100 protein-coding genes, 5 tRNA genes, 1 other RNA gene and 1 other annotated feature (2 of these 107 cut by a window edge) are annotated in these 115,343 nt (G+C 51.0%); of the genes, 41 read left to right on the top strand and 65 right to left on the bottom strand.

Annotated elements, in window-relative coordinates:
* The 5 genes from lepA to rpoE all read right to left on the bottom strand — a co-directional run.
* Positions 1–1,018: the 5' portion of a translation elongation factor 4 gene (lepA, locus tag BZG74_RS02855; RefSeq protein WP_077771254.1), read on the bottom strand. The gene continues 779 nt to the left of window position 1, outside the view; the window shows 1,018 of its 1,797 coding nt (coding positions 1–1,018); it begins with the start codon at positions 1,016–1,018; its stop codon lies beyond the left edge, outside the window.
* A gap of 78 nt (positions 1,019–1,096) precedes the next feature.
* A complete protein-coding gene (locus BZG74_RS02850; protein WP_077771253.1) occupies positions 1,097–1,594 on the bottom strand; it encodes a SoxR reducing system RseC family protein in 498 nt (165 codons plus the stop codon).
* Entirely contained in the window at positions 1,591–2,574 is a 984-nt protein-coding gene (gene rseB, locus BZG74_RS02845) for a sigma-E factor regulatory protein RseB (protein ID WP_077771252.1), read from the bottom strand. The genes BZG74_RS02850 and rseB overlap by 4 nt, the downstream gene beginning before the upstream one ends.
* The gene (locus BZG74_RS02840; protein WP_077771251.1) at positions 2,571–3,203 is read right to left on the bottom strand and encodes an RseA family anti-sigma factor; all 633 of its coding nucleotides are present in this window, start codon (positions 3,201–3,203) and stop codon (positions 2,571–2,573) included. Before BZG74_RS02840 ends, rseB begins: the two co-directional genes overlap by 4 nt.
* Positions 3,204–3,235: 32 nt before the next feature.
* Positions 3,236–3,817 (bottom strand): RNA polymerase sigma factor RpoE, encoded by a 582-nt coding sequence (rpoE, locus tag BZG74_RS02835; RefSeq protein ID WP_046074081.1) that lies wholly within the window; start codon positions 3,815–3,817, stop codon positions 3,236–3,238.
* A 333-nt stretch (positions 3,818–4,150) separates the two neighbouring features.
* On the opposite strand from rpoE, the gene nadB reads away from it, so the two are divergent.
* On the top strand, positions 4,151–5,767 hold the full coding sequence (nadB, locus tag BZG74_RS02830; protein ID WP_077771250.1) for an L-aspartate oxidase: 1,617 nt from the start codon (positions 4,151–4,153) through the stop codon (positions 5,765–5,767).
* An 80-nt stretch (positions 5,768–5,847) separates the two neighbouring features.
* Here nadB and BZG74_RS02825 read toward each other — a convergent pair whose 3' ends face one another.
* From BZG74_RS02825 to BZG74_RS02820, 3 genes are all read right to left on the bottom strand, one after another.
* Positions 5,848–7,680 carry a methyl-accepting chemotaxis protein gene (locus BZG74_RS02825; protein WP_077771249.1) on the bottom strand — a complete coding sequence of 611 codons (1,833 nt, stop codon included), beginning with the start codon at positions 7,678–7,680 and terminating at the stop codon, positions 5,848–5,850.
* 126 nt (positions 7,681–7,806) lie between these two features.
* Positions 7,807–8,100, bottom strand: a complete 294-nt coding sequence (locus BZG74_RS15565; protein ID WP_162273998.1) for a hypothetical protein — start codon at positions 8,098–8,100, stop codon at positions 7,807–7,809.
* A 67-nt stretch (positions 8,101–8,167) separates the two neighbouring features.
* Entirely contained in the window at positions 8,168–8,431 is a 264-nt protein-coding gene (locus BZG74_RS02820; protein WP_077771248.1) for an FAD assembly factor SdhE, read from the bottom strand.
* Positions 8,432–8,647: 216 nt separating this feature from the next.
* Here BZG74_RS02820 and ygfZ point away from each other — a divergent pair, with 216 nt between their 5' ends.
* From ygfZ to BZG74_RS02795, 5 genes are all read left to right on the top strand, one after another.
* Positions 8,648–9,625, top strand: coding sequence for a tRNA-modifying protein YgfZ (ygfZ, locus tag BZG74_RS02815; protein WP_077771247.1), 978 nt, complete (start codon positions 8,648–8,650; stop codon positions 9,623–9,625).
* A 3-nt stretch (positions 9,626–9,628) separates the two neighbouring features.
* Positions 9,629–10,120, top strand: coding sequence for an aminoacyl-tRNA deacylase (locus BZG74_RS02810; RefSeq protein ID WP_077771246.1), 492 nt, complete (start codon positions 9,629–9,631; stop codon positions 10,118–10,120).
* Between the two features lie 20 nt (positions 10,121–10,140).
* Positions 10,141–11,112 (top strand): LysR family transcriptional regulator, encoded by a 972-nt coding sequence (locus tag BZG74_RS02805; RefSeq protein ID WP_077771245.1) that lies wholly within the window; start codon positions 10,141–10,143, stop codon positions 11,110–11,112.
* Entirely contained in the window at positions 11,112–11,648 is a 537-nt protein-coding gene (locus BZG74_RS02800) for a GNAT family N-acetyltransferase (RefSeq protein WP_158020625.1), read from the top strand. Before BZG74_RS02805 ends, BZG74_RS02800 begins: the two co-directional genes overlap by 1 nt.
* 116 nt (positions 11,649–11,764) lie before the next feature.
* Entirely contained in the window at positions 11,765–12,010 is a 246-nt protein-coding gene (locus tag BZG74_RS02795) for a DUF1107 domain-containing protein (protein WP_077771243.1), read from the top strand.
* Between the two features lie 92 nt (positions 12,011–12,102).
* Here BZG74_RS02795 and gcvH read toward each other — a convergent pair whose 3' ends face one another.
* From gcvH to BZG74_RS02775, 4 genes are all read right to left on the bottom strand, one after another.
* Complete coding sequence (gene gcvH / locus BZG74_RS02790; protein WP_316243041.1) at positions 12,103–12,492, bottom strand: glycine cleavage system protein GcvH; 390 nt, start codon at positions 12,490–12,492, stop codon at positions 12,103–12,105.
* 161 nt (positions 12,493–12,653) lie between these two features.
* Positions 12,654–13,889 (bottom strand): FAD-dependent 2-octaprenylphenol hydroxylase, encoded by a 1,236-nt coding sequence (locus BZG74_RS02785; RefSeq protein ID WP_077771241.1) that lies wholly within the window; start codon positions 13,887–13,889, stop codon positions 12,654–12,656.
* Entirely contained in the window at positions 13,886–15,076 is a 1,191-nt protein-coding gene (gene ubiH, locus BZG74_RS02780) for a 2-octaprenyl-6-methoxyphenyl hydroxylase (protein WP_077771240.1), read from the bottom strand. Before ubiH ends, BZG74_RS02785 begins: the two co-directional genes overlap by 4 nt.
* 58 nt (positions 15,077–15,134) lie before the next feature.
* Positions 15,135–15,710 carry a UPF0149 family protein gene (locus BZG74_RS02775; RefSeq protein ID WP_235605698.1) on the bottom strand — a complete coding sequence of 192 codons (576 nt, stop codon included), beginning with the start codon at positions 15,708–15,710 and terminating at the stop codon, positions 15,135–15,137.
* A 429-nt stretch (positions 15,711–16,139) separates the two neighbouring features.
* Here BZG74_RS02775 and zapA point away from each other — a divergent pair, with 429 nt between their 5' ends.
* The 5 genes from zapA to serA all read left to right on the top strand — a co-directional run bounded on the left by zapA (position 16,140) and on the right by serA (position 19,567).
* Positions 16,140–16,445 carry a cell division protein ZapA gene (gene zapA, locus BZG74_RS02770; RefSeq protein ID WP_077771238.1) on the top strand — a complete coding sequence of 102 codons (306 nt, stop codon included), beginning with the start codon at positions 16,140–16,142 and terminating at the stop codon, positions 16,443–16,445.
* 3 nt (positions 16,446–16,448) lie between these two features.
* Positions 16,449–16,631: non-coding RNA, 6S RNA (gene ssrS / locus BZG74_RS02765), on the top strand.
* A gap of 33 nt (positions 16,632–16,664) precedes the next feature.
* Complete coding sequence (locus tag BZG74_RS02760; protein WP_077771237.1) at positions 16,665–17,264, top strand: 5-formyltetrahydrofolate cyclo-ligase; 600 nt, start codon at positions 16,665–16,667, stop codon at positions 17,262–17,264.
* Between the two features lie 56 nt (positions 17,265–17,320).
* The gene (gene rpiA / locus BZG74_RS02755; protein ID WP_077771236.1) at positions 17,321–17,980 is read left to right on the top strand and encodes a ribose-5-phosphate isomerase RpiA; all 660 of its coding nucleotides are present in this window, start codon (positions 17,321–17,323) and stop codon (positions 17,978–17,980) included.
* Positions 17,981–18,334: 354 nt separating this feature from the next.
* Entirely contained in the window at positions 18,335–19,567 is a 1,233-nt protein-coding gene (gene serA / locus BZG74_RS02745; protein WP_077771234.1) for a phosphoglycerate dehydrogenase, read from the top strand.
* A gap of 68 nt (positions 19,568–19,635) precedes the next feature.
* Here the strand turns inward: serA and yaaA are convergent, their stop codons facing one another.
* Positions 19,636–20,409 carry a peroxide stress protein YaaA gene (gene yaaA / locus BZG74_RS02740; protein WP_077771233.1) on the bottom strand — a complete coding sequence of 258 codons (774 nt, stop codon included), beginning with the start codon at positions 20,407–20,409 and terminating at the stop codon, positions 19,636–19,638.
* A 99-nt stretch (positions 20,410–20,508) separates the two neighbouring features.
* On the bottom strand, positions 20,509–21,933 hold the full coding sequence (locus BZG74_RS02735) for an alanine/glycine:cation symporter family protein (RefSeq protein ID WP_077771232.1): 1,425 nt from the start codon (positions 21,931–21,933) through the stop codon (positions 20,509–20,511).
* 242 nt (positions 21,934–22,175) lie between these two features.
* Between BZG74_RS02735 and BZG74_RS02730 the strand changes: the two genes are divergently transcribed.
* A complete protein-coding gene (locus tag BZG74_RS02730; RefSeq protein ID WP_046074061.1) occupies positions 22,176–22,355 on the top strand; it encodes a DUF3545 family protein in 180 nt (59 codons plus the stop codon).
* Positions 22,356–22,507: 152 nt separating this feature from the next.
* On the opposite strand, the gene ung is transcribed toward BZG74_RS02730, so the two are convergent.
* Positions 22,508–23,191: a uracil-DNA glycosylase gene (gene ung, locus BZG74_RS02725; RefSeq protein WP_077771231.1), complete on the bottom strand. Its 684-nt coding sequence runs from the start codon at positions 23,189–23,191 to the stop codon at positions 22,508–22,510.
* Positions 23,192–23,790: 599 nt separating this feature from the next.
* On the opposite strand from ung, the gene grcA reads away from it, so the two are divergent.
* On the top strand, positions 23,791–24,168 hold the full coding sequence (grcA, locus tag BZG74_RS02720; protein ID WP_077667334.1) for an autonomous glycyl radical cofactor GrcA: 378 nt from the start codon (positions 23,791–23,793) through the stop codon (positions 24,166–24,168).
* A 92-nt stretch (positions 24,169–24,260) separates the two neighbouring features.
* On the opposite strand, the gene thrC is transcribed toward grcA, so the two are convergent.
* From thrC to thrA, 3 genes are read right to left on the bottom strand one after another with little or no spacing between them, the layout of a single operon-like run.
* Positions 24,261–25,544, bottom strand: a complete 1,284-nt coding sequence (gene thrC / locus BZG74_RS02715) for a threonine synthase (RefSeq protein WP_077771230.1) — start codon at positions 25,542–25,544, stop codon at positions 24,261–24,263.
* Complete coding sequence (gene thrB, locus BZG74_RS02710; protein ID WP_077771229.1) at positions 25,541–26,500, bottom strand: homoserine kinase; 960 nt, start codon at positions 26,498–26,500, stop codon at positions 25,541–25,543. Before thrB ends, thrC begins: the two co-directional genes overlap by 4 nt.
* Before the next feature lie 2 nt (positions 26,501–26,502).
* Positions 26,503–28,962, bottom strand: coding sequence for a bifunctional aspartate kinase/homoserine dehydrogenase I (gene thrA / locus BZG74_RS02705; protein WP_077771228.1), 2,460 nt, complete (start codon positions 28,960–28,962; stop codon positions 26,503–26,505).
* Positions 28,963–28,987: 25 nt separating this feature from the next.
* Positions 28,988–29,104 (bottom strand) — a sequence feature (Thr leader region).
* 166 nt (positions 29,105–29,270) lie between these two features.
* Here thrA and aceK point away from each other — a divergent pair.
* On the top strand, positions 29,271–31,010 hold the full coding sequence (aceK, locus tag BZG74_RS02700; protein WP_077771227.1) for a bifunctional isocitrate dehydrogenase kinase/phosphatase: 1,740 nt from the start codon (positions 29,271–29,273) through the stop codon (positions 31,008–31,010).
* Between the two features lie 234 nt (positions 31,011–31,244).
* Positions 31,245–31,718: a hypothetical protein gene (locus tag BZG74_RS02695; protein ID WP_077771226.1), complete on the top strand. Its 474-nt coding sequence runs from the start codon at positions 31,245–31,247 to the stop codon at positions 31,716–31,718.
* Positions 31,719–31,731: 13 nt separating this feature from the next.
* Here the strand turns inward: BZG74_RS02695 and BZG74_RS02690 are convergent, their stop codons facing one another.
* Together BZG74_RS02690 and BZG74_RS02685 are read right to left on the bottom strand one after the other, a co-directional pair.
* On the bottom strand, positions 31,732–32,214 hold the full coding sequence (locus BZG74_RS02690; protein ID WP_077771225.1) for a putative 4-hydroxy-4-methyl-2-oxoglutarate aldolase: 483 nt from the start codon (positions 32,212–32,214) through the stop codon (positions 31,732–31,734).
* Between the two features lie 32 nt (positions 32,215–32,246).
* A complete protein-coding gene (locus BZG74_RS02685; RefSeq protein ID WP_077771224.1) occupies positions 32,247–32,669 on the bottom strand; it encodes a DUF3293 domain-containing protein in 423 nt (140 codons plus the stop codon).
* Between the two features lie 434 nt (positions 32,670–33,103).
* Between BZG74_RS02685 and arcA the strand changes: the two genes are divergently transcribed.
* Complete coding sequence (arcA, locus tag BZG74_RS02680) at positions 33,104–33,823, top strand: two-component system response regulator ArcA (RefSeq protein WP_077771223.1); 720 nt, start codon at positions 33,104–33,106, stop codon at positions 33,821–33,823.
* 116 nt (positions 33,824–33,939) lie between these two features.
* Here arcA and arcB read toward each other — a convergent pair whose 3' ends face one another.
* Both arcB and BZG74_RS02670 read right to left on the bottom strand, forming a co-directional pair.
* Entirely contained in the window at positions 33,940–36,294 is a 2,355-nt protein-coding gene (gene arcB, locus BZG74_RS02675) for an aerobic respiration two-component sensor histidine kinase ArcB (RefSeq protein ID WP_077771222.1), read from the bottom strand.
* 9 nt (positions 36,295–36,303) lie between these two features.
* Positions 36,304–38,097 (bottom strand): GGDEF domain-containing protein, encoded by a 1,794-nt coding sequence (locus BZG74_RS02670; protein WP_077771221.1) that lies wholly within the window; start codon positions 38,095–38,097, stop codon positions 36,304–36,306.
* 596 nt (positions 38,098–38,693) lie between these two features.
* Here BZG74_RS02670 and gltB point away from each other — a divergent pair.
* The 7 genes from gltB (at position 38,694) to BZG74_RS02635 (ending at position 48,537) form a co-directional block, all read left to right on the top strand.
* Positions 38,694–43,160, top strand: coding sequence for a glutamate synthase large subunit (gltB, locus tag BZG74_RS02665; RefSeq protein WP_077771220.1), 4,467 nt, complete (start codon positions 38,694–38,696; stop codon positions 43,158–43,160).
* A gap of 12 nt (positions 43,161–43,172) precedes the next feature.
* Positions 43,173–44,585, top strand: coding sequence for an FAD-dependent oxidoreductase (locus tag BZG74_RS02660; protein ID WP_077771219.1), 1,413 nt, complete (start codon positions 43,173–43,175; stop codon positions 44,583–44,585).
* A 122-nt stretch (positions 44,586–44,707) separates the two neighbouring features.
* Positions 44,708–45,403 (top strand): 5'-methylthioadenosine/S-adenosylhomocysteine nucleosidase, encoded by a 696-nt coding sequence (gene mtnN, locus BZG74_RS02655; RefSeq protein ID WP_077771369.1) that lies wholly within the window; start codon positions 44,708–44,710, stop codon positions 45,401–45,403.
* Positions 45,404–45,415: 12 nt separating this feature from the next.
* Positions 45,416–46,375 (top strand): cobalamin biosynthesis protein, encoded by a 960-nt coding sequence (locus BZG74_RS02650; RefSeq protein ID WP_077771218.1) that lies wholly within the window; start codon positions 45,416–45,418, stop codon positions 46,373–46,375.
* A 12-nt stretch (positions 46,376–46,387) separates the two neighbouring features.
* On the top strand, positions 46,388–47,236 hold the full coding sequence (gene btuF / locus BZG74_RS02645; protein WP_077771217.1) for a vitamin B12 ABC transporter substrate-binding protein BtuF: 849 nt from the start codon (positions 46,388–46,390) through the stop codon (positions 47,234–47,236).
* A 20-nt stretch (positions 47,237–47,256) separates the two neighbouring features.
* Entirely contained in the window at positions 47,257–47,868 is a 612-nt protein-coding gene (locus BZG74_RS02640) for a TRIC cation channel family protein (protein ID WP_077771368.1), read from the top strand.
* Between the two features lie 105 nt (positions 47,869–47,973).
* A complete protein-coding gene (locus BZG74_RS02635) occupies positions 47,974–48,537 on the top strand; it encodes a flavodoxin family protein (RefSeq protein WP_077771216.1) in 564 nt (187 codons plus the stop codon).
* A gap of 113 nt (positions 48,538–48,650) precedes the next feature.
* Here the strand turns inward: BZG74_RS02635 and tyrS are convergent, their stop codons facing one another.
* Positions 48,651–49,838 carry a tyrosine--tRNA ligase gene (gene tyrS / locus BZG74_RS02630; RefSeq protein WP_077771215.1) on the bottom strand — a complete coding sequence of 396 codons (1,188 nt, stop codon included), beginning with the start codon at positions 49,836–49,838 and terminating at the stop codon, positions 48,651–48,653.
* 241 nt (positions 49,839–50,079) lie between these two features.
* Between tyrS and BZG74_RS02625 the strand changes: the two genes are divergently transcribed.
* Positions 50,080–51,402, top strand: a complete 1,323-nt coding sequence (locus BZG74_RS02625) for a peptidoglycan DD-metalloendopeptidase family protein (RefSeq protein ID WP_077771367.1) — start codon at positions 50,080–50,082, stop codon at positions 51,400–51,402.
* Positions 51,403–51,475: 73 nt separating this feature from the next.
* Here BZG74_RS02625 and erpA read toward each other — a convergent pair whose 3' ends face one another.
* Complete coding sequence (gene erpA / locus BZG74_RS02620) at positions 51,476–51,817, bottom strand: iron-sulfur cluster insertion protein ErpA (RefSeq protein ID WP_021022145.1); 342 nt, start codon at positions 51,815–51,817, stop codon at positions 51,476–51,478.
* 213 nt (positions 51,818–52,030) lie between these two features.
* On the opposite strand from erpA, the gene hemL reads away from it, so the two are divergent.
* Complete coding sequence (gene hemL / locus BZG74_RS02615) at positions 52,031–53,323, top strand: glutamate-1-semialdehyde 2,1-aminomutase (RefSeq protein ID WP_077771214.1); 1,293 nt, start codon at positions 52,031–52,033, stop codon at positions 53,321–53,323.
* Positions 53,324–53,445: 122 nt separating this feature from the next.
* Here the strand turns inward: hemL and glsB are convergent, their stop codons facing one another.
* Together glsB and trmB are read right to left on the bottom strand one after the other, a co-directional pair.
* On the bottom strand, positions 53,446–54,366 hold the full coding sequence (glsB, locus tag BZG74_RS02610) for a glutaminase B (RefSeq protein ID WP_077771213.1): 921 nt from the start codon (positions 54,364–54,366) through the stop codon (positions 53,446–53,448).
* A gap of 88 nt (positions 54,367–54,454) precedes the next feature.
* Entirely contained in the window at positions 54,455–55,171 is a 717-nt protein-coding gene (gene trmB / locus BZG74_RS02605) for a tRNA (guanosine(46)-N7)-methyltransferase TrmB (RefSeq protein WP_077771212.1), read from the bottom strand.
* A gap of 201 nt (positions 55,172–55,372) precedes the next feature.
* On the opposite strand from trmB, the gene mutY reads away from it, so the two are divergent.
* The 7 genes from mutY (at position 55,373) to BZG74_RS02570 (ending at position 58,463) form a co-directional block, all read left to right on the top strand.
* Entirely contained in the window at positions 55,373–56,461 is a 1,089-nt protein-coding gene (mutY, locus tag BZG74_RS02600; protein WP_077771211.1) for an A/G-specific adenine glycosylase, read from the top strand.
* Positions 56,458–56,730, top strand: coding sequence for an oxidative damage protection protein (locus BZG74_RS02595; RefSeq protein ID WP_046074030.1), 273 nt, complete (start codon positions 56,458–56,460; stop codon positions 56,728–56,730). Before mutY ends, BZG74_RS02595 begins: the two co-directional genes overlap by 4 nt.
* Positions 56,731–56,830: 100 nt before the next feature.
* Positions 56,831–57,973 (top strand): membrane-bound lytic murein transglycosylase MltC, encoded by a 1,143-nt coding sequence (gene mltC, locus BZG74_RS02590; protein ID WP_077771210.1) that lies wholly within the window; start codon positions 56,831–56,833, stop codon positions 57,971–57,973.
* 135 nt (positions 57,974–58,108) lie between these two features.
* A tRNA-Phe gene (locus BZG74_RS02585) sits at positions 58,109–58,184 on the top strand.
* 45 nt (positions 58,185–58,229) lie between these two features.
* Positions 58,230–58,305 (top strand) — tRNA-Thr (locus BZG74_RS02580).
* Between the two features lie 2 nt (positions 58,306–58,307).
* Positions 58,308–58,383 (top strand) — tRNA-Phe (locus BZG74_RS02575).
* A 4-nt stretch (positions 58,384–58,387) separates the two neighbouring features.
* Positions 58,388–58,463 (top strand) — tRNA-Asn (locus BZG74_RS02570).
* Between the two features lie 173 nt (positions 58,464–58,636).
* Here BZG74_RS02570 and BZG74_RS02565 read toward each other — a convergent pair.
* Genes BZG74_RS02565 through BZG74_RS02510 form a run of 12 tightly spaced genes read right to left on the bottom strand, consistent with a single transcriptional unit; the run spans position 58,637 to position 70,496 of the window.
* Positions 58,637–60,325, bottom strand: coding sequence for a SpoIIE family protein phosphatase (locus tag BZG74_RS02565; protein ID WP_077771209.1), 1,689 nt, complete (start codon positions 60,323–60,325; stop codon positions 58,637–58,639).
* A 10-nt stretch (positions 60,326–60,335) separates the two neighbouring features.
* Positions 60,336–60,635: an STAS domain-containing protein gene (locus BZG74_RS02560; RefSeq protein ID WP_077771208.1), complete on the bottom strand. Its 300-nt coding sequence runs from the start codon at positions 60,633–60,635 to the stop codon at positions 60,336–60,338.
* Positions 60,636–60,644: 9 nt separating this feature from the next.
* Positions 60,645–61,811 (bottom strand): methyl-accepting chemotaxis protein, encoded by a 1,167-nt coding sequence (locus tag BZG74_RS02555; RefSeq protein ID WP_077771207.1) that lies wholly within the window; start codon positions 61,809–61,811, stop codon positions 60,645–60,647.
* Entirely contained in the window at positions 61,801–62,853 is a 1,053-nt protein-coding gene (locus BZG74_RS02550; protein ID WP_077771206.1) for a protein-glutamate methylesterase/protein-glutamine glutaminase, read from the bottom strand. The genes BZG74_RS02555 and BZG74_RS02550 overlap by 11 nt, the downstream gene beginning before the upstream one ends.
* Entirely contained in the window at positions 62,853–63,503 is a 651-nt protein-coding gene (locus BZG74_RS02545) for a chemotaxis protein CheD (protein ID WP_077606115.1), read from the bottom strand. Before BZG74_RS02545 ends, BZG74_RS02550 begins: the two co-directional genes overlap by 1 nt.
* 1 nt (position 63,504) lies before the next feature.
* Positions 63,505–64,350 carry a CheR family methyltransferase gene (locus BZG74_RS02540; RefSeq protein ID WP_077771205.1) on the bottom strand — a complete coding sequence of 282 codons (846 nt, stop codon included), beginning with the start codon at positions 64,348–64,350 and terminating at the stop codon, positions 63,505–63,507.
* A 2-nt stretch (positions 64,351–64,352) separates the two neighbouring features.
* Positions 64,353–66,746 carry a methyl-accepting chemotaxis protein gene (locus BZG74_RS02535; protein ID WP_077771204.1) on the bottom strand — a complete coding sequence of 798 codons (2,394 nt, stop codon included), beginning with the start codon at positions 66,744–66,746 and terminating at the stop codon, positions 64,353–64,355.
* Positions 66,747–66,749: 3 nt separating this feature from the next.
* Positions 66,750–67,220 (bottom strand): chemotaxis protein CheW, encoded by a 471-nt coding sequence (locus BZG74_RS02530; protein WP_077771366.1) that lies wholly within the window; start codon positions 67,218–67,220, stop codon positions 66,750–66,752.
* An 8-nt stretch (positions 67,221–67,228) separates the two neighbouring features.
* Positions 67,229–67,726, bottom strand: coding sequence for a chemotaxis protein CheW (locus tag BZG74_RS02525; protein ID WP_077606112.1), 498 nt, complete (start codon positions 67,724–67,726; stop codon positions 67,229–67,231).
* Positions 67,727–67,735: 9 nt separating this feature from the next.
* Positions 67,736–69,835, bottom strand: a complete 2,100-nt coding sequence (locus BZG74_RS02520) for a chemotaxis protein CheA (RefSeq protein WP_077771203.1) — start codon at positions 69,833–69,835, stop codon at positions 67,736–67,738.
* Positions 69,836–69,856: 21 nt separating this feature from the next.
* Positions 69,857–70,216, bottom strand: a complete 360-nt coding sequence (locus tag BZG74_RS02515; RefSeq protein WP_046074018.1) for a response regulator — start codon at positions 70,214–70,216, stop codon at positions 69,857–69,859.
* 22 nt (positions 70,217–70,238) lie between these two features.
* Positions 70,239–70,496 carry an STAS domain-containing protein gene (locus BZG74_RS02510; RefSeq protein ID WP_077771202.1) on the bottom strand — a complete coding sequence of 86 codons (258 nt, stop codon included), beginning with the start codon at positions 70,494–70,496 and terminating at the stop codon, positions 70,239–70,241.
* A gap of 362 nt (positions 70,497–70,858) precedes the next feature.
* Between BZG74_RS02510 and BZG74_RS02505 the strand changes: the two genes are divergently transcribed.
* Positions 70,859–70,934, top strand: a tRNA-Phe gene (locus BZG74_RS02505).
* A 310-nt stretch (positions 70,935–71,244) separates the two neighbouring features.
* Entirely contained in the window at positions 71,245–72,507 is a 1,263-nt protein-coding gene (locus tag BZG74_RS02500; RefSeq protein ID WP_077771201.1) for an HD-GYP domain-containing protein, read from the top strand.
* Positions 72,508–72,520: 13 nt separating this feature from the next.
* Here BZG74_RS02500 and panC read toward each other — a convergent pair whose 3' ends face one another.
* From panC to thpR, 8 genes are all read right to left on the bottom strand, one after another.
* Complete coding sequence (gene panC, locus BZG74_RS02495) at positions 72,521–73,417, bottom strand: pantoate--beta-alanine ligase (protein WP_077771200.1); 897 nt, start codon at positions 73,415–73,417, stop codon at positions 72,521–72,523.
* An 11-nt stretch (positions 73,418–73,428) separates the two neighbouring features.
* A complete protein-coding gene (gene panB / locus BZG74_RS02490; protein ID WP_077771199.1) occupies positions 73,429–74,223 on the bottom strand; it encodes a 3-methyl-2-oxobutanoate hydroxymethyltransferase in 795 nt (264 codons plus the stop codon).
* 35 nt (positions 74,224–74,258) lie between these two features.
* Entirely contained in the window at positions 74,259–74,750 is a 492-nt protein-coding gene (gene folK, locus BZG74_RS02485) for a 2-amino-4-hydroxy-6-hydroxymethyldihydropteridine diphosphokinase (protein ID WP_077771198.1), read from the bottom strand.
* Positions 74,747–76,111, bottom strand: coding sequence for a polynucleotide adenylyltransferase PcnB (gene pcnB, locus BZG74_RS02480; protein WP_235605700.1), 1,365 nt, complete (start codon positions 76,109–76,111; stop codon positions 74,747–74,749). Before pcnB ends, folK begins: the two co-directional genes overlap by 4 nt.
* A 102-nt stretch (positions 76,112–76,213) precedes the next feature.
* Complete coding sequence (gluQRS, locus tag BZG74_RS02475; protein ID WP_077771196.1) at positions 76,214–77,098, bottom strand: tRNA glutamyl-Q(34) synthetase GluQRS; 885 nt, start codon at positions 77,096–77,098, stop codon at positions 76,214–76,216.
* A gap of 187 nt (positions 77,099–77,285) precedes the next feature.
* Positions 77,286–77,735, bottom strand: coding sequence for an RNA polymerase-binding protein DksA (gene dksA, locus BZG74_RS02470; protein WP_046074011.1), 450 nt, complete (start codon positions 77,733–77,735; stop codon positions 77,286–77,288).
* A 123-nt stretch (positions 77,736–77,858) separates the two neighbouring features.
* Positions 77,859–78,581, bottom strand: a complete 723-nt coding sequence (gene sfsA, locus BZG74_RS02465) for a DNA/RNA nuclease SfsA (protein WP_077771195.1) — start codon at positions 78,579–78,581, stop codon at positions 77,859–77,861.
* A 19-nt stretch (positions 78,582–78,600) separates the two neighbouring features.
* Entirely contained in the window at positions 78,601–79,152 is a 552-nt protein-coding gene (gene thpR, locus BZG74_RS02460; protein ID WP_077771194.1) for an RNA 2',3'-cyclic phosphodiesterase, read from the bottom strand.
* Positions 79,153–79,217: 65 nt separating this feature from the next.
* On the opposite strand from thpR, the gene hrpB reads away from it, so the two are divergent.
* Both hrpB and mrcB read left to right on the top strand, forming a co-directional pair.
* Complete coding sequence (gene hrpB / locus BZG74_RS02455; protein ID WP_077771193.1) at positions 79,218–81,671, top strand: ATP-dependent helicase HrpB; 2,454 nt, start codon at positions 79,218–79,220, stop codon at positions 81,669–81,671.
* A gap of 8 nt (positions 81,672–81,679) precedes the next feature.
* Entirely contained in the window at positions 81,680–84,019 is a 2,340-nt protein-coding gene (gene mrcB / locus BZG74_RS02450) for a penicillin-binding protein 1B (RefSeq protein ID WP_077771192.1), read from the top strand.
* A 112-nt stretch (positions 84,020–84,131) separates the two neighbouring features.
* Here mrcB and BZG74_RS02445 read toward each other — a convergent pair whose 3' ends face one another.
* The 4 genes from BZG74_RS02445 to BZG74_RS02430 all read right to left on the bottom strand — a co-directional run bounded on the left by BZG74_RS02445 (position 84,132) and on the right by BZG74_RS02430 (position 89,477).
* A complete protein-coding gene (locus BZG74_RS02445) occupies positions 84,132–84,902 on the bottom strand; it encodes an ABC transporter permease (protein WP_077771191.1) in 771 nt (256 codons plus the stop codon).
* Entirely contained in the window at positions 84,899–85,822 is a 924-nt protein-coding gene (locus BZG74_RS02440) for an ABC transporter ATP-binding protein (protein ID WP_077771190.1), read from the bottom strand. Before BZG74_RS02440 ends, BZG74_RS02445 begins: the two co-directional genes overlap by 4 nt.
* A gap of 14 nt (positions 85,823–85,836) precedes the next feature.
* Positions 85,837–87,489: a SulP family inorganic anion transporter gene (locus tag BZG74_RS02435; RefSeq protein ID WP_077771189.1), complete on the bottom strand. Its 1,653-nt coding sequence runs from the start codon at positions 87,487–87,489 to the stop codon at positions 85,837–85,839.
* Positions 87,490–87,821: 332 nt separating this feature from the next.
* Entirely contained in the window at positions 87,822–89,477 is a 1,656-nt protein-coding gene (locus BZG74_RS02430) for a SulP family inorganic anion transporter (protein WP_077771188.1), read from the bottom strand.
* A gap of 208 nt (positions 89,478–89,685) precedes the next feature.
* Between BZG74_RS02430 and can the strand changes: the two genes are divergently transcribed.
* Positions 89,686–90,345 carry a carbonate dehydratase gene (can, locus tag BZG74_RS02425; RefSeq protein ID WP_077771187.1) on the top strand — a complete coding sequence of 220 codons (660 nt, stop codon included), beginning with the start codon at positions 89,686–89,688 and terminating at the stop codon, positions 90,343–90,345.
* Positions 90,346–90,450: 105 nt separating this feature from the next.
* On the opposite strand, the gene hpt is transcribed toward can, so the two are convergent.
* The gene (hpt, locus tag BZG74_RS02420) at positions 90,451–90,981 is read right to left on the bottom strand and encodes a hypoxanthine phosphoribosyltransferase (RefSeq protein ID WP_077771186.1); all 531 of its coding nucleotides are present in this window, start codon (positions 90,979–90,981) and stop codon (positions 90,451–90,453) included.
* Between the two features lie 347 nt (positions 90,982–91,328).
* Here hpt and BZG74_RS02415 point away from each other — a divergent pair, with 347 nt between their 5' ends.
* Positions 91,329–91,934, top strand: a complete 606-nt coding sequence (locus BZG74_RS02415) for a TetR/AcrR family transcriptional regulator (protein WP_077771185.1) — start codon at positions 91,329–91,331, stop codon at positions 91,932–91,934.
* Positions 91,935–91,993: 59 nt separating this feature from the next.
* Here the strand turns inward: BZG74_RS02415 and BZG74_RS02410 are convergent, their stop codons facing one another.
* From BZG74_RS02410 to BZG74_RS02385, 6 genes are all read right to left on the bottom strand, one after another.
* The gene (locus BZG74_RS02410; protein WP_077771184.1) at positions 91,994–93,040 is read right to left on the bottom strand and encodes an ABC transporter ATP-binding protein; all 1,047 of its coding nucleotides are present in this window, start codon (positions 93,038–93,040) and stop codon (positions 91,994–91,996) included.
* Entirely contained in the window at positions 93,037–94,668 is a 1,632-nt protein-coding gene (locus BZG74_RS02405) for an ABC transporter permease (RefSeq protein ID WP_077771183.1), read from the bottom strand. Before BZG74_RS02405 ends, BZG74_RS02410 begins: the two co-directional genes overlap by 4 nt.
* 63 nt (positions 94,669–94,731) lie before the next feature.
* Entirely contained in the window at positions 94,732–95,748 is a 1,017-nt protein-coding gene (locus BZG74_RS02400) for a Fe(3+) ABC transporter substrate-binding protein (protein WP_077771182.1), read from the bottom strand.
* A gap of 164 nt (positions 95,749–95,912) precedes the next feature.
* Positions 95,913–97,142: an ammonium transporter gene (locus BZG74_RS02395; protein ID WP_077771181.1), complete on the bottom strand. Its 1,230-nt coding sequence runs from the start codon at positions 97,140–97,142 to the stop codon at positions 95,913–95,915.
* Positions 97,143–97,160: 18 nt separating this feature from the next.
* Complete coding sequence (gene glnK, locus BZG74_RS02390; protein ID WP_077771180.1) at positions 97,161–97,499, bottom strand: P-II family nitrogen regulator; 339 nt, start codon at positions 97,497–97,499, stop codon at positions 97,161–97,163.
* A 303-nt stretch (positions 97,500–97,802) separates the two neighbouring features.
* Positions 97,803–98,186, bottom strand: a complete 384-nt coding sequence (locus tag BZG74_RS02385) for a YacL family protein (RefSeq protein WP_158020624.1) — start codon at positions 98,184–98,186, stop codon at positions 97,803–97,805.
* A gap of 126 nt (positions 98,187–98,312) precedes the next feature.
* Here BZG74_RS02385 and BZG74_RS02380 point away from each other — a divergent pair, with 126 nt between their 5' ends.
* Positions 98,313–99,464, top strand: coding sequence for a glycerate kinase family protein (locus tag BZG74_RS02380; protein WP_077771178.1), 1,152 nt, complete (start codon positions 98,313–98,315; stop codon positions 99,462–99,464).
* Between the two features lie 61 nt (positions 99,465–99,525).
* Here the strand turns inward: BZG74_RS02380 and acnB are convergent, their stop codons facing one another.
* Positions 99,526–102,123, bottom strand: a complete 2,598-nt coding sequence (gene acnB / locus BZG74_RS02375; RefSeq protein ID WP_077578729.1) for a bifunctional aconitate hydratase 2/2-methylisocitrate dehydratase — start codon at positions 102,121–102,123, stop codon at positions 99,526–99,528.
* 554 nt (positions 102,124–102,677) lie between these two features.
* Between acnB and BZG74_RS02370 the strand changes: the two genes are divergently transcribed.
* On the top strand, positions 102,678–104,591 hold the full coding sequence (locus tag BZG74_RS02370; protein ID WP_077771177.1) for a methyl-accepting chemotaxis protein: 1,914 nt from the start codon (positions 102,678–102,680) through the stop codon (positions 104,589–104,591).
* Between the two features lie 129 nt (positions 104,592–104,720).
* On the opposite strand, the gene lpdA is transcribed toward BZG74_RS02370, so the two are convergent.
* The 7 genes from lpdA to BZG74_RS02335 form a co-directional block, all read right to left on the bottom strand.
* A complete protein-coding gene (lpdA, locus tag BZG74_RS02365) occupies positions 104,721–106,145 on the bottom strand; it encodes a dihydrolipoyl dehydrogenase (RefSeq protein WP_046073988.1) in 1,425 nt (474 codons plus the stop codon).
* Positions 106,146–106,330: 185 nt separating this feature from the next.
* Complete coding sequence (aceF, locus tag BZG74_RS02360) at positions 106,331–108,208, bottom strand: pyruvate dehydrogenase complex dihydrolipoyllysine-residue acetyltransferase (protein WP_077771176.1); 1,878 nt, start codon at positions 108,206–108,208, stop codon at positions 106,331–106,333.
* Positions 108,209–108,220: 12 nt separating this feature from the next.
* The gene (gene aceE / locus BZG74_RS02355; RefSeq protein ID WP_077771175.1) at positions 108,221–110,887 is read right to left on the bottom strand and encodes a pyruvate dehydrogenase (acetyl-transferring), homodimeric type; all 2,667 of its coding nucleotides are present in this window, start codon (positions 110,885–110,887) and stop codon (positions 108,221–108,223) included.
* Between the two features lie 89 nt (positions 110,888–110,976).
* Positions 110,977–111,750 (bottom strand): pyruvate dehydrogenase complex transcriptional repressor PdhR, encoded by a 774-nt coding sequence (pdhR, locus tag BZG74_RS02350; RefSeq protein ID WP_077771174.1) that lies wholly within the window; start codon positions 111,748–111,750, stop codon positions 110,977–110,979.
* 236 nt (positions 111,751–111,986) lie between these two features.
* Positions 111,987–112,535 carry a 1,6-anhydro-N-acetylmuramyl-L-alanine amidase AmpD gene (ampD, locus tag BZG74_RS02345; protein WP_077771173.1) on the bottom strand — a complete coding sequence of 183 codons (549 nt, stop codon included), beginning with the start codon at positions 112,533–112,535 and terminating at the stop codon, positions 111,987–111,989.
* Between the two features lie 24 nt (positions 112,536–112,559).
* Positions 112,560–113,864 (bottom strand): sensor domain-containing diguanylate cyclase, encoded by a 1,305-nt coding sequence (locus BZG74_RS02340; RefSeq protein ID WP_077771172.1) that lies wholly within the window; start codon positions 113,862–113,864, stop codon positions 112,560–112,562.
* On the bottom strand, positions 113,861–114,856 hold the full coding sequence (locus BZG74_RS02335; RefSeq protein WP_077771171.1) for an ABC transporter substrate-binding protein: 996 nt from the start codon (positions 114,854–114,856) through the stop codon (positions 113,861–113,863). The genes BZG74_RS02340 and BZG74_RS02335 overlap by 4 nt, the downstream gene beginning before the upstream one ends.
* A 162-nt stretch (positions 114,857–115,018) precedes the next feature.
* Between BZG74_RS02335 and nadC the strand changes: the two genes are divergently transcribed.
* Positions 115,019–115,343, top strand: partial view of a carboxylating nicotinate-nucleotide diphosphorylase gene (gene nadC, locus BZG74_RS02330; RefSeq protein ID WP_077771365.1) — the start only. 578 nt of this gene lie beyond the right edge of the window; the window shows 325 of its 903 coding nt (coding positions 1–325); it begins with the start codon at positions 115,019–115,021; its stop codon lies beyond the right edge, outside the window.

Genomic DNA, 115,343 nt, shown 5'->3' with positions numbered 1-115,343 from the left:
AACGGAAACCAAAGCCCAGTGCCGCCGAACTTTCCGGCTCAAAGAACAAGGACGCATCGTTAAGGCTCAGCTTGTCCAGGGCATCACGGAAGCTTTCGTAATCATCCGATGAAATTGGGAAAAGCCCTGCATATACTTGCGGCTTCACTTGCTGGAAACCTTCAATGCGTTTTTCACAGCCATTTTTAGCATGGGTGATGGTATCGCCCACTGGTGCGCCGAGGATATCTTTGATCCCGCAGATCACCCAGCCAACTTCACCGGTTTGCAGGCCATTAAGCTCTTTACGCTTAGGCGTGAAAATGCCAATGCTGTCCACGTTCCATTCTTGGCCCGTGCTCATGATTTTCACTTTGTCGCCTTTTTTCAGCGACCCTTCACGGATGCGCACCAAAGACACCACGCCGAGGTATTTATCAAACCAAGAGTCGATAATCAGTGCTTGGGTTGGCGCCTCAGGATCACCTTCAGGTGGCGGGATCTGGCGTACAATATCTTCAAGGACATCATCAACGCCGATGCCGGTTTTCGCCGAGCAGCGCGTGGCGTCAATGGCCTCTATACCGACAATGTCCTCAATTTCTTGCGCCACGCGATCAGGATCAGCGGCCGGCAAGTCAATTTTGTTAAGGACAGGAACCACTTCCAGATCCATATCAATGGCGGTGTAGCAGTTGGCCAGCGTCTGTGCTTCAACCCCTTGTCCTGCATCGACCACCAGCAAAGCACCTTCACACGCCTTGAGCGAGCGTGACACCTCATACGAGAAGTCAACGTGTCCTGGCGTATCGATGAAGTTGAGCTGATACACTTCGCCGTCTTTGGCTTTGTAGTTCAGTGTCACACTTTGTGCTTTGATGGTGATACCGCGTTCACGTTCCAGATCCATTGAATCTAGAACCTGATCTGCCATTTCCCGGTCAGTTAGGCCGCCACATACTTGAATCAGTCGGTCAGAAAGTGTCGACTTACCGTGGTCAATATGGGCGATGATCGAAAAGTTACGAATATGCTTCATGTGTTGGTGTGACTTACTCGTTATCAATAAGAATGGGATCCTAAGATCAAGTGAGCGGGATTCTACCGAAAATAGTGGCTAGTCGCTATCCTGCTGTGTGGTATTTATGACTGACAAATCTGAGACCGGCTCCCCCATCACGCGCAACAGTTGAGGCTGTTGCTGTTCTTGGGTTCCGATACGCGGTGCAAGATGACGCGCAAGGTACACGCCAACCGCCCCCAGCCCTAGGCTGAGCGCGATGATGCCACCCTCACCGCTGCCGGCAAGCGTGGCGAACAAAAATTGCCCGAGCAGTGCCCCGGTTAGCATCATCACCAGAGGCACCATGTAGACCAATAACGCGGAGCGTAATAAGGTCGCCTCGCCCAAACCGATTTCAACTAAGGTGCCGGCCGGTAAGGGTTTTGGCGCGCGCACTTTAAGGTGTTTGACCTTACCAGGAAGCGCTTTGGACACAATACCGGTGCCACATGTGCTTTGTGATTGGCAGCTGCCGCAACTGGTTTGCTGCTGGCAGGCCAATGACAACCAACCATCTTGATAACCGGTGACTTCGGCCAATGCTTTGATCATGGTTCGACCTTCTGTTCTGACTTGCTCTGGGGCATAGCAGTAATACGGACAGACTCCGCCACCCGTTTAGCTGTTTCAGGCGGAATATCGCCGACCACCGTGATTTCTGCGTTACCACTGGTCACGCTATGCAGTGTGCGTCGACCTTGACGAACAATTTGCTGGCGAACCGAGACATCATCGGCTTTGGCAAGATACACCGAAAAACTGAACAAACCGTCACTAAACATCTGACTCTCGACCGCTCGCTTGGTCATCATTAAGCGGTGACGATTGCTATACACGGGCTCAAATCCATCAGGTAGCCCAGTCACCTTCCAATCAAGCTCAGATCGCTTCGTCGCCTGAGGTAAGGTCAGTACCGGTGGCAAGCTAAGCGCCGCCAGCTTTTGCATCGAGGCACTGATTTGCGGTGAAACCACCAGTGACAAGGCGCGATATTGCTCTAGTGGGTCGCCGTCGCGGTCAAGTAAATCCGCTCTGACAGGCAGCTTGCTGTTCTCATCTAGCCATAGTACGTACGAGTAGCGCTCACCGTCTTTTGGGGTAATGCGCACCACTTGGCAGTCCATCCCCGCTTCACGCGCATGCCCCATCGACACAAAGTCATAGTGGTTAGCCAGTACATCGATATCAGCCTGAATCAGGGTGGGCAAAGGCGCCACCATATGATCACTGGCAATGGTGAAGGGGTCGTAACCGGGCTCAAAGTAGCTGATCTCGCCACCACGACGAATCACTTCACGAGGCGGGCCACTAAGATACATGAGGTGGCCGTAGGCATGCTCGCCAAGTTGAGCATGACGAAAGCGAAGCGGCTCGAGGCTGTTTTTACCTACCAAGATGTAGGACACTTCGTAATCTAGGGTATCGCTTGCGGTATCCATTTGATGTAACAAAGCCTCGGCAGAGGGGTCGGCCGAGGCTTGCGCAGACATCAAACTGACCAGCGCAAGCGCACCGATCAGAATTTTTTTCATTGGTTATTACTGCTTGTCGACGGTGCCATAGTCTGATGATCAGACAGCCTATCCTTATTCAAGCGCAGCTGCAATTCATAGTCTTTGAGCATTGCATTGACGCGACGACGCTGCTCCATCAGTTCTGCCTCCGAGGGCGTGGCACGTAAATCATTACGGCTCAAACTCACGGGTTCAGCAGCACCGGCAAAAGGAATGGTTTCGAGTACCGGTGGTTGGGTTTGGGCACTGGCCACCGGCGCGCTCGATTCAGACTGGTTATACTGCTGCACGCCCACAATCACTGCCAACGAGACACAAGCAGCGACACTAACTTGCGTCAGCTGTTGTAGCCACCCTGGTAAGTGACGACGCGCTTTTTCCGGACGCGGTTGCGCCTCGTGCATGGGGAGCACGTTACTATCAAGGTGATCACCATGATACGCAGGTTCTGCTTCCAGCGCGGACGCTACAGAATCGGCAATGTTCCATTGCAACGAGCTAGGAGCATCACCACGCATCACATCACGAATGGTGCTAAAGTCACTCCAGTTTTGTTGCGCGCTATCGTCTCGCTCAATGTAGTGGATCACTGAGGTATCCACTAATTCGCCATCCAATAACGCTGAAATTTTTTCTCTATCCGTCATTCAAGTCACCGTCATGCAGCCAGTAAAACTCGTTACCGTTTCATCAGTGGTCGGATGCGTTTTTCAACCGCTTCACGCGCTCGGAAAATACGCGACCGCACCGTACCGACTGGACAATCCATTACCTGTGCAATTTCCTCATAGCTGAGCCCATCGAGCTCACGTAAGGTAATTGCGGTTCTTAAGTCGTCGGGCAGTGTTTCTATCGTCGAAAACACCACCTGTCTCAATTCATCTGACAACATCAAGTTTTCAGGGTTCGATATTTCTTTTAAAGAACCCCCACTTTCGTAATTTTCTGCTTCGTCGGCATCAATATCACTGCCCGGCGGTCGTCGTCCTTGCGCCACCAAATGGTTCTTCGCGGTATTCACTGCAATGCGATACAGCCAAGTATAAAACGCACTTTCGCCACGAAACCCCGGCAGTGCACGATAGGCTTTAATAAACGCCTCTTGCGCAATATCCGGAATATCACCGCTGTGTGTGCCTACATAGCGGGCGATAAGGTTGCATACCTTATTCTGATATTTGACGACTAACAGATTGAAAGCTTGCTTGTCACCATTCTGTACACGTTCTATTAGAACCTGGTCGGTTAGCTGCTCGCCCATTCGAGCGTTTACTCCTTGGTTGATCTTTCCGCCCGATTATCGAAATTCTAGGCCCGACGTTGTCAGAGCGCGGTTAAACCCGCTTGCGAGCTTTCGCACACGTTTCGATAGCCTGTTCGGCGAAAAGTTCCTCACCATGTTGGTTTTATTATGTGTTAAATCACATTACTGTGACGGACTGGCCAAAGGGAACGTCTTTGGCTGGGGGGCATTGTCGCCCGAACCGTACCATGGTTGCAAACTTTCACCCAAGCCGACTTGGATTTGATCTTACCGCGCGCGGCAGCGTCAAATTGGTGTAACATTGGGGGCGCAGAAAGAGGATTAGGGATCATGACGACCACAACCCAAGAACATCAATGTGACGTGCTAGTCATCGGCAGTGGTGCCGCTGGCTTATCACTGGCGCTTCGCTTAGCGCCGACCCACAAGGTGATTGTATTAAGTAAAGGCCCGCTCAGCGAAGGGGCAACACTTTACGCACAAGGCGGTATTGCCGCGGTGTTTGACGAGCAAGACTCGGTCGAGTCTCATGTCGAAGATACCCAAATTGCCGGCGCAGGTATCTGTGATACAAACGTGGTCGATTTTATTGCCCGCAACGCGAAAGATTGTGTGCAATGGTTAATCGATGGCGGTGTCCCTTTCGATCAAGAAGACAGCGATGATGACACCCCACGTTATCACCTCACCCGAGAGGGAGGTCATAGTCACCGACGCATTTTGCATACTGCAGACGCCACAGGCATGGCCGTGCAAAACTCTCTGCAAGACAATGTCCGTCAGCACCCAAATATCACCTTGCTCGAACGGCACAATGCGCTAGATATTATCACCCGTAAAAAAGTTGGCTTAGGTGGCGCTAACCACGTGCTTGGGGCTTACATCTGGAACCGAAACCAAGAAGTGGTTGAAACCGTGCGCACTAACTATGTGGTGCTTGCGACAGGCGGCGCATCCAAAGTGTACCAGTATACGTCCAATCCAGATGTATCATCCGGTGATGGCATCGCCATGGCATGGCGGGCAGGCTGTCGCGTCGCCAACCTGGAATTTAACCAGTTTCACCCAACTTGCCTCTATCACCCTGATGCGCGCAACTTTTTGCTCACTGAAGCGTTACGCGGTGAAGGCGCGCACCTAAAACGCCCAGATGGCTCGCGCTTTATGTCAGACTTCGACTCACGCGGCGAACTTGCCCCTCGTGATGTGGTAGCCCGCGCGATTGACTACGAGATGAAGCGCCTTGGCGCCGACTGTATGTATCTCGACATCAGCCACAAAGATCCAGAGTTTGTGATCAAACATTTTCCAACCATCTACGAAAAGCTCAAGCAATACGGCATCGATCTGACCAAAGAGCCGATCCCTATTGTCCCTGCCGCCCACTACACGTGCGGTGGCGTGATGGTGGATAAAAACGGCACCACAGACTTGCCCGGCTTATACGCGATTGGGGAGGTGAGCTACACCGGCTTGCATGGCGCCAACCGTATGGCATCTAACTCGCTACTAGAGTGCGTGGTGTATGCGTGGTCAGCCGCTGAGCACATTAAAGCACACTCAGACCATATCGAGCCGCATACGGCCCTACCGCCATGGGATGAGAGCCAGGTAATTTGTTCCGACGAAGAAGTGGTGATCCAGCATAACTGGCATGAATTGCGTCTTTTTATGTGGGATTACATGGGCATTGTCCGTTCGACCAAACGGTTAGAACGCGCGTTGCGCCGCATCGAGTTGCTTAAGCAAGAAACACACGAATACTACGCCAATTTCCGGGTCTCAAATAACCTGTTGGAATTACGTAACTTGCTACAAGTGGCGGAATTAATGGTTCGCTGCGCGATGCAACGAAAAGAAAGTCGTGGGCTGCACTACACCATTGATTACCCAGAGCCTAACGAGCAATCCGGCCCCACCATATTAACGCCGGATCAGCCCTGTTAGCGGGTTTTGATTACTCCCACGGCCCTGAATGAAAAAGGCCAGCCCCATAAGGCTGGCCTTTTTACTGGATATCGTCGCGCTTATTCGCTTTTAAACTCGCTCACCGCACGCTCAAGGTGCGCCGCTTCTTCAGCCACCTTGTGTGCCGCTTCGCGGTTTTGGTTCGCTCGTTCCGTGCTGTTTTGCGCGATATCTTGAATGTTGTGCACGTTTTGATTGACTTCCTTCGCCACCGAGCTCTGCTGCTCTATTGCGGTAGCAATGTGGGTGCTCATATCCATGATATTTTGCATATCTTCCATGATTTGCGACAGCTCTTGCGAAGCCGCTTCTACCTTACCCACGGATGTTTCACCATCTTCTCGGCTTTGTTCCATGCGTTCGGACACCGACTGGGTTTGCTCTTGCAACGAGGTAATAATGCCAGAAATTTCATCGGTCGATTCGCGAGTACGGGTCGCCAGCTGGCGCACCTCATCAGCGACCACCGCAAAACCACGCCCTTGCTCGCCGGCGCGCGCCGCTTCAATCGCCGCGTTAAGCGCCAGTAAGTTGGTTTGCTCGGAGATATCTTTAATCACGTCCAGCACCGAGCCAATGGTCTCAGACAGCTTACTCAGCTCAAGCACCTCATTACTGGTGTTACTGAGGGTTTCTGCCAATGTCATGATCATCGCTTTGGTGTCATCGACCACCTTTTGCCCGTTCTCCGCACGGCTTAAGCTGGTGCGCGCATTATCTGCTGCTTGATCCGTGTTGCCAGCGATATCACGAATGGTGCTTTCCATTTCATTCATCGCGGTCGCCGCATGAGTAGTTTCATCTAATTGGGTGGCCATGGCAGCGCCTGTTTCCTCAGTACGAGATTCCACCTGCTCTGCACTTTGATTCAACGCTTGCACCGCACGGCTGACGTCGACCACCATTTGTTGCACACTCGCGAGCATTTGGTTGACGTCTTTGGCCATCAATGAAATTTCATCGCGCCCATTTTCGTCAGCTCTCAAGGTCAGGTCGCGCTGCTGCGTGATGGCAGCCATTTGCTGGCTAAATCGATAAATACGTTGTTGAATACCACGGTTCATCCACAAGGAAACCGCTGTCATCACCAATGCCAGGATCACTACCACCGAGCCGGTAAACGTCACTGTCTGGCGTAAAGCTTGGTCAATGGCCTGCTTATATTCTTGGCTTAGCGCATCAAACATCTCTTCCACTTGATGGGTTTTGCCACGAATTTCCCCGAGCAGCCCTTTGTCCGCCGCTAAACCCAGTGTCTTTTTCTGGGCAACAATTTTGTCCACTTGCGCTTGATGCGCTTGAAACAAAGCCAGCAAGTCACCACGAAGGTAATCTTCAAGCTCTTGCATTTGGCTTTGATATTCGTCGATGTAGTCAAGGTTGCTACTTTGTACAAACAGTTTGGCGTCTGCGGCTAACAGTCGGGCGCTACTCTCAAGCACAATGTCATTTTGGGTCGCCGCCACCATTTTCTTGCTCGCGTTTTGCATCTGCCCGCGAATGCCTTGATCAGGAGTTAAACCCAGCGTTTGGTAACCCTTACCCAGATCGCGAAACCCATTGGCATACGCTGTCATTGCTCGCTGCACGTTATCAATAGTCGCGGTCTCTAACCCCAGAGAGGTACTGCGGGCGCGGAAGTCACTCAGCAGCTGATTGAACGCATCAACGTTGTTATCAAAACGGGAGAGGTATTTGGGGTCCATGCGCGCGAGAAAGTCTTTCTCATTGCGACGTAGGTTAAGCAGTATGACTTCAAGATCAGAGACCGTCGTTAACTGCGTGTGCATTTTTTGTAGCCGCGTTTCTGCTTTCCATGCAACAGCGGCAACCGCAAGCAGCGCCAGCACCGACATCAAGGTGAGCGACAAGAGTTTTTGTTTAATATTCATAGCGACCCTACAGCATTATCTGAGCGAAAGAGTTTTTACCCCGTGTCCTTTGAATATCGGTGATAACGTCAAAAAGTAAAGCGACGCCACTGGTTTGTCACAAATATGTCACACAATATCCTAACCTTACCGACAACAGTGACGATAAATAAGACGAAAATGGTAATCTGGTATGCCCCAACGCCAGATATAGAGGGACTGGGCATCGGGTTGGGTGGTGAGTACGAGTAACCAAGGTGTGGCATAAAGGCAGGCCAGCTGTCGACACTGGCCATCGGACAATACGGCCCAACCCTCGGAGGAAAAACGAAACACGCCTTTATAAGTGGCAAGGTGCCAATAAAAACAGCGTAATTCTCGCGTTACCCCAATGACGAGCACAGCGCGCGCACTCAGAGGAAGGTAAACATGTGCCATCATCAGCCATGCTACCGCCAGTCCGAGTAAAAACAGCCCGACAGCGACATAACGCGGACAATGTAGGTGGCTATGTACGTAACTTGCTTCGGTTATAAGCAACGACCTTATCGACGACCAACTTCATCTTGGGGTCATCAGGTTTACCATGCCCCATCAACCAGGCAAACAGATCCGGGTCAGCACTTTCTAAAAATGCGACAAAATCTTGTTTTTCTTGTTGATTGAGTGTGTCGTAACAGGCTTCAAAATAAGGCATTACCAACACATCTAGCTCCAACATGCCGCGGCGACATGCCCAACGAACCCGCGCTTTATCCTCGGTGTTAACCATTGCTTACCTCTATCAATGATGTCAGTGGTTGCATACTATCAATGCCGCCATCAGGCGACTACTTTTGCAGAAAAACAAACAGCGAATCTGAGAGCTCTCTAGCGTTAATCGGCAATAGACGGCAATAGCCCTACAATACAAGGGCTGACAAGCTTTATGCTGCGGATTAGTATACGGGGCAGAGTCTATGTTTTCTCAACCAAGAGCGTGAGTGATATGAGCGAATGGTATCAAAGCGTGGCCTTTCAGCCCGCGGACACACAGCCGAGTGACCAACAACCTGAACTTGCGATTGTCGCCCTGGATAACTGGGCGCTCACCAAAGTAAGTGGCGACGATACAAAAAGCTACTTGCAAGGTCAGCTTACTTGCGACATTGCAAGCCTTGGTGAGGACGAATCAACCCTTGCCGCTCATTGCGACCCCAAAGGCAAGGTCTGGTCGGTACTGCGCTTTTTCCACTTCCAAGACGGGCTGGCCATGGTGCAACCGGCTTCCATTGAAGCCACTCAGCTGCAAGAAGTAAAAAAATACGCCATCTTTTCAAAGATTGCATTTGAAAAAGCCGATGTCGTGTTGCTCGGTATTGTTGGCGCACAGGCAGACAAGTGGGTGGCTGAGCACTTTGGTTCTGAAGGTAACGTTCGCCAAGGACAATCAGGCACCGCGGTGTGCATTGCGCCAAATCGCTGGTTACTCGCCGTGGATACTGACACCGCCTCTGAGCTTGTCAATCAAGGCCAAGCAACATTGCTGACCCATGAATACTGGGACAAATGCGACATTGATGCCGCCTTACCGCGTATTGAGCAGGCCACCAGCGGCGAGTTCATCCCTCAATCGTTAAACTTGCAAGCGCTGAATGCCATTAGCTTTACCAAAGGCTGCTACACCGGCCAAGAAACCGTCGCGCGAGCCAAGTACCGAGGCATCAATAAGCGTGCTATGTACAAACTCAGCGGTCACGCCGACCATACACCGGCCGCAGGGGATAAAATTGAGCGTGCAGTAGGCGACAATTGGCGTTCTGGGGGGACAGTAATCGCCGGCTACCGAGAAGCAAATGGCCGTGCCACGGTATTGGCTGTACTGCCAAACAACTTGGACGACGACACCGCTTTCCGCCTCGCCGAGTCGCCATCATACGCTTGGCAACGCGACCCGTTACCTTATTCACTTGAGGATGATGATTAAGCCGTGAACGCGGGTTCCAATTGGCAAACACCGGTGACGGCCACGCTAGACAGTGCCCATATCGGCTACCAGGTCTTGTGGCAGTCACTGGCAACCCAGTCGATAGAAGACACCGCTGCACAGCGCGGCATTTGTGCGTCGCACATGCTCAAAACCATGGTGTTACGGGATATGGGCGGGCGTTATGCGGTGGCCTGCGTACCAGGCGACCAACAAGTGAGCCCACCCAAAGTCCGCCAATTGCTGGGATGTCGGCGAATGACGCTCGCCACAGAGCAACAAGTGCTAAGCATCACCGGCTTTGTGCGGGGCGCAGTGGCGCCAGTGGGGTTATCGCCTGAGCTTGCCATTGTGTTTGACGAGCGAATTTGGCGTTATGACACCGTCACCATTAGCAGTGGCAATCCTCACGCTGGTCTGTGGGTGAAGGTGAGTGAGCTCATCGCGCTTTGCCAGCCACGACGCGGCGATATATGCCGCGCTCAAGACGGCTAGATTCAGGAGTGACGCAACGGATGGCGCAAAAACACTGGCGTAAATATGACCTTAATTTGTTAGTGACGTTTGTCACCTTGATGGAAACCCGCAGTGTGACTCGCGCAGCAGAGCGCTTGTCCCTCGGTCAATCAGCGATGAGCCATAGCTTGTCACGATTACGTGCGATGCTTGACGACCCCTTGTTTGAACGACGTGGACACCAGATGGTACCCACTGAACGAGCACTGGATATCGCCCCGAAGATAGATGCCTTGCTTGATAGCCTCGCCACGGATGTACTCACTCCGCCTACCTTTGAGCCTAGCCATTTTGATGGCCAAATCCGTCTGGGACTCACCGACTATGCAGAACTTATCTTCGCGCCTGCGTTATTCGATACCCTCAACCAACAGCTTCCCTTAGCACAACTGAGCTTGCGCCCCGTTGACCGTCGTCAGTGCTTAGATGCGATTAAAAATGATGATGTCGATGCGGTGATCGGGGTGATCCCGGACAACAGCGATATTCTCGACAGCCAGGTATTGTATCGCGAGCAACACGTGTGTCTGTTTGACCCTCAAAGTACAGGACTGGATGCGCCCATCAGCTTAGCTGATTTTGTTGCCACGCCGCACGCTTTGGTAAGCACACACGGCCAGCTCTCTAGCCCAATAGATGCACGCTTAGAAGCGCTAGGCTACCATCGACAAGTGGTGATGGGATCGCAGCGCTTTTTAACCGTGAGGCAGTTACTAAAAGGGCGACAACTCTTATGTACCGTGCCAGAGCTTATGGCGCGGCTTGATACCTTCAACGATGCTGATCACCTGGTATTCAGCCCGCCTCCCATAGAGGTACCCGGCTTTGATATTGGCCTAGCATGGCGACACCAAGCGAGCGGTCACCCCAAAATGCAGTGGCTCATCGCCCAAATTACCACCATTGTCGACAAGCGCGTGGCTTCCCTAAAAACGTCATCACCCCTGTGTCACTGGCAAAAGGAAACCTAATGAACATCGTCTCTCTATCGACCCTTAATCCCGGTTACGTGGCGCAACAGGTCAGTGAAACGTTCACGCATAGTGAGGGGGCCGACACCGGTGAAGTCATCAGACAATTGGTGGATAAGCTGCTCGGTGAAACGCCCTGTGAAGACTGTCATGGTTGGGGGCTAATTGACGGTGAGCGGTTAGTGGGCGCTGTCTTTTTCTCACGGTTCACCTACCCGCATACGGACAAGGTTGCGCTGCTCTCTCCAATGGCTATCCATCCTGATTATCAGCGCCAAGGACATGGAAAAGCATTAATTCGCGCAGGACTTCAACAGCTGCGCGCATTGGGTTACCAGGCGGTGGTGACCTACGGGGATCCTGCTTTCTACACTCAGCTTGGGTTTCACACTGCCAATCCTAGCGAAATCGTGCCACCACATCGATTAAGCTACCCACACGGCTGGCTGGCGCAATCGCTGATTGATAGCGACTTGCCGGCGCTGGGAGCCAAGCCGTGCTGCGTAGCGGCCTTTAACCAAGCGGATTTGTGGTAGGCTGAAATGAATGTTTTTTAGGCAGTGTCATCACAACGACATAAACCCACTTCACAATCGGTGCCGTTTTCACACCCATATAGGGTGACAACTATTCACACCAGTAAGAAGAGGTTATGCGCGTTTTTAATCGCTACTCACCCAAGCTTGTCGCTAAACATGTCACACGATTATTCTCGGGTCGCGTCTATATTGCAGGAAGAGGCCGGTTTGATTTTGATAATGGTTGGTTAAAAGCGCCAGAGCACGCCACCATCAGCCACTACAAAACCGTGGAAGAGGTGAATCGCTTTATTCGAGATGTTTATCAAGAGGCCATTGGTGAGCCTGAAGATCGCCGGTCGTTGCCCGCCTCTCGCTAATCAAAGACGCCACAACGAACAAGGATCCGCCAGGCGGATCCTTTCTGATTATGCGCCTAGCACTGCACATTTTTCGGCTTAAAGCCGCAGCTTTAATCGGCGTCTTGGTCACCTAGCGTTTCTTCATAGCTTTGCGCGTCAAGCAAACTGTCAATCTCTGACTCATCCGTTGCTTGGATCTGGAACAGCCAACCGTCACCATAAGGGTCACTGTTAACCAGCTCAGGTGCGCTGTCCAACTCTTCATTGACCGCCACGACCTGACCAGATATTGGCGCATAGATATCCGAAGCCGCTTTAACTGACTCCGCGACAGCACAATCATCACCCGCATCAAAGGTGTCGTCCTCGTCGGGTAAATCAATAAACACCATGTCCCCCAAAAGCGCCTGGGCATGATCGGAAATACCAATGGTGTATAGGCCTTCCCCTTCAGGGCGCACCCATTCGTGTGTGGCGGTAAATTTTAATTCAGATGGGATATCACTCATAATTTTGTTCCTTGTTACACCCAATGACAACTCACACCGTCAATCGGTACATTCAACATCTCACTCACAACCCGAACGCATGCCTACTCGGCAATGGTCTTTGTGGTATTTAGCATATTCTCTGTTTTTCGCCAATTTCAGCCATCACGCAATCATGAAAAAGTTGCCGTGCGCGTGGCAGGCTTTGCCAGCTCAGGCAGGTCTCCCTCCACCCCTAACGCGCGCGCCATGAAAGGCTGTTTCGCACCAGGCAAATGGTTGACCGCACGCATGCCCAGGCCCCGAATTAGCTTTTTCACGGGGTTATCGCCTGCAAACAAACTGCGGAATCCTTGCATGGCAGCGATCATTTGTGCGGCCTCTGCTTTGCGCCAGCGCTCGTAATGACGCAGCCCCGCGTAGTGACCGATGTCTTTCCCTTTGGCGGAGAGCGCCGCCAATGTCTGCGCCAACGCAGCGGCATCCAACATCCCTAGGTTCACCCCTTGTCCTGCCAATGGGTGAATGGTATGCGCAGCATCACCGACCAGTGCAAGGCGCTCTGCCGCAAAGTTCTGCGCATAGCGCATGGTAAGCGGGTAGCTGGCGCGCGGTCCTAGCACCTCACACAACCCCAGCTTGGCATCAAACGCGGCGGTTAATGCACGATTAAATAGCTCGGCGTCGATCGCGACATAATCACGTGCTTGCTCAGGTGGAATAGACCAAACAATCGAACATAAATGCGAGTCTGAAAGCGGTAAGAAAGCAAGTGGGCCATCCGGCGTAAATACTTGCCGTGCCACCCCTTGGTGTGGTTCAGCCGTACGCACCGTCGCCACCACCGCATGGTGACCATAGTCGCGTTGCACAAGGGGAAGCTGAGCGTGTTCACGCACCCAAGAGCGGGCACCATCCGCCCCCACCACCAGCTTAGCGGTGACGCCACCGCCCGAGGCCAGCTGCAACCAGGTTTCACTCTCACCTTGTAACATGGATTGACATTGCTCCGGCATCAGCACGGTCACATTGTCCTGCTTTTGCACTTTCTCGAGCAAAGCCAACTGAATCACACGATTTTCAACGATATGACCAAGGTTCTGCTGCCCAAACGCTTGTGCATCAAAGTGAATATCAGCAAAACTGTCTTTCTCCCACACCCGCATTTGCTGGTAGCTGGCGGCGCGGCGAGACACAATGCTGGACCATACATCAAGGTTACGAAGTATGCTTTCACTGGCGCGACTCAGTGCTGATACCCGGTTTTCAGGAACATCACTGAAGGTCGTATCGGGCGCTTTGCCTTCTATCACCAACACCCTTAAATCGGTATCGGCTAGCGAGGCGGCTAGTGTCAGGCCTACCATACCGCCGCCGACAATCGCCACATCGACATTGATCATTTTCATCTCGGTTCTACCCATCCTATCGTGCGTTGCACTAGCGGTTGTTTCACACAGTCAAATGCTGACATCAGCCCCAAACCGGCATTACGCACGCCAGCGAGGGACGGACTGTCATTGGAAAAGAGGTGAACCAACCCTGATGTCAATGCCACAGTGGCATCTCGGTCTGGTGTTCGTTGTTTGGCATAAGTCATCAATGTTGGCATCGCACCGATATCATCACCACGCGCTGCCGCCTCCGTCAGCGTGTGCGCTAACGTCATGACATCTCGTAAACCAAGGTTAAAGCCTTGTCCGGCAATCGGGTGCAAGCTTTGCGCAGCATTCCCAACCACGGCCACTCGATGACTCACCGGGCGAACCACTTGGTTGAGCACCAAAGGGTATGCGTGGCGCTCTCCAACATGCAGCAATTTGCCCAAACGCCAGCCAAACACCTGCTGCAGCCGATGCACAAACGCATCATCACTCACTTGCATAAGCTCATCTGCTTGCTCGGCTGTCATACACCACACCAACGAGCAACGCCCTTGCGACATAGGAAGAAGGGCGACGGGGCCGGTTTGGGTGAAACGCTCGAACGCGTGACCTTGATGGGGAAGAGCTGTCGACACATTGGCAATCACTGCCACCTGGCCAAAATCGTGTTGCTGACGCGGAATATTGAGCTGCTGGCAACATGACGAGCGCCCACCATCAGCGGCAATCAGCACGGATGCCGTCAAAGATTGTCCCTGCTTTAATCGCACCGTTACCGCCTCGACGCAACGCTCAATGGCAATCACGGCATCAGGGCAATACACATCGATAGCCTGGCGGTTTTGCAGCTTTTGGTGTAACACTGCACCGGCATCGGCCAGTTCAATCACCTGGCCAAGATACGGAACGCCTTGCGACTGAGCATCGATACGGGTTTGACCTGCGTGGCCGCTATCTGACACATGAATATGCTGAATCGGCGTACCAAAGGGGGCCAGTGACTCCCAAAGCCCCAGTTTTGAAAACGCCGCGCAGCTGCCTTGTGCCAACGCAATACTGCGCGCATCATATCCTGGGTGCTCGCCATGGTCTGGCACCATGGCCTCAATCACGGCAATACGCAGTGTACCCCCGCTTAATGTGTCTATGGCTAAGGCGGCAGTCGCCCCTGCCATCGCGCCACCCGCGATCACTATGTCGTAGGATTTCATCCCCGTTATCCCTCACCCTGAGTCACGCTATGCCCTAGACGAAAAGCGTTGATTGAGATTAATGCAATGTTTTGGGTGTGTCGTCGCTGTCCGGACGCGCACCGAGCTCAGCATGCACAACCATGCTGCACACACGTACATGCTCGACAACTTGCTCCAGTAATTCAGCTTGCTCTTGCATGTCGCCATCTTCATCGACGCCCAGCTGAGCCACATCTTTGAGATCGCCCAACGCTTCTGTCACGTCCTTAGATAAGGTGCGGCCTTTGGTTCCGATCAGTCCCACCCCAACTAAAAACGCATTAATCCACTCCACCAACGCTTCGGCTCGAGCCACGACACCTGACTGTTCGTCATCAGGCACATAAATGTCCAAATCCAGATCGCTGCCAGTTAGCTGTGCTTTCAGTTGATGATAACTTTGCATCGCAAGCGTCTTCGACTCCATTGGCCACCCCATGCCTTGGTGGGTATAGTCATACAGAATGGTCAGCCAACTGCCATCTTCCAGCTCTAAACCGCCACTGAGCATGCCGGCAATCAAGCCATGCATCTCTGCTGGGGTCACGGCCAAACTGTCCGCGCTCAGTGTGTCTGCTGTTGTCGCATAAGCGGGTAAACGGGTATCAGTCACGATCTTGCCCTTGGTCATACGTTAAAAATGAAAGGGCATAGTTTAGCATTTCACACCAGCAGGCTGAATCACTGCGATAAAAAACCAACATTGATATCAAAAAGCAAAGAGCAGCAGCGACCTCAAGCATGCCAATTGGAGCATTTAGTGTATCGGCGCAAACCCGTCCATCACGATGATAAAGATCAACCACATCAGCAAGAAGCAAGATAAGGCGCGAGCTAATTCACATTTATGCTCAAAGGGTTTGTTCGTGCCATCCAGCCATACTAGCGGGGCTGAGGCCACCATATTTGATTAAAATCCCGGCACCAATACGGTGGATGATCTTCGATGTAGTGTATTGGCAGAAATAATTGCTAGAATAGCGCCATCACTGTGTACTGGGCCCTCGAACTGTCGGGCCGCATGAGGAGCCAGCTTGGGACTATGAGCACACAACCGGTTGAAATTAAAATTCTAGATCGTCTTGTTCGCGTCAATTGTCCGCCAGGGCAAGAGCAAGCGCTTAAAGATGCAGCAAGCGAGTTCGATCAACGGTTGCATCGGCTGGCTGAGCGCACTAAAGTAACCAATACAGAGCAGCTAATTGCCATTGCCGCTCTCAATGTTTGTCATGAATTAAATGATGCCAAACAGTCATTAGAGACACTGCAAGATCAGGTAACGCAACGGACCGCCCTGATGACATCACAACTCGATAAAGCAATGGCAGCGCAAGGATCGCAAGAATAACCCAATTCCCTGGGGTGTTTGTCAGCGGATCTACGTCCCTGAGCCGATAAGCAAAACTAAGGGTGCGTTGTTATAAGCTACTGAGCAAGCTCGGCATGCACCGAGAAGCCTACGGTTTATACTACCCACCCGCCTTGAACCAGCGGGTTCAAGGGCCATCGATCCCAACGGCACCCCGGGGTCCTCTTCACTATCCTTTGGCTAGCATCAAGGACAGTTATGCAGCCTAGACAACACATACGACACGCCATCCGTGACGCACGTCGTCAGCTCTCTCCTGAGCAACAAACGTTCGCCGCAGAGGCGGTCACCAAACGATTTATCGCACTGGCTGATGTTGAACAAGCTACAAACGTTGCTCTGTACCTCTCTTTCGATGGCGAGCTAGATACAACGCCTGTCATTGAGGCGTGCTGGAGGGCGAACAAAAATGTCTACTTGCCCGTCATTCATCCCTTTAGCCGTGGTCACTTACTGTTTCTCCACTACACCCCGACCACCCCAATGCGGATTAATGGTTATGGGATTGCTGAGCCCCAGCTCGATATTCGCACCTTGATACCGAGTAGAAAACTCGACGTGATTGCCACGCCTTTGGTGGCGTTTGACGCAAAAGGACAACGCCTTGGCATGGGAGGAGGCTACTACGATCGTACACTCGGGTTATGTGCATCGGATGCGGTCGCGGTTGGGCTCGCGCATGATTGCCAGCAATGGCCCGCGTTACCGACCGAGCAATGGGATGTGCCTTTACCCCATATATTGACCCCCAGCCAACATTGGCAATGGCCAATACGTATTTCGCGACCTAGCCCCTGACGCCACCTGCCGGCTTCGCTATAATCACGCCCAATCCCTTTGATTCAGGAGTTATCATGACCCAAGACGAAAAGAAGAAAGCCACCGGCGAAGCCGCGGTTGAATATGTCAAACCTGGCAGCATTATTGGTGTGGGAACGGGGTCAACCGTAAACTACTTCATTGATGCCCTTGCCCCGATTAAAGAGCAAATCAAAGGCGCGGTGTCTAGCTCAGAAGCCTCGACCGAGCGACTAAAAGCCTTGGGGATTGAGGTACTCGACGCCAATGAAGTGGCAAGTTTAGATATCTATGTTGATGGCGCAGATGAGATCAATGCGCGCAATCATATGATTAAAGGCGGCGGCGCTGCTCTAACGCGTGAAAAAATCGTCGCGGCCATCGCCAAAAAGTTCGTGTGTATTATCGACGATACCAAGCATGTGGATGTACTCGGTGAGTTTCCACTTCCCGTTGAAGTGATCCCCATGGCACGCTCCTATGTCGCACGTGAATTACTCAAACTAGGTGGCGACCCGTGTTACCGTCAAGGTGTGATCACGGACAATGGCAACGTGATCCTCGACGTACACAATATGAAAATCCAAGATCCAAAAGGGTTAGAAGACGCCATCAATGCCATTCCTGGCGTGGTGACGGTTGGCCTGTTTGCTAACCGTGGCGCAGATATCGTCCTTACAGGGACAGATTCCGGTGTGAAAAAAGTGGCAAACTGAGTGCATAACACAGCAAATCAAATGCTTACGCCTCACCGGTAATATCAAAAAAAGCCAAACGTTTGCGCTCAATGTAATCAATAAGTTAAAAGCACCTTTTTTAAGGTGCTTTTTTTATGGCCTAGAACGGATAATTCTTACCCCACATGTGAATTTTTGTTATCTTGGTCACTGTTCTGATACCGGCACATCGCATGCCCTGCGGTCTTTTGACGTAAAAGATCAACCTAATGACCAGGTCAATCAACCGCCACTCCCCTTCGCCATCCACGCGAGGGAATAAGGTACGATGCGCCCCGGCACTCAGGCGCAACATTGCTACCATTATTGTTTCTAAGGAAGAGAACAGCCCGCATGTCACACTATTCACTGGACAAGAATAAAATCAAAATATTATTACTCGAAGGCGTCCACCCGACTGCTGTTGAAGCGTTCAAGCAGGCCGGCTACACCAACATCGAGTATCACAAAGGCTCACTCACGGGTGAGGATCTTGAAGAGGCCATTCAAGACGCACACTTTGTTGGGCTGCGGTCTCGCACCCAGTTAACGGAATCTGTCTTTGCAAAAGCGAAGAAGCTGGTCGCGGTTGGCTGCTTTTGTATCGGCACCAACCAAGTCGATCTTGATGCAGCGGCTAAGCGCGGGATCCCCGTCTTTAACGCACCTTTCTCCAACACCCGCAGTGTCGCAGAGCTGGTTTTGGGCGAGATCCTGCTGCTCCTACGCGGGATCCCCGAAAAGAACGCCAAAGCACATCGCGGTGAATGGCAAAAATCTGCCGACCGCTCTTTTGAAGCGCGTGGTAAGGTACTCGGTATTATTGGCTATGGCCATATCGGCACCCAGCTGAGTATCTTGGCGGAAAACTTAGGGATGCGTGTGTATTATTATGATGTTGATAATAAACTCTCTTTGGGCAACGCCATTCAAGTTAACTCGCTCACAGAGCTGCTGAATCGCAGTGATATTGTCTCGCTCCATGTCCCAGAGACACCAAGCACGCAGAATATGATTGATGCCGAGGCCTTTGCCCGCATGAAGCCGGGGGCGATCTTTATTAATGCCTCACGCGGCACGGTGGTCGACATCGATGCCCTCTGTGGCGCGCTAGAAAGCAAGCATTTGGCTGGGGCGGCAATCGATGTTTTCCCGGTTGAACCAAAAACCAACAAAGACGCATTCAGCTCTCCGCTACAAGCGTTTGATAATGCATTACTCACACCGCATATTGGTGGGTCAACCCAAGAAGCGCAGGAAAACATTGGCCTAGAGGTTGCTGGGAAATTGATTAAATACTCCGACAACGGTTCGACCTTGTCATGCGTCAACTTCCCTGAAGTGTCATTGCCAGAGCATCAAGGCCGCTCGCGCTTGCTGCATATACACGCTAACCGTCCGGGAGTGCTGACCAAAATCAACACCACTTTTGCCGACGAAGACGTCAACATCGCCGCACAGTACTTACAAACATCATCGCAAATTGGTTATGTGGTGATTGATGTTGAAGACAGTGATCATGCCTACAAGGCACTGAAAAAGCTCAAAGCCATCGAAGGCACTATCCGCGCGCGGATCCTGCACTGATTTGTGCCAGAAATAAAAAAGCCCCTGCTGGGGCTTTTTTATTGTTCGCTTTTTGTCACTGACAACGCTTATTGCTCATCGCGCAGAAAGACGAGCTCATTGCCTTTCGAATCAGCTTCACTGAAGTAATAGCCTGCCACATCAAACGCTTTAATGTCCGCCACTGAGCTCGCGCGCTGATCAATCAGATAACGCGCCATCATCCCGCGTGCTTTTTTGGCATAAAAGCTAATCACCTTGTACTGACCATTCTTATAATCTTTAAACACCGGGGTGATGATGTCGCCGTTAAGCACCTTCTTGTTGACCGCTTTAAAGTACTCATTCGAGGCAAGGTTAACCAACAGCCGGCTACCTTGCGCTGCCAAATCTTCATTCAGTACCTCTGTGATGATATCTCCCCAGAACTGATAGAGGTTATCACCGCGTGGCGTCGACAACTTGGTGCCCATCTCTAAGCGGTAAGGCTGCATCAGGTCGAGCGGGCGTAACAGCCCATACAAGCCAGATAACATACGAAAATGGTCTTGTGCCCAATCGAAGTCTTGCTCAGACATCGAATTCGCATCTAACCCTGTGTACACATCACCTTTAAAGGCGAGCGCGGCGGGTCGTGCATTGTCCGGGGTAAAGGTTGGCGACCATTCAGAAAAACGGACAGCGTTTAAACTGGCAATTTTATCACTGACTTTCATGAGCGAGGCAATGTCTGCCGGCGTCAGCTGGCGGCAAACCTTAATCAACGCCTCTGAGTGTTCAGTAAGCTGAGGTTGGGTATAACGGTCTGTCGGCAATGGCGTTTCGTAATCCAAGGTTTTTGCAGGAGAAACCACTATCAGCATGTTGCTCGCCCTTTTGTTATTTATCTTTTGCTAAGCCTATCATTCCCGCATAAAAAAACCACCGCTGACCGCCCGCCAGGCTGGCTTATTTTCCCGCCTTTAACGTTTAGGGAGCGGCCACGCCTTATCGTCCAGTTGGCTGTGTAGCTCTGGGAAACGGCGGCTATCAAACACAGGTACTCGACCCAATGAACGCTGGGTGTGATAATCCTGAGCGAGACGCTTGACGATGCCCGATAACAAGAAGATCGCAATCATGTTTACCAGCGCCATCATCCCCATTGAGGCATCAGCGAGTGTCCACACCAGCGGCAGCTCTGCCAACGCACCAAACATAACCATCCCTAAAACCACCGCGCGAAAGTACGGCAACGCTGGACGACATCGGTGATCAATAAACAATAAATTGGTTTCTGCGTACGAATAATTGGCAATAATGGAGGTAAAGGCGAAAAAGAAAATCGCAACTGCGACAAACTGTTCGCCCCAATCACCCACTTGAGCACTTAAGGCCCTTTGGGTTAACTCTACCCCTGTGATTTCGCCACCGGGAATATACTCCCCAGACAAAAGAATGATCGCAACCGTTGCCGTACAAATCACCAGAGTATCGACAAACACCCCGAGCATTTGCACATAACCTTGGGAAACGGGGTGAGGTGGATAAGGCGTCGCCGAGGCGGCGGCATTGGGCGCTGATCCCATGCCTGCTTCGTTCGAGAATAATCCGCGTTTAATCCCCTGAATCATGCCTTGTGCCAGGGTGTAACCCAACGCTCCTGATGCCGCTTCGTGGAGACCGAATGCACTCTTTACCACCAGCATCAATACCGCAGGTACTTGCTCAAGATGCGTGACGACCACATACAAGGATAACGACAAATACAGTAGTGCCATCACGGGGACAATCACTTCGGCCGTGCGCGCAATTTGGCGTAGCCCACCGTAAATGATCAATCCACTGACCAGCACTAAGCCTGCGCCGACATAGGCAGGCGGCCAGGCAAAGGCCACTTGTGCCGCTTGTGAAATGGAATTTGCTTGCACCGAATTAAACACCAAGCCGAATGCTAAGATCAGCAATACCGAGAAAAGCACGCCCATCCAACGCATACCTAACCCATGCTCCATGTAATAGGCTGGGCCTCCGCGAAAATAGCCGTCGGGATCCCGCACTTTGTAAACTTGTGCCAGCGTGCTCTCAGCAAAGGCCGTCGCCATGCCGAGGAATGCCATTAGCCACATCCAAAAGATCGCCCCCGGCCCCCCTAGCGACAGAGCCACCGCCACACCAGCCATATTTCCCGTCCCCACGCGAGCGGCAAGCCCGGTGCACAAGGCTTGGAAAGACGAAATACTGCTCCCCTCACGACGGCGACTATGACGCATGACCGAAAACATATGAGAGAAGTGACGAAACTGGATCCCTCCTAGTTTCAAGGTAAAAAAGATCCCACCACCGATGAGCACATAAATGAGTACCGAGCCCCAAATCAGATCATTAATAAAAGTGAGTAGGCTCAATGGACTGTCCCTCGTCGTAGTTAAGTAAGGATAATGAGCAATGCGGCGCAATCTTCGCGTGAACCTCTTCCTAGGTCAATTCAAACTCATCACGGCTGGGGCAACCGTCACTCATTTTAAAAATCAGTGATTGTGGTCTCATAAAAACTTCATCGGACTGCCACAAATGAGAAATACTTCAATTTTACGTTAGGGGTAGCTGTGGTATTTAAAAACTGACCGCAAGGTGAAAAGAGGTGACTATGGAAAACATTGCCTTTAACGATCTGTTCGAGCAAGACAAGCCACAACGCAACGGACGCGCGAAACCAGTCAAACGTAAATGGAGAGAAATTGAAGCGCTAAAAGACAAACAGCGGCTAAAAAAAGAATTGGAAGAAATCGATATTTTTGGTGATTTCTCTCAACTGGACCTCGATTAACTCACCCTCAACATAGGATTGCTAAAAGGTGCTCACCGAGCACCTTTTTTTCATCACACTTTGGGATTGCCACGAGTCACAAGCAACCTCAGGAGAAAGCAACCAAGCGACATAATCGATTGCGCACGACAATCAGACCTCAACGACTTTGCCTACTCCGCCTCGAGATAAGGCTGCCAATCAATAGCCGTCCTCCCCTGCGCCTGAAGCAGCGCATTGGTTTGTGAAAAGTGCTGACAACCAAAAAAGCCACGATGCGCAGATAGCGGTGATGGGTGAGGCGCGGTGAGTACATGATGGCGCTGACGGTCAATCGCTTTGCCTTTTTTCTGGGCATGAGCGCCCCATAACAAGAACACCACGCCTTGGCACTGCTGATTCACCGCCTCAATGACACGATCCGTGAAGGTTTCCCAGCCCAATTTGGCGTGAGAGTGTGCCTTTCCTTGCTCCACGGTCAGCACAGTATTGAGCAACAACACCCCTTGCTCTGCCCAGCTTTTTAAATAACCGTGAGAAGGCGGCGTAAAGCCCTCAATATCCGTTGCAAGCTCTTTATAAATATTGACCAGTGACGGTGGTGTCTTCACACCTGGTCGCACGGAAAAGCACAGCCCGTGCGCTTGATTCGGCCCGTGATACGGGTCTTGGCCCAGAATCACCACCTTTACATCGCCCAGCTCAGTGTAGCGAAAGGCGTTAAACACATCTTCCTTCGGCGGAAAAACCGTCACGCCGTTAGCACGCGCTTGTTCAACATAGGCCAAGGTTTCTCGAAAGTAAGCTTGTTGTTTCTCATCAGCCAGCACTTGCTGCCACGTTTGCGCCTGAGTCATGGTTGCTCCTTTTCATCACACTGGCGCTATTCTAACGAGGCAGCGAGGCAAAATCAGTGTGTGGCGCGATCTTTTGTTCGCTCGGTGTGTGAATGATAGTGGCGCTGACAGCGACCTTGTACTGCGCGGTTGGGGGTCGGCAAGCTAGCACGCGTCATGGTTGGCTTGATCATGGGGCATTCCTCATCATTGCAGATTCACTTTTCTCTATGAAATATTGATGCCAACTTTAAATATCAATAAAAATCAAAACTTTATGAAAAACCCGTATCAGGTTGTGCCAAAAGGTGAACACACGTGGTGCAAACTTGCCTCATTAACGCGCACACATTATTTTCCACCGCCAAAACTTTCACTTGTAATTTTATTACTACACTATTCACTTCAGTGCTGGGCGAATACTCGCGTTGACGGAGGGCGCGTGCTACAGTAGGCGCATTAGATAGATAAAGATTGATATAAGATAAATATCATAACGTTAAGATCACAAAAAATTTGATTCAGGTCAATAAAACCCTACCTAATACAGGGTATATATAGGCACTCAAAATGATGAAATCTTACATCATAGAAGTCACTATCATAAAAGGGGATAGGCCATGATCACTGGTATTCAAGTAACCTCAGCGGCCAATGATGAACTTGTTAATTCTATTTGGCTGATCGATAAAGACACCGATCAAGCACGTTGTGTCTGTGCCAAGCAAGGCTTTGAAGCGGATCAGGAAGTTGCCCTATCTTCTTTGGGTGAATTCGATTACCGCGAAGTGAATATCGAAACACAAGCCATCAACGAAGGCGGCCAGCATCTTAATGTTAACGTACTAAAGCGTGAGACACTGGAAGACGCGGCTAAACACCCAGAGAAATACCCACAGCTGACCATTCGCGTCTCTGGCTATGCGGTACGCTTTAACTCACTGACCCCTGAGCAGCAACGCGACGTGATCACCCGTACCTTTACTAGCTCTCTATAGCGCTTCAACCAACGCTAACCAAGCTGTGTATCAAATCAAACAGCCCGCAATCGCGGGCTGTTTTTGTATTCATAGCGATGACTGGCTAAGCCTTAACCATTCACTTCAAGCAAATAGTCTCGTAGTGTTTGGAAATCAGCGTCTTGCTCGCGTGAAAGCAGCGTCATTTGCGCATGCTTCGCCAGCGGTCCGGGTAGAGGAATATCTTTACCAAGGATCGCGTCAACCGACTCTTTAAATTTCGCCGGATGCGCTGTGCACAAGAAGATCCCCTCTTCTCCTTCTTCAAGCTGTTCCGCCAGCAATCGGTATGCAATTGCACCATGGGGTTCACACAAGTAGCCCGCCTGAGAGAGCGACTTTAAGCTCTCAGCCGTTTCCTCATCGTCAGCACGCCCTGAAGCAAGTTCACTCAACGTCCACTGCTCACGGCGGAAAAGCTCTTCGATACGTGGCCAGTTATTGGGTTGACTCACGTCCATGGCATTGGACAACGTGGCGATGGTTTGCTGCGGTGCCCACTCGCCTGAATCGAGATACCGTGGCACCGTATCATTGGCATTGGTGCCAGCGATAAAGCGTTTTATCGGCAGCCCCATCGCTTTAGCAAGCAAACCGGCAGTGAGGTTACCAAAGTTACCACTGGGCACCGATATCACCACCTGATCTCGCTTGTGTGGGGGAATTTGTGCTACCGCTTCAAAGTAGTAACAAATCTGTGCCATTAAGCGGCTAATGTTGATGGAGTTGGCCGAGTTAAGGCCAATTGTCTGACGAAGCTCGCTATCATCAAAGGCCTGTTTCACCATGCTTTGGCAATCATCAAAGGTGCCATTAATCGCGACCGTATGAATATTGCCACCAAGGGTGCAAAAAAGCTTTTCCTGCAGCGGGCTGATTTTGCCTTTCGGGTACAAGATGACCACGTCGATATTATCAATGCCGTAAAACGCGTGAGCGACCGCGGCTCCCGTGTCACCTGACGTTGCGGTGAGGATGGTGATCTTTTTACCATCAGACACCGCCGCTAGTGACTGCGCCATAAAACGGCCACCAAAGTCTTTAAAGGCCAATGTCGGGCCATGGAAAAGCTCTAGCGCATGAATATGGTCATCCACTTGTTCAAGTGGCGTGGCAAAGCTAAACGCATTACTAACCAGTTCGCTGACTTGGCTTTTGGGTAGTTCATCGCCAATAAGTGCAGATAAAATCTCGCTACTACGCGCCACCAAAGGCATGGCCAGTAATGCCTCGATATCGTCGAAATACGGCAGCTTATCGGGAAAGAATAACCCTTGCCCGCGACCTAGCCCTTGCTGAACAGCTTGCGAGAATGACACGGTTTCACTGTGATCTTTGATGTTGTATAGCTTCATGCCTGACTTCCTATTTCTTTCGCGCCCTGTCCATCAATGCGACATACATGAACAAAGCCATCATTATTTTGTACATAGTGCTCGCGCAACCACTGTGCTAACCGCTCTGCCACCTGCAAATCATCACAAATGCTAAATAGCGTCGGCCCTGAGCCCGAGATCCCTGTCGCCAATGCACCACAGCTGGCTGCATAGTCGCGAGCGTCGACAAACCCCGGTAGCAGTTTTTGCCGATACGGTTCGGCAACCACATCGCAAATTAAACTCGCCGCCAGTTGAGGCTGCTGGGTGTGGCACGCGTGAATAAAGCCGCCGAGGTAGCGACCATGGGCGATCACATCTTGCCGGCGATACTGGGCGGGCAAGATGGTACGCGCTTCTGCGGTCGACACTTTGATGCCCGGATAAGCCATCACCCAATACCAGTTGTCAAAATGTGGCACCGCTTGGCTAATTACCCCTTGGCTTTCCAACATCAGCTGCAAACCACCCAGGTAACACGGTGCGACATTATCATAGTGTAAGCTGCCAGATATGGACGCTTCCATCTCCCCCATGAGCGTTAACATGGTGGTCTCATCGAGCGCATAGTCATGAAAACGATTAAGGGCATCGAGCGCGGCAACGATCGAGCATGCACTGGAGCCAAGCCCTGAACCTATGGGCATATTTTTTTCCAGTACCATCGCCACCGGCCTCACAGAGAGATGGTTAGCTTTTAGCGCCTCGGCATAGGCCAAGTAAGCCTTATAGACAATGTTGTCCCGCTCATCAGAAGGCAGCTTATCTGTAAAGCGGCCTTGGCAGCGCAAGGAAAACGCCTGATCTCCTCCATCAGCAACCTCGACCACATCACCCAGCAAGCTCCCATCAACCGGGCTTACCGCGGCGCCCAGCACATCAAATCCCACGCTCACATTGCCAATAGAGGCAGGCGCATAAACACGGACAGCCATGACTAAACTCCTAACTTCCAACCTAGGGTACGCATTAAGTCCGCAAACACCCCAGCAGCGGTGACGGCTGTTCCCGCGCCATATCCACGCAGTACCAATGGAATCGGCTGATAATAACGGCTATAGAAGGCCAATGCGTTCTCACCCTCTTTGATCTTATTCATCGGGTCATCGTCGGATACCGCTTGGATTTTGACAAAGCAGCGCCCATCTTCAATGCCACCGATATACCGCAAGACTTTGCCCTCTTTGGCAGCTTCCTCTGACCATTGTTTAAAGTACGCATCGGCTTGAGGCAAGCGGGCCATGAAACTTTCAACATCGCCAGACTGATCAAAGCCAGGCGGAAGCGCTGGCTCGACCTCGACATCGTCAAGCTCCAGCTCCATTCCGGCTTCTCGAGCCAAAATCAAGAGCTTACGTGCCACGTCCATGCCCGACAGATCGTCTCGCGGATCCGGCTCGGTAAAGCCATTGTCACGCGCCACCTTGGTCGCGTCACTAAAGCTGGCACCTTCATCCAGCTTCCCGAAAATATGCGAGAGCGAACCCGATAAAATGCCAGAAAAACGTGACAATTCATCCCCCGCTGCAATCAGGTTTTGTAGGTTCTCGATAACTGGCAAACCGGCTCCCACCGTGGTTTCATACATAAACTTGCGGTGAGTCGCACGCGCGGCCTGACGCAGTTGGTGATAGTAAGCCATGCTACTGGTATTGGCTTTCTTGTTGGGGGTGATCACGTGAAAGCCTGCACGCAAGAAATCAGCATATTGATCGGCAACCTGCTGATCGGCAGTGCAGTCGATCAACACAGGGTTAATAATATGATTACGCTGAACCAGTTGGATCATGCCCGCCAAGCTGAAGCTAGATAGATGATTCGGTAACTCATCACGCCAACTATTAAGATCAATGCCTTGGCTGTTTAACCACATCCCTTTGCTGTTGGCCAGACCACACACTCGCATCACAATCCCTTGTTGTTTGAGTTTGGCTTGCTGACGGCGAATTTGCTCAATCAGCTCGCCACCCACACCACCAACACCAACGATAAACACATCCAAGTGATGTTGACTATTAAACAAGTTTTCATGACAGGCTTTGACTGCTTCTGAGACCCGCTCTGAAGGGACAACGGCAGAGATAGCACGTTCCGAGGAGCCTTGAGCAATGGCGACGATATTAACATTCACTTCCGCCAACGAGGTGAAAAAGCGCGACGCGACCCCTTTCGAGGTGCGCATGCCATCGCCCACCAAAGAGACAATCGACAGATCATCAATAAACTCGACCGGCTCAAGTAGGCCGTCTTTCAGTTCAAGCTCAAAATGGTTACTCAGCACCTTGTCGGCTTTTTCTTTGTCCTGGCGTTGAATACAAAAGCTGATGCTGTATTCAGACGAAGACTGGGTGATCAATACAATCGATACTCCTGCCGACGACATCGCGCCAAACACGCGTGACGCCATCCCCACCATGCCTTTCATACCAGGGCCTGACAGGTTAACCATGCTCAGATCGCTTAACGTAGTGATCCCTTTAATTGCCAGTTTATCTTCACCACTGTCTTCGCCAATTAAGGTGCCTTCGGCTTGCGGGTTGGTGGTGTTTTTGATTAAACACGGGATATGGAAGCGTGCGATTGGCGCAATGGTTTTTGGGTGTAACACTTTGGCGCCAAAATACGATAGCTCCATCGCCTCTTGATAGCTCAATGACTTAAGCAAGCGCGCGTCCGGCACCAACCGAGGGTCACAGTTATAGACACCGTCAACATCCGTCCAAATTTCGCAGCACTCAGCGCGTACACAGGCCGCGAGAACCGCCGCCGAGTAGTCGGATCCATTACGGCCTAACGTCACTAATTCGCCGTTTTCATTGCCGGCCATAAAGCCTGGCATCAGGCCAATATGCTTGGCTGGGATGGGGGATTGTTTAAAGCGCTGTGAGGAGGCCTCGATATCCACTTCTGCACTTAAATGGCTTCCCGACGCGGCAAAGTATTCGACCGGATCGATATCAAAGACCGCATAACCGCGCGCTTCAAGCAACGCATGCATCGCGGCGACCGATAAGCGCTCACCTTTACTGACCACGCGTGCATAAGTGCTATCAGGACAAAGGCCCAATAAGCTCATGCCATGTACATATTGACGAAGTTGGCCAAGGCTGCGAGTTAACTTATCGAACAGTGGTTGGGTCTCAAGGTTGGGTTGCCGCTCAGCAAGGCCATGGAACAAGCCGACGAAAAGCTGCTCGAGTTCTTTGAGTGGCAACTCGGCTTCCCCGTGCTTCACCGTGCTCTCGACCACAGAAACTAGAATGTTTGTGACTTTCGCGGGGGCGGATAACACGGCAGACACATCGCTCTGCCCTTGGTTACTAACGATGATATCGGCTGCGCGACTGAAGCGCTCGGCATCGGCAAGCGACGTGCCACCAAATTTTAAAACTCGCATCCGTTTGGGACCTCTCTCTTTAAGATAAAAAAAAGCCCGTACCTTTGGAGGTACGGGCTTTTTTGGAAATTCTGTGCGTATCAGCCCGCACCAACACACGTTGTGCCAGTAATAATAATGGTGGTTGTGGTGGTCTGGGTGCTGATCGTTAGTTGCATGTGTGTTGCGTTTATCATTTGTTTTGTTTGATTCTCTCTAGGTGTATCGAATCATGTTGCCAAGGTCAACAAAAAAGTGATCCTGATTGCTTTTTCAACAAAACTCTGCGAGCTTGAACGAGGGAGCAACCAAGACCGCAAGGAGCGCGAATGACCCAAGAAGCCATGGCGCAGTTAGTCGCAAATACTATTCTACAAGGCTCGGATGCCATGTATGGCCGGTTTCTCGATGTCACATCGGGCGCGCAGGAACGCTTTGAACAGCAAGACTGGAAAAGTGTTCAGCAAGCACTGAAAACCCGGATTCAGTTTTATGACCACCATGTTGGCCTTGTTAGCCAGCAGCTAGGTGCCATGCTGGGCAAAGAGCATGCGACGCGCTCCTTTTTAATGGCGGTGAAAGCCGCCTACGTCACCCTACTTGATGACTACCCGCGCTATGATATTGCGGAGAGTTTTTTTAACTCTGTTTACTGTCGGATTTTTGAACACCGCAACATTCGTCGCGACAAACTGTTCGTGCAAAGCTCCCAAGGAGGACGGATCCCTAAATATCCCACTCCCTTGTTAAGGCGCTTTCAGTCGCAAGCCGGTATCTATGCCACCTTAGAGCGCATGTTAGATAGCACGCCATTTACGTTACCTTGGCGAGATAAGAGCGGCGATCTCAAGCGTATCACCCAAATACTCCAAGCGCGGTTTGGCCCGCAGCTCACCATGAGCTTTACCCTAGAAATGGTGCGCCAGCCGTTTTTCCGCAACAAAGGCGCTTACCTTATCGGCCGACTCGATATGGCTAACCAGCGCCGACCTTTGGTGCTGCCGTTGGCGATCTCCGAACAAGGAGAGCTGTACATCGATGCCTGTATTACCGACAGTGATGATGTCAGCATTGTATTTGGTTTCGCTCGCTCGTATTTCATGGTGTATGCCCCTGTCCCGGCGGCGTTGGTGGACTTTCTCAATCAACTAATGCCCAACAAAACCCCCGCTGAGCTTTACACGGCTATCGGCTGTCAAAAACATGGTAAAACCGAGCTATATCGCGAATTTCTCTACCATCTAGATAACTCGGATGATTTATTTGATATTGCCCCTGGGGTAAAAGGAATGGTGATGTCAGTGTTCACCCTGCCTTCCTATGGGTTCGTGTTTAAAATCATCAAAGACAAGTTTGCGCCGCAAAAACAAATGACCCACGCCCAAGTCAGGGAAAAATACCGTCTAGTAAAAGAGCACGACCGAGTTGGGCGCATGGCTGATACCCAAGAGTATCGCAACTTTATTTTTCCCCGTGACCGGTTTAGCGACGCCTTGATTGACGAACTCCTCGAGGTTGCGCCGTCTTGCATTAGCGTCACCGATAACGAAGTGCGCATTCGCCACCTATACATGGAACGGCGCATGGTCCCGTTAAATCTCTATCTTGAACAAGCAGAGCCTGAGGCCATTACCCAAGCGGTACAAGAATATGGCGATGCTCTCAAAGAATTGGCCGCCGCCAATATCTTTGCCGGTGATATGCTGTTTAAAAACTTTGGCGTCAGTCGCCACAATCGGGTCATTTTCTATGATTATGATGAGATTGCTTACCTCACCGAGGTGAATTTTCGCCGTATTCCCCCACCTCGCTACCCAGAAGACGAACTCGCCGCTGAGCCTTGGTATAGCGTGGGAGAAAATGACGTGTTTCCCGAAGAGTTTCGTACCTTCTTACTGGTTAACCGTACCGTTGCCGACGAATTTGACCGCCTCCACCCTGAGTTATTTGAAGCCAGTTACTGGCAGCAACTGCAAAGCCAGGTAAAGGCAGGACATTTTCATGATGTACGTCCCTATAGTGAAGAAAACCGTTTGAACCACACCAGTGTGCAGCCAAAAACGGCCTGATATTTGCTCATTTTGTCGTGTGCTAAATGCACACTGGCGATTTAACGCCTTCATTCGCCAATATTGTGGCGAATCGTCAATGTATTGACAGGCTTGGTCTTCAAGCGTCATCAACACGAGCGAGAAGTGAGACAAAATTCGGCAGCGGTATCTATTTTTTGTCTACACTGATCACAGCGCATCAGCGACTTCTAAGACTGAGCTAAGCCTAAAAAGAACAATGAGGCACAGGATTTGAGCATAAAACAACTAGGACTGTTGGCCCTCGTCTTACAAGCTGTGGCGGCACCTGCTTGGGCTAATCCGTTCGATTGGCAAACACCGCCACAAGAGACGCCTGATCACTTCTTTATCCAGTCAATTCCGTCGGCCACGCAAGGCTTTGACAGTTGGACTATTCAGTCGGGCTACCGTTATCCGCTTAACAATGTTTCTATTTATATGGGCACGCAAGTCAAAAGCGAGAACGACCGACACACCACTCAGCAGGGGTTATTAAGCGGGATTGAGTACCGTTTTACCGACAAGCTACGTCTCTCGAGCCAGATTAGCCGTGGCAATGACGATACGCTCGTCAATCAATGGGGCGTAAACAGTCGCTACCAGTTGAATGAATCGATTGATGTTAATGCCGGGCTTGATATCGAGTTTCGGCCAGAAGCGTCTCCCGAGTCAGTCTACCAACTCGGGGTTGGACTACACTTTTAATTTCTGGGCTCGCTCAGCTGGCCAATGGCTCTGCACACACCACCACGCCATTATGATCGGCGTATAAATAATGCCCCGCCATCACTGGTACGCCTTCAAGCGCCAACGCAACATCAACCTCACCTTGGTCCCGTTTTTGCGTTTTAATCGGGCAAACACCCAGCGCTTTAATGCCGATAGGCAAGGTCGACAACGTCGCCACATCACGAACAGGCCCAGCAATCACCACTCCAGCCCAACCATTCTCTACCGCACTTTGCGCGATAAGATCGCCCAGCAAGGCTCTATCCATCGCACCAGAGCCATCCACCACCAGCACTTGCCCTTCACCAGGAGTTGCCAATATCGCTTTCACTTTTGAGTTATCGTGATGGCAACGTACCGTGCGCACCCGCCCTTCAAAACAAGGTTTAGCACCATAATCATGCCATTGCACAGGTAGCCATTGTACCGCGTCAGGGTAGTTATCACATAAGTCAGGCAGTTTATCGTCCATGATTTTTCTCCTTGGTGTTAATGAGGACATGTCTAAGAGGGAGAGACTTTAAATAATGATGAAAATCGCACATTCAGGGATTGCGGCGAGAAGTCGCTCATCAACGCCGGTAACAACCACAGCGTGTCCGTCTCTACCCAATAGATGGCGTTTTGCTCCCATTGTTGCGCCAAAGCAATCGCCTCATCCTTTTCTACAGCAACCGCGAACCCCGGCTCATACCAACTCCCATCTGGCGCACCACCATTCATTGGCCAGTAACGTATGCCTTGCTGCGCCATCGCGTTTGCAAGCTGTGCATTACGCGATTGATTCTCTTTCTCAGATAAAGGTTGGCTACGCGGATTAAATGCGGTAAGAATAGCAAATGCGTCGGCATCTGGCGCTTGAGGAGCGTGAAACGCGATGGATTGGTAAGTTTTCCACAACTCTTGCTGGTTATTGGGATCACACATTGTTTACACCTGCTCATGACTCAGACTATGCTTATTGACTAATTATGCGCTATTATTCATAAAGTTAAGCCAATAATCGTCAATAACTGACATTTAACATGCTTTTGATTGGGGTCAATAAAGGATGAAAAAAATCATCAACCCTTATCCTAATATATTGTTAGCGTGCTGTTAAATGAATACAATTGGCGGTAATTGATGGATATTAGAGTGATTGGCCTGGTGGTCAACGAGCGCCGCCACGCCCCGTCTCAAGCTGGAACTCACGGTGCGTTGTCTAGCATCGACGAACACTTCTCTATGGATGGCGTGCCATATGTTAGTTGCGAGGTTCGCGGTAGACATTCCTCGCATTTTTGTAAATTTTTTTCACAGGCTAGTCCGTCTAGACTGTGAAGTGCAACCGGATTCTATTTAGATATTAGGTATCGCCAATGCAAACCCCGCAAATTCTGATTGTAGAAGATGAACAGGTCACACGTAACACGCTAAAAAGTATCTTTGAAGCGGAAGGTTACAATGTGTTTGAAGCCAGCGATGGTGACGAAATGCATCAAGTCCTGTCTAACCATCATGTTCACCTAGTGATCATGGACATTAACTTGCCAGGAAAGAACGGCTTACTCCTTGCGCGCGAGCTGCGTGAACAAGGCGACATGGCACTGATGTTCCTCACCGGTCGCGACAACGAAGTCGACAAGATCCTTGGTTTAGAAATTGGCGCCGATGACTACATCACCAAGCCATTTAACCCTCGCGAACTGACCATCCGTGCGCGCAACTTGCTCACCCGTGCGATGAGCAGTGTCAACGACAGTGAAGAGAAGCGTAATGTCGATGTGTATGTCTTTAACGGCTGGACACTCGATATCAACAGTCGCTCGCTGATTAACCCAGAAGGGGAAACCTTTAAGCTGCCACGCTCTGAGTTCCGCGCTCTGCTTCACTTCTGTGAAAACCCAGGCAAAATCCAAACACGCGCCGAGCTGCTGAAGAAAATGACAGGGCGAGAGCTCAAGCCTCACGATCGTACCGTTGATGTGACGATCCGCCGGATCCGTAAACACTTTGAATCCCATAGTGACACCCCGGAGATTATCGCCACTATCCACGGCGAAGGTTACCGTTTCTGCGGTGAAATCGAAGAGCAATAAGTTGGCCTGTTTGAAAGATGGGGTGAATGCCCCGCAGAATTCAAATAGAAACAGAAAAGGCGCCGGTTAGGCGCCTTTTCGCTTTATGCACAGGGATTTTCCCCACCCAATCATGGTTACTTTTGCTCATCTAACCAGGCTTTTAGCACATCCAAATCATGCTGATAACCATCTTTGATTTCATCTATCCAATCAGCAATGTTTTCCCACCAAGCGGGTAATTCGGGCGATTGTGCTTTTTGCGCCACTTTTTGAATATGCTTGAGCCCCACCGATCCTGCTGCACCTTTTATCTTATGTGCCTCCGAGACAATGCCATCTTGGTCTCTTGCTGTCATGTTGGAGTCTAAGATCGCAATGTACTCTGGCATGGTTGACTCAAACATCTCAATGCTTTGCTTCACAGGCTTAACCCCTACCAACTCAACGTAGCCGGTAAGCATGTCCATATCGAGCAGGCGCTCTGCTTGTTCGTTAGCGATAGGACGGCTGGGCGCAGGATCACTCGCTGTCTCGACGTCAGTCAGCGTGGTGGATGATAGCGCATATTGTTCAATCACCTGGTTAAGAGCACTCACACTGATGGGTTTACTGATGGCATCGTCCATTCCTTTAGCAAGATAGCTGTTTTTATCATTGATGACATTGGCCGTCAGCGCGACTAAAGGTGGCAATTGTGCATACTGCTCTCGCCAGCGAGCAGCGATATCAAATCCAGTCATATCGGGCAGTTGAATGTCGAGTAACGCAAGATCGAAAGCGCCCGGCGAGAACACATCTAAAGCCGATTGCCCATCACGCGCAACGGTCACCTGATGTCCCAGACTTTCTAGCAAACTGGTGGCCACTGTAATATTAAGTTCAATATCTTCTACCAATAAGATGCGTAGCGTATTCTCCACAGGCGCCAACGCCGGGGTCTCGGCTTCCCCAGGCTCGCTCAGCGGTACACGGAGCGTGACCGTAAAGGTACTTCCCTCGCCCTCTTCGCTGTCGAGGGTAATGTCGCCATCCATCAAACGCGCCAATTTGCGCGATACCGCCAAGCCAATCCCTGTACCAACAGCGTGCAGATTTTCTCCCGCCTGCTTAACTTGGTAATACATGGCAAAAATCTTGTCTTGTTCATCGGCGGGGATCCCAATACCACTGTCTTCGACTTCGAAACACAAGTCGGCATGGTCGTCTGTCACGTCAGCACTGACGGTAATAATCACACAACCTTGTTTGGTAAATTTGACCGCATTACCGACGAGGTTCCATAGGATCTGCCGCAATCGCGTCGCATCTACCGCCACGTAGTCAGGGAGTTCGGTTACTCGTTCAAGCTCAAAGCGCAAACCTTTTTGCTCAGTCATTAACGCAGAAATATTCTCGATTTCGCTGACAAATTCATTGAAGTCCACACTGGTGGGATGCAGAGAAAGACGCTTGCGATCAGATTTATCTAAATCAATGATGTCGTTGAAAATGTTGCCCAGTGTGATTGCACTGACATAAATGGTGCGCAGATAATTTCGCTGCTTATCATCTAGGCTTGACTCCAGCAACATCCGGCTTAAGCCAACAATCCCATTAAGCGGGGTGCGCAATTCATGACTAATGGTCGAGATAAACGCGGTTTTTTCTCGGCTCGCTTTTTCCAACGCGTCTTGGTAGCGCTTACGTTCGGTAATTTCACGGCCAAAGCCAAGCAACCCAAGGTGCCGACCATCTCGGGCAAAGAAAGGCACTTTGCGTAATTCAAAATACGCTTTACGCCCGTCTTGATATTCAAGCCATTGCTCATAGGTTATCGACACATTCGAATCAAACACTTGCTGATCGGTTTCTACCACTTTCTCGGCAATGTCTTCGCGATAAACGTCCCAAGGCGTCAGCCCTTTGAGCGTTTTCTCGTCATAACCGGTTAGCTCTTCCATCGCGCGGTTACAACCAGAAAACTGGCCATCGGCATTGCGGTAATAAATCAAATCCGGCGACGCATCGATAAAAGAGCGCAGTAACGCGGTTTGCTCTGCTAGCTCAAGCTGTGCTTTTTCACGCTGATAAACTTCGTTTTCTAGATCTTTGATCGCTTGTTGGCGGGCATTCTCAGCCTTCTCACGCTCTTCAATTTCAGAGTTCAGCTGCTCAATGTTTTCGGTCAGTTGGCGGTTAAGGCGCATATCCCGCGCACGCATCTCTTCGAGCTTCGAGACCAACTTAGAGAGCCGCTGACGTGATTCTTCCAGCTGATCGACCACTACCGACAAAAAGTAGACCGCCCACGGCGTGATAATTAGGCCAAAAAAAATCGAGCGAATGATATCGATGTTTTGAACAGTGCCCTCAAGGACCAAGGTGATCCCCACTTGGACCACTACAGCCAGTGCTACTAACGCCAAGGCAAGTAGCATGCTAAACCGTACAATCCCTAATTTGACTAGCAAATCGACATAGTATTGGGCAAGAACTTTCAGTTGTTTCATAAAGGCTTATTAACCGCCAGGTTGAAAGTGAATAGACTCAGCGACCGTGGCTCGCGGAGCCTTTGATGGGCGTGAGTGGGCGCTGCCATGTTCCACACTCAAGCGATTACGGCCATGACGTTTGGCTTGATAAAGGGCGCGATCAGCGTATTGGACTAAATCTCCATAGTCCTGCTCCGGCGCTGGCGTCACACAAGCCACCCCTAGGCTCATCGTAAGCCGCCCATTCGATGCACCATCTAAGTGTTCGATGTCAGCAGCCAGCACAGCCTGTCGTGCTCGCTCGGCGACATCCATGGCGCCATTAATGTCGGTTTGCGGTAACACGATCGCAAACTCTTCTCCGCCATAGCGCGCCACCATATCCATCGGGCGATGAACGGACGATTTTAGCGCCTTAGCCACTTGTTGTAAGGCCCAGTCACCCTGCTGGTGGCCATAGTGATCGTTGTAAAGCTTAAAATGATCTATATCGCAAAGAATAAACGCCAGGGGGGTTTGCTCTCTGGCGTGTGACCGCCACAGCGTGCCCAATTGCTCGTCAAGACTGCGTCGGTTAGCCACTTGAGTGAGGCTATCAACAAAGCTGAGCGCCTGCAGTGCCATGATGGCATCGGCTAACTGTTGTTGTGTCTCTTTCCGTTCGGTGATATCTCGTGCCATCAGTAGTACAGCTGGTGCCAACGTGACCGGGTCTTGAATGCGTGACTTGGTCACCTCATACCAAGTTTGCTCACCCGTATCCGTTAAAATGACATCTTCATAGGTAATGGTTCCACCTGTTTCTAGCACCTGTTTATCACGCGCTTTGTGTTGATCAAATATCTCCGGATCCACCACATGTTGCGCTGGTGCATTCTCGAGCGCTTCAATGGTGGTGCCAAGCGCGTCTGCATAGGCTTGGTTACACGCAAGATGGTAATAGTCTTGGTCAAATATCCCAATAGGGTCGACGCTGGCTTGGAAAATCGCACTGAGCAAGTTACTTCGCTGTTCCAGCACTTGCTCAACCGAATGACGCTGCTGTGCTTCTTTTTGCAATCGCTCCTGCATCTGGTGCCAATTGGTCACGTCATGGCTGATACTCAGTGTGCCTATCACTTCCTGCTTGTCATTTTTAAGCGTCGTGATATTGGTTTCTAACAAACAGCTCTCATCGTGGTGTTGTGTCGCCCAGGTACGCACGGTTCGCGGCTCAGAGAGCGGCTCACCGGCTTGCCAAAGCACCGCCTCCTGCTCACGCCCCTGCCAGAAGCGATCAAAGGCGGCGTTGGTGCCCACCACATTTCCCTCAACATCCTGAAAGCATACGAGCTCCGCCAAGGAATTAATCACGCTTAAAAGCACACCTTGTTCTTGTTGTTGTAGGTGCCATTGAGTATTGGATTCGGACGCAGAAAATGAAATGAGCCAAGCACGTTTGCCGCGACAGCGGATCGGCAAGCCCGACAAGGTCACCTTAACCCGCACTCGATTGGCCCCCGGCGCTCTCACTTTGGCTTCAACGTTAGAAAATGGCTGAGGCCAGCGCCGAGAAATCATAAATGCACGAACCGCTTGCTGCTGTTTCTCATTGGCGGTTTTAAAGCGGTTATGACTGCCCACCAGAGAGAACGATTCCACACACGCCACATTGGCGTATAATATATCGCCACTATCGGCAGTCACAATCGCATGCGGCGTGTCTAAACCGGCCATATACACCCGCCAATCGGATAACGCCAGTGTCGCTCGGCGCGCGCGCCAACCGTAGCCAAGCAAAGCGCCTAACACCAAAACCAAGCTAAAACTCAAAAACGCCATGCCACTCCTGTCTGCCCTATTGCTGTCCTTGATCGTATTCACGCACTACCTCACCGGCGACGTATTCTGCCACAGTTTTGATAGAACGCGTGATTGTCCTGTTCACAGCTTTGCGAATATCATTTGTTATTTTATTACATCAATTGACAGTGCTTTTTGCTATGAAAGAGAAAGCATATAACGCACCCTTCTTTATTTATCATCAAAGCTAGAATNTTATTTAATAATTATTTAACAAAAAAGCATAATTGCGAATAGATATTATTTATAAATATAACCCAAATAAATACATATTAATCATGCAGTTATGTAAAAAACCAACCTTGATAAGGATGCATAAAGAATGCATATAAAAATTTGACCTTTGCAAGGTTTGCCGTTAATTTGGAAGGTCGCTGAATAGCGCTTTGCCCGTGCATTCTCTGTCAATCCATCTATAAAACAGTGAGTTAGGGAGTAAATTACCTACTTTTCTCGTTAAAAAATCACAACATAACGAGCGCACAATCACAAAGTGAAGCTGTTCAGAGTGGTCAGGAGGATCACGACAATAAATGCAATCACTGCGCGTAACGCAGTAGCAAGGGAGAATTGCAATGTCGCTGTACAACCCAATGTTGGAAAAAGATAACTGTGGTTTTGGCCTTATCGCCCATCAAGAAGGGGAGCCAAGCCATAAACTGGTTCGTACCGCCATCGCTGCACTTGACCGCATGACCCACCGAGGTGGTATCAACTCTGACGGCAAGACAGGCGATGGTTGTGGACTGCTGCTGCAAAAGCCCGACCGCTTTTTCCGCCTTATTGCCGAACAAAATCAATGGAAGCTAAGCCGCCTGTACGCGGTGGGCATGATTTTTCTCAGTGCCGATCCGGTAAAAGCCCAACAAGCCAAACAACGCTTCGAGCAAGAAATCAACGCTGAAACACTCTCAGTGGTGGGGTGGCGGACGGTGCCGACCAACCCAGACGTACTCGGAGACATCGCCAAACAGTCTCAGCCCGTCATTGAACAAGTGTTTATCAATGGCCCAGCAGGCTGGCGCGCACGCGATTTAGAGCGACGCCTGTATATAGCACGCCGCCGTGCAGAAAAAGCCTTAGCAGACGATGCGGACTTTTATGTCACCAGCCTATCCACACAAACCATTGTTTACAAAGGTTTGTGTATGCCAGCGGATCTACCACGCTTTTACACCGATCTCGCGGATCTGCGCTTAGAGTCATCAATTTGTTTGTTCCACCAGCGTTTCAGTACCAATACGCAGCCACGCTGGCCACTCGCCCAACCCTTTAGGTATCTTGCCCACAACGGTGAGATCAACACCATTGAGGGTAACCGTCAGTGGGCGCGCACACGCGCATACAAGTTTAACTCCCCCTTATTGCCCGACTTGCATCAAGCCGCGCCATTTGTAAATGAATCAGGCTCTGACTCCTCAAGCCTCGACAACATGATGGAAGTCTTTCTCGCCGGCGGGATGGACTTATTCCGAGCCATGCGTCTGCTGGTGCCGCCCGCATGGCAAAACCATCCAGATATGGACGACGAACTGCGCGCATTTTATGACTTCAACTCCATGCATATGGAGCCCTGGGACGGCCCTGCAGGCATCGTTATGTCAGATGGTCGCTATGCCGCCTGTAACCTTGACCGCAACGGCCTGCGCCCAGCGCGCTATGTGGTCACCAAAGACAAGTTTATTACGCTCGCCTCCGAGATAGGCATCTGGGATTACGCCCCTGACGAAGTGTCAGAAAAAGGCCGGGTCGGCCCGGGTGAGCTGTTAGTGATCGACACCCGCGAGGGTAAAATTTGGCATTCGGGTGAAATCGATGATGAGCTAAAAAGCCGCCACCCGTATCGTGAGTGGTTGGATCAACACGTTCGTCGTCTCACCCCCTTTGAAGACTTAGATCCTGACACCAGTGAAGGCAGTCGCAACCTCAAAGACGCCCAGCTTAAGACCTATCAAAAGCTGTTTGGGATGTCGAATGAGGAAGTCGACCAGGTCATCAAAGTACTCGGGGATATTGGCCAAGAAGCCACCGGCTCTATGGGCGATGATACGCCGATGGCCGTTTTATCATCACGCCCGCGCTGTGTGAGCGATTATTTCCGGCAAAAATTTGCCCAGGTGACGAACCCACCGATTGATCCGCTGCGTGAAAACCACGTGATGTCACTGGCCACCTGTATTGGCCGTGAAATGAACGTGTTCTGCGAAACCGACGGTCACGCCGAGCGAGTGGCGTTTAAATCGCCTGTCCTCTTGTTCTCAGATTTGGTCCAGCTGCTCGAGTTAGACGATACGTATTATCGCAACAGCATTTTGGATATTAATTACGATCCGAATGAGAAAGATCTTCACCAAGCTATCTTAGATTTATGCGATGAAGCCGAGCGCTGTGTCCGTGATGGAACCGTCTTGGTGGTGCTGTCAGACCGCAGCATCAATAAAGACACGCTCCCTATTCCCGCCGCCATGGCAGTTGGTGCGGTACAAAAACGCTTAGTGAACCAAAACCTGCGCTGTGATGCCAACATCATTATCGAAACCGGCAGCGCTCGCGACCCGCATCAGTTTGCGGTATTACTCGGGTTTGGTGCCACGGCGGTTTACCCTTATTTAGCCTACGAAACCCTGGCAAACCTTGTTGATATCGGTGCCGTCGATAAGCCGTATCGCGACGTGATGGTCAATTTCCGAAACGGGATTAATAAAGGCCTTTACAAGATCATGTCGAAAATGGGGATTTCAACCATCGCCTCTTATCGTTGCTCACAGCTGTTCGAGGCGGTCGGCTTACACCAGGATGTGATCGAGCTTTGTTTCAAAGGCGTGGCCAGCCGCATTCAAGGTGCCAACTTTGATGATTTCCAACAAGATTTGGTCAACCTATCACGCCGAGCATGGATCAAGCGTAAACCGCTCGAACATGGAGGTCTGCTTAAGTATGTCCACGATGGCGAATACCACGCGTACAACCCAGATGTGGTGACCAACTTGCAAAGCGCGGTGCGCTCTGGTGAGGCCATGGATTACAAGACCTACGCCAAAACCGTCAACGAGCGTCCTGTGGCAACCTTGCGCGATTTAATGCAACTGAAAAAAGCGGCCTCTCCGGTTGCGCTCGAGCGCGTTGAGCCGGCAACGGAGCTGTTCAAACGCTTTGACTCGGCGGCGATGTCTATCGGTGCCTTGAGCCCAGAAGCGCACGAAGCGCTGGCCATCGCCATGAACCGTCTCGGCGGACACTCTAACTCGGGCGAAGGGGGCGAAGACCCACGTCGTTTCAATAGCGAGCGCAATTCACGCATCAAGCAGATTGCATCCGGTCGCTTTGGCGTTACCCCGCACTACCTGACCAATGCGGATGTGCTGCAAATCAAGGTTGCCCAAGGTGCCAAACCGGGTGAAGGCGGACAACTGCCTGGCCATAAGGTGACAGCAGAAATTGCTAAACTGCGTTTCTCCGTCCCAGGCGTGACCTTGATTTCGCCTCCACCGCACCATGATATTTACTCGATTGAAGACTTGGCACAGCTGATCTTCGATTTAAAACAAGTGAACCCGCAAGCAATGGTTTCGGTCAAGCTGGTTTCAGAGCCTGGTGTTGGCACCATTGCCACTGGGGTCGCCAAAGCGTATGCCGACCTGATTACTATTTCAGGGTATGACGGTGGAACAGGGGCGAGTCCGCTCACCTCGGTTAAATACGCTGGTAGTCCATGGGAATTGGGTCTTGCTGAAACCCAGCAAGCACTGGTTGAAAACGGCTTACGCCATAAGATCCGCTTACAAGTCGACGGGGGGCTAAAAACCGGTTTAGACATCGTCAAAGCAGCTATCTTAGGCGCAGAAAGCTTTGGCTTTGGTACTGCACCAATGGTCGCACTTGGCTGTAAATACCTTCGTATTTGCCACCTCAATAACTGTGCCACCGGCGTCGCTACTCAGGATGAAACCTTGCGTAGTGAATACTTTAAAGGTCTCCCCGAGCAAGTGATGAACTTCTTCAAAGGCCTGGGTGAAGAAGTGCGCGAGCTGCTGGCCGAACTAGGGGTGGAAAAGCTCACCGATCTGATTGGCCGAACGGACCTTCTTGAAGCAGTTGATGGCTTTACAGCCAAGCAACTGAAGCTCGATTTGAGCCACATTCTCGATGCGCCGACACCTTGGCCAGGTAAGACCTTATATTGCAGTGAGCCGAACACACCGTTTGATAAAGCCGAGCTAAACCAAGCGCTACTCGGTGAACTGGGTGAAGCCATTGCCGCCAACCACAGTGCCAGCATATACAAATCGGTCCGTAATACCGACCGTTCAGTCGGTGCCAGCTTGTCAGGGGCGATTGCTAAGCGTTATGGCAATGCGGGCATGGCTGCCAACCCACTGGATGTGCAACTGCAAGGCACCGCGGGCCAATCTCTCGGGGTATGGAATGCCGCAGGGGTCAACATCACCCTTATCGGTGATGCCAACGACTACGTGGGTAAAGGCATGAGCGGCGGACAGATTGTGATCCGCCCCCCCGTCGGCTCAGCATTTGCCAGTCACGAGTCTACCATCATGGGTAACACCTGCTTATACGGTGCGACGGGCGGTAAATTGTTTGCAGCGGGTAAAGCCGGTGAGCGTTTTGCCGTACGTAACTCTGGCGTCCATGCCATCGTGGAAGGCGCGGGCGACAATGCGTGTGAATACATGACCGGGGGCATTGTCGCCATTCTCGGTCGCACTGGGGTCAACTTTGGCGCCGGGATGACCGGTGGCTTCGCGTACGTGCTTGATGAAGAGGGCGACTTTAATGGTCGGATTAACCCTGAGTTGGTTGAAGCCCTGTCGCTGGAAGCTTTGGCTATCCATCAAGAGCACCTACGTGGCCTGATAGCCCAGCATTTCGAGCTGACCGGCTCGGATCGTGCGCAGCAGCTGCTCGATGACTTTGACGCTTGGGTACATCGCTTCTACCTCGTCAAGCCAAAAGCCGCGGATGTAAATACCTTATTAGGCCACCAAAGTCGCAGCGCTGCTGAGCTGCGCGTTCAGGCGCAGTAAAAGGAGGGACCCATGAGCCAGAACATCTATCAGTTTATTGATGTGCAGCGCATTGACCCGCGCAAAAAAGCGATCGAGACGCGTAAAATTGAGTTCGTGGAAATATACGAACCGTTCACCGAGAAAGAAGTGTCAGCACAAGCCGATCGCTGCCTTGATTGTGGCAACCCCTACTGTGAATGGAAGTGTCCCGTGCACAACTATATTCCACAGTGGCTCAAGCTTGCTAACGAGGGGCGGATTATAGAAGCGGTTGAGCTATCGCACCAAACCAATAGTTTGCCGGAAGTCTGCGGTCGTGTGTGCCCACAAGATCGCCTGTGTGAGGGAGATTGCACCCTCAACGATGATTTTGGCGCGGTAACCATCGGCAATGTCGAGAAGTACATCACCGATAAAGCGTTTGAAATGGGCTGGAAGCCTGACATGTCACACGTTGAGTGGACCGATAAAAAGGTCGCGGTAATTGGTGCCGGTCCAGCAGGGCTCGCCTGTGCCGACGTGCTGGTTCGTAACGGAGTGAAACCTGTGGTCTTTGACCGCTACCCAGAAATTGGCGGCCTGCTGACCTTTGGTATTCCATCGTTTAAGCTCGAAAAAGATGTGATGCGGCATCGCCAGCGTGTCTTTACCGAGATGGGCGTCGAATTTCGCCTCAACACCGAAGTGGGCAAAGATATTGACATGCAAACCTTGGTCGATGACTACGATGCGGTCTTCTTAGGGGTAGGCACCTACAAGTACATGCGTGCAGGGCTGGCTAATGAAGATGCGCCCGGCGTCTTTGATGCGCTGCCCTTCTTAGTCTCCAACACCTACAAGGTGATGGAACTGAATGACGCACCACCGTTCATCGATATGGCCGGCAAACGTGTGGTGGTACTCGGTGGTGGCGATACTGCGATGGACTGTGTTCGTACCTCGATTCGCCAACAAGCCGCCAGTGTCACCTGTGCCTACCGCCGAGATGAAGAAAACATGCCTGGCTCGCGCCGTGAGGTCAAAAATGCCCGCGAAGAAGGGGTGAACTTTATGTTCAACCTGCAACCGTTAGGGATTGAAGTTGATGGTAATGGTAACGTGAGCGGCGTCACTGTGGTGAAAACCCAGCTCGGAGAGCCTGATGCTGCGGGGCGGCGCCGCCCAGAGCCGATTGAAGGCAGTGAACATGTGCTGGAAGCGGATGCGGTTATCATGGCCTTTGGTTTCCAGCCACACGCGATGGAATGGCTAGAACCTTACGATGTCGCCCTGGATGAGCGTGGTCGCATCCAAGCGCCAGCAAAAGGTGATATCTTGTATCAAACCACTAACCCCAAAATTTTTGCCGGGGGCGATGCGGTAAGAGGTTCTGACTTGGTGGTCACCGCCATTGATGAAGGTCGCAAAGCCGCCGAAGGGATCATGGATTACCTGGAAGTGTAGCCCTGCGGCAATCAACCCATGTGACACCATATCGAGATAATCGATTGAGAAGTGCCTCAAAGGAGGCACTTTTTTATTGCCTCATGTACACTATCGGCATTTATGCGAACAGGATTATCACCATGAAAATCGGCATCATTGGCGCAATGGAGCAAGAAGTGACTCTGCTGCGCGACAAGCTTGAAAACAGCACAACCCACCAAGAAGGCGGTTGCACCTTTTATACGGGGACGCTGCAAGGCCATGATATCGTGTTACTTCAGTCTGGCATTGGTAAGGTCGCTGCGGCGGTCGGCACAAGCTTGCTGCTATCGCAATTCAAGCCCGATTGGGTGATCAACACAGGCTCAGCGGGCGCGTTCGAGCCTTCACTTAACCTAGGTGACGTGGTGGTGTCTTCCAAAGTCTGCTATCACGATGCTGATGCCACTGCTTTCGGCTATCAAATGGGACAGGTTCCGCAGCAACCGGCGGTGTTCGAGTCCGATGAAGCGTTAATGCAACTTGCGGAAAAAGCAGTGGATAGCCAAACACATGTGGTGCGTGGCTTGATCTGTACCGCCGATACCTTTGTCCACACCGATGCCCACCGCCAACATATCCATACCCACTTCCCAAATGCAGTGGCCGCAGAAATGGAAGCGGCGGCAATTGCGCAAGTGTGTGCTCAGTTTGCCACCCCTTTTGTGGTGGTGCGTGCCATCTCGGATGTGGTCGCCGAAAAAGAGTCACCCATGACCTTTGAAGAGTTTCTGCCGTTAGCGGCGAAAAGCTCATCGGCCATGGTGGAAAACATGGTCGCAATGATTGACGCCTGATCGCACGCCCCCATGGATGATTTGCTCAATCCGCAACAATGGATGATCTACGCCGCCGACCAAGGCCGCTTATGGGCGTTGTGGTTGGCGGTATTAGTGCACTGGCTACTCCCATTGCCCAGTCAGTATTCCCCGTTTCAATACTGGCGACAGTATGCAGCGTTGCTCGCGAGCCAAGTCAACAAAGACACAGATCCTAAGCGCCAACGTAAGCTTGCCGGTGCGCTCGCCTTAATGTTAATGAGCGGCACCCTCGCCATTTTTTTAATCGCCACCCGTGAGCTCGTGTGGTCGCGTCCCCTGTTCGATGCCATATTACTCTGGCTCGCACTTGATTGGCGCCCCATCGATCAGTTTGGCCACGCCATCGCCCACGCGATAGACCAACATGACAAAGGCGCAGCGCGCGCGTTGCTCGCCACACGCGTCAACCGTGAAACCGAGTCTCTGTCATTGATAGGAATAGGGAAAGCGGGCGCGGAAACACTGCTGCTCGGCACAGCGCGGCACTGTGTTTGCGTGATATTTTATTATCTGCTCGCAGGCGGTGTCGGTGCCTTGCTATACACCAGCTTGGTACACCTTCACCGCGTTTGGACCCCAAGCCGCTTAAGCTATTACCCGTTCGGGCTCGCCAGCGCCCGCTTATTGAACCTGCTGGATATAGTGCCAATGGGGCTGTTTGCTGTGATCGTGGCAATGAGCCGTCAACCTTGGTCACACCTAAAAACCGGCTGGCAGCAGGGCAAACGCTGGCGAACGCCTGGTTCAGGTTGGCTACTCGCGTGTGCGGGCAGCCGCTTCCAGCTCTCTCTGGGCGGCCCGGCTGTCTATCAAGGCACCAAGACCTTGAGAACCAAAATTGGCTATGGGGTCACCCCGGCGTGTTATCACCTTTTATTGCTGCGCTTGAAGTTAACCCACAGTGTTTTAATCTGGCTCGGGTTATGCTCGTTGGTTTTATTGGTTTAAGGACCCTAACTGATGCCGCGTTTTCGTTTTCCTCACGCCCTATTCCGTTTGTGTTCCTGCCTTATCGTCTTGGCATTAACATGGCCCCCTGTTACGCACGCAGCACCCTTACGCGTGATTAGCCTCGCCCCCCACGCCACCGAGCTGGCTTATGCGGCGGGACTTGGCCCGAATATGATTGCTGCTAGTGCCTACAGTGATTATCCGAAGCCGGCGCAATCGCTTGAGCGTGTGGCCAACTATCGGGGAGTCAAACTCGAACGCATTATCGCCCTCCAGCCAGATCTGATTTTAGCCTGGCGCGGCGGCAATCCCCCCAAGCCCTTAGAAACCTTGGCAGAGCTGGGCTTTCACATTCGTTACCTCAACCCTGAAAAGCTCAGTGATATAGGCCGCTTTATCCGCGAGTTAGGCCGTTATAGCGACAACAAAGCGATGGCGACGCGTAATGCCGACGCCTTTGATAACAAGCTGATGCAGTTGAAACAGCAATACCGTAGTGCCGCCCCGGTGCCCTACTTTTATCTTCTCAGTGATTCCCCCTTAATGACGGCAAGCGACCGCGCATGGCCGAGTCAGCTTTTTCATCTATGCGGCGGCGAGAATATTTTCGCCGACAGCCCCGCTGCTTACCCGCAGGTGAATATGGAGCAAGTCATCACACGTGCGCCCAAGGTGATGTTCCACACGGGCGATACACAACCGAGAAGTTGGCAATCCCTGGTCGAGCTACTACCAGACTATGCGCACACGTTCACTTGGTCTCTCAACCCAGATTGGCTAACACGCGCCACACCGCGTGCATTAAATGCCGCTGAGCAAATCTGTACCGCCCTCGATAAAGTTCGTCACGCGCAATAGGACTTAGCATGACTCAGACCATGATCTTATATTTGTTTGATTTATTTGGCACCGCTGTCTTCGCGATTTCTGGCGTACTGGTGGCAGGCCGTTTACGCATGGATCCCTTCGGAGTGGTCGTCCTAGCCTGTGCGACGGCCATTGGCGGCGGCACCGTCAGAGATATGGCAATGGGCGCCACGCCGGCATTTTGGATCACCGATTCCACCTATATCTGGGTGATTTTAGCCACTTGTGTAGCAACCATGCTGCTTATCCGTCATCCGCGACGCCTGCCTTGGTATGTACTGCCTTGCGCCGATGCCATTGGATTGGCGGTTTTCGTCGGTATTGGTGTTGATAAAGCCCTCAGCTACGGTGCCTCGCCATTAGTGGCAGTGATCATGGGCGTGATCACCGCCTGTGGTGGCGGCATCATTCGTGATGTACTCGCACGCGAGGTGCCTATGGTGCTGAGAACGGAAGTCTACGCCACCGCCTGTATTGCCGGCGGCATTGTTCACACCCTCGCCGTTCAAGTGAGCCCGGATACGATCACCGCCTCCCTCGCCGGTATGCTAACGACACTATTGATTCGACTGGCGGCGATTCGCTGGCATTTATCCTTACCGCCATTTGCACTAGACAGATAACGATAGCAATTATTGTTAAGGTGTAGCGAGATATGGCAGATAGTGGTTGAAATATAGGCAACACAACCTAAGGTCATGGGTAACAGCCTCAATAAAGGAGCCACTATGATCAGCATTGCCATCATTTATCACTCTGTCAGCGATCATACTCATGCGCTAGCTACTACCATTGCCGAAGGTATTCATGCCGGCGATGCCGAACCTGTGGTTTACCGCATTGAGCCTGAGATGATAGAAAACGGACGCTTTGTCGATGACAAGGTGTTTGAAAAGCTTAAAGAGGTGGACGCCATTATTTTTGGTGCCCCCACCTATATGGGTGGACCGAGCGCCCCATTTAAGGCGTTCGCCGACGCTTCCAGCCCAACGTGGGAAAACCAAGACTGGCGAGGAAAGTACGCGGCAGGCTTTACTGTAGGCACCTATCCAGGTGGCGATCAGCCCCAGACACTGCAGTATTTCCAAACTTTAGCCAGCCAGCATGACATGCTGTGGCTAAGCCTAGGTCGTGCCAATATCGGGGTAGAAAACATTAACCCAAGTGGCACAAGCCTTGGGGTGACGGCACACACTCCAGACGATGACCAACTTAGCGAGGCCTGCCTACAAACAGCGTTTTACCTTGGTCAACACATGGTTCGTGCACTAAAAGGCGTTTGGCATACCTAGTCAATAAGCACTTGCCCCACTATCGGTGGGAAGTGATTGACATATCAAGCCCTCGCGTACATGCGAGGGCTTGATATGTTGGTGGCCGCTTACGGCGCCAGATAGGGTAGAGCTTAGCTGAGTGTCACCCGGGCAAACTTGCGCTTACCCACTTGGTAAACCGCTTCCCCAGCTGCCGGCACTAGCTTGGTATCTTCGACCTTTTCACCATCAATTTTCACCGCGCCTTGGCGAACCATACGCAGTGCATCAGAAGTGGAGTTAACCAGCCCAGCTTCTTTTAACAGATTAGCAATCGCAATACCTTGCTCGAAGGTAAAGCTTGGCATCTCATCCGGCATTGCGCCTTTTTGGAAACGATTGACGAACGTTTGCTCAGCGGCCTCTGCTGCATCATCTGAGTGGAAACGAGCGATGATTTCTTTTGCTAGCAAGATCTTAATATCACGCGGATTTTTCCCAGCTTGTACGTCTTGCTTAAATTGCGCCACTTCTTCAAGCGGTCGGAAAGACAACAGCTCGTAGTAATCCCACATCAAATCGTCAGAGATAGACATGATTTTACCAAACATCTCATCAGGGCTCTCACTCACACCGATGTAGTTATGGGCTGACTTAGACATCTTTTTAACACCGTCTAGTCCAACCAGCAAAGGCATGGTCATCACTACTTGCGGGCTTTGTCCTGCTTGTTTTTGCAGCTCACGCCCCATCAGCAAGTTGAATTTCTGATCGGTACCACCCAACTCAACATCCGCTTCTAGCGCGACGGAGTCGTGCCCTTGTAGCAATGGGTAGATGAACTCGTGGATAGCAATGGCTTGGTTACTGGTATAGCGCTTTTTAAAGTCATCGCGCTCAAGCATACGGGCAACGGTGGAGCTTGCTGCCAAGCGAATCATGCCATCAGTGCCCAGCTCACCCAACCATTTCGAGTTAAACTCAATACGTGTTTTCGCCGGATCCAGAATTTTGAATACCTGCTCTTTATAGGTTTCTGCATTTTGCAGCACCTGTTCACGTGTCAATGGTGGACGGGTGGTGTTTTTACCGCTCGGGTCACCGACCATGCCGGTATAATCACCAATCAAAAAGATCACTTCATGGCCAAGCGCTTGAAAAGCTCGCAGCTTATTGAGGATCACTGTGTGGCCCAAGTGGATATCTGGTGCTGTAGGATCAGCGCCAAGCTTGATGCGAAGAGGACGATCCTCTTTTAGCTTTGCCACCAGCTCGTCTTCCGGGATTACTTCATCTACGCCACGTTTTAGTTCTGCTAGCGCGGCTTCCAGGCTCGCCATAGTCTTCTGCTCCTACCCAATAGGCAAAAATGTGATAAACCGACATATTACTCGAATAGCGACAGTTTTTGAAACCAGTTAAACTGATAGAATGTGTACCGGGTGTGCGCAGTGGCTGCTATCAAAAAATGTGGTCTTTGTGTCAGCCGTGTCAAATCTACTTCAGGGCATCATCCCCAATAAAACCGATTGGGCGTCTGACTGTCATAACTTTATTCGTAGTGATTCAACCATAGTCTTCATGCCGTTAAATAAACTCGCAGCCTTACCCAAGTTACATAAAGTCATTATCGGTGCCTTGAGCGCATTCATTGTCTTATTAGTCCTGGTTCCCGAGGGCGCTGACACACCACGTCCAAAACCGAATTTTCAACCTGGTAAGCATTACCCATTACCCGTTGAGGCAGTCTCGCTCCTGCCCCCCAAAGATGAGATGCCCGCGCAGTTTAAGCGCAATATCAACTGGCAAACCTATGAAGTGCAGCCTGGTGAGAGCATGGCGCTGCTTTTTAATCGTGCCGGCTTAAGCCCTACCACCCTCTACCGTTTAGTTAATGCCGACGAGAGAACGCAAAGTCTCGCTTACTTAAACCCTGGCGATGAAGTGCGCCTTGGTGTGGATGACGACGGTGAGCTGGTACAACTGATTCAACCACGAGGCAGCAACGAAACCCTGATTGTTAATAAGATTGATGAGAGCTATCAATCACGGATTGAAACCAAGCACGTGGATACGCAGCTAAACTTTGCGCGCGCCACCATTAAATCAAACTTCTGGCAAGCAGCCTCTGATGCCGGGTTAAACCCAAATCAGATCATGCAACTCGCGGGCATTTTTGGTTGGGATGTCGACTTTGCCCTCGATATTCGCAACGGTGATAGTTTTTCGGTGCTCTACGAAGAGGAGTTTGTCGAAGGCGAGCATATTGGTAGCGGAAATATTTTAGCGGCCACCTTCACCAACCGTGGTGATACTTTCACGGCGGTGCGGGCAAAAAATGGCAAATACTACACACCGAGCGGCAAAGCGATGAAAAAGGCATTTTTGCGCTCACCGGTTAACTTCCGTTACGTGAGCTCAAACTTCAACCCACGTCGCTTGCACCCGGTCACCGGTCGTGTGAAGCCTCACCGTGGCACCGATTATGTTGCGCCTGTGGGTACCCCAATTAAAGCCGCCGGAGACGGCGTGGTGATGAAAGCCTCATACAACCGCTTCAATGGTAATTATGTGTTTATTCGCCACAGCTCAACCTACATCACCAAGTATTTGCATTTGACCAAGCGTAAAGTGAAAACCGGTCAGCGAGTCAAACAAGGGGATATTATCGGTACATTGGGATCAACAGGGCGTGTCACTGGTGCACACTTGCACTACGAGTTCCTTGTTCACGGTGTCCATAAAAACCCTCGGACAGTAAAACTGCCTGAAGCTAAGTCTCTTCAAGGCGAACAAAAGAAAGCCTTTGTGCGTTTGGCTGAGTCACGCATGGCACAGTTAAGCAAGTTTAACCAGCTATTGGCTACGGTTGGCAGCCTTAACCATTATAACCGCGGCGGCTAATCAGCGCTGCGGATCACAAACGGCGCCTGAGGCGCCGTTTGTGATTGTCGTCAGCGGTATCGCCATTTCACGTTTAAACGCTAAATGACGCACCACAACCACAGGTCGTTGTGGCGTTAGGGTTATCAATGAAAAAGCGCGACCCTTCAAGGCCTTCGGTGTAATCCACTTTGCCACCCATCAAATACTGCAAGCTCATGGGATCGACCACCAGCATCACACCGCTTTTTTCGATCTCCATATCTCCTTCATTGACGTTTTCATCGAAGGTGAAACCATATTGGAAGCCGCTACAGCCACCACCGGTGATATAGACGCGCAATTTCAGGTTTGGATTTTCTTCTTCCTGAATCAGCGTCTTTACCTTGGTTGCCGCGGCCTCAGAAAACTCTAACGGCAAAGGTGCTTCGCTCATTGTTACCTCACATGCTCTTTGTGCTAATGCTGGGATTATCCAATACCTGAGTAAAGTGTTCAAGTATTGTGCGTTTGATCGCAACTGTGATCAGTACGTATTAATTGCCAATCTTGTCTCAACGAAATCATACTCTACCTCGCCAGCGTTCCGTATCTTTGGTTAAAATACGCCAACGCAATTTAGGCTAAGCCTTCCCAAACAGGATATGTCATGACCAAATCAGCACAACTTTTTCAACAAGCTCGACGCACCATTCCTGGTGGCGTCAATTCTCCCGTGCGTGCTTTTGCCGGTGTCGGCGGCGACCCTGTCTTCATGGAGCGTGCTGACGGCGCATACATTTTTGATGCCGACGGCAAAGCTTATATCGATTTTGTTGGCTCTTGGGGCCCGATGATCTTGGGCCATAACCACAGCGCAATCCGCGAAGCCGTGGTCGACGCTGCCCAACGAGGCCTCAGCTTTGGTGCCCCCACCGAGAGTGAAACCACCCTCTCAGAGCTGGTGGCTGAGTTGGTGCCTTCAATGGAAATGGTACGTATGGTTAACTCTGGCACTGAAGCGACCATGAGCGCCATACGTCTCGCGCGCGGGTTTACCAAGCGCGATAAGTTCATCAAATTTGAGGGTAACTATCACGGCCATGGCGACTGCTTACTGGTCAAAGCCGGCTCAGGCGCACTCACCCTTGGTGAGCCGAACTCTCCAGGGGTACCGGCGGATTTTGCCAAGCACACACTGACCTGCACCTATAACGACCTTGACTCGGTGCGCCAAACGTTTGAGACCTACCCTGACGAGGTAGCGTGCATCATTGTCGAGCCCGTGTCCGGGAATATGAACTGTGTGCCCCCGCAACCGGGTTTCTTGCAAGGCTTGCGTGAGCTGTGCGATGAGTTCGGTGCCTTGCTGATTTTTGATGAGGTCATGACTGGCTTTCGCGTGGCATTAGGTGGCGCGCAAGCTTACTACGACGTAAAACCTGACTTAACCACACTAGGCAAAATTGTCGGTGGTGGTATGCCAGTAGGTGCCTTTGGCGGACGTCGTGAAGTGATGGAATACTTGGCACCGACAGGTCCGGTATACCAAGCGGGGACACTGGCAGGGAACCCCGTCGCCATGGCGGCTGGCCACGCCTGTTTGTCTGAGCTACGTCAGCCTGGTAACCACGACTACTTAACCCATGTAACTGGCCAACTTGCGGAGGGCTTTCAATCGCTCGCTGACAAACATGGTATTGCGCTGACCACCAACCAAGCAGGCGCGATGTTTGGCTTTTTCTTTACCGAGCAAGAAACAGTGACCAGCTTTAAAGACGTGCAACAGTGTGACACTGAGCGCTTCAAGCGTTTCTTCCACCTGATGCTCGAGCAAGGCGTGTACTTGGCCCCTTCTGCGTTTGAGGCTTGCTTTACCTGCTTAGCTCATGGACAAAAAGAAATTGATGCCACACTCGCGGCCGCTGATCATGCGTTCGCCACGTTAGCTGCTGACGCCTAACCCCGTCATGGTATAGCGGCATCACCTTGATGCGAAAAAGCCCCACAGGTTACTGCGGGGCTTTTTGTGTATTCAAAGGTATCAATATTGCCCTCATCACGGGCACAGCATCGAGGTTTACCCTAAAATATCGAGCGGCCAATTCGAGCCGATAATAGCTCCAATGCAGCCGTTCCCGCCAGTGAATTACCCGAAGGGTCGAGTTCCGGCGACCAGACGGCAATCGACATTTCGCCTGGGACAATGGCAATAATGCCACCGCCGACCCCAGATTTACCTGGCATACCCACTCGGTATGCAAACTCGCCCGCGCCATCATATAAGCCACAGGTCGCCAACAGCGCATTAAGCTGTTTGCTTTGTGTCGGGCTCAAGATAGCGGTGTTATCACTTAACGGTGTCCCTTTATTGGCAAGATAGAAAAACGCCTTCGCCAAGTCCACACAACTCATTTCTAACGCACAATAATGAAAATAGTTGGTTAAGACCGGCACCACGTCATTATCAAAATTGCCAAACGCACGCATTAGATACGCAATCGCTGCGTTTCTGTCACTGTGCAGCATTTCTGAATCCGCCACCGCCTTGTCGTAACACAAATGTGGATTACCCGCGAGGTAACGCACAAATTCAAGCATCCGTTGACGAGGTGCTGACTGGCGCGTGTGCAGCATGTCACTAACGACCAACGCTCCGGCATTAATAAAAGGATTACGCGGGATCCCTTGCTCCATCTCAAGCTGGATTAACGAGTTAAACGCTTGTCCCGAGGGTTCTTTGCCCACACGCGTCCAGATCTCCTCGGCTTGATAGCTTTGCATCGCCAGTGTCAGACTCAACACTTTGGAGATCGACTGAATAGAGAATGCCTCATCGGCATCGCCGGCGCGGATCACCTCACCATCGTTATAGCAAACCGCGATGCCGAGCTTTTGGTTAGTTACATCGGCTAATGCAGGAATATAGTCAGCCACCTTGCCTTGTCCAATTAATGGCCGAACATCGTCAAGAATTTGCTCGAGTAATTGTGCATTGGGTTTCAAGGGCAGGTTCCTTTTACAACATAGGAAAAAAAGCCAACCTCAGGTTGGCTTTAAGCGTGTAACAGATACCGGTTGGCACACGCGTCTTTTAAGCAGTGCGCGTGTATTTGATATCCCAAACACCATGGCCAAGGCGCTGCCCACGCTGCTCAAATTTGGTGAGAGGGCGATCGTCAGGGCGTGGTACATAAAGGCCATCTTGCGCCATGTTCTGATAATGGGGCGCGGCCTCCATCACTTCAATCATATGTTCGGCATAGTTCTCCCAATCGGTGGCCATATGGAAAACACCACCCACTTTTAGCTTGTCACGCACCATTTCAGCAAACGGCAGTTGGACGATGCGGCGCTTATGGTGACGCTTTTTATGCCAAGGGTCAGGGAAGAACAGTTGTACGGTGTCGAGGCTCTCTTTGGGCAGCATTTGCTCAAAGACCTCGACCGCATCGTGACACATCACACGCAGATTGGTGACGCCCGCTTCTCGCGCGGCCATCAAACAAGCGCCTACGCCTGGGGTGTGGACTTCAATGCCCACAAAGTTTTTCTCGGGGGCATTTTTAGCCATCTCCACCAAGGAAGCGCCCATACCGAAACCGATTTCCAGCACCACCGGGTTGTCGTTGCCAAACACCTGCTGCCAGTCCAGCTCGGTCGCCTCGAAGTCAATGCCCATGGTCGGCCAAGACTCGCTGAGCGCTTGCTCTTGGCCTTTGGTTAAACGGCCTTCGCGACGCACAAAGCTGCGTACTTTACGAATAACTTTGCCATCCTCGGTCAGTTCGGTTTTAGTGACTTCAGTCATGATTGAGTGCCTGTGATGCAGTGTTAATGATGGTGGTGAAGAAGACCATCGATTGTTGGAAATCTAAACGGACTGCGCATTATGCAAAGTTTTCGCCATTGCGCAAGTTGGCAGCACTGATCCTGTTAGTGTGCCCGCTCGTTAGTGTACCCTGTGGCCTGCCTTTGTGCACGTGTGAGCAAAACAATAAGAGAGAGCACAGTGAGTCAATCTTTTTCCGACGCCATTTTAAGCTGGTATGACCAATATGGCCGCAAAACCCTGCCTTGGCAGCAAAACAAAACCCCGTATAAGGTCTGGCTCAGCGAGATCATGCTGCAGCAAACCCAAGTGAGTACTGTGATCCCGTATTTCGAACGATTCATGGCGCGTTTTCCAACGGTCACCGACCTCGCCCATGCCGAGCAGGATGAGGTCTTACACCTATGGACAGGCCTGGGCTATTACGCCCGCGCCCGCAATTTACATAAAGCGGCACAAGTGATCGCCAATGACCATGATGGCGTGTTTCCAACCACACTCGAACAGGTGATGGCGCTGCCAGGTGTCGGGCGTTCGACCGCCGGCGCGGTGCTCTCTTTGTCGCTCAACCAACCCCATCCAATTTTGGATGGTAACGTCAAACGCACCTTGGCACGTTGCTTTGCCGTTGAGGGCTGGCCCGGGAAAAAACCGGTAGAAAACAAGTTATGGGAGATTGCCGAAACACTCACGCCCACCACGGATACCGACAAATACAACCAGGCGATGATGGATATGGGCGCCATGGTGTGTACTCGCAGCAAGCCCAAATGCGAACTATGCCCAGTAGCCGATCGCTGTGAAGCGCGCGCCCAAGGCCGTCAGCTCGACTTTCCCGGTAAAAAACCGAAAAAAACCTTGCCCGTCAAACAAGCCCATTTCTTGTTGGTTCAGCATCAAGATGAAATCTGGCTTGAACAACGACCTCCAAGTGGGCTGTGGGGCGGGCTATGGTGCTTACCCGAAGCGGCTGAACACACCCTTGATGCACAGATAGCCGACAAGCTACAAGGGGTCACCCCCACCGACATCGAGATATTAACCGCATTTAGGCACACGTTTAGTCACTTTCACCTCGACATTGTCCCAGTGAGAGTCAGTGTTACTGAAAGGCCGCAAATCATCATGGAAGCGAACCAAGGGCTTTGGTATAACTTGTCGCAACCAGCAAAAATTGGGTTAGCCGCACCAGTAAAAAAGCTGTTAACCTTATTAGAACACGAGCGCCAACAACATCTCACAGGCGATGACAAGGAGCCTAGATTATGAGCCGTACCGTATTTTGCCAACGTCTACAAAAAGAAGCCGACGGGCTAGATTTTCAGCTTTATCCCGGCGAGCTGGGTAAGCGCATTTATGACAACATTTCTAAAGAAGCTTGGGCTGAGTGGCAGAAAAAACAAACCATGCTCATCAACGAGAAAAAACTCAACATGATGGATCCTGAGCACCGTAAGGTTATCGAAGAAGAAATGGTGAAGTTTCTATTCGAAGGCCAAGATGTGCATATCGACGGTTATGTGCCCCCCGAGGCCTAATTAACGCGGCCCCTTCCACACTCGGGCATCGCCAAGGCTACAAAACACCCGCATTGTGTTAATCTCAGTGCGGGTGTTTTTTATACTAATGCAATAAACGATGACGCGAATACTTTGCTTGTTGGTGTGCTGTTTTAGCACCTTGCTGTCCGGTTGTAGCCGCGAAAGCGTAGAAAAATACGTGGGCGTGGATTATCAAACCACCAATCGGTTTGCCAAAAATCTAGCCCCTATTCCTGGTCAGTTTGAAAAAGACATTGATGCTCTCAATCAATTGATTAACCAGTTTACTGGTAAAATTGAGGTGCGCTGGGGCGAAAACCAAGTGTTCGTCTCAGGCAAGCGAGATTACGTCAAATACACAGACAATTATAAAAGCCGGGCGCGCATTGATTTTGAACGCGGGCTGATCCGCGTAGAAACCGTCGCTACTGATGCCCCCAAATCTCACCTTAAGCAAGCGATCGTCACCACTTTGCTCACGCCAAGAGATCCGGCCTCTGTCGATCTGTACTCTGCAGCGAAAGTGCCACTTACCGGCCGCCCTTTCCTCGAAGGCCAAGTGGTGGATCATGAAGGAAAAACCATCACCTGGGAATGGCGCGCCAATCGTTTTGCTAATTATCTGATTGATAAGCGCTTAAAAAAGAAAAAAGTGCGTTTTCAAAACATGTATTACGTCACCATTCCCATGGTCAATGATCATGTCGCCAAGCGCAGTTATCAATACGCTGATATCGTCCGCCGTGCATCGAAGCGTTACGGCATCTCTGAAAAGCTGATTTATGCGATCATTAAAACCGAGAGTAGTTTCAACCCTTATGCGGTGAGCTGGGCCAATGCATATGGCCTAATGCAAGTGGTGCCAAAAACGGCCGGGCGTGATGTATTCAAATTAGTCAAAAAACGCAGTGGCCAACCCACCCCAAAGTATCTCTTTGATCCTGAGCGAAATATTGATACAGGCACTGCCTATTTTTACATTCTAAAAAACCGTTACCTAAAAGCGGTGCGCGATCCACTGTCTCTGCACTACAGCATGATCTCCGCTTATAACGGCGGAACAGGCAATGTCCTGCGTACCTTTGACTCTAATAGGCGTCGCGCCATGCAGGATTTAAACAAGCTGCGCCCGAATCAAGTCTATTGGGCGCTGACCCATCGCCACCCTTCTTCGGAGTCTCGGCGCTACTTGCAAAAGGTCACTCGCTATCAAAAAGAGTTTGCTCAACTCCCCCAATAAATGGCGGTGTGCGTCGATTTTTGCCTGTTTTTGTCGCACTTCGCTGGGTTTTTATCCAAACAATGCGATATCAGCACTTTTTTCAAAAAAACAGTTGACGGTGAGACGGAAAATCCGTTTAATAGCGCCCCGTTGGCCCGGATAGCTCAGTCGGTAGAGCAGGGGATTGAAAATCCCCGTGTCGGTGGTTCGATTCCGCCTCCGGGCACCATATAATGAAATAATGGTGTGACACACAGTATTTCGCGATTTGTGTGCCGGCTTAGCTCAGTTGGTAGAGCAACTGACTTGTAATCAGTAGGTCGCCAGTTCGACTCCGGCAGCCGGCACCATTGCCTCGATAGCTCAGTTGGTAGAGCAGGGGATTGAAAATCCCCGTGTCGGTGGTTCGATTCCGCCTCGAGGCACCATTATTCCCCCATAGTTCAGTTGGTAGAACGGCGGACTGTTAATCCGTATGTCACTGGTTCGAGTCCAGTTGGGGGAGCCACATTTAAAGAAAGCGCTAACCGAAAGGTTGGCGCTTTTTTGTTTGGCTATCGCCAAATATGTCACAGGGCTAGGCGCCCCCGTTGAGTCCAGTTGGGGGAGCCACCTTTAAAGAAGCGCTAGCCGAAAGGTTAGCGTTTTTTTGTTTGGCTTGTTTGGCTATCGCCAACTATGTCACTCATTCATCTGTAATTTGAATACCACATCGACTTGACGCCCCTCATCACTGTACGTGACCTTTTCACAAATAGAGCGCACTAAGGTGATACCTCTTCCGGAAAGGCTATCTGCATCATGATTTTTATCATGTAAGTGCCACTGATAGTCGAACCCGTCTCCCGTGTGCGACAAACGCATGCTGAATAAGCCTTCTTCGGGCTGATAAACCAAATCAAGTTTAACGACATAATCCCCGCTCAACGCGTTGAGCTTGGCTTGCCGCTCGCTAAAGTAATGCAGTAGACCATCCACATCGTCTTTACTCACCGACTGCATGCCTAAAATGCCATAATCCAGCGCATTGGTGATAAGCTCTGACGCCACGGTACAAATCAAATCTAAGTCAGTACTCTCCCCGACCATCCCTTTTACACGGCCGCGCAAGTCCCTAACAATATCCGCTTCTTTTAGCAAAGCGGTATCAAACACGATGTGAGTTGTTGAAGGTACGACCGAATAAGTCGCGCCCTTTTCGGAAAGCGGCTCACGAGGAGGGGCTATCAGCGGGAAGGTCAGCTCGAGCATGGACACATCATCCGTGACACCATTGTCACCGGCAAAGGCGGTTAACGTGCGTTTAGCTTGTGCTATCAAACTGCCTTGACAGCCACTTAAGGTACGAATAAGCCCAACTTCGCCCAACTGCTTACCTGCGCTATTACGCGCTTCTGTCACGCCATCGGTCGCAAAAAACAGGCGCTGACCTGGCTGAAGTGCTAATCGAGTGATAGTAGCATCAAACTGCCCTTTTGCTTGTGCGCCTAATGCCATATGCCGACCTTGGTATGAGGCGAGTATTTGTCCGTGTTTATCCAGACAATAGGCATCGGGTAGTCCGCCACTCCAAACGTTAACCGTCAGACCATCTGGCATCACCTCTACCAACGCGCCGGCAAGTAGGGTGCCAACTGGCATAAAAGTACAGATATGCTCATTTATTTCAATGGCCATATCACCGACAGGCAACCCTCGTTTTGCCGTGGCGATAAAGGTTTTAACCGCAGGGATAGTACTGATAGCGGCGGGTAGGCCATGCCCAGTGGCATCCGCAATCATAATATACAGGCCACCAAATGGTCGGTGCAATACCATGGTCACATCACCATTAAAAAGGCTAAATGCGCCTGAGAACGTCTCCACACCCGGCACGCCATCAACATTGAATGACATCAATCGTTCAAATATCTGGCTCGCCATGGCATGTTCGTAAACGGTGGTTTCTTGGAATTGCTTGAGTTGGTCGCGTTGATGGCTCACTTCTCGGAATAAGCGAACGTGGCGCAAATGCGTGCGTACTTTGGCGATTAGCACGGCGATGTCAACGGGTTTGCTGACAAAATCATCCCCAGCTTTCAAGCAGTTGGCAAAGATATCAGAATCACTCACCCCGGTAAGGAACACAATCGGCAACAATTTTTGCGGATAGCGATTCCTTACCTCTTGCGCCATGTCAAAGCCATTGAGCTGGGGCATATTCACATCTGAGATAATAAGATCAGGAAACATTCCAGGATCAATATTCTCGAGGAGCGATAACGCTTCTTGGCCATTCATCGCCATACTGATATTGCCTGTTTCGCTCTTTAATGCCGCGGCAATATAGTGTACTAATGCCGGCTCATCATCCACCACCAAGACGTTCATAGGCGCCTACTCACTCAATGTGGAATTTCTTTTCGAACTTGGCAATCAATAGCACCCGTTTTATCGCATCAGAGCAATTGACCAGTTTTATCGCACCATTTGGCTTATCAAGATAATCTTGCATATTGAGCAATATCCCCAGTCCCGCACTGTCCATATAAGTCGCTTCCCGTAAATCGACAATCACGTCCTTCCCTTTAAGATCCACATAGGCGTTACGCACTTCCTGAACTAAAGCGAAGTTAAACTCTCCCTTAACATGCAAAACAGCTTGTTTTCCATCACTCGATATGTCGCGCTTGATATTCATGAAGCATCCTTAAAATAATTCGATGTCACCCTCGTCCAACGAGGCTTGTTTCGCTGGCGCTCGCGCCGCAGACCCCGCCTTTTCCTCTATCTCATTAACCTGTTGGTTAAGCTGCTGCCAGTCGATGGTATCGTCCGCCATGGTGTTGATAATCAGCTCGTTGAGCTCTTCTAAGATGTGCAAGTTATCAAGTATGTGCCCACCTTGTTGCGACACAATGTCGGCGAACTGGAGATTTTTGATACAGGTGTTCACTTCACTTTGCACTTGCTCACCTAAAGAGGAAACACGTTCAATCTCTTTCCCAACTTCATCATTGACCTCTTTAACCCCTTCTAGGAGTGAGTCAATATAGTCTTTCGAACGGATAGACTCGGTCATATCAAGTGAGGCAATTTCGCCCACCGTCGCCTTGGTTTTATCGACGCTATCTTGAGCCAAGTCGATGTGTTTGTGGATTTCGGTATTCAGGTCGGTCGCTTTAATTGCTAAGGAGCGAACTTCTTGCGCTACCACCGCAAAGCTGCGCCCATTCTCCCCCGCACGCGCCGCTTCAATCGCTGCGTTAAGCGCCAATAAGTTGGTTTGTTCCGACATGGTTTGTACATCATCCAACAGCTGGAAGACTTCATTGAGCTTGCCGGACATCTCTTCGATGATGTAAATCGACGCCACGCTTTTATCACTGACCTTCACCATGATGTCGATATAGCCATCAATGGCTTTTTCAGTGGCAGGCAACACCTTGGTGAGACTGTATTCACTCTCATCGTTATAGAGCAGCTCATTGGCCATTTTGGTCGCTGTATTGACCTGATCACGACAGGCGCTTTGCATCGCGAAAAAGCTGTTGTTAAGGCTTTCTACCGAGTTATCAATCACCTCTCGTTGGCGTGAGAGTTGCTCGCGGATAGGGACGAGTTCAATGGAGAGTATATGGTGGATACGACGCAAAATTTGTTTGGGCTCGTCGCCCTCCTCAGAGCTATCAGCTGAGCCACGCTGAGTGACGGATTGAGCTACCTGGCGTAATTGCCATAGATGCCAGCCCATGCTGACGAGCACAAGCCCAGCAAGCGCCATGATCTGCCAAGACATTGACCAAAGCGCTAACGCAACCACACTGACCATCGTCAATGCAGGTGGCCAAATCAATGTGTAGCGATTAGCGTCCATATACGGCCTCCACTAAAAAATTTGCCACTTCCGTTAAACACAGCGTCTTTGCCGCGCCGCCAAGCTCGATCGCAACTCTTGGCATTCCCCATACCACAGAGCTGGCTTGGTCTTGCGCGGCGGTAAGTGCACCGGTTTGATACATTTGCAGCAAACCATTTGCGCCGTCTCTGCCCATCCCGGTTAATATCACACCAATAGATTTCCCTCCCACCGACTCTGCGATGGATGAGAACATTACATCGACTGAGGGACGATGCCGCTCAACCGGGTCACTATCAGAGAGGTGACAATACAAATGCCCTTGTCGATTAACGACGGTAAGATGTTGGTTTCCCGGCGCCACATAGACATGCCCTTGTACCAAAGGCATCCTTTCTGAGGTTACCTCCTCAACCTGCAAACGGCACGCACGGTCTAACCGCTTGGCGAAAGGGCCACAAAATGCCGCTTTAATATGTTGGGTGACAACGATAGGTGGCATATGGGGAGGTAAGCGCTCAAGTACTCCACGCAATGCCTCGGTGCCGCCCGTTGATGCCCCCAACCCAATCACTTGATAGCCCCGACGGTTGTAATGCTGACGATCGATGCTGACATTCGGCTGTTTATGCCAACTCTTCGTTTGTCCAACATTGGCCTGGGCGGCCATTTTCACTTTGCTGACCAGCTCATCACGCTCGCGAGTGATCGCGGTCGCGCTACTCGCTGAGGGCTTGGGCACATAATCCACCGCGCCGATTTCCAGCGCTGCCAAAGTGACATCTGCACCATGCTGGGTCAGGGTCGAGACCATGATCACTGGCATCGGCCGCAAGCGCATCAGGTTTTTAAGAAACTGAATGCCATCCATTTTGGGCATTTCAACATCGAGTGTAATCACGTCTGGATTAATCTTTTTAATCTTTTCGCGCGCCTCGTAGGGGTCAGCAGCTACCCCAACCACCTCTAACTCACTGTCACTTTCCAAACACTCTCGAATTAAGGTGCGATAAAGCGGCGAGTCGTCAACGACTAAGACTTTGTAGCGATATTGGCTCATCAGAATAGCTCCACATCTTGCTCGTCGGCGCCATCATCATAGGATTCCTGCAGCAAGCGCTGATTGTATTGCGTTTCTTCCGCCACCAGCTCTTGTTGACTCAATGACTGGATTTTCTTTACCCACGCTTTTCCTGTACGAGGCTCGAATAACACCCGGCGCGGGAAAGCTAGTCCTAGATCTTCAGACACTAAAGGGAGTTGTTCATTGATGACGTACTGGCGGACAAAGTCGATATTCTTACGGCCAATGGCAATGTTTTGCCCCATGATATTGCCGCCACCAAACAGCTTGACCCGCAGACGGTTTTTCACCGCACCTTGTTGCAGCAAAGAGTTGATCAGAATTTCCATCGCGTAGTTGCCATAGCGCGCGGCACGCGACAAATGCTGTTCGGGAGTCCAGGTGGATTCCGCCTCTTCACGCTTGAGTGGCAACATAAAATGGTTCATGCCTCCGATTTGGGACAAAGGATCCCAAATACACGCGGCAATACATGAGCCTAAGCCTGTGGCAATCAGCTCATCATCAGAGCTGACGTAAACATCGCCAGGCTGTAGCTTCACCATATGCTTATCGTGCTCGGGGCTGAAAAAACGTTTTAGCGTTTTCTCTTGCGCATGGTGATGTAATTCCAACGCTTGGTGCATATCACTCCCGTTTGCGATACATGGTGTGGCCTAAGTTATCGAACTTCTCTGCCATCTTTCCGATCCCTTCCGAGTGGCCGATAAAAAGCACGCCGCCAGGGACAAGCTGCTGCCAAAAGCGCTCAATAAGCCGCTGCTGTGTATCGCGCTCAAAATAGATCATCACATTACGACAAAAGATCGCATCCATCGTATGCTTATGTGGCCACTCTCCTTTTAAATTCAGCTGCTTAAAACTGATCACATCACGAAGCAGACGTTTGGCCTTAAACAAGTCTTGCTTGATGCCTTTTCCTTTTAAAAAACCGTGTTGTAAATAGTTTTTGGGAATCGTATGTGCCACTTCCAAACTGTAGGTACCATTACTGGCAGTATTGAGCACCTGAGTATCTAAGTCGGTGGCAAGAATTTGTACATCTAACTGCCCTTCTAACATCCCATGCCCCGCGAGTACCGAGGCGATGGTATAGGGCTCTTCGCCCGTCGAGCAGCCCGCAGACCAAATCCGGATACGCTTTTGCTTAGCCGCCTGCCACTGGGGGATCAGTTGATGCGCTAAAAACTCAAAATGATGACGCTCACGAAAGAACTGGGTTTTATTGGTGGTTAGCGCATTGATGAAGGCCACACGTTCGTCCTTGCTTTGCTCAACCAACGCAAAGTAATCATCAAAGGTCGCCATCCCTGTTCGTCGTAAACAACGCGCTAAACGACCATAAACCATGCTTTTCTTTTTATCAGCCAGAGAGATCCCCGTCTCATTCGCCATAAATGTCTGTACATATTTAAAATGGCGCTGGCTAAAGTCATAAGCGCCAGCCGACGAAGCATTCACTGGCGCAGACATGGTTAAAACTCCTCCCACTCATCACTGACTTCATTGCTCGGCGCTTTTTGGCTGTTCACCGCCTTAAGGCGCGCTTTCGCGGCCTCACCATTGCGGTAACTATCACTGCTCGCTCTAGGCGCTGTCTTAGTCGTGTGAGGCGGGGTCACCTTGGGTTTGGTGCTTGGCGTTTGAATATCCACGAGCTTGTCAGCATCGATATCTACTTGGAAGAAGCCAATTAAGTTAATTAACTCCGCGCCTTCTTCTCTCATCGACTGGCTCGATGCAGCAGCTTCTTCAACCAATGCAGCGTTTTGCTGTGTCATTTGGTCCATACGTGCCACTGAGCGCGTGATTTCATCAATGCCTGTGGCTTGTTCTTGGCTCGCCGCATTGATTTTACCAATCAGCTGAGACACCTCGGAGACAGAGGCAACGATTTCCTCCAGCATTTCGCCAGATTCATCCACCAGCTTCGAGCCTTGAGTCACTTTCTCGACACTGTCTTTGATCAAGTCTTTGATCTCTTTCGCGGCGCCGGCACTGCGTTGTGCCAAATTGCGTACCTCACCCGCGACAACGGCAAAGCCACGCCCTTGTTCACCCGCACGCGCAGCCTCTACCGCCGCATTCAAAGCGAGCAAGTTGGTTTGGAAAGCAATTTCATCGATCACCCCAATGATATCGGCTATTTTCTTACTGGCATCGTTAATTTCAGCCATTGCATCCACGGTCTCTTTGACCACTTCACCGCCTTTACGCGCTTTTTCGCTAGCTTTACTGGAGAGCGTATTGGCCGATGATGCACTTTCCGCATTCTGCTTCACCGTGGCCGTCATTTGCTCCATACTTGCTGCGGTTTCTTGCAAGTTAGCCGCCTGCTCTTCAGTACGCTCACTCAGATCGTTATTCCCCTCAGCAATTTCTGCGGAGGCTGACGCCACCCGTGCCGATGAATGGGTGATCTTTTCAACCATGTTGCGAACGTTATTAATCGAGGCATTGACCGCTTGGCTGAGATCTTCGAAATCGCCTTTGTAGTCTTCCGGCATGGTCGCTTTGAGATCCCCTTTCGATACCCCTCGCATTACGCGAATACACTCGTTAAGCGGATCAACGAAACTATCCAGTAGCTGGTTTATACCCTTACCGAGTTTTGCCATCGAACCACGGTACTTACTGGTATCCATTCGATCACTAAGGTTGCCATCGGCCGCTTTCTCGATAAGGTCTTCTACCTGACGCAGGCTATCCATTTGTTCGGTAATGTCTTCCCATTGCAGCGCAGGGCCAATGTATTCATCGTCATCGTCATAAAGGGCAATGCAATTGAGCGCAAATTCCAGCTCTCCAACCGTAATTTCCGCTTTAAATGGCATCCGGTCTGGGTTGGCAATCACAGACTGTTGGTGCGCCGGGTTTTTGTGGAATTGGTCAATGCTGGTACCGACCAGCTTATCGGCAGCAAAGCCTGGAAAGATCTCGCGCATTTCATCTTCACGGCTATTAAACAGATCGGTGACTGCAGGGTTAAGGTAGCGAATGATGCCGTCTTTGTCCGCGAGCATCACATTGGTGGTCATTCCCTCAACCACGGCCGCCAATAATGAATGTTCTGACTCTTTCTTACGTCTTTCAGTGACATCACGCCACTCAATCGTGGTACCAACATGCTTACCGTGACGGTCGTAGCTGGCGGTGGCATGAAACTCAAAGCGCGCATCTTTAAAGCGAATATCCCGATTGATAGGCATCTTATCAGGGGTGTGAAAGGTTTCGCGCTGCAGTTGAGGAAACAGATAATCAATGTGTTTGCCAAGGATATCGTCACGGCTGGCAACAAAGGCACTGTTTTTCACCCGGAAGGTTTTCTCATGTTGTTTACACAGTTTCACCGCTTGCTCATTCACATGGGTGATTTCGCCATGGAGCCCTAACAATACAAAAGCACTGTGGGTGTTATCTAAGGCTCCTTTTAAGCGTTGGTGCTCCTCCGTTTGGTGGGCGCGCGCCGTCACATCGCAAAGTTCCACACTGTAGCCTTGACCATCAGCGACTTTACTGGCCGACACACGCAACTTGCCCGCACCTAACTCGATAGTTTGGACGGATGGTTTGTCATCAATAAGCTGCTGCCATTGTTGGTAGTCCACTAAATCCGCCGCGAATATGCTGCTCATTGGCTTACCAAATAACATCTCACTTTGCGCGGTGAAATCGACATTGCCGTGCTCGCGAATCGCTGCCTGATAACATTGCAACAGTTGCAGCGCACGTCGATTAATCAAGGTGACGTGCTGCTGACTGTCGAGCATAACAAGTGCAGCAGGCGCGACATTTAGTGCGGCTAACAGCTGCACATTTTGCTTGGTCTGTTGGTTGTCTTGCTGTACTTCCCTTTTAAACCACGCCATATTCTAGTCCTCGTTTGCGCTTTCCGGTTGTGCGCTTTGTTGTAACTGATCAAAGTCGAACAACTGTTCCAAGTTAATCAACACCAGGTGCCTGTCATTCACTGACGCAATGCCTTCCATGTACCACTTATCGTGCTGATGCAGTCCCGGAGGGGCTTTAATTTGCTCTTTCTCCAAGTTGTGCACTTCAGCCACCGCATCCACCACGATACCGAGCGACACCCCCTGTTGGTTGCGAACAATAATGATGACGCTCATAGCGGTGAGCGTCGCTGGCGTCATACCAAAGCACTGGCGAATATCCATAATGGGGATGTATTCGCCCCGAAGCTCCAACACTCCCAGCATATGCGGCAGCGTGTTGGGGATTCGACGGACTTCCGACCATCCTCTGACTTCTTTCACATCGAGAATATGGACGCCGTATTCTTCATCCTCGAGTAAGAAACTTAAGTATTCTCGCGATTGCGCCATATCCTCACCTATATCCATCGCTCGATACGCAACAACTCATCCACATTCACCAACGACATCACCCGCTCGCCGACATTGAGCAGGCCACTGACATAAGCAATCACCTGAGAATCACCAAACGGAGGCATAATCTGTCCCTCCCCTTGGTCAACCACATCGGAAACGGCATCGACTACCACGCCCATCACCTTGTTATTGGCTACCTCACTGGCGCGCAAAATCAGCACCACGGTTTCTCGGTGATAATCGACCTGTTTGGCCTGAAAGCGAATACGTAAATCCATCACCGGCACTATCATTCCGCGTAGGTTGATCACGCCCAAGATAAAGGCGGGCGAGCGCGGGATCAGTGTCGGTGACTCCCACACCCGGATCTCCTCTACCGTTTGGATATCGACGCCATACAGTTCGCCATCTAGTTCGAAGCTCAGATAGTCACTGCCTTGCAGTTGCTCAACACGATCATCAATATCCAGCGCATTGTCTGATTCCATTACCGTCTGCATATTCCCTCCCTAGGCTGCTGCGATATGACCGCTGGCATCGCTGACACGCGCTAAAAACTGCGTGATTAAGCCTTGGATATCTAAAATGAGTGAGACAGAGCCATCCCCCAAGATGGTCGCGCCTGAGATACCAGGCACGCGGGCATAGTTGGACTCCAAGCTTTTGATCACCACTTGCTGCTGCCCAAGCAGCTCATCAAGTAGCAGGCCGACCTTTTTATCCCCGGCTTCGACCAAACAAAGCAGCTGTTTATCAAGATCGTCGCCACTGCTGCCGAGCTCAAACTCTTCTTTTAAACGTAGAATGGGAATGTTTTCTTCTCGCAACCGGTAAAGCTGAACACCAGAGGCGGTTTTAATTTGGCGGCTATCAATCTGAAGCGATTCAATGATAGAAATCAGTGGCACCACATACACTTGGCCTTCTACTTTCACCAGCTGACCATCTAAGATAGCCAGGGTTAACGGCAAGCTAATTTTGAAAGTGCTGCCTTGCTCTGGCGCCGAGTGCACATCAATGTTGCCGCCCAGCTGTTCAATGTTTCGGCGCACCACGTCCATGCCCACGCCACGCCCGGAGACATCAGAGACTTGTTTGGCTGTGGAGAAACCAGGGGCAAACAAGAGGTTAAAAACATGCGTGTCCGTCAGTTCACTGAGCGGGAGATCGTCTGAAATCAGCCCCTTATCCAGCGCTTTACGCCAGATCCTTTCTTTGTGTAATCCAGCGCCATCGTCACTGACTTCAATCACTATCGAGCCGCCCTGATGGTAAGCATTCAGGTGCACTTTCCCTGTTTCAGGCTTGCCTTTTTCCGCGCGGATTTCTGGGGTTTCTAAACCATGATCCACCGCGTTGCGCACCAAATGCACCAGCGGATCAGCAATTCGCTCGAGTACGGTTTTATCTAGCTCGGTGCTCTCGCCTTCTATGACTAACTCCACCCGCTTTCCCAACTGCGAGGACAAGTCTCGAATCAAACGAGGGAAACGGTTAAAGGCAAAACTGATCGGCAACATGCGGATATCGAGCACGCTTTCTTGCAACTCTTTGGTATTGAGCATCAGTTGCTCAAGGCCAGATTGCAGTTGCTCAAGCCGCTCAGGTGAAAAGTCGCTGCTTAACTCTGCCAGCATCGACTGAGTGATTACTAATTCACCTACAAGGTTAATCAAGTTATCGACTTTGTCGATTTCAACGCGAATGGAGGACACACTGGCTTCGCTTTTCGCCGGTGGCTTATTGGCTTTTTTCGCTGCCGGTTTAGCGTCGGGAGGGGAAGCGGGCGCGGAGACGTTGTCTTGCGGCTGTGATGATACGGGATGCTGCTCTACCTCAACAGGTTCAGTATCCGCATCGCTCTCATTCTCAGCGCCGATGGGGCTAATAGTGAGGTCGCATTCATCTTCCACCCACTCAAAAATCGCGGCAATTTCTTCTTCTGGGACATGACCATCAACACGAATGTGCCAACGCAAGTAAAGCTGCTCAGGGTCCAATTGTTCGAAGGTAGGCAAGTGCGTCTGATCGCACGTTACCTCTGCGCCCCCGGGTAGTGCATGAAGCTCACGCAATATACGTACAGGATCATTGCCAGAAAAAAGCATGTCTGGGTGCGGCACAAAGGTAATCGACCATTCTTCATGTCCCGTTGCCGCCGACGCTTGCTGTCCGAGATCTTCTGTGTCTGCTTCTGTTGGCTCAGAGGCTGTTGACGCAGCACTATCCATGATTGCGTTAAGCGCAGCAGTGACGGCATCTCGCTCGCTTTTGTCGTACTCAACCTCATTTTCGTAAGCTTCAAGCATCGCGAGGATACAATCACCACCACGCAGTAATACATCGATCGTGTGGCTGTCGAGCTGTCGCTTTCCTTCCCGAGCCTCGTCAAGCAAGGTTTCCATCACATGTGTGAAGTGACTAATGTCGTCAAGATTAAAGGTGGCAGCCCCCCCTTTAATCGAGTGCGCAGCACGGAAAATGGTATTTATGGATTCAAGATCTGTCGCCCCCGGGTCAAGCGCCAAGAGCTCTCTTTCCAGCACTTCGAGGTTTTCACGACATTCTTCATAAAAGATGCGTCGCAACTGATCCATATCCATGGCCATATTACCCTCCGTTGATGCGCCTTACAGCACGCGTTTGAGTGTTTTCAGTAAGGTGTCTGGGTTGAATGGTTTAACAATCCATCCTGTCGCTCCCGCCGCTTTACCCGCCGACTTTTTCTCAGCGGACGCTTCGGTAGTGAGCATCAATATCGGGGTAAATTTGTACTGCTGTACGCCTCGCACTTGTTTAACAAACTCAAAACCATCCATCACCGGCATGTTGACGTCGGAAATGATGAGGTCAAATTTTTTAGACTTTGCTTTTCGCAGTGCATCTGCACCATCGTTAGCCGTTTCAACTTGATATCCTGCCTCCTTTAATGTGTGGCTAACCATTTGCCGAATCGATACCGAATCATCCGCTGCTAGTATATTTGCCATCCTTTTACTCCCACTCCGTGTATCAAGTATTTAGCTTTAATAAAGTCGTCATGCCGGCATGTTGCGCCGAGATTAGTAGGCATTCGGGGACGTTCAGCCACTCAACGTCATCACAAGAACGCACCAACACCAACAATAATTGCAGGCCGGCACCATCAACTCTGCCCAGCTGGCTAGCGTCGATGACACAAGCTCCCCCCTCTGCCACCTTGGCTCCCCAATCTTCTTTAATATTTTGTACTTGGGTGATATCGAGAGAGTCTCCGAGTTCTATTTTCATGGATGCATCGTCCTAAATTGTTGTCAAAAAAGACATGCCTTTGGTTGTTGAATAAGTGTAGCAACATTCAATAGAACAACTGGTTTTAGTCCTTACTTTTAAAGATGGATTATCGACAGGTAGTTTTTTCGACCAAAAAGAAAAGCTAAAATTATGTATATGAAACAGAACTTTATATAAAATTCATTTGTAAAACATAATTAAATCAACACCTTTGCATTCCTTTCTATTCATTCAAAAGAATGAGTGAGATCACAAAAGACAACGGTTAAAAAACGTGGGAATAATACTTATTTCAATGGAATGAAGCAGTTAAATATGCTTTGACACGAGGCGGTTAATGCTATTTAATAGGCGCCCTGGCCCGGATAGCTCAGTCGGTAGAGCAGGGGATTGAAAATCCCCGTGTCGGTGGTTCGATTCCGCCTCCGGGCACCATGTTTACGAAAATCCCTGCTCACACGAGTGGGGATTTTTTTTATGCCGACACCGTGTCGGTGACCTTGCAGGCCGCGATCTATTCCGCCTCCGGGCACCATGTTTACGAAAATCCCTACTCACACGAGTGGGGATTTTTTTATGCCACGACAGCAAATGCATCCCCCCTCTGGCACTTTTTGCTACCCTTTAAGTCGGCTTCCGCTCAGTGCGATAGCGATTAGGCTTTTTACTCAACATCGCCTATTTATGGTAATATGTTGGGGTTTTATTCTTGTCTTTTACCTCATGGATCGAGTGTCATTAACGCATGTCAGCCAATAGCATCAAACTCTCAACAGAGCGACTTCAAGCCGGTCTTTACATCAAACTCCCGCTAAAATGGCGCGATCATCCGTTTATGCTTAATCGTTTTCAAATAGAAAGTGAGGCACAAGCGAAGGTGATACGCTCGCTCCCTATAAGCTTTGTCTACTACTACCCAGATAAAAGTACGGCGGCGCCCTTACCCGCGCTGGCAGAAAAAAAAGAAAACCCGGATGAAGTCGACCCATATGCGGTCAGCCGAGAAAAAGAGGCAATGGAGCAGGAGAAACAACTGCGTATAGAGGAACAACGCCGCTTTCGTGCGCGCATTCAAAAAGTGCAGAAGCATTATCAACGTTCGATGGCACAGCTACGGGCCATCAATATGAAGGCGGCCAACCGTCCACAAGCGGCTAACGAGGATGTCCGCATGCTCGTCGATAGCATGATGGTCTTTGGTAGTGAGTCGAATGTCACCCTGCACCTAATGGATGATCCCAGCCTGGCGGAAGATATGTATGCGCATTCATTGAACGTCGCAGTGCTCGCGCTGATGCTGGCTCGCAGCAATGGTTATGATAACGATCAGCTTCGTACCCTACTCACAGGCGCGGTGTTGCATGATATAGGTACAAAGAAGGTGCCGTCGGCCATCGTGCGAAAAAAGGAGCGACTGACGGAGCCAGAGATGAATTACTACCGTCAACATGTTAATTACGGTGCGGAGCTAGTATCAGAAATGAGCGAGTGTACCCCTGAAGTCGAGACCATCATTGCTCAGCATCATGAGTTTGCCAACGGCAGTGGTTTCCCCAAAGGCCTATTAGGTGATGACATCGACGAAGCGGCACAAATTGTCAGTATGGTTAACTTTTTTGACCGCTTATGTCGCCCTCAATTTGGCGCGCCAGCACGGATGCCGTTTTCAGCCTTATCACATTTATTCAAAGACAATAAAGCCAAGTTCAACCCACGTCTGTTGGCATTATTTGTCAAGATGATGGGCGTCTACCCACCCGGTACGGTAGTGAAGCTATCGAATGACGATATCGGTATTATCGTGTCGGTGAACAGTTCAGCACTGCTCAAGCCCAATGTCATGATCTATGACTCGGAGATTCCGTCAGACCAAGCGACGATCATTGACATGCGAGACAGTGAATTAGAGATAGATACCGCTGTACCTATCTCTAAATTGCCGGAAGAGGTAAAAGAATACCTGAAGCCACGCACCCGAATTTCGTACTTTATGGACGCTGACGGCTAAACGCCACCGCGCCCTATGAGTTAGCGCTGCTGTCTGCTTTATCGACTTTCTCTGCGGCGCGGTGCAGGTCAACGGTTAAGTTGTCAATTAACCGGGTATTGCCAAGATAAGCAGCCACCAAGATCACCGCCTGCCGGCTGTCTTCTGTTATTTGGGTAAGCGACGACGCATCACGAATATAAAATTCGTCAGGCTTCAACCCCGCTGCACGCAGTTGATCATGAGCATCTTCAATCAGATCGTCGAGATCACGACGCCCGTTGCGCATCTGTGCACTCATCCACCGCATGGTTTTTGCCAATACTGGCGCGCGTTGGCGCTCATCAACGGTTAAGTTGTTATTACGAGAGCTCATCGCCAAACCATCGCTTTCACGCACCGTAGGGACACCAATAACCTCAATCGGCATCGCCATATCTGCCACCAATTTGCGGATCACTGCCAATTGCTGAAAGTCTTTTTCGCCAAAACAGGCAACACCAGGCTGTACCAAATTAAAGAGTTTGCTCACCACGGTGGCGACACCACGAAAATGGCCAGGGCGCGATGCCCCCTCTAACATGGTTGAGAGCCTTGGCACCTCGACCGTGGTGTGGGCTTCAAGGCCGCGCGGATACAAGGTCTCTACTGTGGGCGTAAACACCAGATCCACGCCCTCTTCACGCAACTTAGCCAGATCATCATCCAAGGTACGCGGGTAATTGGCTAAATCGTCCGCGCGATCAAATTGCATCGGATTGACAAAAATGCTCACCACCACCACTTCGCCTTGCTCGCGGGCTTTACGCACCAAGGTTAAGTGCCCTTGGTGGAGATTTCCCATGGTCGGCACAAAGGCGATGCGCTTAGCCGCTTTTTGCCACTGGCCAACTTGGTCGCGCAGTGGCGCCACCTCAGAAATTACCTGCATACTCGGTCTCTCTATTTAAACGTGTGGGCGGAACCGGGAAATTCGCCACTCGCCACTTCTTGCACATACTTAGCCACCGCAGCGCGCGCATCACCGGTCTCTGCCAAGTAGTTTTTCGAGAACTTAGGCATGTAGTTTGCCGATACGCCGAGCATATCATGCATGACCAAAATTTGACCATCGGTGTCACCACCAGCGCCAATGCCAATCACCGGCACAGAAACGGTCTCGGTAATACGTTTAGCCAGTGAGGCGGGAACGCATTCAAGTAAGATAATCTGCGCACCGGCCTGCTCTAGCGCGACCGCATCGGCTACCATTTGCTCGGCTTTCTCTTCCTCTCGGCCTTGTACTTTAAAGCCACCAAAGATATTCACCGATTGCGGGGTGAGGCCCAAGTGCACACAAACCGGCACCGCACGCTCGGTCAGCATTTTAACCGCATCAACCAGCCATGATCCGCCCTCGATTTTGACCATATTGGCGCCCGCTTTGATCAATTCTGCGGCATTGGTACAGGCTTGCTCAGGGGTGGCACAGCTCATAAATGGCATATCGGCCATCAGTAAACTATTTGGACTCCCCGCTCGGACACAACGGGTGTGATACGCCAGCTCGTCAACCGATACTGACAAGGTATCGCTTTTGCCTTGCAACACCATGCCTAACGAATCGCCAACTAATAAAACAGGTACATCCTGCTGCTCAAATAATTGAGCAAAGCTCGCATCATAGGCAGTCAAGGACGCAAATTTCTGCCCTTGCTGCTTCCAAGTGATCAGATCGGTAATTGTGATTTTTTTCATTATGTCTCCCAAAGCCTGAAACTGGGGCCCACCGATTAAGCGTGATCGCTAATACGGGTTAAACCATTGCGATCAACGCGCGTCAGGCACGCGGCGAGAGTGCTGCCATCAGGCAGGCACAAGTCGGGGGCGATGTCGGCAAGTGGATAAAGCACGAACTCACGCACTTTCATGCCGTAATGTGGCACCGTCAGTCGCGGCTCGTCGATGACGCGATTGCCATAGAGTAGAATATCGAGGTCCAAGGTTCTCGGTCCCCAACGCTCTGCTTTGCGTTCCCTGCCATAATCAAGCTCAATGGCTTGTGTTGCATCCAATAGTGTCAGAGGGTCAAGCTGAGTGTCCAGCGCCGCGACGGCATTAACATAATCGGGCTGATCGGTCGGCCCCATGGGTTTGCTGGTATAAAGAGCTGATGCTGCCACAAAGCGACTCTGCGGCAGTGTCTTTAACGCAGCAATCGCCTGCTTAGCTTTTTCTATAGGCTCACCGAGGTTGCTGCCAATGGCGATATATACCCGATTCATGCGTCTGAATTTGACTGCGGTTTACGCCGACGTGGCGGTCCCTTGCGCCGACGAGACTTAGGTTTACGCGTATTATGAACTTTATTGATCGCACGCACCATTTTTTGGCGGCCACTTTGATCCGCACGCTGAAAGTCTCGCCACCACGCACAAAGCACCTCGGTCTCTTCACCTTCGACCGCACCGCGCATCTCAAGCAAATCAAACGCTGCACGGAATTTTTTCTCGTCCAACGTTTTAAAGGCACGCGCACCAGTACGGCGCGTCATACGCATTTGCAATTGCCACACTTCACGTATCATGGCGGTGAAGCGCCGCGGAATGGCGATGGTCTTCACTTGCTCATCCACAATGTCACTGGCGGCCACCATGAAGGCGTCGTAGTAGCTCAAACCACTCTCAAATGCCATTTCTTCCGCCCGTGTCACCAAGGGATACCACAGCATCGCAGCAAATAAGAAAGCCGGATTAATGCGTTGTTCGTTGACTACCCGCTTATCGGTTGAGCGTAAAACCTGCTCTAGCATTTGCTCCGTTTGGCTGGTTTGTGTCTCGGTAAAGTGCGCGGCAACGGCAGGGAAAAGCTGCTGAAATAAATTATACTCGCGCAACATTTGATACGTCGCGAATCCTTGGCCGGACTGCAACAACTTCAAGCTTTCTTCAAACATTCGCGCGGCTGGGATATCTTGCAATAACGGCGCAAGCTCGACAATCGGCGCTGCTGTCGCGCTATTAATCGTCATATCGAGCTTAACCGCAAAGCGCACTGCGCGTAGCATCCGTACTGGATCTTCACGGTAGCGCGTTTCAGGATCACCGATCAGGCGGATGACGCGGTTATTGAGATCATCAAGACCACCCGCGTAATCCCGAATAGAAAAGTCGGCGATATTGTAATACAGCCCATTCACCGTAAAGTCACGGCGCTGCGCGTCTTCATCGATGGTGCCATATACATTGTCACGCAATAGCATCCCATCTTCTGAGCGAGCCGTTTGCTTATCTTTTTCGCCTTTGCCGTGGTGACCTCGGAACGTGGCGACCTCAATCACATCGCGGCCAAATAAGATATGGGCGAGACGAAAGCGTCGGCCTATGAGTCGACAGTTACGAAACAGCTTTTTGACTTCAACCGGCGTTGCGTCTGTCGCAATATCAAAGTCTTTGGGTTCACGCCCCAACAAAAGGTCTCGCACACCGCCACCAACGAGGTACGCTTCAAAGCCCGCTTTGTGCAGGCGATAAAGCACTTTCAGCGCATTTTCGCTGATACCTTTTCGCGAAATGCCATGTGCTTTGCGGGGGATAACTTCCAACTTAAGATCCTCTATTGCTCGTGTTTTACTATCACGATTCAGAACCTTACGGCAAAAGCTGGTCACTCGATTAAAGATAGCTCACCTCGTATTGATTGTTCGGGCCATGAAACAGCGGCATATAATATATCAGGGTGGGCCATTTTAGAATGCTGTCATCACTTCCGTTTTTTTCGGTATGTGTGGCAACGACCAAGTCTTGACCGCCAGATGTAATAATTCGGTGGGGGTAGCCACCTCAGTGTCGGCCACTGCATGCAAACCAAGAAACGTCATCGCTGCGCGTAAAGCAGGAAGCGGCGCTTGATTATCAATGGCAGGAGCCCGGTTTTGTTTCGAAAGCTTGTGTCCCTTTGCATTGACCGCCAGAGGAAGGTGTAAATAACGCGGCACGGGTTGGCCGAGTTGTTGGTACAATGCAATATGGCGCCCTGTCGGCATAATCAAATCCGCCCCACGCACGATATCGGTCACGCCTTGGTCGATATCATCTAATACCACCGCCAAATTGTATGCATATAAGCCATCACGCCGCTTAATAATAAAGTCTTCGTTGGCCAGATTCGCATCCAGGTGGAGCGTGCCGTGCAATCGGTCATTGAAGGCTAACACCTCCACGGGGCTTTTTAGCCTCACCGCGGCCCCGTCAGGGCCTTTGTCTTTATCACGACACCAACCTAGGTAGACGCCGCCCGCCTCTTTGATTTGCCGACGCGTACAGGTGCAATAATACGCCTGTCCCGATGCAAGCCAAGCCTCTATTTGTGCTTGATAATCAGAAAGGTGCTGACTTTGATAACGCACTTCTCCGTCCCACTCAAAGCCAAACGCCTCCAGCGTGCGTAAAATATCACTGGCCGCGCCCGGCTGCTCCCGAGGCGGATCAATATCTTCAATCCGTACCAGCCACTGCCCGTGATGTGCGCGAGCATCTAAATACGAGCCGAGTGCCGCCACCAATGAGCCAAAGTGCAGCGGGCCCGACGGGGAAGGGGCAAAACGGCCAATATAAGTGGTCTGCGAAGTCATGATAAGCGCATAGACAGTAGGTGCAACGCCTGCAGCGAGTGTGAATAGCGCAAATTGTACGGGGATCTTGCGCTAACACAAGCACCCTAAAATACAAAAAGGGAGCCGAAGCTCCCTTTTATTTGTCTGATTTTCTCTCCGCTAACCATGGCTAGGCATCGATGTGTGCAAATACAACGCGCCAGCGTTAGCCAGCCATTTGCTTTTCTTTTAGCTCAGCCAGTGTTTTACAGTCAATACACAGCTCTGCTGTTGGGCGAGCTTCTAAGCGGCGCACCCCAATTTCGATACCACACGAGTCGCAAAAGCCGAAGTCATCATCTTCGATGCGCTGCAATGTCTTATCGATCTTCTTAATCAGCTTGCGCTCGCGATCGCGATTACGCAGCTCTAGGTTGAATTCCTCTTCCTGTGCTGCACGATCGACAGGATCGGGGAAATTAGCCGCCTCATCTTTCATATGATTCATGGTGCGGTCGACTTCTTCCCTGAGCTGATTACGCCACGCATTGAGGATTTTACGGAAATGCTCAAGCTGAGCCTCTCCCATATACTCCTCTCCAGGTTTCTCCTGGTATGGCTCTAATCCGGCAATGGCCAGGATGCCCAGCGATTTCTTTTCTTTGCTTTCTGGCATTCAGCTTCTCCTAAAAAACCTTGACATGACCCGTGTCTGTCAAATGAGGGCGCTATCTATAGCAGAAAGCCTTTAGGGTGGCAATCTTTGATTTACGCCCTACAACGCCCAATGTGAACATGCTTACACTTTTGCGGTATGACTAACAAAAGGTACGGAATTAACCAGATTTAGCTCACTCGGCGACATCTGAGCCTGATAGCAGATCACTTCTACCCCTGACGCCAGCGCATGATTTAATAACTGGTTATAATCCGGGTCGATATGGGGGGCGCCTGTGACTTTTTCAATCCCTGAGTGCAAAACAACGAATAATAAAACCGCACGATGTCCTTGCTCTGCCATTGCCATCAGCTCACGCAAGTGCTTTTGCCCGCGTGTCGAGACGGCGTCCGGAAACGCACCCCAGCCGTTTTCCTCCAATAATGTGACACTCTTTACTTCTATATAGCAGTCAGGTTTGTCATCGTCACGTAATAGCAAATCTATCCGGCTGTTTTCACTGCCATAGCGTACTTCCGTCTGTAATTGTCGATACCCAACTAGTTCAGGGATACGATTCGCCTGCACCGCCTCAACCGCTAAGGTGTTGGCGCGCGCCGTGTTAACACAAATCCAGTGTCCCTGCTGGGTATGATTGAGCTCCCAACTATGCGGGTATTTACGCTTGGTATTATCGGAGGTGGAATACCAAACGGTATCGCCTGGCGTCGCACAACCAGTCATCGCCCCCGTATTGGCACAATGCATGGTCAGCAACTCGCCATTAGCCAAGGTCACATCGGTTAAAAAACGTTTATAGCGGCGTACTAAGGTTGCCGACGCTAGCGGTGGAGAAAACTGCATCTGCCGTTCCTGCTGATGATTAACAAAGGCTGAATTGATGCAGGCATTGGTATAACGCCCGCCCCTCATTATCTCGAGGTATCGATTCATCCGACGTGGAGGAAGGCGAAGCATATAATCCAAATCGTTGACAGGCAAATGTCTGGGCAGGAAGCGTCGGTAAGTCCAGCGCATCGTCATCTTTGACACCACGACGCAAGGTAATATGCGGGGTAAACACATGGCTGTCCGCTTTCGCTGGCCAAACGGGTAAGGTTTGTAAGTGATTGGCCAGCTCAAACAATGCCGACGGTGGTTGGTTGAACGTTACACACGCAATCTTCGGCTGCTCCCATACTTCAACACTTGAGGTCGTGAGATTAAACGCAGGCAGAGCCAGGTTACTTGCCGCAGCTTGAAGCGCGGGGAGCTTGGTATCAGGAACCTCCCCCAAAAACGCCAAGGTGAGATGTAAATTTTGATCGGGTACCGCGCGCCCTTCACCATAAAGATGATGGTTATAGCGAACAAGTTGCTCCCGAGCGGCTTGATTGGCTTTCTCGTCCAAACCTAATGCGAAAAATAGTCGCATGGGCTCTCCTTTTACGCTCAGTCCGTTAAAATAGTCACTTTGATTCTGACACAAAGGGCGAATTCTTGTCTCAGCTTCCCATTGATGCCGTGATACCCGATCTAATAGACGGGCTCGCGTCTTATCCGCAAATCCTCTTATCCGCACCACCAGGCGCCGGGAAGTCGACGCGCTTACCCCTCGCGTTACTTGAGCAAGCGGTTGTACCGGGAAAAATATTAGTGCTGGAGCCCCGTCGACTCGCGGCTCGCAATATTGCCCACTTCCTTGCCCAACAGTTTAATGAGCCTATCGGCCAGACCATCGGCTTGAGAATGCGGGGAGAGACCAAAGTCAGTGCTCAAACACGGTTAGAGGTGGTCACTGAAGGGGTGTTGACACGTTTGTTGCAAACCGACCCGCTACTAGATGGCGTAAGCCTAATACTGTTCGACGAATTTCACGAGCGCAGTCTGCATGCCGATCTTGCCCTTGCGCTCAGCCTAGATTGCCAAACGGGATTACGGGACGACCTGCGCTTGGTGGTGATGTCAGCGACATTAGAGAACCACGCCCTGCGTCAGTATTTGCCCGATGCATTTCCCCTCACCACTGAAGGGCGCAGCTTCCCGATTCACTATCACTATCACCCGCTAGCACGTCACGCACAATGGAGCAGCGCAGTGGCTAGCGCCAGCCTTGATTTTATTAATCACCATTGTGGTTCAGCACTGCTTTTTCTCCCTGGCATGGGAGCCATTCGCCAGGTTCAGTCAGCGCTACAAGGGCGGCTACCTAGTGATATGGATTTACACCTTCTCCACGGCAGGCTTGATATGTCAGCACAACACGCCGCGATTGTCCCCGCGCCTAAGGGAAGGCGTAAGCTAGTACTCACCACTAATATTGCAGAGACCAGTTTAACCATTGAGGGGATCCGGTTAGTGATCGATGCGGGACTTGAGAGGATGGTTGTCCATCAAGCACAAACGGGTATCGATAAGCTAGTAACACGGCAGATCACACGCAGTGCCGCCATTCAACGAGCAGGCCGCGCCGGTCGCCTTGAGGAAGGACAGTGCCTGCGCCTATACAGCGAAGAGCAGTTTCAACGCTTACCTGCCGCTCCCGCAGCCCCGATTTTGCGAGAAGACTTGACCGACCTTGCGCTCAATGTGATCCAGTGGGGCTGTGACGTGAAGGATTTACATTGGCTTGACACGCCCCCTACCCAACACTGGCAAGCCGCGTGTCTGCGACTGACACAATTGGGTCTGATTGATACGCGCCACGCGTTAACGGCCCTAGGGCAACGGGCAAGTCAGTTAGCTGCCACTCCCCGCGCCGCCGCAATGCTAGCGCGTATTGAAACGTCACAGGTTTCGGTGTTATCCACGGCGTGCTGGCTTGCCGCTTGGGCTGATAAGCCGGTGACTTCAGGCCCGTCACTGGCACTCACCGATCATTTGCGTGCGGCGATGGCACATAAAGACTATCAAGCTCGCGCCCAATCACTGGCGCGCACGATGGGAGGCAGCTTGCAATACCAGATTGATGAGGCCATGCTGCCGCTGCTGGCAGCCAATATCTGGCCTGACAGAGTGGCTATCACTCGGGGGCAGCCAGGGCACTTTATGATGGCCAATGGTCACGGCGTGACACTCGATAGCCAAGACATCCTTAGCGATACTCGCGCTATCGTGGTGTGTGACCTTATCGCCACCGACCAAGGCGATAGCCGTGCTTACAGTGCTATTGCGCTGTCAATCACCGAGCTACAGACGGCGCGTCCTGACTTATTTGGCCAACATGAAGTCGTTGCCTGGGATGATAAACGCGGCATGCTAAAAGCAGAAAAGCAGCAACGTTTGGGTGAGTTAGTGCTGAACCGTGAGCCACTCGACACACTCAGCGCCGAGCAGCAGGCGCAAGGGCTATTAGACGCCGTGCGCCAAAAAGGCATTAATGCATTGAATTGGCAAAGCGGCAGCCAATCCTTGCTCACCCGCGCCCGCTGCGCGCAAGCCTGGGGCCTGGACATCACGCTGCCAGCACTTAGCGACGAGGACTTATTGGCATCACTCGATACTTGGCTCGCCCCGTTTATTCACGGCATGTCGCGCTGGCAAACGCTGCAGCAGCTGGATCTCAAGCCCGTGTTAGAGGCTTGGTTCGGCTTTGCTGTCACCCAACAATTGAACGCGGCGCTGCCCACACATATTACTGTCCCAACCGGCTCGCGTTATCCGCTGCGCTATAACCCGGAAAACGCGCCCGTTTTAGCGGTGAAAATGCAGGAGATGTACGGACAGGCTGATACACCCACCCTGGCTAACGGCAAAGTAGCCGTGCAAGTGGAGTTACTCTCCCCCGCCGGGCGTCCACTGCAAATCACCCAAGATCTGGCAGGGTTTTGGCAAGGGAGTTACAAAGAGGTGCAAAAAGAAATGAAAGGGCGCTACCCTAAGCACCTTTGGCCTGATGATCCGGCCAACCATTTGCCAACCCGAAAAACCAAGCGCCATTTTAATCAGAGTTAAGCTATTGTATGGCAGAGAAAAAAACACGCTCACGCCCGAGTAATAAAAAACGTTCATCACCCAAGCGCCAGCCTAAGAAGACGCCGACTAAGCCAAGTTGGGGAAAGCGCCTGTTAGGCTTGGGGCTAAAGTGCAGCCTCGTCGGGATTGCCGCCGTGGTTATATTAGGTATCTATCTGGATGGCAAAATCCAAGACAGATTCAGCGGCCAGATTTGGCAGCTTCCTGGAGTCGTTTATGGCCGAGTCATCAATCTGTCTCCTGGCAGTGACTTTTCCCTCTCACAGTTACGCCAGCAACTGGATGCGCTTAATTATCAGAAGGTACGCACCCCAAAACGCCCTGGCGAATACTCGGCGTCAAGCACACGGCTTGAGATCATTCGTCGCCCATTTGATTTTGAAGATGGCCCCGCGCCAGCGCGTCATGCCATGCTAAGCTTTGCTGATGGCCAAGTGGGTAAAATCACCGAGGTAAGCAGCCAGCAACCGCTGGGATTACTGCGTATCGAGCCCAAACTACTGGGTATGATGGAATCCGGTATTCGTGAGCAACGCTTATTCTTGCCACGAGAGCGTTTCCCTGAGTTTTTAGTTGAAGCCTTAATTACCACCGAAGACAGAGACTTCTATCATCACGAAGGCGTTTCTCCTACCGGTATTTTGCGCGCCTTGGTTGCCAATATTCGCGCAGGGCGCACTGTGCAAGGTGGCTCGACGCTTACCCAACAGTTGGCTAAGAACTTGTTTCTCACCCGTGATCGCACCTTGTGGCGTAAGGTACAAGAAGCCTACATGGCTTTGATCCTCGATTTTCGCTACAGCAAAGACAAAATTCTTGAAGCCTACCTTAACGAGGTTTACCTCGGCCAAAACCGTGGTGAGCCCGTGCATGGCTTTCCTTTAGGGGCACGCTTGTATTTTGGCCGTCCTATTAGTGAGCTACGTGTCGATCAGCTCGCGTTGCTGGTTGGCATGGTAAAAGGGCCATCTTATTACAATCCCTTCCGCCACCCTGAACGCGCGAAAACACGACGCGATCTGGTGTTGCGCTTGATGCTCGAGCAAAATCTGCTCACCAGTGCCAATTATGATGCGGCCGCCAGTCGCCCGCTCGATATTCAAGCCGCGCCGACGCTCTCGCGTCCTCAGCCCGCCTACTTTGATCAACTCAAAGAGGAGATCCGCAATAATGTCGGCGATAAATACGCCGCAGGCGAAGGGCTACGTATATTTACCACACTGGATCCTGTCTCACAGCAAGCGATTGAAGGCGCAGTGGTCGATAAGGTCAAAGCCCTTAAAGGCCGAGCAGGTAACAAGCTTGAAGCGGCAGCGGTGATTGCCGACCGCCGCAGCGGTGAAATACGCGCCATGGTCGGTGGGACGCGCCCAGGCTTTGCAGGCTTTAACCGGGCATTAAATGCCAAACGTCCTATCGGCTCGCTCTCAAAACCGGCGGTGTATCTGACCGCGTTGAGCCACCCCGAACGTTTCCAGCTCACCAGTAAGATTGACGATAAACCGATTCGCTTGGAGGGCAGCCAAGGCAGTAGCTGGCAACCACGCAACTATGATCGCCAGTATCGAGGCCGTGTGTCCTTACTCACCGCTCTCGCCAAGTCTTATAACGTCCCGACGGTGAATCTCGGCATGCAGTTGGGGTTAGATGAAGTGATCAATACCTTCGGCAAACTAGGTGCCAATACCGATACTATCCCCCAGGTACCGTCATTACTCCTCGGCGCGTTTAGCATGAGCCCGTTCGAGGTCACTCAGGTCTATCAAACGCTCGGCAGCGGAGGGCAGCGTGCCCCTTTAACCGCCTTACGTGCAGTCACCACCAAAGAGGGGCAAAGCCTTTATCAAAACTGGCCCAAAGCAGAGCGTGTCGTGCCTCAACAAGCAGGCTGGCTGACGTTATACGCGATGAAACAGGTGGTTCAGCAGGGCACGGGGCGCTACTTGACACGTCGTCATGGCAATGTGGCGCTCGCGGGGAAAACCGGTACCACAGACGATAACCGCGATAGTTGGTTTGTCGGTATTGATGATAAAGAAGTGACTACGGTATGGCTTGGCCGCGACGATAACCAATCGACAGGGCTCACTGGGGCCTCAGGCGCATTGCGTGTCTATGATGATTATCTCAGTCGTCGAGGCGCCAGTGCGCTGACGTTATCTTGGCCAGCTAACGTCACCACAGTCGCCGTGACTCAGCAAGGCAGTCAGTACCAGCTGAGCTGTCGCGGAGATGCCTCGCTGCCGGTTTGGGATATTGATGGGCAGTTTGCCAAGCGCTGTGGTCAGTCAGACCCGGTCGGGTGGCTGAAAGGTTTGTTTAATTAACCGTCAGCACACCATCAGGCGTCATCGTTCAAGCTCGCAATAAAAAGCCCCGGCCATTACCGCCGGGGCTTTTTATCCGGTATCAACCCAGATTATTGGTACGGTTAGCTCGTTAACTACGCAAGCCTGTTCCTTTAGAAATCAAGCCCCACGCCAGTGCATACAAGCCGATAATAAATAGCATCAGTACCCCAAACGATGTCATGATGCCGACATCTGACACGCCGAGAAAGCCGTACCGGAACGCGTTCACCATGTACACAATCGGGTTGAGCTTAGATACCCCTTGCCAAAAATCGGGCAATAGTGAAAGTGAATAAAACACCCCACCTAAGTAGGTTAAGGGCGTCAGCACAAAAGTGGGGATAAGGCTAATGTCGTCAAACGTTTTGGCGAAGATAGCATTAATCAGGCCACCCAATGCAAACACCGCCGAAGTAAAGACCACGGTGGTAATCACGATCAACGGATGCGCTATCTGCAAGTCGACGAAGAACAAAGAGGTCATGGTCACCAAGGCACCGACCGCTAACCCCCGACACATCCCGCCACCGATATAACCGGCAATGATCACGTAATTGGGGATCGGCGCCACCAATAGCTCTTCAATATTATGCTGAAACTTGGCACTAAAAAATGAAGAGGCCACGTTCGAGTAGGAGTTGGTGATCACCGACATCATGATAAGCCCCGGCACGATATACTCCATGTAGGAGAAACCTTCCATCTGGCCAATCCGCGAGCCAATCAGGTTACCGAAAATGATAAAATAGAGGCTCATGGTAATCGCGGGCGGAACCAAGGTTTGCACCCAGATACGGGTAAAGCGCGCCACTTCTTTATGAATCAGAGTTCGAAAGGCGACCCAATACAAAGCATTCATGCACGCTCCTCCCCATTTTGCTGAATTAAGGTGACAAATAGCTCCTCAAGGCGGTTTGCCTTATTGCGCATCGACAGCACCTGCACCCCTTGTTGCGACAACTGATCAAAGACAGGGGTCAACCCGACTGACTTATTCACTTCCACTTCCAGGGTATTGGTATCGGTTTTCTGCCAGTTAACGCCTTCTAAGGTGCTCAGCTTATGCCCTGGCTTTAAATCAAGGATAAACGTCTCTGCGTCCAGCTTCGCCAGCAAGGCCTTCATGGAGGTATCTTCCACCAGCTCTCCTCGATTGATGATACCGATGTTGCGACACAGGGTTTCGGCTTCTTCAAGGTAATGAGTGGTGAGAATAATGGTGATCCCTTGCCGGTTTATCTCGGTGAGAAAGTCCCACATGGAACGACGCAGCTCAATATCGACACCGGCGGTTGGCTCGTCCAAAATCAACAGACGAGGCTCATGCATCAGCGCACGGGCGATCATTAAGCGACGCTTCATGCCTCCCGACAAATTACGGGCAGGCTCATGGCGCTTATCCCATAAATCGAGCTGCGAGAGATATTTTTTCGCGCGTAATTTGGCTTGGTCGCGGGGCACACCATAGTAACCCGCTTGGTTCACCACGATCTGCTCCACTTTCTCAAACTGGTTAAAGTTAAACTCTTGTGGCACCAGCCCGATTTGTTTTTTGGCTTCCACTTTTTGGCTATCGAGATCGTAGCCAAAAATACTCACCTGCCCCTGGGTTTTATTCACCAGTGAGCTCAAAATGCCAATGGTGGTGGATTTACCCGCCCCATTTGGCCCCAATAGCGCATAAAAATCGCCCTCCTCCACAGAGAGCGATACCCCTTTTAGCGCCTTAACACTGGTCCCATAGGTTTTGACCAGGTCTTTGATGTCGATGGCTTTCATAAGCTCCCGTTCTTTTAAGGCATGACCTCGGTCACTCGGTGCGCAGCACGGAGTGCGTCATAACGGCTATCAAAAGTGTGATCGTCAGTGAGCCAATTTTTAACATGCAAGCGCTCAAGCTGATCCCGTGTTTTTTGATGGGGGCAGAGCAGAAAAACTTGGCAATTAGCGTCAACCGCATCTTTGATCGCATTTTCCAGCGCGAGGCCGACGGTCATATCAATCATGGGCACGTCACTGAGGTCTAAGATCATGACATCGAATTCCTCGATTTTACTGTGCTGACGTGCAATCGCTTTCGAGACACTGAATATCATTGGGCCTGAGAGATAGAAAAACAACACTTTTCCGTTGGCGCTGTCTAATAAAGCCCTTTCCATCTCGCTCAGGGGAACGTCATCTTCATCCGCATCACTGATGGCTTTGACCTGCTTCTCTTGCTCACGGCTTAAGTGTTCGATGGCAATAATATTGGCAATGAACACACCAACGCCGACTGCCACGATTAAGTCCACCAGCACGGTTAATACCATCACCCCATACATGATCACGGTTTGATGTAAGCTGACTTTGTGGGCACGTTGGATAAAGGTGCGATCAAGAATATTGAACCCCACATAGATGGCGATACCCGCCAGCACCGCCATGGGAATGGGCTCGGTCAAAAAGCCTGCGACCAAGGTCACCGCTGCTAAAATAAGGACGCGCACAATAGCCGCAAACGGTGAGCGTCCGCCTACTTGCACATTAACAACCGTGCCCATGGTGCCACCCGCGCCCGGCAAAGCGCCAAATAACCCAGCCACCATATTGGCCAGCCCCTGACCGCGCAACTCTTTATCCGAGTCGTGCTCTTCGCGCGTGAGCGAGTCAGCAATCACAGCAGAGAGCAAAGTATCAATACAGCCCAAGGTCCCCAACACTAACGCGTCCACCACCATGGTGGTCAGAACCTCACTGTCGATGTGTGGCAGCATCAAGGTTGGCAAGCCAGTTGGAATCACACCAATTCGGCGAATCGCCTCGAGATCAAACCACCACATTGACAGCAAAGTCACCACCACCAAGGCAACGAGTTGTACCGGCATATAACGGCGATATTTTTGTGGGAAAGAAAAAAGAATGCCAAGCGTAAGCAGCCCCAATAACAGCTCACTGTGCTGGGTATGCGCGATGAGATCAGGCAGCGCTTGCAAGGTCCCGAGCACGCCACCGTCAGGGGTGCCTTGCCCAAGCAGTGGCGGAAGCTGCAAAATGATCAAGATAACGCCAATGCCGGACATAAATCCAGATATCACGCTATACGGCATTAAAGTAACGTACTTTCCAAGCTTCAAGGTCCCTAAAATCACTTGGAATAAGCCGGCCATCATCACCACGGTAAAGCCCATTGCCATGCCCCCTTCGGGGTAACGTGACACCATGGTGGTCAGCACCGCTGTCATGATCACTGTCATCGGGCCGGTCGGCTCAGAAATCAGAGTGGAAGACCCACCAAACAGGGCCGCAAACAGGCCCACTAAAATGGCACCCCACATCCCGGCTTCCGCGCCTGCACCAGACGCTACCCCGAACGCCAGCGAGAGGGGCAAAGAAATAACCGCCGTGGTGACGCCCCCAAACAGGTCCCCTTTCAGGGTCCAGTTCTTGAATCGTTCGAATTTCAAAACAGCTGATCCTTTCAAGTCGTATGCAGTATCACGGCCATGACGGCTTTACTCACTGGCACGGGGGTCCCCAGTGCGCGCGCCAGTATATAGGAATGTGCACAAGATCAAATCAGGAGGGGAAATGCATGGTCAGTTTTCAACCAAAAAGAATGAAATGATGAGAAATGTGGCAAAGATTCACTAAAAATCTTGTATTTAAGTGATCGTGCTGATGTACCTTTTTTCTAAGCGGGTAACGCGCGGATCCCCGAAAAGGCCATGACAGCACACAAACCCGCTGATGACGCGGGTTTGCGTGCACTAACGTGTAACATACGTTGAACAGCCCGCTAAGGCATCACTTCTACCAAGCGGTTGGCCGCCTCGAGCGCTGGTTTGCGTGTGGTAAAAATATGCGCGTCTCTGACCCAATCACCGATATGCAAACGCTGCAATTGCTCGCGCGTTTCATCATGCGGGCACAGTAAAAACACCGTGCACTCGGCCTCACGCGCATCTTTAATCGCGTTCTCCAACGCCAAGCCAACCGTCATGTCTAACATAGGCACATCGCTTAAATCTAAGATCATCACGCGGAACTCGTTGATGTGGGCATGCTGGCGTGCAATTGCTTTCGAGACACTGAAAATCATCGGCCCTGAAAGATAGAAAAACAACACTTGGCCATTGCTGGCATCAAGCAGCGCACGTTCCTCGTCATCCAGCGGCACTTCATCATCTTCGGCATCACTGATGGCCCGCACTTGCTTAGCCTGTTCTCGGCTTAGCCGCTCAATCACCAATAAGTTGGCAATAAATACCCCTAGGCCGACGGCAACAATCAGGTCAACAAATACCGTCAGTGCCATCACGCCATACATGATACCGGTTTGTTGCAAACTGATTTTATGTGCGCGGTGAAGAAAGCTCCAATCGAGGATATTAAACCCAACATATACCGCAATACCCGCGAGTACCGCCATCGGGATCGGCGCGGTAAGTGCACCTGCCACCAATACCACCGCGGCTAACATCGCCGCCCGCAAAATCCCTGACAAGGGAGAGCGCGCGCCCACTTGCACATTCACCACGGTGCCCATGGTCGCACCCGCGCCAGGTAACGCACCAAACAGACCCGCAATCATATTGGCAATCCCCTGCCCGCGCAGCTCGCGATCTGAGTTGTGCTCTTGTCGAGTCAGTGAGTCCGCAATCACCGCGGTTAATAAGGTATCAATACACCCTAAGGTGCCCAGCACGAGTGCATCAATCACCATCGCGGTAAAATGCTCTGCTGTGATATGCGGGATCACTAGCGAAGGTAAGCCTGTGGGGATTTCCCCAATACGACGAATGCTGTCGGTATCAAACAATAAAATCGACACCAAAGTGATACTGACGAGCGCGACAAGCTGTGCGGGAATAAAACGGCGATATTTCGCCGGAAAATAAAATAAGATGCCAAGGGTCAGTCCCCCGAGAAAGACCTCTTTAAAATCGGCATTAGCGAGTAAGTCCGGCAATGCTTTGAGGGTGCCAAGCGCCCCGCCAGAAGGTGCCGCTTGCCCCAACAAGGGAGCCAGCTGGAGCAAAATTAAAATCACCCCAATCCCTGACATGAAGCCGGATACCACACTGTAGGGCATTAAGGTGACGTATTTCCCCAGCCTTAAGCTGCCAATCAGTACTTGGAACGCCCCTGCCATCATGACTACGGTGAATGCCATGGCCACGCCCCCTTCCGGGTAACGCGCCATCATTGCGGTTAATACCGTGGTCATGATCACTGTCATTGGACCGGTCGGTTCAGAAATCAGCGTTGATGAACCACCAAATAGCGAGGCAAATAGCCCGACTAAAATGGCGCCCCATAGCCCCGCTTCCGCGCCAGCCCCAGAGGCGACACCAAATGCAAGCGCCAGTGGCAATGAGATAATCGCGGTGGTCACCCCACCAAAAAGATCCCCTTTTAATGTCAGCTGCGCAAATCGTCCTTTATCAAACACTCACTACCCTCTACAGCATTGATGATGGAAGAGACAGTATACGAATTTTATTGGATTAACCTATCCGAGCAGTGACTTTGAAGGTAAACAGCGTGATCTATTGGGCGCTGCATATGTAAAAGAATGTGAATATTGATCTCAGTATATTTCACACTCAGCCATTGAGGTATAGTGGCAAGCAAGTACATTACCAAAAGCTTGCGTGGATATGGCCCAAATCAAAGCGTTGTTCGCCAACAACAAAGCCTGGTCAAAAGACATTCGTGATACTGACCCACAGTTTTTTGCCGACCTTGCCAAAGAGCAACACCCTGAATACTTATGGATTGGTTGTGCCGATAGTCGTGTCCCCGCCGAGCGCCTAACTGGCTTAGATTCGGGCGAGCTTTTTGTCCACCGTAATGTCGCCAACCAAGTCATTCATACCGATTTAAACTGCCTGTCGGTCGTGCAGTACGCCGTTGACGTGCTGCAGATCAAGCACATTATTGTTTGTGGGCATTACGGCTGCGGCGGGGTACATGCGGCTATAGAAAACCCGGAACTCGGGTTGATTAACAACTGGTTACTGCATATTCGCGATCTCTACCTCAAACATAAAAGCTACCTGAGCCAATTGCCCGCACAAGCCCGTGGTAATCGACTGTGTGAGATCAATGTCGCTGAGCAGGTTTACCATCTGGGCAATTCCACTATTTTGCGGGCGGCCTGGGAGCGCGGCCAAGATGTGAAGGTCCATGGCTGGTTTTACGACACTACCGATGGGATCTTGCGGGATCTGGGGATGACTGCCAATAGCCGAGAATCACTGGAAATCAACTATCAAGCGGCAATGTGTGAACTCGTGTCTGACCAGGTCGAGTGTTAGTCTTTCCACACCTCCCTGGCAAGGCAGGATGGCACTCGCCTGTCTCATGGGGTCAAAAAAACCGAGCATCGGCTCGGCTTTTTCCTTTCGCATCCCCTGAACCCTTTAGTCCAACGGAATCACTTTACCAACGTACGGCAGATGGCGGTATTTTTGCGCATAATCAATGCCCACACCGACCACAAATTCATCCGGAATCGTAAAGCCCAACCAATCAACCTTAACATCAACTTCTCGGCGCTCTGGCTTATCTAATAAGGTACAAATACGTACTGAATTTGGCTCGCGCAAAGACAGGATTTCACACACCTTACTTAGCGTATTGCCAGTATCGATGATATCTTCGACTAAGAGTATGTCTTTGCCTTTAATATCATCATCCAAGTCTTTCAAAATACGCACATCACGCGTACTTTCCATGCTGTTGCCGTAGCTTGATGCAGTCATAAAGTCGACCGCATGCGGCATGTCAATCGCACGGCATAAATCCGCCATGAAAACGAACGAGCCACGCAGCAGCCCCACTAACACCAACTCCGGTGAGTCTTTATAGTGCTCGCTGATCTCGGCGCCCAAGGCTTTCACTCGTGCCTGAACGTCCTGCTCTGAAATCATCACTTCAACGGTGTGTTTCATATCTGCCCCGATGGTTGTCTCTCCACAAAAGGGAGGTCACTAACAAAGGTGGCATAGTCTAGCACTAAATCGATTGCGGATCCCAGCGAGTGCGTTTTCATCACTTACGCACCCACACACTAGTTGGCTATCACGCTGATTGATAAGAAAAAATAATCCTTGCCTTTGTTTTTTATAATGAATGACTTTTTTTGCAGACAAAATTACGTTTTTACGGCCTAGATCAGGCTTCTAGCCGTTGTCAGGCCATAAATGGCTGGTATAAACTCAATCCCGCTAATAATAAAATCATTAGCACAAACAATAATTAATTTGTACAAACCAAAAATTAGTTGGCAGGTTTTAGGATGGCTCAATCAAATGAGAAAACAAGGACGCGGCTATCGCCCGAACGCCGTAAAGAGCAGTTATTAGGGTGTGGCTTAGATGTGTTTGCCAAGCGCGGGATTGGTCGTGCGGGGCACGCCGATATTGCCGAAATGGCAGACGTCTCCGTCGCAACAGTATTTAACTACTTCCCAACCCGTGAAGACTTGGTGGAAGAGATCTTGGCCCAGACCGAGAAACACTTCATTAGACTTATTAATGAGTGCACCAAGCAAGATCAATCGATGCGAGCATCGCTAAACTGCATTACCTCGCAAATTATCGACACGGCACTGGCAGACAAAGCGTGGATGAAAGTCTGGTTTGAGTGGAGTACCTCCATTCGCGAGGATATTTGGCCACGCTTTGTCAAAGGCAGTCGAGACGCGATGGATCAGTTCGAACAAGTGTTCGAACATGGGATGGCAAAAGGTGAGATGGCCGATCGTCACCAACCGCGTGAGCTTGCCAGTATGTTGGCAGGGGTGTGCTATGTGCTATTTTTACAGGCACATCAGCAACCAGACAAAACGGCTTTAAACGCCATGGCTCAACACTATATTGATGTATTGTGTCAACAGAGCTAGCCGCGTTGTCAACGCCGTAAAAAGCCAACCTCTCGGTTGGCTTTTTTGGTTCTCGTGTCTTAATCGTCAATAAAACTCGGCCCATCATTGAACAGGACTGGCTCGTGAGGGCGAATATGTAAGCTGACTTTATCCCCTACCAATAGCGGCTCACGCGCGTGCACCGACAGTTTTTGACCATGGATATCGATGGTATAACGGCTGCTGTCACCCATAAACTGCTGAGAAAGCACCTGTCCTTCCCCCTTCTCATCAGCACGAATGCTGAGAAATTGAGGACGCAGTAACCACCAATGCGGGCCTGGGTGACAATGCACCGGACGTGGCCACGGACCGAGCGGTGTTTGCATTTGTTCTTGCGACGAGACCGTTACCGGCACATAAGAGCCCTGGCCAAGAAAGTCGGCGACGAAACGGCTCGCAGGTTGATAGTAAACTTCGGTGGTATCGCCATATTGCTCAATGAGCCCCTGATTCATTACCGCTAGCTTATCGGCAAACGCGAATGCCTCTTCACGACTGTGCGTCACAAGGATCGCCGTGACGCCTTGGGATTTAAAAATGCGTCGGATTTCTTCAATTAAATCATGACGAACCTGGGTATCAATATTTGAAAAAGGCTCATCAAGCAATAACAGATCCGGTTCATAAGCCAGCGCTCTCGCTATCGCCACGCGCTGTTGTTGGCCGCCCGAGAGCTGGTGAGGATAGCGGTCACCCAGCTCCGCCAGACGCACCAGCTTGAGCATCTCAGCCACTTTTTCACTTCGCGCTGCCGCGCTGAATCCAGACAGACCAAAACCCACATTGTCTGCCACAGTAAGGTGTGGGAACAGCGCATAGTCTTGAAAAATCATCCCAATATTACGTTGCTCTGGCGGGATTGAATGCTGATTATCGTCCATGAGTTTGCACCCAATCGATAGTTTTCCTGACGATAATGGCATTAATCCTGCCATCGCTTTTAGCAACGTCGTCTTCCCGCAGCCACTGGCGCCGAGCAAGCACACAATTTCTCCCGGCGCGACTTGCAGCGACAAATCTTTTAAAACAGGGGTGCCGTTATAACTGCAGGTCAAATTCTCTATCGCGAGCGCACACTTCATTGATATTTTTGCTCCAATGACCGGTTAATCAGGATAAGGGGGACCAAACCAACCACGACCAACAAAATCGCAGGCAAGGCGGCATACTCTAGGTGCTCATCCGAGGTAAAGTTGTACACATAGGTGGCCAGTGTTTCAAAGTTAAAAGGGCGCAATAAAATGGCCGCATTGAGCTCTTTCATCGACTCAATAAACACCAACAGCATCGCAATGAGCGTGCCGCGCCGAATTAGGGGTAAATGCACACGGCGAATCACCCCTGTGGTGGTGCACCCCATGGTTCGCGCCGCCATATCCAATGAAGGGGGAATTTTGGCCATGCTTGATTCAATGCTGCCAATGGCGACGGCACTGAACCGCACGACAAAGGCCACCAATAAGGCCACCATGGTGCCAGATAATAGGAGGCCAGGCCGTCCCCAGCCGTAATGCGTGGCGATATCGTTAATGAAGTGATCGCCGCGCGTCAGCACTAACATCACGCCAATCGCGAGCACCGTCCCCGGCACCGCATACCCCATAGACGCCAATCGCATGGGCGCCACACTGACCCCATGCCCACGCAGGCGGCGATACACATTCACTGTCCACGCAATGCCGACGGCAATCAGCGCCGCTAAACTTGAGGTATAAAAGCTGTTGTAGCTAAAGGTGGCAAACTCACTGACCGCATTTTTTTCGTAGTAGTGCCATGCATACACTAAAAGCTGTAGCAGAGGTAAAATAAACGCCAGTGACAGCAGACTCCAGCACCAGGCTAAAACACCCACTTTACGCCAGCCTGTTAAGGGCATTTTCTCAATCGCATCACTGCTGGAGCTTGGACTAAATTGTGCTTGTTTACGTCGCCCATAACGTTCAGCACTGATCAAAAGGAAGATAGCAACCAGCATGATCGCAGAGATTTTGGCGGCAGCGGTTAAGCTCGAGTAGCTCAACCAAGTATCATAGACTGCGGTTGTGAGGGTGCTGACCGCAAAGTAATTAACCGTACCAAAATCGCCCAGCGCCTCCATCGCCACCAAAGAGGCCCCCACCGCAATCGCCGGCCGTGCCAACGGTAAAGAAATGCGTCGGAAGCTTTGCATCGGCGAGCAACCGAGCAAACGCGCAGAGTGGGTCAAGGTAACACTTTGCTCCATGAAAGCGGCCCGCGTGAGCAAGTAGATATAAGGGTATAAGACTAACGCCAGCACAAAACACGCGCCTGGTAAGGTGCGCATATCGGGAAACCAGTAATCATTGACTGTTTGCCATTCAAATAGTGCCCGCAAGCCACGTTGCAATGGGCCTGCGTAGTCAAACCAGTCAGTGTAGATATAGCCGATGATATAACCCGGCATCGCAAGCGGAAGCACCATCGCCCACTGCAGTTGCTGGCTGCCCGGTACCTGATACATAGCCAGCATCCACGCGGTGGGTACCCCGAGGATAATCGCAATCGCCACCACGCCAGCCACTAATAAGCTGGTGTTTAAGGTGTAGGTGGGGAGCACGGTCTCGAACAAATGGGGGAAAATATCCCCGGTATCGCCCACCGCGGTATAAAAGATCGCTAAGATCGGCAAAACCAGCAATAGAGCTAAGCTCCAACTGCTGGTTTTTATAATGGGTAATCTATCTCGCATGGCCTACTACATTAAGGCGTCAGAGAAAGACAACAGGGGCGGCATCCGCCCCTATGCAATGGCTTACAGGTCGAACTGCACTTCATCCAGCAGTTTCACTGACTGGCTGTAGTTATCCGCAATCGCCTCAAGCGGCATTGGGTCATGCTTGTAGTCGCCCCAAGACGCCACCAGCTCAGACTGCTCAACACCCGGCTTCACAGGCTCTTCGAAGTTCACCTCAGCATACATATGCTGTGCTTTGTCTGACGTTAAAAATTCCATTAGTTTTAGCGCGTTTTCTTCGTTCGGCGCGTGCTTCGCCATCGCCATGCCACTCACGTTCACGTGCGTACCGTGCGCGTTTTGGCCAGGATAGTTCAAGTAAACCGCTTCCGCCCACGCTGTTTGTTCTTCGTCGTTCAGCATTTTACCTAGGTAATAGCTGTTGCCCAGCGATACATCACACAGGCCTTCTTTGATCGCTTTCACTTGTGCACGATCATTGCCTTGTGGTTTGCGTGCGAGGTTGTCTTTTACGCCCTCAAGCCACTCTTTGGCTTTCGCTTCACCGTGGTTTTCAATGATGGCTGATACCAAAGAAACATTGTATGGGTGTTTGCCTGAACGGGTGCAAATCTTGCCTTTCCATTCGGGTTTTGCCAAGTCAAGGTAGTCAAAATCATCACCTAGTTTACCTACACGCTCACGTGATGAGTATACCGCACGGGCACGCGTTGTCAGCGCGACCCACTTATCTTCACTGTCACGGAACTGCTCAGGCACGTTTTGATCGATGACCTCACTCTGCACAGGCTGAACCACGTCTTGGTTAACCAGCTCTTGAAGACGCGAGATATCAACGGTTAGCAAAACGTCAGCCGGGCTGTACTCACCTTCTTGCTTAACCTTTTCCGCCATGCCTTTTTTGGCGAATTTAACATTCACCTCAATGCCGGTCTCTTCGGTAAACGCATCGAACATAGGTTCAATCAAGAAAGGTTGGCGATACGAGTAAACATTGACTTCTTCGGACGCAACCGCGGCGCTGGTTCCCAATAGGCTTGCGGTGATGGCCGAGGCAATCAGTAGTTTTTTCATCGTGGCAGTCCTTAAATATGATGATAAATGATAACGAATCTCAGTTTCGTTAGTATACAACTAATGACTCAGGGCTCAATATGATCCGACGCAAAAACAAAGAAACCTTACATCCAAAAATGTAAGGTTTCGTTTCAGAGTTTAATCGAGTTAAGTGTAACTAACTATTTTACGCTAACAAATTCGGGATATGCATCAATGCCACAGTCATGTAAATCCATCCCTGACATTTCTTCTTCTTCAGTAACACGGATACCCATGGTGTTTTTCAGCACTAGCCACACGAGGAAACTTGCCGCAAATACCCAAGCAAAAATCACTGCCGCACCCAAAAGCTGCGCACCAAAGGTTGCCCCTGTATTACTTAAAGGCACAACCATCAAGCCGAAGAAGCCACACACACCGTGCACAGAGATAGCACCAACAGGGTCATCAATTTTAATCTTATCAAGACCAACGATACTGAAGACCACAACCACACCTGATACCGCACCAATGATCAGCGCTGCTACAGGTGAAGGTGATAGCGGATCCGCGGTGATGGCCACTAAGCCGGCTAACGCACCGTTGAGTACCATGGTCAAATCCGCTTTCCCCCATAGGGTTTTACATACCAGTAATGCTGCTATCGCACCCGCAGCCGCAGCCGCATTGGTGTTCAAGAAGATTTGCCCGACCGCGGTCGCGTTTTCAAAATCCGACACCATCAACTGTGAACCACCGTTAAAGCCAAACCAGCCGAACCACAAGATAAAGGTACCCAGGGTAGCGAGGGGCAGGTTTGAACCAGGGATGGGATTGATTTTGCCATTTTTGCTGTATTTCCCTTTACGCGCCCCCAAGAGCAGTACACCTGCGAGGGCCGCAGCGGCACCGGCCATGTGAACAATCCCAGAGCCAGCGAAGTCGCTAAAACCTGCTTCTGAAAGGAAGCCACCGCCCCAGGTCCAATAACCTTCAACCGGATAAATCACCGCGGTTAAGATGACAGAGAACACCAGGAACGCCCACAGCTTCATACGCTCAGCCACCGCGCCTGACACCACAGACATCGCTGTCGCCACAAACACCACTTGGAAGAAGAAGTCAGATTCAAGCGAGTGATCCGCATCGGCGCCTTGGGTGCCAATCAAGGCCCCAAAAGAAGGGACAAAACCGCCGCCACTGTTATCCACATACATGATGTTGTAGCCCACTAACAGGTACATGGTACATGCGATGGCATAGAGGCAGATATTTTTGGTCAGTATCTCAGTGGTGTTTTTCGAGCGCACCAAGCCAGCCTCTAACATGGCAAAGCCAGCCGCCATCCACATCACTAACGCACCAGATAAAAGAAAGAAAAAGGTGTCGAGCGCGTAGCGCAATTCAGTCACCGTGTTTACCAGTTCCATTGTCTTTACTCCCTGTTTTTAAATTGCTTCCAGATCCATCTCGCCAGTACGGATCCGCACCGCCTGCTGAAGATCAAAGACGAAGATTTTACCGTCGCCAATCTTGCCGGTTTGCGCGGCCTTAGAGATCGCATCCACCACACTATCGACATGTTCGCTTTGCACAGCGATTTCTAATTTTACTTTGGGTAAAAAATCGACCTGATACTCAGCACCACGGTATAACTCTGTGTGCCCTTTTTGGCGGCCGAAACCTTTCACCTCTGAGACAGTCATGCCGTCAATGCCAGCATCCGCCAACGCTTCACGTACGTCATCAAGCTTGAACGGCTTGATAATGGCGCTAATCAGTTTCATATCCTTCTCCTGAGTCCTTGTGTTTGCATCACCGTCTAACTATCAAGAGCCGTGCCAACATTTAACTTGTTAAAAATCAATATTTTAAATAAATAGCAGACATAAAGGCGTTCTTTTGCACCATATAAGTGCGAATAATTCACCAACACAGCGCATGCCAAGGGGAGCAGCATGCGATTGCACCAATGGGGAACATCAAGGCGAGAAGATGGAGAAAGGACTAACAGGAAGGTCTCATCGATTAAAAGCACGCACACAAACACCACGTGCTAATCGATGAGCAGGGAGCATCATTGTTACCGCTTAGCGCCGTCCATAACGGGAAATAAAGTCTTGATAAGCTTCTAGCATGGCGAGAAAGTCTTGATAGCCACATGCTGCACTGCTTTCTTCATCATAAAAGGTCAGTGCTTGCTCATTGAGCGTGGTTTGCGCCTCATCCGAGGCAGGTTGCAGCATGGCATTCGCCACCACCACGACCTCATCACGATTGGCGGTAAGCGTGAACGTATGCCCGCGCCACTGCAGCTCTGACTCAAGTTGCTGCAGGGTATGTAGACAGGATGTCACTTGAGTCAGCTCCGTGCCGAGTTCATCCAATAGCCAACGTCCTATGGCTTCATGTCCCATAGAAAAAACAATCCGGTAGCTGTCATCAAAACTGTTGCGAGAAAATTCGTAATCCACACTGACCTCCAAAATTGGCCGGCTATTGTCCTGCTTTTTGTCAGAATTGCCAAGCCAGTGCTGTCATCAAAATGTCACTTCAACCATACTCAAATGGAATAACAGTAAGCAGTAAAGGATAGGCTTATGCATATCGTGATCGCGCCTGATTCATTTAAAGAGAGCCTGAATGCTCGCCATGTTGCACAGGCGGTCGAGGCTGGCATGGCGCCTATTTTGCCTCACGCTCGCTTTTCACAACTGCCAATGGCTGATGGGGGCGAAGGTTATGCGCAAAGTTTTCTCGACCAAATCGGCGGTGAGCGTTATCACTATGAGGTTACTGGACCCGATTTTCGCCCGGTGACCGCCGAATTTGTTATCAATCGCGAACATCGTCTCGCCGTTATCGATGTTGCCAGTGCTTCAGGCCTTCCCTTAGTCCCACAAAACGTACGCAACCCTCGTCATACCACCAGCTTAGGCACTGGCGAGCTTATTCGCGCCGCACTTGACCATGATATTGACGAAATCATTATCGGGTTGGGCGGCAGTGCCACCAATGATGCCGGTGCAGGTATCCTCACGGCTCTGGGCGCCAAGCTCCTTGATGGCGCAGGCCATCCTATCACGCCCACCGGAGAAGGACTCGGCGCCTTGATGACGATTGATCTCGATACGCTTGATTCACGCCTTAAGGCCGTGACACTGACCGCCGCCTGCGATGTGGATAATCCATTATGTGGACCGCACGGCGCCACCACTATCTTTGGGCCACAAAAAGGCGGGCAAGAAGAGGATATTCGTGTCTTAGAGCAATACCTGCACCGCTTTGCCAGTATCTGTCACTTGCAACTGGGACAGTCGGTTTGCCACTTTTCTGGCGCCGGCGCAGCAGGAGGTATAGGTGCTGCCTTGGGAGGGCTACTCGGGGCAAGACTCGAACCCGGAGTCGACTTATTACTCTCACGCACCCAGGCTCATTCATTATTGGCCAATGCCGATTGGGTGATCACAGGCGAGGGGCGTGTCGATGGGCAAACGCAGCACGGCAAAGTGCCGGCTGCTATCGCCAGCATTGCACAAGCTTATCAGATCCCAGTCGTGGTGCTCGCAGGCAGTGTGGGCGACGATTGCGAAGCGCTTTACCAACAAGGTGTCACGGCGATATTTCCCATTCAAGCCGGCCCCTGTGAATTAAGCGACGCGCTAATGAACAGTAAAAAGAACCTCATTCGCACCAGTGAAAATATCGCACGCATGATCCGACTCTCCTCCCATCGAGCCACAACGGCTTAACACGCATAAAAAAAGCGCCCCACGTTTGGGGCGCTTTCAGAACGAAATGAGTCAACAGCCGTTATACCGCGGCTTTAATAATCACATCATCCGCTTTTTTGGTGTAGGCATCCATTTGATGGAAGTTGAGGTAGCGATAGGTATCGCTGGCGGTCGCATTGATTTGCTCCGCGTACTCAAGATACTCCTCTTTGGTCGGAATACGCCCAAGGATCGCGCCGACAGCAGACAACTCCGCTGACGCGAGATAGACATTCGCGCCCGTGCCAAGTCGATTGGGGAAGTTACGCGTCGACGTTGACAGAACAGTGGATTTTTCTGCCACTCGTGCTTGGTTACCCATACACAATGAGCATCCTGGCGTTTCGATACGCACCCCTGCCCGACCATAAATGCCGTAGTAACCTTCGGCGGTGAGCTGATCTCGGTCCATCTTCGTCGGTGGTGCTACCCACATACGGGTAGATAAACTCCCTCCGAACTTGTCCAACAGTTTACCCGCCGCGCGGAAGTGGCCAATGTTGGTCATACAGCTGCCGATAAAGACTTCATCAACACTGTCACCTGCCACATCTGACAAGCTACGTGCATCATCTGGATCATTCGGCGCGCACAGAATCGGCTCTTTGATGTCAGCCAGATCGATTTCAAGCACATGCGCATACTCGGCATCTTTATCTGCTTCCATCAAACTTGGGTTTTCCAGCCACTGTTGCATCGCTTGGATGCGACGCTCGATGGTACGGCGATCGCCATAGCCCTCAGAGATCATCCATTTCAGCATCACAATGTTAGACTCTAAATATTCAGCCACAGAGTCTTGCGATAACTTAACGGTACAGCCAGCCGCTGAACGCTCCGCTGACGCATCTGATAGCTCAAACGCCTGCTCAACCGTGAGGTGTTCAACCCCTTCAATTTCCAAAATGCGACCGGAGAATTCGTTAATTTTGCCCGACTTCTCCACCGTGAGCAGTCCTTTTTGAATGCCAAAGTAAGGGATTGCATGCACCAGGTCGCGCAATGTGACGCCAGGTTGCATCTCACCTTTAAAGCGTACCAGCACTGACTCGGGCATATCTAAAGGCATCACCCCAGTTGCCGCTGCAAAAGCCACTAGGCCCGAGCCTGCCGGGAAAGAAATCCCCAGCGGGAAGCGGGTATGTGAATCCCCCCCCGTTCCCACGGTATCAGGCAGCAGCATACGGTTGAGCCATGAGTGAATCACGCCGTCACCGGGACGCAGCGCCACACCACCACGGTTCATAATAAAGTCTGGCAGCGTATGGTGGGTTTCCACATCCACCGGCTTTGGATAAGCCGAGGTGTGACAGAACGACTGCATAGTTAAATCAGCGGTAAAGCCAAGGCAGGCCAAGTCTTTCAGCTCATCGCGTGTCATGGGACCGGTAGTGTCTTGCGAGCCTACGGTGGTCATTTTGGGCTCACAATAGGTATTCGGGCGCACACCCTCAACGCCACACGCTTTACCCACCATTTTTTGCGCCAAGGTAAAGCCTTTATTGGAATCAGCGACCGGACGTGGGCGACGGAAAACCTCAGAAGGCTCAAGCCCCAAGCTTTCGCGGGCTTTGTCGGTCAGGCCTCGGCCAATGATTAATGGGATACGTCCGCCAGCACGCACTTCATCGTATAAGATGTCCGTTTTCAGCTGGAAGGTAGACAGGATCTCATCGGTGCCGTGCTTGCACACTTTGCCGTCGGCCGGATACAGGTCAATGACATCGCCCATGTTGAGTTTACTCACATCAAGCTCAATCGGCAGAGCGCCCGCATCTTCCATGGTATTAAAGAAAATCGGCGCGATTTTGCCACCTAAACAAAAACCACCTGAGCGCTTGTTAGGGACATTCGGAATATCGTGTCCCATAAACCACAACACCGAGTTGGTTGCCGATTTACGAGATGAGCCGGTGCCAACCACATCACCGACATAAACCAGTGGATGGCCTTTCTCTTCCAGCTTTTTCATTTGCTCGATTGGGCCAATCTCACCCGGTTTGTCCGGATGGATACCTTCACGCTCGTTTTTCAGCATGGCCAGCGCGTGCAAGGGGATATCAGGGCGTGACCACGCATCAGGCGCGGGTGACAAGTCATCGGTGTTGGTTTCACCCGAGACTTTGAACACCGTCAGGGTCACTTTTTCAGGGATTTGTGGTTTTTCCAGGTACCACTCAGCATTCGCCCACGACTCCATCACCTGCTTGGCGTAGGCATTGCCTGCTTTCATTTTGTCTTCAACGTCGTAAAACGCATCGAACATCAATAAGGTATGAGACAGCACTTTCGCCGCAATCGGCGCAAGCTTGTCATCATCAAGTAAGGTGATCAGCGGCTCAATGTTGTAGCCACCTTGCATGGTGCCAAGTAATTCAGTGGCACGCTCAGGGCTAATCAACGGAGACTGCGCTTCACCTTTTGCCAGTGCGGCAAGAAAGCCCGCTTTCACGTAAGCGGCTTCATCCACACCGGGTGGGATTCGGTTTTCCAGTAAGTAAACGAGGGTTTCTTCTTCGCCAGCGGGCGGGTTTTTCAGCAGTTCTATCAAACTGGCGGTTTGCTCAGCGTTAAGCGGTTTAGGCACAATACCCTGAGCGGCACGTTCTTCGACGTGTTTACGGTAGGCTTCAAGCACGACTATTTCCTCTTTTCTCGGTCAGACCGTGTGATCCAACATCCTTGGAAAGTGTTAGTACTCGTATCACGCTTATCCGGCGAAGTTTATTAAAATTTTCCAGCAAGACGAGGGTTCGAGCACGTAACCGCTGCGTGAGGATAGCATTTTTAACCTAAAATTAAAATCTACTCGTTTTATGAAACATAATACTTAGGTCTTAGTGGTGCTGTACGCTATCCTCCACCTCTGAGTACAGGTTACCCAGAGCCTATCGCGGTTGTGACTGATTCTACACCGCTTTTCGCCATATCGCAGTGATCCGACTACCATTACTTCATTCCACGATGAAGCACGGAGACCAGCAAACTTATACCGCATTATGTTGAAATCGCGAGGAGAGTGTCATTTTTATCAATAACCCTGATCAAAGGCTTCAATTTTATTGTTTCATGGTCGATAAAAAACCAATCATTCACACATTTTTGCTAACTTAGATGTTAGTGCCATAAACATCATCACATTTTTGTCACGCTAACCTATCGTCTGTTAATAGACCAAATAGAGAGAAGGGCATGAAGCTAAAGCAACTCACGATCAAACAAAAACTCGTGTTGGCATTTGTCTCAGCGGTGATCGCCTCCACCGCCATCATCAGTTATATGAGCTTGAGCCAAGCACGCGACATCATGGAAAAGCGCCTGTTAGAAAATGAGCTTCCTACCACCCTCACCCAGTTTAGAGATACCATTGATAGTGAGGTCAATCAGCTACAATCGGCCGCACGCCAGCTTGCTTCTAACCCGGTGATGCTGGATATCATCAACCAGGATATCTCCGCGGCCGAAGAGGCTCGAGTGGTCAAGCAACTAAATGTACTGCGTGAGCAATATGACCTTAATGATGCGTCTATCGCCAACCGCAATACCGGGCAGTACTGGAACCAAAACGGTTTTTTACGGGTGTTAACGCGTGAAAAAGACAGTTGGTTTTACAACTTTCTCGACAGTGGCAATGCCACCATGGCCCAGGTTTTCCAAGAAGAAAACGGCGAACTCAAGTTATTTGTCAACTTCCAGCAGCTTAACGGTAAAGGATTGGCCGGTTTCTCACGCTCGCTGGAGGACATGACCCGCTTTTTGAATCAGTTTAAAATTGAACAGTCTGGTTTTGTCTTCTTGGTCAACGCTGACGGTCTAGTGCAACTGCACCGCGACACCAATCTGATGGGCGAGCAAACCTTAAGCGATATCTATGGTGGGCAAGCGCGCAGCTTGCTACAAAAAGGCGATTTTAACCTGCTCGACACCAGCATTAATGGTGAAGAAGTACTGCTGGCATCCAGTTATGTTCCCTCCATGGATTGGTTTGTTATTGCAGATGTCCCTGCCGAAGAAGTCTATGCCCCCCTCAATGAAACACGTAATCAAATCTTGTTGGTATCGGTCGTCGTAGGCCTCATCTTTATCGTCGTTGCCGTCTGGCTCGCTGCGACCATTACTAAACCAATCCAATATGTCGCCAATGTGTTCCGTGAGATCGGTGAAGGTGAAGGGGATTTACGCCAGCGCGTGGATATCAACAGCCAAGACGAAATTGGCCAGTTGGCTTCTGGCTTTAATAGCTTTGTTGAGAAAATTCACCGCTTGGTGTCAGACGTTGCCCGTACCGGTGGCGAGTTACGTAGTGCGGCCGAGCAAGTCTCTTCACAAGCCGGCGCCACCCAATCGCAAAGCGAGTATCAGCGGGATCGTACGGTGCAAGTGGTTACCGCCATCAATGAAATGGGGGCGACCGTTAATGAGATTGCAGGCAATGCCGCCAGTGCTGCCAGTGCCGCCAACCAAGCCTCTGATGATGCAGCAAGCGGCCAAGGCGTGGTCACCCAGGCACGAGATACTATCGCTCGTCTGGCTGATGACATGGAGAATATGTCAAAAGTGATCAGCGCCCTGGCTGAAAACACCGATTCAATTGGTGGTATTTTGGATGTGATCCGCGGCATCTCCGAGCAAACCAACTTGCTGGCGCTGAACGCGGCAATTGAAGCGGCTCGAGCTGGCGAGCAAGGACGCGGCTTTGCGGTTGTTGCCGATGAGGTCCGTAACCTGGCTAGCCGCACGTCAGATTCAACCGATGAAATACAAACCATGATCGACCGTCTCCAGACAGAAGCGCACAATGCGGTTCAAGCCATGGAGCAAAGCCGCACCATGACCGCCGAAGGGGTCAATGCTTCCGATGAGGCGTCACAATCGCTCAATGCAATCAACGAGCAAATTGTGCAAATCTCGGACATGAACACCCAGGTGGCCACCGCGACTGAAGAGCAGTCCACCGTGGTTAACGATATTAACCAAAATATCGAAGAGATTAACCAAAGCTCACAGCAAACCGCTGATACTGCCAACACCATGGCAGAAGCCAGTGAGTCACTGCGCGATCTTTCCAAACGCCTTGATACCTTGGTAGGGAGCTTTAAGCTCTAAACCATTGCGATTCTACCTACTGACGCACGAAGCGGGCCTTGGCCCGCTTTTTTCACGATCACGCGGGTTCACAGATACAAAAAAAGCCCCGCATGGCGGGGCTGAGTCAGAAAAATCTAAACACTTGGTTTATTTCTTTTTCTTCGCTTTCGGGTTAGGCATATCTGTGATTGAGCCTTCAAACACTTCTGCAGCCAAACCAACCGATTCGTGCAAGGTTGGGTGAGCGTGAACGGTTAGCGCGACATCTTCGGCGTCACAACCCATTTCGATGGCAAGACCGATTTCACCCAGTAATTCGCCGCCGTTGGTACCCACGACGGCACCACCGATCACACGGTGGGTGTCTTTATCGAAGATCATCTTAGTCATGCCGTCTGAACAGTCAGATGCAATCGCACGACCTGAAGCCGCCCATGGGAAGGTCGCCACTTCGTAGTTAATGCCTTCTTCTTTACACTCTTTCTCGGTTTTACCGACCCAAGCCACTTCTGGCTCAGTGTACGCAATCGATGGGATCACTTTTGGATCGAAGTAATGCTTCTTACCTGAGATAACCTCTGCCGCCACATGGCCTTCATGTACACCTTTATGCGCCAGCATAGGCTGACCCACGATGTCACCGATCGCATAGATATGCGGCACGTTAGTACGCATTTGCTTATCAACATTGATAAAGCCACGATCGTCAACTTCAACCCCCGCTTGGCCCGCATCAAGCAGCTTGCCATTCGGGCTACGGCCGATGGCAACCAAGACAGCGTCATAGCGAACAGGCTCTGCTGGGGCTTTCTTGCCTTCCATGGTGACGTAGATGCCGTCTTCTTTGGCTTCTACCGCGGTCACCTTGGTTTCCAGCATGAGGTTCATCTTCTTGCTGATGCGCTTAGTAAAGACTTTGATAACGTCTTTATCTGCCGCAGGGATCACCTGATCGCACATTTCGACCACATCAACCTGTGAGCCGAGTGCGTGGTATACGGTTCCCATTTCTAGGCCGATGATACCGCCACCCATTAATAGCATCTTCTCGGGTACTTCTTTGAGCTCTAGGGCGTCGGTGGAGTCCCAAATGCGTGGGTCATCATGCGGGATAAATGGCAGCTCGATAGGACGAGAGCCGGCCGCGATGATGGCGTTATCAAAATTAATGGTGGTGCTTTCTTCCCCTTCGACTAACAGGGTGTTAGCGCCAGTGAAACGGCCTGTACCATTGACCACTGTCACTTTACGCTGCTTAGCCATACCGCCTAAGCCGCCAGTCAGTTGACCAATGACCTTATCTTTCCAAGAGCGGATCTTGTCGATATCGGTTTGTGGTTCGCCAAATACCACGCCGTGCTCGGCCATGGCTTTGGCTTCTTCAATTACTTTGGCAACGTGAAGTAGGGCTTTAGATGGAATACAGCCGACGTTTAGACACACACCGCCAAGGTTGTTGTAACGTTCAACCAATACGGTTTCCAAACCTAGGTCGGCACAGCGGAAAGCGGCGGAGTATCCAGCAGGACCAGCGCCAAGGACGACGACTTGCGCTTTGATTTCTTTACTCATTCTGACCTCGTTATAGTCTTATTCCCTGACAGGCTAAGAGCGGTAATTTTTTATTGTTGTGGGTATCTGGGAGCCACAGTTTACAGCCATGTTAATGGGCTGAAAAATAAAAACCCATAGCCTGTGAGCTGCACAACAATTCCCGACCGGCCTTTAACCGGCCAGTCGGGTTGTTGGTATTGCGATTAGAGTACCAAACGGCGAATATCAGACAGTAAGCCGTTGAGGTAGCTAATAAAGCGCGCGCCCTCGGCACCGTCAATCACACGGTGGTCGTAAGATAATGACAGCGGCAGCATCAGGCGAGGTTCAAAGTCCTTACCGTTCCATACTGGCTTCATTTCTGACTTAGACACACCCAAGATAGACACTTCTGGTGCATTAACGATTGGCGTAAATGCCGTACCGCCGAGGCCACCTAGGCTAGAGATGGTAAAGCAACCACCTTGCATATCTGACGCCGTCAGCTTACCGGCACGGGCTTTCTTCGATACCACCATCAGCTCTTCAGACAGCTCGTGAATGCCTTTCTTGTTGACGTCTTTAAAGACAGGCACGACCAGACCATTTGGTGTGTCAACCGCGATACCGATGTTGACATACTTCTTCATGATCAGGCTTTCACCGTCTTCAGACAGTGACGCGTTGAATGAAGGGAAAGCTTCCAGCGCTTTAGCAGCCGCTTTCATGATGAACACCAATGGGGTGATCTTCATGCCTGACTCTTTCTTCTTCTCGATCGCGTTTTGCTCTTTACGGAACGCTTCAACTTCAGTGATATCGGCGTTATCCCACTGGGTCACATGCGGGATCATCACCCAGTTACGTGCCAGGTTCGCACCCGAGATCTTCTTGATGCGAGACAGTGGTTTCACTTCGGTTTCACCGAATTTGCTGAAGTCCACTTTCGGCCAAGGGAGCAGGCCAAGTGCACTGCCGTCGCCTGAGCCAGACGCCGCGCCAGATTCAAGACGCTTAAGTGCCTCTTTCACATAGCCTTGCACGTCTTCTTTCAGTACACGTCCTTTACGACCGGTACCTTTGACTTTCGCCAAGTTAACACCGAACTCACGCGCAAGACGACGAACAACAGGTGACGCGTGGGCGTACTCTTTGTTTTCGACAAACTCGTCGTTACCGGCGTCAGCTTTAGCCGCTGATGGGGCTTCCGCCTTTGGTGCTGGCGCAGGCGCAGATTTTTCCTCTGCAGCAGGCGCAGCAGCCGGCGCTGGTGCGGCAGGTGCGCTACCCGCCACCTCGAACACCATGATGTGCGAGCCAGTAGACACTTTGTCGCCTGCGGCGATTTTGATTTCTTTGACCGTACCTGCAAACGGTGCCGGCACTTCCATTGACGCTTTGTCGCCTTCAACGGTGATCAGTGACTGCTCTTCTTCAACCGTGTCGCCCACAGCGACCATGATGTCCGTCACTTCGACTTCATCACCGCCAATGTCAGGAACGTTTACGTCTTTGTTTTCCGACGCGGCTGGGGCCGCAGGTGCAGCTTGTGCCGGCGCTTCAGCAGGTGCACTGCTGCCGACTTCAAACATCATGATAAGTGAGCCGGTTGATACCTTGTCACCTGAAGCAATTTTGATCTCTTTTACGGTACCCGCAAACGGTGCTGGCACTTCCATTGAGGCTTTATCGCCTTCAACGGTGATCAATGATTGCTCTTCGTCGACGCTATCGCCTACCGCCACCATGATCTCGGTCACTTCGACTTCATCGCCGCCGATATCCGGCACGTGCACTTCTTTAACTTCTGATGCGGCTGCAGGGGCAGCCGCTGGTGCCGCCTCTTGCGCTGGCGCGCTTTGTGCGGCGCTTTCCGCTTCAAAGATCATCATCAAAGAGCCGGTGGTGACTTTGTCACCCTCGGCAATTTTAATTTCCTTGACCACACCCGCTTGTGATGCAGGGACTTCCATGGATGCTTTATCACCTTCAACGGTGATTAACGACTGCTCTTCTTCAACCTTGTCACCCACGCTGACAAGGATCTCAGTCACTTCTACTTCATCCGCACCGATGTCAGGTACATTAATCTCGATTGACATTATTTCAGCCTCTTACGCGAACAGCGGGTTTACTTTGTTGGTATCGATGTCGAACTTCTTAATCGCTTCTGCGACCAGTTTCTTATCAACATCGCCACGCTTAGCCAGCTCATTAAGTGCTGCAACAACCACATAGCCTGCGTTCACTTCGAAGTGACGACGTAGGTTTTCGCGGCTGTCAGAGCGACCAAAGCCGTCAGTGCCCAGCACTTTGTAAGATTCAGCTGGGACAAACGCACGAACTTGGTCAGCGTAGTTCTTCATGTAGTCAGTAGCAGCAATCGCTGGCTCTGTGCCCATTACAGTTTGAATGTAAGGAACTTGTGCCTCTGCATCTGGGTTCAACATGTTGAAGCGATCGACATCTTGGCCGTCACGTGCGAGTTCGTTGAACGAGGTCACGCTGTAGACGTCAGACGCCACACCGTACTCATCGCTAAGCAGTTTCGCCGCTTTGCGCACTTCCGTCATGATCGTGCCTGAGCCCATTAGCTGGACTTTCGCTTTGTCGCCCGTGTAGGTTTCTAGCTTGTAGATACCTTTACGGATACCTTCTTCCGCGCCCTCAGGCATCGCTGGCTGATGATAGTTTTCGTTCATCAGCGTCAGGTAGTAATAGATATTTTCTTGGTCAGGACCGTACATTCGACGGATACCGTCTTGCATGATCACCGCGACTTCGTACGCGAAGGTTGGGTCGTAAGAAACACAGTTAGGTACCGTGCTTGCCAGGATATGGCTGTGACCGTCTTCGTGTTGCAGACCTTCACCGTTAAGCGTTGTACGACCGGCAGTTGCCCCCAATAGGAAACCACGCGCTTGTTGGTCACCTGCCATCCACGCCATGTCGCCAACACGTTGGAAGCCGAACATTGAGTAGTAGATGTAGAATGGGATCATTGGTAGATCATTGGTGCTGTAAGAGGTCGCCGCGGCAACCCATGATGACATCGCACCGAGCTCGTTGATCCCTTCTTGCAGTACTTGGCCGCCTTGCTCTTCTTTGTAGTAAGACACCACACCGCGGTCTTCTGGGGTGTAAGTCTGACCGTGTGGGTTGTAGATACCTACTTGACGGAACAAGCCTTCCATACCAAAGGTACGCGCTTCGTCGGCAATGATTGGCACAATGTTTTTGCCAATGCTTTTGTCTTTAAGCAATACATTCAAAGAGCGTACAAAGGCCATGGTGGTAGAGATATCGCGCTTCTGCTCAGACAGCAGGGCTGAGAAATCGTCCAGTTTTGGCAGTGTCAGTTCTTGAGTGAATTTAGGCAGACGCTGTGGGGTATAACCGTGTAGCGCTTTACGGCGCGCGTGCAGGTATTCGTACTCGGCAGAGCCTTCTTCCAACTTCAGGTACGTCAGATTTTGTACATCGTCGTCAGACAACAAGTCTTGCAGGCCAAGACGGTCGCGCATCGCGTGAACATGAGTCATGTCCATTTTCTTCACTTGGTGCGCGATGTTTTTACCTTCAGCCGCTTCACCCATGCCGTAACCTTTAACGGTTTTTGCCAGGATCACAGTTGGACGGTCGTTGCACTCTTGTGCGGCTTTAAACGCAGCAAACAGTTTTGATGGTTCATGACCACCACGCTTAAGCGCAAAGATCTCTTCGTCAGTCATGTCTGCAACCAAGGCTGCTGTTTCTGGGTACTTGCCGAAGAAGTGTTCGCGTACGTAAGCGCCATCTTTCGATTTGAACGTCTGGTAATCACCGTCGATGGTTTCATTCATCAACTGCAGTAATTTACCTGAGGTGTCTTTGGCCAGCAGCTTGTCCCAACCAGAGCCCCAAACCACTTTGATCACGTTCCAGCCAGCACCTTTAAATAGGCCTTCCAGCTCTTGAACGATTTTACCGTTACCCATTACAGGACCATCAAGGCGCTGCAGGTTACAGTTAATCAAGAAGCAAAGGTTATCCAGTTTTTCACGCGCCGCAAATGACAGCGCACCGCGTGACTCTGGCTCATCCATCTCACCGTCACCGAGGAACGCATAAACACGCTGCTCAGAGGTGTCTTTCAGGCCACGACCGTTGAGGTATTTGAGGAAACGCGCTTGATAGATAGACGCAATCGGACCCAGACCCATAGACACGGTTGGGAACTGCCAGAACTCAGGCATCAGTTTCGGGTGCGGATAAGACGATACACCTTTACCATCCACTTCCTGACGGAAGTTGTCGAGCTGTTCTTCGCTCAAGCGGCCTTCAACAAAGGCACGGGCATAGATACCTGGAGAAATATGACCTTGATAATACACCAAGTCGCCACCGTCTTTCTCGTTAGGCGCACGGAAGAAGTGGTTAAAGCAGGTCTCATAAAATGCCGCCGAAGACTGGAATGATGCCATGTGGCCACCCAGCTCTAAATCTTTCTTGGACGCACGCAACACGATCATGATTGCGTTCCAACGAATGATAGAACGGATACGGCGTTCCAGATTCACATCACCTGGGTAAGCAGGCTCTTGATCAGCAGGAATGGTATTTACATAGTTGGTGGTCACGCCCGTTGGCATGTCAACACCGTCTAAACGTGCTTGCTCTAATACTTGCTCCAGAAGGAACTGGGCACGTTCTACACCTTCTTCACGAACGACTGACTCAAGAGCTTGCAACCACTCTTGTGTTTCAAGTGCGTCCACGTCATGTTTCATGACTTCAGACATGGCGATCTATCCTTTCGTTGATTGACTCGTACAAAACAAACGTTGTCGCAGCTGCAGTGCCCTTCGCGTTTTTATGGGTGCGAATAAGGCTACTCCAACTCGTCCTTGCGTTGTTGAATTCGACGTAGAGACCGTTCGCGACGGCTTTCTTCTCGGCCAAGATCCAACAGAGTTTCCTCAATGTAAGCCAAGTGTGCATGCGATGCTTGTCGGGCTTTTTCTGGCTCGCCAGCGGTAATCGCATCCATTATCTCAGCTCTGTGTCGGCTGACGTTTTCCACCGTCTCTTGACGGCGATAAAGTAGCTCAAAATTTTGCAAAATATTCTGTTCCAGTAACGGTGCGAGACTGCGCATGATGTGAAGTAACACCACATTATGCGCCGCTTCCGTTACGGCAACGAGATACTGCATCACAGCCGATGCTTCTGCCTCTAAGTCCCCATTTTGCTGCGCTTGGCGAATAGCGTCGTGACAGTCTTCAATGCGAGAGAAATCCTCTTCTGTGCCCCGTAGTGCAGCAAAATAAGAAGAAATCCCCTCCAAGGCATGTCGTGACTCCAGTAAGTCAAGCTGGGTTTCTGGATGATCCGCCAATAACTCTAGCAGTGGCTCAGAGAAGCGTTGCCAAAGGCGTTCACTGACAAAGGTGCCGCCACCTTGCTTGCGCGTCAGTAGCTTTTTGACTTCAAGCCGTTGAATCGCTTCGCGCACTGACGGGCGAGACACATCAAATTGCGTCGCTAACTCTCGTTCAGGCGGTAACTTCTGGCCTGGAGACAAGGTCCCTTCCAGAATTAAGCCTTCGAGCTCTTTTTCAATTACATCTGAGAGTTTAGGTTGACGAATTCGCTGATATGCCATTGTATTTATTGACCATCCACACCTTAAGCTTGGCGCTTAGTTGCAGAAACTGACTGATTGTAAATTGGTAAGACCAATTACTTTATTGATCCCTAAAGTTACCAGACAGCGGGTATTCTGTCCACCTGAACTTTGATTGACATCATGGAAACCTGTGTATTTTTAGCCTGACAGCCACGAATACTCCGCCCCTCAAAATTGGTCAGACCATTTAAATCAGTCAACGCAATAGGCATTTAAATCAGTGCGTGTAACTTTTTCCAGTCAAACGCCACACCCGGATCCGTTTTTCGTCCTGGGGCAATATGTTGGTGTCCTGTGATTCGATCACGGGTAATGGCTGGGTAGTACTGCATCAGCGTCTGCGTGATCGCCGCTAACGATTGGTACTGCTGATCGGTGTATGGATGTGTGTCTGTGCCCTCTAGCTCAATACCGATAGAAAAATCGTTACATTGCTGCCGACCGTCAAAACACGAAGCGCCAGCATGCCATGCACGCGCACTGAATGGTACAAACTGGATCACACTTCCATCTCGTCGGATCAGTAGATGAGCAGAGACGCGAAGATCGGCGATCTCGGCAAAATAAGGGTGTGCATCTGGGTCAAGGTGCCCCTGAAAAAACTGCTCAATATAGGGGCCGTCGAACTGGCCGGGCGGCAGGCTGATGTTGTGGATCACCAGCAAGGAGATATCGTTGCTATCCGGACGTCGGTTATGATGAGGAGACAGGCAAGCGCGTGCGCCTACCAACCAATGATTGTCAATCTGTGAAAAAGACATACCCGATCCGCTTGAGCAAAATCGCTACTTTATCTGGTCAGTCGGAAGATTGGAATACAAGCAACAACGCGCTGTCGGATGGGTTTTGGCGTAATACATGGCGGCATCGGCTTGATTCATCATCTGCTGTAGCTCGAGTCCATCGGTTGGGAAGCAACTTACCCCAATACTGATCGCCAGGGAAAGCGAGGCATCTGATGTCTGTATCGGCGCATGCATTTCATCTTGAATACGTGTGATCACTTCATTCAACGCCGATTTATCCGCTAATAAATCTAGCCAGACAATAAACTCATCCCCCCCCAAGCGGCCAACCAAATCAGAGCGGCGCACGGATTGCTTTAGGCGCTGACTGACCACCTTGAGCAGTTCATCACCGACACCATGCCCATAGGTGTCATTCACTTGCTTAAAGTTGTTCACATCAATAAACAGTAATGCGGCATTAGTTTGCGCGCGGTTGGCGCGCATCAACGCCACATCGACATGCGATTCGAACGCGCGCCGGTTGAACAAACCGGTCAACTCGTCGTGTTCGGCAAGGAACTTAAGTTGATGCTGCTGTTCACGAAGCTGTTGGGTTTGCCGTGCGACTTCTTCACTCAACTGTTTTTTGTCCACCATGGTATGGCTCAACGCATGCTTCATCTCATTGACATGATCAGCCAATTCAGTCAGCTCATCTTTATCAGTCAAAGTTAACTCAGTGGTTAAATCACCTTGCTTTATTTGTGTAATCGTCGAATGCAATGCTTTTAGACGGTGCGTTAACCGCCGCCGCAAGCTGGTCACAAACATAGTTACTAACAAGGCTAACACCACCAGTACGCCGCCATGTACCACCAGCAGGGTTTTCTGTTGCTGCCCCGACTGGTGCATGACTTGCTGACGCACCGAAAAAGCGGTTTCACTCATCGCCTGCAGCAACACATTAAAACGCGAAAACAGCATCAAACGCCTGTCATCCACAGAGGGAGCATCATCTAATTGCTCGGCGGTAATTCCCAATAAGCGGTCAATGCTGTTTGCCGCGAGTCGAATCGACTGCGCGGACTGCGGCGGTAACACCTCTTCGCCACTGCTTAACTGCGCCCGCAATGCGTTGGTGGATTGATGCACATCTTGGCGCGTTTGCGTGCTGGGGTATTGGCGATATAACCATAGACGGCCTCGCAGACTATCAATCTGCGAATGCACCGCCACGATGCTGTCTAACCGTGCTTGGATTTGATTTTGCTTGTAAAAAAGCTCCACCGTAATTAACAGCGTAACAAAGGTGAGCGCCGTACAGGCATAGACAACAATACTAAGCTGCTGACCGATCTTCATTCTAATAAACTCACTTTTTGCGTGGCCTCAACCAAGGGACCTGGGTTGAGTATATGGCGGAATGACGGTGTGTTCCCTTCAACTAAACCCGCCTCTTGTGCCCATCTCGCTTGGTTTTTTAACCGCAGCAATAATGAATCATTCAATGAAAGCCGGAATAAGTAATCTTGCCAAAGCCAGCTGAGTTTATCGTCTGATATGTCAAGATACGCGGAGACCTGTGCCTTAGCCCGTTCTGGGTGCTGATGAATAAAGCTCACCGCATCGTCTAAGGCACTGACAACCCGTTGCATGTCCTGGTGTTGCTTGTTGACTAACAAGCGGTCACTGACTAACAGAAACGAAAGGCTGTGCAAGCCTTTACTGTCAAGCGACCGCACCGGCTGGTTGGACTGCTTGAGTAGCTGATAACCATAGGGCTCCCATATGGCTATCGTATCCACTTCCTCGTCGAGAAGCGCCTTGGGCAGTGCTTCGGGAGGATAGTCAACTTTTTCCACCCACTCTCTCGGAATGTCGTGCAATTGCAGCAAGGAGTCAAAGAAATACTCACTGGCACTCGACGCAACAATGCCCACGCGTGCATTGTCGAGCGCGTGCGCCAACGAGCCGCTAATCTCACGGTCAATAGACCAGAGCTTTACGTCATTATCTGACTCGACAAAGCTGGTGAGCACATTAAAATCATCACGTTCAAAACTGTTGAACATCACCACCGTCTCTGAGGTAGTCGCTAAATCCGCTTCTCCCGCTGCCAATGTTTGAAAACTCTTCACCCCGCCGTGAACAGGCTTAAGCGTCATATCGATACCATGATTTTTAAATAATCCCTGTTCTTTGGCCACAATAATCGGGGCCGATAAAGGGGTGAGTGATACCGCAATCGTCAGGGGAGATAATGGCGCAGACGCCGGAAGCCGTAATTGCTGCCAGGCGCGATACCCCACCAGCGCAATCACCACCATTGCCAACAGAGCCAATCCTCGCTTCATGGCACCACCTCTCTCACTCTCTCTGGTTAAAGTGTAGACAACTTTGACTACAAATTATGAATAAAAAACTAGACGGGAAAGGGAAACAGGAGAGAAAAGCTGCATTTCGTCATCACCAGCGTTATCATTCGACCACTTTTTTGATGACCGCGGTAAGCCATGATGACATCGACCCCTTTTCATGCTGTCCATGACAGCGAGAGCCGCCTGGCGTATCTGACCTCTCACCTCAATGCCGACGTGACCCGCGCGGTGGCCGACGCACTGCGAGAAGATTTGGGTGGCGACATCGACGCCAGCAAAGACATCACCGCTAGCCTGATCCCGGCAGACTCGGTGTCCACAGCGACACTGATCACCCGTGAAGATGGCATTTTTTGCGGCCGAGCCTTTGCGGATGAAGTGTTTCGTCAGCTCGGTGGCGACGTCACCTTGACGTGGCATGTTGCCGATGGTGATACCATCACTGCCAACCAATCGCTTTGTA

The organism is Salinivibrio sharmensis (genome assembly GCF_001995985.1).
In the GTDB taxonomy this organism is placed as follows: Bacteria; Pseudomonadota; Gammaproteobacteria; order Enterobacterales; family Vibrionaceae; genus Salinivibrio; species Salinivibrio sharmensis.
This window is presented reverse-complemented; position numbering and strand designations above follow the sequence as displayed.

What these genes read in the sequence shown, in the direction of transcription:
- BZG74_RS02565 (WP_077771209.1), bottom strand. Translation starts at nt 60,325, where the DNA reads ATGAACGTCTTGGTGGTGGATGATGAGCCGGCATTAGTACACTATATT.
- arcB (WP_077771222.1), bottom strand. Translation starts at nt 36,294, where the DNA reads ATGAAACAACTGAAAGTTCTTGCCCAATACTATGTCGATTTGCTAGTC.
- BZG74_RS02525 (WP_077606112.1), bottom strand. Translation starts at nt 67,726, where the DNA reads ATGCAGACGGTAATGGAATCAGACAATGCGCTGGATATTGATGATCGT.
- BZG74_RS02405 (WP_077771183.1), bottom strand. Translation starts at nt 94,668, where the DNA reads ATGCGAGATAGATTACCCATTATAAAAACCAGCAGTTGGAGCTTAGCT.
- yaaA (WP_077771233.1), bottom strand. Translation starts at nt 20,409, where the DNA reads ATGCTGATAGTGGTTTCTCCTGCAAAAACCTTGGATTACGAAACGCCA.
- BZG74_RS02520 (WP_077771203.1), bottom strand. Translation starts at nt 69,835, where the DNA reads ATGGCCATGGATATGGATCAGTTGCGACGCATCTTTTATGAAGAATGT.
- BZG74_RS02640 (WP_077771368.1), top strand. Translation starts at nt 47,257, where the DNA reads ATGATCTTATATTTGTTTGATTTATTTGGCACCGCTGTCTTCGCGATT.
- mltC (WP_077771210.1), top strand. Translation starts at nt 56,831, where the DNA reads ATGACGCGAATACTTTGCTTGTTGGTGTGCTGTTTTAGCACCTTGCTG.
- ampD (WP_077771173.1), bottom strand. Translation starts at nt 112,535, where the DNA reads ATGTCTTTTTCACAGATTGACAATCATTGGTTGGTAGGCGCACGCGCT.
- mtnN (WP_077771369.1), top strand. Translation starts at nt 44,708, where the DNA reads ATGAAAATCGGCATCATTGGCGCAATGGAGCAAGAAGTGACTCTGCTG.
- grcA (WP_077667334.1), top strand. Translation starts at nt 23,791, where the DNA reads ATGATCACTGGTATTCAAGTAACCTCAGCGGCCAATGATGAACTTGTT.
- BZG74_RS02670 (WP_077771221.1), bottom strand. Translation starts at nt 38,097, where the DNA reads ATGGCGTTTTTGAGTTTTAGCTTGGTTTTGGTGTTAGGCGCTTTGCTT.
- BZG74_RS02625 (WP_077771367.1), top strand. Translation starts at nt 50,080, where the DNA reads ATGCCGTTAAATAAACTCGCAGCCTTACCCAAGTTACATAAAGTCATT.
- thpR (WP_077771194.1), bottom strand. Translation starts at nt 79,152, where the DNA reads ATGCGACTATTTTTCGCATTAGGTTTGGACGAGAAAGCCAATCAAGCC.
- lpdA (WP_046073988.1), bottom strand. Translation starts at nt 106,145, where the DNA reads ATGAGTAAAGAAATCAAAGCGCAAGTCGTCGTCCTTGGCGCTGGTCCT.
- BZG74_RS02785 (WP_077771241.1), bottom strand. Translation starts at nt 13,889, where the DNA reads ATGAAAATGATCAATGTCGATGTGGCGATTGTCGGCGGCGGTATGGTA.
- mrcB (WP_077771192.1), top strand. Translation starts at nt 81,680, where the DNA reads ATGGCAGAGAAAAAAACACGCTCACGCCCGAGTAATAAAAAACGTTCA.
- BZG74_RS02685 (WP_077771224.1), bottom strand. Translation starts at nt 32,669, where the DNA reads ATGTGTGATCCCAATAACCAGCAAGAGTTGTGGAAAACTTACCAATCC.
- ygfZ (WP_077771247.1), top strand. Translation starts at nt 8,648, where the DNA reads ATGAGCGAATGGTATCAAAGCGTGGCCTTTCAGCCCGCGGACACACAG.
- glnK (WP_077771180.1), bottom strand. Translation starts at nt 97,499, where the DNA reads ATGAAACTGATTAGCGCCATTATCAAGCCGTTCAAGCTTGATGACGTA.
- folK (WP_077771198.1), bottom strand. Translation starts at nt 74,750, where the DNA reads ATGAATCGGGTATATATCGCCATTGGCAGCAACCTCGGTGAGCCTATA.
- BZG74_RS02840 (WP_077771251.1), bottom strand. Translation starts at nt 3,203, where the DNA reads ATGACGGATAGAGAAAAAATTTCAGCGTTATTGGATGGCGAATTAGTG.
- can (WP_077771187.1), top strand. Translation starts at nt 89,686, where the DNA reads ATGGCCCAAATCAAAGCGTTGTTCGCCAACAACAAAGCCTGGTCAAAA.
- BZG74_RS02550 (WP_077771206.1), bottom strand. Translation starts at nt 62,853, where the DNA reads ATGAGCCAATATCGCTACAAAGTCTTAGTCGTTGACGACTCGCCGCTT.
- BZG74_RS02445 (WP_077771191.1), bottom strand. Translation starts at nt 84,902, where the DNA reads ATGAATGCTTTGTATTGGGTCGCCTTTCGAACTCTGATTCATAAAGAA.
- BZG74_RS02510 (WP_077771202.1), bottom strand. Translation starts at nt 70,496, where the DNA reads ATGAAAATAGAACTCGGAGACTCTCTCGATATCACCCAAGTACAAAAT.
- BZG74_RS02560 (WP_077771208.1), bottom strand. Translation starts at nt 60,635, where the DNA reads ATGAATATCAAGCGCGACATATCGAGTGATGGAAAACAAGCTGTTTTG.
- tyrS (WP_077771215.1), bottom strand. Translation starts at nt 49,838, where the DNA reads ATGGCGAGCCTGGAAGCCGCGCTAGCAGAACTAAAACGTGGCGTAGAT.
- btuF (WP_077771217.1), top strand. Translation starts at nt 46,388, where the DNA reads ATGCCGCGTTTTCGTTTTCCTCACGCCCTATTCCGTTTGTGTTCCTGC.
- BZG74_RS02535 (WP_077771204.1), bottom strand. Translation starts at nt 66,746, where the DNA reads ATGGCGTGGTTTAAAAGGGAAGTACAGCAAGACAACCAACAGACCAAG.
- BZG74_RS02540 (WP_077771205.1), bottom strand. Translation starts at nt 64,350, where the DNA reads ATGTCTGCGCCAGTGAATGCTTCGTCGGCTGGCGCTTATGACTTTAGC.
- panC (WP_077771200.1), bottom strand. Translation starts at nt 73,417, where the DNA reads ATGCAGGTAATTTCTGAGGTGGCGCCACTGCGCGACCAAGTTGGCCAG.
- BZG74_RS02555 (WP_077771207.1), bottom strand. Translation starts at nt 61,811, where the DNA reads ATGGACGCTAATCGCTACACATTGATTTGGCCACCTGCATTGACGATG.
- ung (WP_077771231.1), bottom strand. Translation starts at nt 23,191, where the DNA reads ATGACTCAGGCGCAAACGTGGCAGCAAGTGCTGGCTGATGAGAAACAA.
- BZG74_RS02370 (WP_077771177.1), top strand. Translation starts at nt 102,678, where the DNA reads ATGAAGCTAAAGCAACTCACGATCAAACAAAAACTCGTGTTGGCATTT.
- hemL (WP_077771214.1), top strand. Translation starts at nt 52,031, where the DNA reads ATGACCAAATCAGCACAACTTTTTCAACAAGCTCGACGCACCATTCCT.
- thrB (WP_077771229.1), bottom strand. Translation starts at nt 26,500, where the DNA reads ATGGCTGTCCGTGTTTATGCGCCTGCCTCTATTGGCAATGTGAGCGTG.
- thrA (WP_077771228.1), bottom strand. Translation starts at nt 28,962, where the DNA reads ATGCGAGTTTTAAAATTTGGTGGCACGTCGCTTGCCGATGCCGAGCGC.
- serA (WP_077771234.1), top strand. Translation starts at nt 18,335, where the DNA reads ATGTCACACTATTCACTGGACAAGAATAAAATCAAAATATTATTACTC.
- BZG74_RS02825 (WP_077771249.1), bottom strand. Translation starts at nt 7,680, where the DNA reads ATGAATATTAAACAAAAACTCTTGTCGCTCACCTTGATGTCGGTGCTG.
- BZG74_RS02760 (WP_077771237.1), top strand. Translation starts at nt 16,665, where the DNA reads ATGCAGCCTAGACAACACATACGACACGCCATCCGTGACGCACGTCGT.
- gluQRS (WP_077771196.1), bottom strand. Translation starts at nt 77,098, where the DNA reads ATGACTTCGCAGACCACTTATATTGGCCGTTTTGCCCCTTCCCCGTCG.
- BZG74_RS02415 (WP_077771185.1), top strand. Translation starts at nt 91,329, where the DNA reads ATGGCTCAATCAAATGAGAAAACAAGGACGCGGCTATCGCCCGAACGC.
- BZG74_RS02545 (WP_077606115.1), bottom strand. Translation starts at nt 63,503, where the DNA reads ATGCACCAAGCGTTGGAATTACATCACCATGCGCAAGAGAAAACGCTA.
- BZG74_RS02820 (WP_077771248.1), bottom strand. Translation starts at nt 8,431, where the DNA reads ATGGTTAACACCGAGGATAAAGCGCGGGTTCGTTGGGCATGTCGCCGC.
- BZG74_RS02690 (WP_077771225.1), bottom strand. Translation starts at nt 32,214, where the DNA reads ATGGACGATAAACTGCCTGACTTATGTGATAACTACCCTGACGCGGTA.
- rpiA (WP_077771236.1), top strand. Translation starts at nt 17,321, where the DNA reads ATGACCCAAGACGAAAAGAAGAAAGCCACCGGCGAAGCCGCGGTTGAA.
- nadB (WP_077771250.1), top strand. Translation starts at nt 4,151, where the DNA reads ATGACGACCACAACCCAAGAACATCAATGTGACGTGCTAGTCATCGGC.
- BZG74_RS02730 (WP_046074061.1), top strand. Translation starts at nt 22,176, where the DNA reads ATGGAAAACATTGCCTTTAACGATCTGTTCGAGCAAGACAAGCCACAA.
- sfsA (WP_077771195.1), bottom strand. Translation starts at nt 78,581, where the DNA reads ATGCAGTTTTCTCCACCGCTAGCGTCGGCAACCTTAGTACGCCGCTAT.
- BZG74_RS02380 (WP_077771178.1), top strand. Translation starts at nt 98,313, where the DNA reads ATGCATATCGTGATCGCGCCTGATTCATTTAAAGAGAGCCTGAATGCT.
- arcA (WP_077771223.1), top strand. Translation starts at nt 33,104, where the DNA reads ATGCAAACCCCGCAAATTCTGATTGTAGAAGATGAACAGGTCACACGT.
- panB (WP_077771199.1), bottom strand. Translation starts at nt 74,223, where the DNA reads ATGAAAAAAATCACAATTACCGATCTGATCACTTGGAAGCAGCAAGGG.
- aceE (WP_077771175.1), bottom strand. Translation starts at nt 110,887, where the DNA reads ATGTCTGAAGTCATGAAACATGACGTGGACGCACTTGAAACACAAGAG.
- BZG74_RS02500 (WP_077771201.1), top strand. Translation starts at nt 71,245, where the DNA reads ATGTCAGCCAATAGCATCAAACTCTCAACAGAGCGACTTCAAGCCGGT.
- BZG74_RS02335 (WP_077771171.1), bottom strand. Translation starts at nt 114,856, where the DNA reads ATGAAGCGAGGATTGGCTCTGTTGGCAATGGTGGTGATTGCGCTGGTG.
- BZG74_RS02515 (WP_046074018.1), bottom strand. Translation starts at nt 70,216, where the DNA reads ATGGCAAATATACTAGCAGCGGATGATTCGGTATCGATTCGGCAAATG.
- dksA (WP_046074011.1), bottom strand. Translation starts at nt 77,735, where the DNA reads ATGCCAGAAAGCAAAGAAAAGAAATCGCTGGGCATCCTGGCCATTGCC.
- BZG74_RS02660 (WP_077771219.1), top strand. Translation starts at nt 43,173, where the DNA reads ATGAGCCAGAACATCTATCAGTTTATTGATGTGCAGCGCATTGACCCG.
- ubiH (WP_077771240.1), bottom strand. Translation starts at nt 15,076, where the DNA reads ATGAAATCCTACGACATAGTGATCGCGGGTGGCGCGATGGCAGGGGCG.
- hpt (WP_077771186.1), bottom strand. Translation starts at nt 90,981, where the DNA reads ATGAAACACACCGTTGAAGTGATGATTTCAGAGCAGGACGTTCAGGCA.
- BZG74_RS02340 (WP_077771172.1), bottom strand. Translation starts at nt 113,864, where the DNA reads ATGAAGATCGGTCAGCAGCTTAGTATTGTTGTCTATGCCTGTACGGCG.
- BZG74_RS02410 (WP_077771184.1), bottom strand. Translation starts at nt 93,040, where the DNA reads ATGAAGTGTGCGCTCGCGATAGAGAATTTGACCTGCAGTTATAACGGC.
- BZG74_RS02805 (WP_077771245.1), top strand. Translation starts at nt 10,141, where the DNA reads ATGGCGCAAAAACACTGGCGTAAATATGACCTTAATTTGTTAGTGACG.
- BZG74_RS02795 (WP_077771243.1), top strand. Translation starts at nt 11,765, where the DNA reads ATGCGCGTTTTTAATCGCTACTCACCCAAGCTTGTCGCTAAACATGTC.
- rseB (WP_077771252.1), bottom strand. Translation starts at nt 2,574, where the DNA reads ATGAAAAAAATTCTGATCGGTGCGCTTGCGCTGGTCAGTTTGATGTCT.
- BZG74_RS02635 (WP_077771216.1), top strand. Translation starts at nt 47,974, where the DNA reads ATGATCAGCATTGCCATCATTTATCACTCTGTCAGCGATCATACTCAT.
- BZG74_RS02400 (WP_077771182.1), bottom strand. Translation starts at nt 95,748, where the DNA reads ATGAAAAAACTACTGATTGCCTCGGCCATCACCGCAAGCCTATTGGGA.
- erpA (WP_021022145.1), bottom strand. Translation starts at nt 51,817, where the DNA reads ATGAGCGAAGCACCTTTGCCGTTAGAGTTTTCTGAGGCCGCGGCAACC.
- BZG74_RS02440 (WP_077771190.1), bottom strand. Translation starts at nt 85,822, where the DNA reads ATGAAAGCCATCGACATCAAAGACCTGGTCAAAACCTATGGGACCAGT.
- aceK (WP_077771227.1), top strand. Translation starts at nt 29,271, where the DNA reads ATGACCCAAGAAGCCATGGCGCAGTTAGTCGCAAATACTATTCTACAA.
- pdhR (WP_077771174.1), bottom strand. Translation starts at nt 111,750, where the DNA reads ATGGCATATCAGCGAATTCGTCAACCTAAACTCTCAGATGTAATTGAA.
- thrC (WP_077771230.1), bottom strand. Translation starts at nt 25,544, where the DNA reads ATGAAGCTATACAACATCAAAGATCACAGTGAAACCGTGTCATTCTCG.
- BZG74_RS02800 (WP_158020625.1), top strand. Translation starts at nt 11,112, where the DNA reads ATGAACATCGTCTCTCTATCGACCCTTAATCCCGGTTACGTGGCGCAA.
- BZG74_RS02595 (WP_046074030.1), top strand. Translation starts at nt 56,458, where the DNA reads ATGAGCCGTACCGTATTTTGCCAACGTCTACAAAAAGAAGCCGACGGG.
- BZG74_RS02530 (WP_077771366.1), bottom strand. Translation starts at nt 67,220, where the DNA reads ATGGCGCAATCGCGAGAATACTTAAGTTTCTTACTCGAGGATGAAGAA.
- BZG74_RS02395 (WP_077771181.1), bottom strand. Translation starts at nt 97,142, where the DNA reads ATGGAACTGGTAAACACGGTGACTGAATTGCGCTACGCGCTCGACACC.
- trmB (WP_077771212.1), bottom strand. Translation starts at nt 55,171, where the DNA reads ATGACTGAAGTCACTAAAACCGAACTGACCGAGGATGGCAAAGTTATT.
- aceF (WP_077771176.1), bottom strand. Translation starts at nt 108,208, where the DNA reads ATGTCAATCGAGATTAATGTACCTGACATCGGTGCGGATGAAGTAGAA.
- BZG74_RS02850 (WP_077771253.1), bottom strand. Translation starts at nt 1,594, where the DNA reads ATGATCAAAGCATTGGCCGAAGTCACCGGTTATCAAGATGGTTGGTTG.
- BZG74_RS02650 (WP_077771218.1), top strand. Translation starts at nt 45,416, where the DNA reads ATGGATGATTTGCTCAATCCGCAACAATGGATGATCTACGCCGCCGAC.
- gltB (WP_077771220.1), top strand. Translation starts at nt 38,694, where the DNA reads ATGTCGCTGTACAACCCAATGTTGGAAAAAGATAACTGTGGTTTTGGC.
- zapA (WP_077771238.1), top strand. Translation starts at nt 16,140, where the DNA reads ATGAGCACACAACCGGTTGAAATTAAAATTCTAGATCGTCTTGTTCGC.
- rpoE (WP_046074081.1), bottom strand. Translation starts at nt 3,817, where the DNA reads ATGGGCGAGCAGCTAACCGACCAGGTTCTAATAGAACGTGTACAGAAT.
- BZG74_RS15565 (WP_162273998.1), bottom strand. Translation starts at nt 8,100, where the DNA reads ATGATGGCACATGTTTACCTTCCTCTGAGTGCGCGCGCTGTGCTCGTC.